At 45.3% G+C, this 113,520-nt stretch carries 123 protein-coding genes, 1 tRNA gene, 1 other RNA gene and 3 pseudogenes (1 of these 128 cut by a window edge); 60 read left to right on the top strand and 68 right to left on the bottom strand.

What is annotated here, in order from left to right; all coding sequences use genetic code 11:
* Positions 1-33: 33 nt before the first annotated feature.
* From EZ315_RS16875 to EZ315_RS14730, 4 genes are read left to right on the top strand one after another with little or no spacing between them, the layout of a single operon-like run.
* Positions 34-162: a hypothetical protein gene (locus EZ315_RS16875; RefSeq protein WP_262709693.1), complete on the top strand. Its 129-nt coding sequence runs from the start codon at positions 34-36 to the stop codon at positions 160-162.
* Positions 163-169: 7 nt separating this feature from the next.
* Positions 170-838 carry a hypothetical protein gene (locus EZ315_RS14740; protein WP_135472752.1) on the top strand — a complete coding sequence of 223 codons (669 nt, stop codon included), beginning with the start codon at positions 170-172 and terminating at the stop codon, positions 836-838.
* On the top strand, positions 825-1,178 hold the full coding sequence (locus EZ315_RS14735; protein WP_135472751.1) for a hypothetical protein: 354 nt from the start codon (positions 825-827) through the stop codon (positions 1,176-1,178). Before EZ315_RS14740 ends, EZ315_RS14735 begins: the two co-directional genes overlap by 14 nt.
* Positions 1,179-1,195: 17 nt before the next feature.
* The gene (locus tag EZ315_RS14730; protein WP_135472750.1) at positions 1,196-1,867 is read left to right on the top strand and encodes a hypothetical protein; all 672 of its coding nucleotides are present in this window, start codon (positions 1,196-1,198) and stop codon (positions 1,865-1,867) included.
* 783 nt (positions 1,868-2,650) lie between these two features.
* Here EZ315_RS14730 and EZ315_RS14725 read toward each other — a convergent pair.
* The 23 genes and pseudogenes from EZ315_RS14725 to EZ315_RS14615 all read right to left on the bottom strand — a co-directional run bounded on the left by EZ315_RS14725 (position 2,651) and on the right by EZ315_RS14615 (position 21,353).
* Positions 2,651-3,253, bottom strand: coding sequence for a hypothetical protein (locus EZ315_RS14725; protein WP_135472749.1), 603 nt, complete (start codon positions 3,251-3,253; stop codon positions 2,651-2,653).
* 11 nt (positions 3,254-3,264) lie between these two features.
* Positions 3,265-4,506, bottom strand: a complete 1,242-nt coding sequence (locus EZ315_RS14720; RefSeq protein WP_135472748.1) for a relaxase — start codon at positions 4,504-4,506, stop codon at positions 3,265-3,267.
* Positions 4,503-5,039: a plasmid mobilization protein gene (locus EZ315_RS14715; protein ID WP_135472747.1), complete on the bottom strand. Its 537-nt coding sequence runs from the start codon at positions 5,037-5,039 to the stop codon at positions 4,503-4,505. Before EZ315_RS14715 ends, EZ315_RS14720 begins: the two co-directional genes overlap by 4 nt.
* A gap of 272 nt (positions 5,040-5,311) precedes the next feature.
* Positions 5,312-5,773: a hypothetical protein gene (locus tag EZ315_RS14710; RefSeq protein WP_135472746.1), complete on the bottom strand. Its 462-nt coding sequence runs from the start codon at positions 5,771-5,773 to the stop codon at positions 5,312-5,314.
* A gap of 66 nt (positions 5,774-5,839) precedes the next feature.
* Positions 5,840-6,082, bottom strand: a complete 243-nt coding sequence (locus EZ315_RS14705) for a helix-turn-helix domain-containing protein (RefSeq protein ID WP_135472745.1) — start codon at positions 6,080-6,082, stop codon at positions 5,840-5,842.
* A gap of 231 nt (positions 6,083-6,313) precedes the next feature.
* Positions 6,314-6,727, bottom strand: coding sequence for a hypothetical protein (locus tag EZ315_RS14700; RefSeq protein WP_135472744.1), 414 nt, complete (start codon positions 6,725-6,727; stop codon positions 6,314-6,316).
* The gene (locus tag EZ315_RS14695) at positions 6,720-7,343 is read right to left on the bottom strand and encodes a hypothetical protein (protein ID WP_135472743.1); all 624 of its coding nucleotides are present in this window, start codon (positions 7,341-7,343) and stop codon (positions 6,720-6,722) included. Before EZ315_RS14695 ends, EZ315_RS14700 begins: the two co-directional genes overlap by 8 nt.
* Positions 7,344-7,348: 5 nt before the next feature.
* Positions 7,349-8,782 (bottom strand): AAA family ATPase, encoded by a 1,434-nt coding sequence (locus EZ315_RS14690; RefSeq protein ID WP_135472742.1) that lies wholly within the window; start codon positions 8,780-8,782, stop codon positions 7,349-7,351.
* 181 nt (positions 8,783-8,963) lie between these two features.
* Positions 8,964-10,115 (bottom strand): site-specific integrase, encoded by a 1,152-nt coding sequence (locus EZ315_RS14685; protein ID WP_135472741.1) that lies wholly within the window; start codon positions 10,113-10,115, stop codon positions 8,964-8,966.
* A gap of 36 nt (positions 10,116-10,151) precedes the next feature.
* On the bottom strand, positions 10,152-11,297 hold the full coding sequence (locus EZ315_RS14680; RefSeq protein WP_135472740.1) for a site-specific integrase: 1,146 nt from the start codon (positions 11,295-11,297) through the stop codon (positions 10,152-10,154).
* A 226-nt stretch (positions 11,298-11,523) separates the two neighbouring features.
* Entirely contained in the window at positions 11,524-12,333 is an 810-nt protein-coding gene (locus tag EZ315_RS14675) for a hypothetical protein (protein WP_242452617.1), read from the bottom strand.
* A gap of 11 nt (positions 12,334-12,344) precedes the next feature.
* The gene (locus EZ315_RS14670; protein ID WP_128703046.1) at positions 12,345-12,749 is read right to left on the bottom strand and encodes a helix-turn-helix domain-containing protein; all 405 of its coding nucleotides are present in this window, start codon (positions 12,747-12,749) and stop codon (positions 12,345-12,347) included.
* A 14-nt stretch (positions 12,750-12,763) separates the two neighbouring features.
* Complete coding sequence (locus tag EZ315_RS14665; RefSeq protein ID WP_128703048.1) at positions 12,764-13,876, bottom strand: site-specific integrase; 1,113 nt, start codon at positions 13,874-13,876, stop codon at positions 12,764-12,766.
* A gap of 12 nt (positions 13,877-13,888) precedes the next feature.
* The gene (locus tag EZ315_RS14660; RefSeq protein ID WP_135472738.1) at positions 13,889-14,725 is read right to left on the bottom strand and encodes a helix-turn-helix domain-containing protein; all 837 of its coding nucleotides are present in this window, start codon (positions 14,723-14,725) and stop codon (positions 13,889-13,891) included.
* A 227-nt stretch (positions 14,726-14,952) separates the two neighbouring features.
* Positions 14,953-16,245, bottom strand: a pseudogene (locus tag EZ315_RS14655) (TraG family conjugative transposon ATPase); the annotation flags it as partial.
* Complete coding sequence (locus EZ315_RS14650) at positions 16,246-16,533, bottom strand: DUF4133 domain-containing protein (RefSeq protein WP_032942047.1); 288 nt, start codon at positions 16,531-16,533, stop codon at positions 16,246-16,248. It abuts the pseudogene before it with no gap.
* Positions 16,534-16,555: 22 nt separating this feature from the next.
* Positions 16,556-16,912, bottom strand: a complete 357-nt coding sequence (locus EZ315_RS14645; RefSeq protein ID WP_135472737.1) for a DUF4134 domain-containing protein — start codon at positions 16,910-16,912, stop codon at positions 16,556-16,558.
* Positions 16,913-17,075: 163 nt separating this feature from the next.
* Positions 17,076-17,441: a hypothetical protein gene (locus EZ315_RS14640; protein ID WP_135472736.1), complete on the bottom strand. Its 366-nt coding sequence runs from the start codon at positions 17,439-17,441 to the stop codon at positions 17,076-17,078.
* A gap of 5 nt (positions 17,442-17,446) precedes the next feature.
* Positions 17,447-18,034 (bottom strand): hypothetical protein, encoded by a 588-nt coding sequence (locus EZ315_RS14635; protein ID WP_135472735.1) that lies wholly within the window; start codon positions 18,032-18,034, stop codon positions 17,447-17,449.
* Between the two features lie 13 nt (positions 18,035-18,047).
* Positions 18,048-18,422 (bottom strand): hypothetical protein, encoded by a 375-nt coding sequence (locus tag EZ315_RS14630; RefSeq protein WP_135472734.1) that lies wholly within the window; start codon positions 18,420-18,422, stop codon positions 18,048-18,050.
* The gene (locus EZ315_RS14625) at positions 18,419-19,117 is read right to left on the bottom strand and encodes a ParA family protein (protein ID WP_135472733.1); all 699 of its coding nucleotides are present in this window, start codon (positions 19,115-19,117) and stop codon (positions 18,419-18,421) included. The genes EZ315_RS14630 and EZ315_RS14625 overlap by 4 nt, the downstream gene beginning before the upstream one ends.
* Positions 19,118-19,295: 178 nt before the next feature.
* A complete protein-coding gene (locus EZ315_RS14620) occupies positions 19,296-20,855 on the bottom strand; it encodes a relaxase/mobilization nuclease domain-containing protein (protein ID WP_135472732.1) in 1,560 nt (519 codons plus the stop codon).
* 99 nt (positions 20,856-20,954) lie between these two features.
* On the bottom strand, positions 20,955-21,353 hold the full coding sequence (locus EZ315_RS14615; protein ID WP_135472731.1) for a hypothetical protein: 399 nt from the start codon (positions 21,351-21,353) through the stop codon (positions 20,955-20,957).
* Between the two features lie 477 nt (positions 21,354-21,830).
* Here EZ315_RS14615 and EZ315_RS14610 point away from each other — a divergent pair, with 477 nt between their 5' ends.
* From EZ315_RS14610 to EZ315_RS14580, 7 genes are all read left to right on the top strand, one after another.
* A complete protein-coding gene (locus EZ315_RS14610) occupies positions 21,831-23,054 on the top strand; it encodes an IS4 family transposase (protein ID WP_124076696.1) in 1,224 nt (407 codons plus the stop codon).
* Between the two features lie 1,293 nt (positions 23,055-24,347).
* A complete protein-coding gene (locus EZ315_RS14605; RefSeq protein WP_242452616.1) occupies positions 24,348-24,593 on the top strand; it encodes an ISAon1 family transposase N-terminal region protein in 246 nt (81 codons plus the stop codon).
* Positions 24,590-25,129 carry an AAA family ATPase gene (locus tag EZ315_RS14600; RefSeq protein WP_135472730.1) on the top strand — a complete coding sequence of 180 codons (540 nt, stop codon included), beginning with the start codon at positions 24,590-24,592 and terminating at the stop codon, positions 25,127-25,129. Before EZ315_RS14605 ends, EZ315_RS14600 begins: the two co-directional genes overlap by 4 nt.
* A gap of 3 nt (positions 25,130-25,132) precedes the next feature.
* Positions 25,133-25,717: an RloB family protein gene (locus EZ315_RS14595; RefSeq protein ID WP_317129923.1), complete on the top strand. Its 585-nt coding sequence runs from the start codon at positions 25,133-25,135 to the stop codon at positions 25,715-25,717.
* A 573-nt stretch (positions 25,718-26,290) separates the two neighbouring features.
* Entirely contained in the window at positions 26,291-28,000 is a 1,710-nt protein-coding gene (aspT, locus tag EZ315_RS14590) for an aspartate-alanine antiporter (protein WP_135472729.1), read from the top strand.
* A gap of 41 nt (positions 28,001-28,041) precedes the next feature.
* Entirely contained in the window at positions 28,042-29,685 is a 1,644-nt protein-coding gene (locus EZ315_RS14585; protein ID WP_135472728.1) for a bifunctional aspartate transaminase/aspartate 4-decarboxylase, read from the top strand.
* Between the two features lie 368 nt (positions 29,686-30,053).
* Entirely contained in the window at positions 30,054-31,082 is a 1,029-nt protein-coding gene (locus tag EZ315_RS14580; RefSeq protein WP_135472727.1) for a CNNM domain-containing protein, read from the top strand.
* A gap of 26 nt (positions 31,083-31,108) precedes the next feature.
* On the opposite strand, the gene EZ315_RS14575 is transcribed toward EZ315_RS14580, so the two are convergent.
* Both EZ315_RS14575 and rho read right to left on the bottom strand, forming a co-directional pair.
* Positions 31,109-31,612, bottom strand: coding sequence for a GNAT family N-acetyltransferase (locus tag EZ315_RS14575; RefSeq protein WP_135472726.1), 504 nt, complete (start codon positions 31,610-31,612; stop codon positions 31,109-31,111).
* A gap of 96 nt (positions 31,613-31,708) precedes the next feature.
* Positions 31,709-33,913: a transcription termination factor Rho gene (gene rho / locus EZ315_RS14570; RefSeq protein WP_135472725.1), complete on the bottom strand. Its 2,205-nt coding sequence runs from the start codon at positions 33,911-33,913 to the stop codon at positions 31,709-31,711.
* Positions 33,914-34,327: 414 nt separating this feature from the next.
* Here rho and udk point away from each other — a divergent pair, with 414 nt between their 5' ends.
* The 10 genes from udk to EZ315_RS14520 all read left to right on the top strand — a co-directional run bounded on the left by udk (position 34,328) and on the right by EZ315_RS14520 (position 44,779).
* Entirely contained in the window at positions 34,328-34,942 is a 615-nt protein-coding gene (gene udk, locus EZ315_RS14565) for a uridine kinase (protein WP_135472724.1), read from the top strand.
* Between the two features lie 105 nt (positions 34,943-35,047).
* Positions 35,048-35,797, top strand: coding sequence for an LPS export ABC transporter ATP-binding protein (lptB, locus tag EZ315_RS14560; protein ID WP_135472847.1), 750 nt, complete (start codon positions 35,048-35,050; stop codon positions 35,795-35,797).
* 308 nt (positions 35,798-36,105) lie between these two features.
* The gene (gene thrA, locus EZ315_RS14555) at positions 36,106-38,538 is read left to right on the top strand and encodes a bifunctional aspartate kinase/homoserine dehydrogenase I (RefSeq protein WP_135472723.1); all 2,433 of its coding nucleotides are present in this window, start codon (positions 36,106-36,108) and stop codon (positions 38,536-38,538) included.
* A 1-nt stretch (position 38,539) separates the two neighbouring features.
* A complete protein-coding gene (locus tag EZ315_RS14550; protein ID WP_135472722.1) occupies positions 38,540-39,784 on the top strand; it encodes a cofactor-independent phosphoglycerate mutase in 1,245 nt (414 codons plus the stop codon).
* 2 nt (positions 39,785-39,786) lie between these two features.
* The gene (thrC, locus tag EZ315_RS14545) at positions 39,787-41,091 is read left to right on the top strand and encodes a threonine synthase (protein WP_135472721.1); all 1,305 of its coding nucleotides are present in this window, start codon (positions 39,787-39,789) and stop codon (positions 41,089-41,091) included.
* A 208-nt stretch (positions 41,092-41,299) separates the two neighbouring features.
* Complete coding sequence (locus EZ315_RS14540) at positions 41,300-41,884, top strand: hypothetical protein (RefSeq protein WP_135472720.1); 585 nt, start codon at positions 41,300-41,302, stop codon at positions 41,882-41,884.
* A gap of 68 nt (positions 41,885-41,952) precedes the next feature.
* A complete protein-coding gene (locus EZ315_RS17015) occupies positions 41,953-42,237 on the top strand; it encodes an NVEALA domain-containing protein (RefSeq protein ID WP_135472719.1) in 285 nt (94 codons plus the stop codon).
* A 129-nt stretch (positions 42,238-42,366) separates the two neighbouring features.
* Positions 42,367-42,801 carry a hypothetical protein gene (locus EZ315_RS14530; protein WP_135472718.1) on the top strand — a complete coding sequence of 145 codons (435 nt, stop codon included), beginning with the start codon at positions 42,367-42,369 and terminating at the stop codon, positions 42,799-42,801.
* Positions 42,802-42,911: 110 nt separating this feature from the next.
* On the top strand, positions 42,912-44,090 hold the full coding sequence (locus EZ315_RS14525) for an IS4 family transposase (protein WP_135471110.1): 1,179 nt from the start codon (positions 42,912-42,914) through the stop codon (positions 44,088-44,090).
* Positions 44,091-44,149: 59 nt separating this feature from the next.
* Positions 44,150-44,779 carry a hypothetical protein gene (locus EZ315_RS14520; protein WP_135472717.1) on the top strand — a complete coding sequence of 210 codons (630 nt, stop codon included), beginning with the start codon at positions 44,150-44,152 and terminating at the stop codon, positions 44,777-44,779.
* Here EZ315_RS14520 and EZ315_RS14515 read toward each other — a convergent pair.
* Complete coding sequence (locus EZ315_RS14515; protein ID WP_135472716.1) at positions 44,770-45,543, bottom strand: IS5 family transposase; 774 nt, start codon at positions 45,541-45,543, stop codon at positions 44,770-44,772. The genes EZ315_RS14520 and EZ315_RS14515 overlap by 10 nt on opposite strands.
* A 666-nt stretch (positions 45,544-46,209) precedes the next feature.
* Here EZ315_RS14515 and EZ315_RS14510 point away from each other — a divergent pair.
* From EZ315_RS14510 to EZ315_RS14470, 9 genes are all read left to right on the top strand, one after another.
* Positions 46,210-47,034, top strand: coding sequence for a sensor histidine kinase (locus EZ315_RS14510; RefSeq protein ID WP_170957568.1), 825 nt, complete (start codon positions 46,210-46,212; stop codon positions 47,032-47,034).
* The gene (locus EZ315_RS14505; protein WP_135472714.1) at positions 47,009-47,746 is read left to right on the top strand and encodes a LytR/AlgR family response regulator transcription factor; all 738 of its coding nucleotides are present in this window, start codon (positions 47,009-47,011) and stop codon (positions 47,744-47,746) included. The genes EZ315_RS14510 and EZ315_RS14505 overlap by 26 nt, the downstream gene beginning before the upstream one ends.
* 113 nt (positions 47,747-47,859) lie before the next feature.
* Positions 47,860-49,152, top strand: coding sequence for a TolC family protein (locus EZ315_RS14500; protein ID WP_135472713.1), 1,293 nt, complete (start codon positions 47,860-47,862; stop codon positions 49,150-49,152).
* 24 nt (positions 49,153-49,176) lie between these two features.
* Positions 49,177-50,355, top strand: a complete 1,179-nt coding sequence (locus EZ315_RS14495; protein ID WP_242452615.1) for an efflux RND transporter periplasmic adaptor subunit — start codon at positions 49,177-49,179, stop codon at positions 50,353-50,355.
* A 5-nt stretch (positions 50,356-50,360) separates the two neighbouring features.
* Positions 50,361-51,110, top strand: a complete 750-nt coding sequence (locus EZ315_RS14490) for an ABC transporter ATP-binding protein (RefSeq protein ID WP_135472712.1) — start codon at positions 50,361-50,363, stop codon at positions 51,108-51,110.
* A 1-nt stretch (position 51,111) separates the two neighbouring features.
* Positions 51,112-52,329, top strand: a complete 1,218-nt coding sequence (locus EZ315_RS14485; protein WP_135472845.1) for an ABC transporter permease — start codon at positions 51,112-51,114, stop codon at positions 52,327-52,329.
* Positions 52,330-52,447: 118 nt separating this feature from the next.
* Positions 52,448-53,842: an efflux transporter outer membrane subunit gene (locus EZ315_RS14480; RefSeq protein ID WP_170957567.1), complete on the top strand. Its 1,395-nt coding sequence runs from the start codon at positions 52,448-52,450 to the stop codon at positions 53,840-53,842.
* Between the two features lie 17 nt (positions 53,843-53,859).
* Positions 53,860-54,972, top strand: coding sequence for an efflux RND transporter periplasmic adaptor subunit (locus EZ315_RS14475; RefSeq protein WP_170957566.1), 1,113 nt, complete (start codon positions 53,860-53,862; stop codon positions 54,970-54,972).
* Between the two features lie 13 nt (positions 54,973-54,985).
* Complete coding sequence (locus EZ315_RS14470; protein ID WP_135472709.1) at positions 54,986-58,171, top strand: efflux RND transporter permease subunit; 3,186 nt, start codon at positions 54,986-54,988, stop codon at positions 58,169-58,171.
* Between the two features lie 62 nt (positions 58,172-58,233).
* Here EZ315_RS14470 and EZ315_RS14465 read toward each other — a convergent pair whose 3' ends face one another.
* A complete protein-coding gene (locus EZ315_RS14465; RefSeq protein WP_135472708.1) occupies positions 58,234-58,989 on the bottom strand; it encodes a DNA alkylation repair protein in 756 nt (251 codons plus the stop codon).
* Between the two features lie 76 nt (positions 58,990-59,065).
* On the opposite strand from EZ315_RS14465, the gene EZ315_RS14460 reads away from it, so the two are divergent.
* The 3 genes from EZ315_RS14460 (at position 59,066) to EZ315_RS14450 (ending at position 60,476) form a co-directional block, all read left to right on the top strand.
* Positions 59,066-59,710: a DKNYY domain-containing protein gene (locus tag EZ315_RS14460; RefSeq protein ID WP_371315357.1), complete on the top strand. Its 645-nt coding sequence runs from the start codon at positions 59,066-59,068 to the stop codon at positions 59,708-59,710.
* 81 nt (positions 59,711-59,791) lie between these two features.
* An RNA gene (gene rnpB, locus EZ315_RS14455) (RNase P RNA component class A) lies at positions 59,792-60,239 on the top strand.
* Between the two features lie 166 nt (positions 60,240-60,405).
* A tRNA-Gln gene (locus tag EZ315_RS14450) sits at positions 60,406-60,476 on the top strand.
* A 123-nt stretch (positions 60,477-60,599) separates the two neighbouring features.
* On the opposite strand, the gene EZ315_RS16755 is transcribed toward EZ315_RS14450, so the two are convergent.
* On the bottom strand, positions 60,600-60,770 hold the full coding sequence (locus EZ315_RS16755; protein ID WP_242452614.1) for a hypothetical protein: 171 nt from the start codon (positions 60,768-60,770) through the stop codon (positions 60,600-60,602).
* A gap of 48 nt (positions 60,771-60,818) precedes the next feature.
* On the opposite strand from EZ315_RS16755, the gene istA reads away from it, so the two are divergent.
* Together istA and istB are read left to right on the top strand one after the other, a co-directional pair.
* Positions 60,819-62,027 (top strand): IS21 family transposase, encoded by a 1,209-nt coding sequence (gene istA, locus EZ315_RS14445; protein WP_262709760.1) that lies wholly within the window; start codon positions 60,819-60,821, stop codon positions 62,025-62,027.
* Positions 62,011-62,796: an IS21-like element helper ATPase IstB gene (gene istB, locus EZ315_RS14440; RefSeq protein WP_135472706.1), complete on the top strand. Its 786-nt coding sequence runs from the start codon at positions 62,011-62,013 to the stop codon at positions 62,794-62,796. The genes istA and istB overlap by 17 nt, the downstream gene beginning before the upstream one ends.
* Before the next feature lie 70 nt (positions 62,797-62,866).
* On the opposite strand, the gene EZ315_RS14435 is transcribed toward istB, so the two are convergent.
* From EZ315_RS14435 to EZ315_RS14395, 9 genes are all read right to left on the bottom strand, one after another.
* Positions 62,867-63,757 (bottom strand): hypothetical protein, encoded by an 891-nt coding sequence (locus EZ315_RS14435; RefSeq protein WP_135472705.1) that lies wholly within the window; start codon positions 63,755-63,757, stop codon positions 62,867-62,869.
* A 160-nt stretch (positions 63,758-63,917) separates the two neighbouring features.
* Positions 63,918-64,697 (bottom strand): hypothetical protein, encoded by a 780-nt coding sequence (locus EZ315_RS14430; RefSeq protein WP_135472704.1) that lies wholly within the window; start codon positions 64,695-64,697, stop codon positions 63,918-63,920.
* The gene (locus EZ315_RS14425; RefSeq protein WP_135472703.1) at positions 64,694-65,638 is read right to left on the bottom strand and encodes a DUF1848 domain-containing protein; all 945 of its coding nucleotides are present in this window, start codon (positions 65,636-65,638) and stop codon (positions 64,694-64,696) included. Before EZ315_RS14425 ends, EZ315_RS14430 begins: the two co-directional genes overlap by 4 nt.
* Positions 65,639-65,872: 234 nt before the next feature.
* On the bottom strand, positions 65,873-66,184 hold the full coding sequence (locus EZ315_RS14420; RefSeq protein WP_135472702.1) for a helix-turn-helix domain-containing protein: 312 nt from the start codon (positions 66,182-66,184) through the stop codon (positions 65,873-65,875).
* Between the two features lie 209 nt (positions 66,185-66,393).
* On the bottom strand, positions 66,394-67,500 hold the full coding sequence (locus tag EZ315_RS14415; RefSeq protein WP_135472701.1) for a tyrosine-type recombinase/integrase: 1,107 nt from the start codon (positions 67,498-67,500) through the stop codon (positions 66,394-66,396).
* Between the two features lie 69 nt (positions 67,501-67,569).
* The gene (locus EZ315_RS14410; RefSeq protein ID WP_135472700.1) at positions 67,570-68,463 is read right to left on the bottom strand and encodes a helix-turn-helix domain-containing protein; all 894 of its coding nucleotides are present in this window, start codon (positions 68,461-68,463) and stop codon (positions 67,570-67,572) included.
* 723 nt (positions 68,464-69,186) lie between these two features.
* Positions 69,187-69,984, bottom strand: coding sequence for an HD domain-containing protein (locus EZ315_RS14405; RefSeq protein WP_394347033.1), 798 nt, complete (start codon positions 69,982-69,984; stop codon positions 69,187-69,189).
* A gap of 42 nt (positions 69,985-70,026) precedes the next feature.
* Positions 70,027-71,340: an ATP-binding protein gene (locus EZ315_RS14400; protein WP_135472699.1), complete on the bottom strand. Its 1,314-nt coding sequence runs from the start codon at positions 71,338-71,340 to the stop codon at positions 70,027-70,029.
* Positions 71,341-71,560: 220 nt separating this feature from the next.
* Complete coding sequence (locus tag EZ315_RS14395) at positions 71,561-72,337, bottom strand: AAA family ATPase (RefSeq protein WP_135472698.1); 777 nt, start codon at positions 72,335-72,337, stop codon at positions 71,561-71,563.
* A 118-nt stretch (positions 72,338-72,455) separates the two neighbouring features.
* Between EZ315_RS14395 and EZ315_RS14390 the strand changes: the two genes are divergently transcribed.
* The gene (locus tag EZ315_RS14390; protein WP_135471221.1) at positions 72,456-73,229 is read left to right on the top strand and encodes an IS5 family transposase; all 774 of its coding nucleotides are present in this window, start codon (positions 72,456-72,458) and stop codon (positions 73,227-73,229) included.
* Between the two features lie 37 nt (positions 73,230-73,266).
* Here EZ315_RS14390 and EZ315_RS16750 read toward each other — a convergent pair.
* The 6 genes and pseudogenes from EZ315_RS16750 to EZ315_RS14360 all read right to left on the bottom strand — a co-directional run.
* Positions 73,267-73,539, bottom strand: a pseudogene (locus EZ315_RS16750) (AAA family ATPase); the annotation flags it as partial.
* Between the two features lie 126 nt (positions 73,540-73,665).
* Positions 73,666-74,052 (bottom strand): SMU1112c/YaeR family gloxylase I-like metalloprotein, encoded by a 387-nt coding sequence (gloA2, locus tag EZ315_RS14380; protein ID WP_135472697.1) that lies wholly within the window; start codon positions 74,050-74,052, stop codon positions 73,666-73,668.
* On the bottom strand, positions 74,052-74,243 hold the full coding sequence (locus tag EZ315_RS14375; RefSeq protein WP_135472696.1) for an LbetaH domain-containing protein: 192 nt from the start codon (positions 74,241-74,243) through the stop codon (positions 74,052-74,054). Before EZ315_RS14375 ends, gloA2 begins: the two co-directional genes overlap by 1 nt.
* 118 nt (positions 74,244-74,361) lie before the next feature.
* Positions 74,362-75,270: a nucleotidyl transferase AbiEii/AbiGii toxin family protein gene (locus tag EZ315_RS14370; protein ID WP_135472695.1), complete on the bottom strand. Its 909-nt coding sequence runs from the start codon at positions 75,268-75,270 to the stop codon at positions 74,362-74,364.
* Positions 75,263-76,027, bottom strand: a complete 765-nt coding sequence (locus EZ315_RS14365) for a type IV toxin-antitoxin system AbiEi family antitoxin (protein WP_135472694.1) — start codon at positions 76,025-76,027, stop codon at positions 75,263-75,265. Before EZ315_RS14365 ends, EZ315_RS14370 begins: the two co-directional genes overlap by 8 nt.
* Positions 76,028-76,546: 519 nt before the next feature.
* Positions 76,547-76,999: a hypothetical protein gene (locus EZ315_RS14360; protein WP_135472693.1), complete on the bottom strand. Its 453-nt coding sequence runs from the start codon at positions 76,997-76,999 to the stop codon at positions 76,547-76,549.
* A 292-nt stretch (positions 77,000-77,291) separates the two neighbouring features.
* Between EZ315_RS14360 and EZ315_RS14355 the strand changes: the two genes are divergently transcribed.
* Entirely contained in the window at positions 77,292-77,849 is a 558-nt protein-coding gene (locus tag EZ315_RS14355; protein WP_135472692.1) for a hypothetical protein, read from the top strand.
* 38 nt (positions 77,850-77,887) lie between these two features.
* Entirely contained in the window at positions 77,888-78,310 is a 423-nt protein-coding gene (locus EZ315_RS14350) for a PcfJ domain-containing protein (RefSeq protein ID WP_242452612.1), read from the top strand.
* A 126-nt stretch (positions 78,311-78,436) separates the two neighbouring features.
* Here the strand turns inward: EZ315_RS14350 and EZ315_RS14345 are convergent, their stop codons facing one another.
* Positions 78,437-79,081 (bottom strand): DJ-1 family glyoxalase III, encoded by a 645-nt coding sequence (locus tag EZ315_RS14345; protein WP_135472690.1) that lies wholly within the window; start codon positions 79,079-79,081, stop codon positions 78,437-78,439.
* A gap of 153 nt (positions 79,082-79,234) precedes the next feature.
* On the opposite strand from EZ315_RS14345, the gene EZ315_RS14340 reads away from it, so the two are divergent.
* On the top strand, positions 79,235-79,603 hold the full coding sequence (locus EZ315_RS14340) for a winged helix-turn-helix transcriptional regulator (protein WP_168354239.1): 369 nt from the start codon (positions 79,235-79,237) through the stop codon (positions 79,601-79,603).
* On the opposite strand, the gene EZ315_RS14335 is transcribed toward EZ315_RS14340, so the two are convergent.
* From EZ315_RS14335 to EZ315_RS14325, 3 genes are read right to left on the bottom strand one after another with little or no spacing between them, the layout of a single operon-like run.
* Positions 79,590-80,204, bottom strand: a complete 615-nt coding sequence (locus EZ315_RS14335; RefSeq protein ID WP_135472842.1) for a CatA-like O-acetyltransferase, family 2 — start codon at positions 80,202-80,204, stop codon at positions 79,590-79,592. The two genes, EZ315_RS14340 and EZ315_RS14335, sit on opposite strands and share 14 nt — an antisense overlap.
* Before the next feature lie 60 nt (positions 80,205-80,264).
* Positions 80,265-81,047: a helix-turn-helix transcriptional regulator gene (locus EZ315_RS14330; RefSeq protein ID WP_135472689.1), complete on the bottom strand. Its 783-nt coding sequence runs from the start codon at positions 81,045-81,047 to the stop codon at positions 80,265-80,267.
* Positions 81,047-81,598: a GrpB family protein gene (locus EZ315_RS14325; protein WP_135472688.1), complete on the bottom strand. Its 552-nt coding sequence runs from the start codon at positions 81,596-81,598 to the stop codon at positions 81,047-81,049. Before EZ315_RS14325 ends, EZ315_RS14330 begins: the two co-directional genes overlap by 1 nt.
* 549 nt (positions 81,599-82,147) lie before the next feature.
* Between EZ315_RS14325 and EZ315_RS14315 the strand changes: the two genes are divergently transcribed.
* Both EZ315_RS14315 and EZ315_RS14310 read left to right on the top strand, forming a co-directional pair.
* Complete coding sequence (locus EZ315_RS14315; RefSeq protein ID WP_135472686.1) at positions 82,148-83,248, top strand: ISAs1 family transposase; 1,101 nt, start codon at positions 82,148-82,150, stop codon at positions 83,246-83,248.
* Between the two features lie 88 nt (positions 83,249-83,336).
* A complete protein-coding gene (locus EZ315_RS14310) occupies positions 83,337-84,065 on the top strand; it encodes a metallophosphoesterase (RefSeq protein ID WP_135472685.1) in 729 nt (242 codons plus the stop codon).
* Positions 84,066-84,123: 58 nt separating this feature from the next.
* Here EZ315_RS14310 and EZ315_RS14305 read toward each other — a convergent pair whose 3' ends face one another.
* Positions 84,124-84,699 (bottom strand): Crp/Fnr family transcriptional regulator, encoded by a 576-nt coding sequence (locus tag EZ315_RS14305; RefSeq protein ID WP_135472684.1) that lies wholly within the window; start codon positions 84,697-84,699, stop codon positions 84,124-84,126.
* A 136-nt stretch (positions 84,700-84,835) separates the two neighbouring features.
* Between EZ315_RS14305 and EZ315_RS14300 the strand changes: the two genes are divergently transcribed.
* Complete coding sequence (locus tag EZ315_RS14300) at positions 84,836-85,162, top strand: DMT family transporter (protein WP_135472683.1); 327 nt, start codon at positions 84,836-84,838, stop codon at positions 85,160-85,162.
* Positions 85,163-85,472: 310 nt separating this feature from the next.
* Here EZ315_RS14300 and EZ315_RS14295 read toward each other — a convergent pair whose 3' ends face one another.
* A complete protein-coding gene (locus EZ315_RS14295; protein WP_135472682.1) occupies positions 85,473-86,117 on the bottom strand; it encodes an HAD family hydrolase in 645 nt (214 codons plus the stop codon).
* A gap of 268 nt (positions 86,118-86,385) precedes the next feature.
* Between EZ315_RS14295 and EZ315_RS14290 the strand changes: the two genes are divergently transcribed.
* From EZ315_RS14290 to EZ315_RS14225, 14 genes and pseudogenes are all read left to right on the top strand, one after another.
* Positions 86,386-86,667, top strand: coding sequence for an HU family DNA-binding protein (locus tag EZ315_RS14290; RefSeq protein ID WP_242452632.1), 282 nt, complete (start codon positions 86,386-86,388; stop codon positions 86,665-86,667).
* Between the two features lie 230 nt (positions 86,668-86,897).
* Positions 86,898-87,077, top strand: a complete 180-nt coding sequence (locus EZ315_RS14285) for a hypothetical protein (RefSeq protein ID WP_135472681.1) — start codon at positions 86,898-86,900, stop codon at positions 87,075-87,077.
* 2 nt (positions 87,078-87,079) lie between these two features.
* Positions 87,080-87,328, top strand: coding sequence for a DUF3781 domain-containing protein (locus tag EZ315_RS14280; protein WP_135472680.1), 249 nt, complete (start codon positions 87,080-87,082; stop codon positions 87,326-87,328).
* A complete protein-coding gene (gene recD2, locus EZ315_RS14275; RefSeq protein WP_135472679.1) occupies positions 87,328-89,466 on the top strand; it encodes an SF1B family DNA helicase RecD2 in 2,139 nt (712 codons plus the stop codon). The genes EZ315_RS14280 and recD2 overlap by 1 nt, the downstream gene beginning before the upstream one ends.
* On the top strand, positions 89,463-90,536 hold the full coding sequence (locus EZ315_RS14270) for an ElyC/SanA/YdcF family protein (RefSeq protein ID WP_135472678.1): 1,074 nt from the start codon (positions 89,463-89,465) through the stop codon (positions 90,534-90,536). The genes recD2 and EZ315_RS14270 overlap by 4 nt, the downstream gene beginning before the upstream one ends.
* Positions 90,537-90,538: 2 nt before the next feature.
* Entirely contained in the window at positions 90,539-91,045 is a 507-nt protein-coding gene (locus tag EZ315_RS14265; protein ID WP_135472677.1) for an NAD(+) diphosphatase, read from the top strand.
* A gap of 181 nt (positions 91,046-91,226) precedes the next feature.
* Positions 91,227-91,460 (top strand): annotated as a pseudogene (locus EZ315_RS16745) (rhodanese-like domain-containing protein); the annotation flags it as partial.
* Positions 91,461-91,504: 44 nt separating this feature from the next.
* Entirely contained in the window at positions 91,505-91,993 is a 489-nt protein-coding gene (locus tag EZ315_RS14255) for an META domain-containing protein (protein ID WP_135472676.1), read from the top strand.
* Between the two features lie 15 nt (positions 91,994-92,008).
* Positions 92,009-92,296 (top strand): hypothetical protein, encoded by a 288-nt coding sequence (locus EZ315_RS14250; RefSeq protein ID WP_135472675.1) that lies wholly within the window; start codon positions 92,009-92,011, stop codon positions 92,294-92,296.
* A 10-nt stretch (positions 92,297-92,306) separates the two neighbouring features.
* Positions 92,307-92,732 (top strand): PH domain-containing protein, encoded by a 426-nt coding sequence (locus EZ315_RS14245; protein ID WP_135472674.1) that lies wholly within the window; start codon positions 92,307-92,309, stop codon positions 92,730-92,732.
* 211 nt (positions 92,733-92,943) lie between these two features.
* Positions 92,944-93,177, top strand: coding sequence for a hypothetical protein (locus EZ315_RS14240; RefSeq protein WP_135472673.1), 234 nt, complete (start codon positions 92,944-92,946; stop codon positions 93,175-93,177).
* The gene (locus EZ315_RS14235) at positions 93,174-93,548 is read left to right on the top strand and encodes an MmcQ/YjbR family DNA-binding protein (protein WP_135472672.1); all 375 of its coding nucleotides are present in this window, start codon (positions 93,174-93,176) and stop codon (positions 93,546-93,548) included. The genes EZ315_RS14240 and EZ315_RS14235 overlap by 4 nt, the downstream gene beginning before the upstream one ends.
* Positions 93,545-94,108 carry a DNA-3-methyladenine glycosylase I gene (locus tag EZ315_RS14230; protein ID WP_135472671.1) on the top strand — a complete coding sequence of 188 codons (564 nt, stop codon included), beginning with the start codon at positions 93,545-93,547 and terminating at the stop codon, positions 94,106-94,108. The genes EZ315_RS14235 and EZ315_RS14230 overlap by 4 nt, the downstream gene beginning before the upstream one ends.
* A gap of 32 nt (positions 94,109-94,140) precedes the next feature.
* Positions 94,141-95,031 (top strand): head GIN domain-containing protein, encoded by an 891-nt coding sequence (locus tag EZ315_RS14225; RefSeq protein WP_068960611.1) that lies wholly within the window; start codon positions 94,141-94,143, stop codon positions 95,029-95,031.
* 9 nt (positions 95,032-95,040) lie between these two features.
* On the opposite strand, the gene EZ315_RS14220 is transcribed toward EZ315_RS14225, so the two are convergent.
* From EZ315_RS14220 to EZ315_RS14200, 5 genes are read right to left on the bottom strand one after another with little or no spacing between them, the layout of a single operon-like run.
* Positions 95,041-95,331 carry an ElyC/SanA/YdcF family protein gene (locus tag EZ315_RS14220; RefSeq protein ID WP_170957565.1) on the bottom strand — a complete coding sequence of 97 codons (291 nt, stop codon included), beginning with the start codon at positions 95,329-95,331 and terminating at the stop codon, positions 95,041-95,043.
* 10 nt (positions 95,332-95,341) lie between these two features.
* Complete coding sequence (locus EZ315_RS14215) at positions 95,342-95,857, bottom strand: DUF6155 family protein (protein ID WP_135472669.1); 516 nt, start codon at positions 95,855-95,857, stop codon at positions 95,342-95,344.
* Positions 95,858-95,882: 25 nt separating this feature from the next.
* A complete protein-coding gene (locus tag EZ315_RS14210) occupies positions 95,883-96,887 on the bottom strand; it encodes a HipA domain-containing protein (RefSeq protein ID WP_135472668.1) in 1,005 nt (334 codons plus the stop codon).
* A complete protein-coding gene (locus EZ315_RS14205; protein ID WP_135472667.1) occupies positions 96,880-97,209 on the bottom strand; it encodes a HipA N-terminal domain-containing protein in 330 nt (109 codons plus the stop codon). The genes EZ315_RS14210 and EZ315_RS14205 overlap by 8 nt, the downstream gene beginning before the upstream one ends.
* Positions 97,206-97,406 (bottom strand): helix-turn-helix domain-containing protein, encoded by a 201-nt coding sequence (locus EZ315_RS14200; RefSeq protein ID WP_107036525.1) that lies wholly within the window; start codon positions 97,404-97,406, stop codon positions 97,206-97,208. The genes EZ315_RS14205 and EZ315_RS14200 overlap by 4 nt, the downstream gene beginning before the upstream one ends.
* Positions 97,407-97,984: 578 nt before the next feature.
* On the opposite strand from EZ315_RS14200, the gene EZ315_RS14195 reads away from it, so the two are divergent.
* Genes EZ315_RS14195 through EZ315_RS14185 form a run of 3 tightly spaced genes read left to right on the top strand, consistent with a single transcriptional unit; the run spans position 97,985 to position 100,455 of the window.
* Positions 97,985-99,067, top strand: coding sequence for a hypothetical protein (locus EZ315_RS14195; RefSeq protein WP_135472666.1), 1,083 nt, complete (start codon positions 97,985-97,987; stop codon positions 99,065-99,067).
* Positions 99,068-99,089: 22 nt separating this feature from the next.
* Positions 99,090-99,875, top strand: coding sequence for a metallophosphoesterase (locus tag EZ315_RS14190; protein ID WP_135472665.1), 786 nt, complete (start codon positions 99,090-99,092; stop codon positions 99,873-99,875).
* Positions 99,859-100,455, top strand: coding sequence for a metallophosphoesterase (locus EZ315_RS14185; RefSeq protein WP_135472664.1), 597 nt, complete (start codon positions 99,859-99,861; stop codon positions 100,453-100,455). The genes EZ315_RS14190 and EZ315_RS14185 overlap by 17 nt, the downstream gene beginning before the upstream one ends.
* A gap of 165 nt (positions 100,456-100,620) precedes the next feature.
* Here EZ315_RS14185 and EZ315_RS14180 read toward each other — a convergent pair whose 3' ends face one another.
* From EZ315_RS14180 to EZ315_RS14170, 3 genes are all read right to left on the bottom strand, one after another.
* Positions 100,621-100,959 (bottom strand): antitoxin VbhA family protein, encoded by a 339-nt coding sequence (locus EZ315_RS14180; protein ID WP_135472663.1) that lies wholly within the window; start codon positions 100,957-100,959, stop codon positions 100,621-100,623.
* Positions 100,960-100,997: 38 nt separating this feature from the next.
* Positions 100,998-102,029, bottom strand: a complete 1,032-nt coding sequence (locus tag EZ315_RS14175; protein ID WP_135472662.1) for a virulence RhuM family protein — start codon at positions 102,027-102,029, stop codon at positions 100,998-101,000.
* 105 nt (positions 102,030-102,134) lie between these two features.
* On the bottom strand, positions 102,135-102,569 hold the full coding sequence (locus EZ315_RS14170) for a hypothetical protein (protein WP_135472661.1): 435 nt from the start codon (positions 102,567-102,569) through the stop codon (positions 102,135-102,137).
* A gap of 174 nt (positions 102,570-102,743) precedes the next feature.
* On the opposite strand from EZ315_RS14170, the gene EZ315_RS14165 reads away from it, so the two are divergent.
* On the top strand, positions 102,744-103,970 hold the full coding sequence (locus EZ315_RS14165) for a transposase (protein ID WP_135469735.1): 1,227 nt from the start codon (positions 102,744-102,746) through the stop codon (positions 103,968-103,970).
* Between the two features lie 31 nt (positions 103,971-104,001).
* Here the strand turns inward: EZ315_RS14165 and EZ315_RS14160 are convergent, their stop codons facing one another.
* The 11 genes from EZ315_RS14160 to EZ315_RS14110 all read right to left on the bottom strand — a co-directional run.
* The gene (locus tag EZ315_RS14160) at positions 104,002-105,945 is read right to left on the bottom strand and encodes a KAP family P-loop NTPase fold protein (RefSeq protein ID WP_170957564.1); all 1,944 of its coding nucleotides are present in this window, start codon (positions 105,943-105,945) and stop codon (positions 104,002-104,004) included.
* Positions 105,946-106,074: 129 nt separating this feature from the next.
* Positions 106,075-107,106 (bottom strand): HNH endonuclease, encoded by a 1,032-nt coding sequence (locus EZ315_RS14155; protein WP_135472659.1) that lies wholly within the window; start codon positions 107,104-107,106, stop codon positions 106,075-106,077.
* Positions 107,087-108,337, bottom strand: coding sequence for a DNA cytosine methyltransferase (locus tag EZ315_RS14150; protein WP_135472658.1), 1,251 nt, complete (start codon positions 108,335-108,337; stop codon positions 107,087-107,089). Before EZ315_RS14150 ends, EZ315_RS14155 begins: the two co-directional genes overlap by 20 nt.
* Positions 108,337-109,470, bottom strand: coding sequence for a DNA cytosine methyltransferase (locus EZ315_RS14145; protein ID WP_242452610.1), 1,134 nt, complete (start codon positions 109,468-109,470; stop codon positions 108,337-108,339). Before EZ315_RS14145 ends, EZ315_RS14150 begins: the two co-directional genes overlap by 1 nt.
* Positions 109,471-109,621: 151 nt before the next feature.
* Complete coding sequence (locus EZ315_RS14140; RefSeq protein WP_135472657.1) at positions 109,622-110,137, bottom strand: very short patch repair endonuclease; 516 nt, start codon at positions 110,135-110,137, stop codon at positions 109,622-109,624.
* Between the two features lie 136 nt (positions 110,138-110,273).
* A complete protein-coding gene (locus EZ315_RS14135) occupies positions 110,274-110,708 on the bottom strand; it encodes a hypothetical protein (protein WP_137070947.1) in 435 nt (144 codons plus the stop codon).
* The gene (locus tag EZ315_RS14130) at positions 110,702-111,493 is read right to left on the bottom strand and encodes a hypothetical protein (RefSeq protein ID WP_135472655.1); all 792 of its coding nucleotides are present in this window, start codon (positions 111,491-111,493) and stop codon (positions 110,702-110,704) included. The genes EZ315_RS14135 and EZ315_RS14130 overlap by 7 nt, the downstream gene beginning before the upstream one ends.
* Positions 111,493-111,933 (bottom strand): relaxase family protein, encoded by a 441-nt coding sequence (locus EZ315_RS14125; RefSeq protein WP_135472654.1) that lies wholly within the window; start codon positions 111,931-111,933, stop codon positions 111,493-111,495. Before EZ315_RS14125 ends, EZ315_RS14130 begins: the two co-directional genes overlap by 1 nt.
* 124 nt (positions 111,934-112,057) lie before the next feature.
* A complete protein-coding gene (locus tag EZ315_RS14120; RefSeq protein WP_135472653.1) occupies positions 112,058-112,573 on the bottom strand; it encodes a relaxase/mobilization nuclease domain-containing protein in 516 nt (171 codons plus the stop codon).
* Positions 112,570-112,956: a plasmid mobilization protein gene (locus EZ315_RS14115; RefSeq protein ID WP_135472652.1), complete on the bottom strand. Its 387-nt coding sequence runs from the start codon at positions 112,954-112,956 to the stop codon at positions 112,570-112,572. Before EZ315_RS14115 ends, EZ315_RS14120 begins: the two co-directional genes overlap by 4 nt.
* Positions 112,957-113,255: 299 nt before the next feature.
* Positions 113,256-113,520, bottom strand: the 3' portion of a protein-coding gene (locus EZ315_RS14110) for a DUF3408 domain-containing protein (protein WP_135472651.1). The gene runs 176 nt beyond the window's last position; only the last 265 of its 441 coding nucleotides appear in the window; its start codon lies off the right edge, out of view; the stop codon is at positions 113,256-113,258.

Here is a 113,520-nt window from a genome sequence, read left to right as displayed (position 1 = left end):
TGGTGGTTGTGGTTGTTCCGTCGCGGACAAAAAGTGACATACAGGCAAATCCGCTATGGGTCGGAAGATTTCAATAACATAGACCATGCCGACAACAACCTCGCCAACGGCTTTCTTGGATTCCTCGTTTTCGCAGTGATTCTGATTCTAATAGCCAAATAGTATAAATATGAAGAATGTTATATCAATGAAATATTATAAGCTGTCACATGACCTGAGGATAGGCAAGAAATACCCACAAGTAGATTGTCTTTGTCCTTTCACGGCATCTCAAATAAGTCCGTGGAATAAACTATTATGTAATCCCGATTTGAAATTCAAATTAAAAAAGGGGGCTATTATGTCAGACTATATCTCCACGACAGCCGGACCTGGGTGTGATATGCTTATATCTCCTGAATTATATGACTGTATCAGGCTTTTCAATGTCATGCCGTATCAGGTTTTTCCAGCTTTAATTGACGCCAATAAAGATATTAGGGAATACTTGTGGTTACATCTATACGGACTTCCTTTCGTGGATTTAATAGACTACAAAAAATCATCATTCATCAGGACAGAGTGGACTATTCCACAAGATTCTATTGCTCTGGAGTCTTTCAGCCAATATCAGCAATTAAAATCACAGGATAAGACTGGGGCTTTTGGCGTAACATTTGATTCGCTCACATTAAGAGATAGAAGCATAATTTGGGATTTGTTCTTTCCGTTTCCATTCGACAGTACAATCGTTATATCTGAACGATTAGCGGATGAGTTAATCAAGTCCAATTATACCGGTTTGTCGATCGAACCAACTGATTTAATCTCTTGCACATTGAATAATGAAACTGACTGACAACATCAGCAAAGCATTGACCGCCTTTCGTATGGCTGCGGCTGCTCAAGTTGCATCAACGGAGAGTGGCGATTATAAAAAAGGCAACAATGCCTTTGACCGGATTATTCAGATTCTTAAATATCTCAAGGAATTAGGAAAAATGAATGAATTGGAAGCATTGTTGTCTGATTCTAATGTAGGTGTAAGAATGTTTGCCGCATATGGTTTGCTGCCGAAATCTCCCAAAATCGCGGTTCCAGTTCTCAAAGAGATTTCACAAAGAGAGGATATACATTCCCTTACCGCAAAAGCGACACTTGAACAGTGGGAACAAGACACTTTAATATATCCATTTTAGTTTTTAGCGTTACGATTATGAAAAAGTGGCATAAAATATTAGGTGTTATAACCTTTGGAGCGATTGGCATTTGCGAATTGCTCTTATGTGCCAATACCTATGTGGATTTGAAATATATAGCATTAGACCTTTATTGGCCGGATGAGATTGAGAGATTGTATCAGAGGACAAATTCTCTATCAATAGCTCTTCTTCTCAATTATATCATCGCACTTGCCCTGTTCATTTGTCTATGGCGGAAAGGAACGAACAAGACTAACCCTTCGCCTATCAAAATTATTTCAGTCGGAAAAATTACATTGCCCTTCACTTTTGAGAAAACTTACTGCCGCCTTGGAGTATTTACTGAAAATAATGGCATTGAACGTATGGAAGCCTATTTTGTCAGAAACGACAAAACAGCAATCTGTTATAAAAATAGTCTTTTTTATCAAGTTGTCATTGATGATGCAAAGCATGATAAATACGACAATAGCGAAATAAATACAGGCACTATTATTAATATTCGCGCAACAACAGGACTTGCTAATTACATTGTTAAATTGTCGGATGAGAGATTGATTGTATTTGAGATTCTTCCCGAAGGTTACGGTGAACTATATGAAAATTTCACAATAGTACTCCCAAGTGATGACAGATACTCGGAGTATTTGGAAGATTATAACAAGGGAACTGAACTTGATTACTGAACAGAAAATAAGCGATGATACTGACCGATAAACGATTTTGGATATTTGAGGCATTTGTGGCTTTTGTTTCAGTAGGAGTGGGTTATAGTATGTTGTATATGGAATGGGATACATACTACACGGTCATATTCCTATTATGTGGTTTGTTGAGCGGATTCGTTGCATTTAAGTGGTTTAGAAAAAGTAATTTCAGACTTTCTTTGTCGGTTTGGATAGCCAACAGCCTATCTGTTGCAATTTGTTTTCTTTTACCCAATTTAAATAAATCCACAACACATTTAGATTACCTGATATTATTTTTGATAATGTATTCATTAATCTCAATCATCCCATACATTGTCATAACAAAAATTTACTCACTTATCTCAAAACGACTATGACACATAAATTGGCTTTATTTTGGACAGCATGGGGAGTGATGCTGCTTCTCATGGTCTATCGTTGTATGTCCGAGGGTTGGCGAGGAGATACGACATTGCTTGGTGGAGCTTATGCGCTGTCGCTGTTATCGGCTTGGCTGTGCCATAGGATAAGACAGAGAATCGCCTTTGGCAATCTGATTGTGATGATTGTCTATAATGCTATATTGAGTTATAATCTGGCATTTCACAGTCGGTATGGAGCCGGACTGACTTGGTGGCTCTTCGCACTGCTACTAAACGCCGTCCATTCAATCGCATTACTCGCATTCATAATTGCGCATACAATAAAACAGGAAAAAGTTAGCGACTGATAGATAATCGGTTTTGAAAATTTGAATGCTTTACCATTGCGCGGCATAGATTACTTCTTCCTGTAGATATATGCTGCAATGATGATTGTCAAGGCTGTCAGCCCGGAATATACAACTGAAATTTGTGTCAGCACATCGGAATGAATCAGTTTCACATTGGCGAATATGACGAGGGCAAAAAACGTGGCAAGTATTAGCAGCAATGCAATCATGCACCAGAATGTTGTCTGTGTCATGGATATGCGATTCTCATTGCGACGGATATCCTTGTCTGCCTTTTTGCTTTCTATGCGAATCCGAGATATGGCATTGTCAACAATGGTATTGATTTCTTCAAGTAATGCCTGTCTGTCGTTTTCTGCAAATCTTATCGGAAATGATGTTTTAAGCAGGTCGTGGAGATTTTGCATTGTTCCTGCGTATGCACCGATTCCTTCAATGAGGCTTTCCAACTTTTTATGCGCATCCGCAATCTCCGGCTTGAGCCTGCGGAACTCGTTGGCAAGCGCATCATTCCGTTGTTCAAGTCTTTGCCGACGTGCTTCTTCCGCTGTTACTGCTGTTACCTCTTCTATTTCAGAAGTCTTTGCCATTTCGGATGTGGCTTCTGTGGGCTGCACATCCTTGCTGTAATCGTATTTCCTGTTTGCCATAGGTGTATTCTTTATCTTCTGCGTCCTGATTTCGTTTCCTTGCCAAAATGTGCCGCCGCTGCACGGGCGCATCTGCGGGCGCGTTCAATCTCGTCCTCGTCTTTTTTGTCACGCCAGTTGTCATCATTGTGTGAACCGCCTCCACCGCCTCCCGTTGAAACGGAGCCAACTGCCGTCAATCCCACGAACAAGGCTACCGCCATATCGGTGAGTTCTTTCCAGTTCGCCGTCTCGCGATAGTCGAACTCATCGTTGAACACCTGCATGACATCATCGGGAATATAGAACAGGGAGGTCTTGCCGTCGTGCGGCAGCTCGTATCGGGAAGTGTTCTCATGCCATGACGAATAGTCTGCGACAGGTTCGCTGGAAAGTTGCAGTGGCTTTGCAACAGGCTTTGCGGCGACTGGAACAACAGGTACATCCGTCTTTGGCACGATTTTACCGACAGGCTGCACAGTCTTTGTTTCGGACTGGTCGTGAAGTTTCTGCCAGGTCTGTTCAATCTTCGATGCCATGAGTTTGCGCCCCTTGCCAAGTTCGGATGCCTTGAATTTGGCTTTGCCCTTTCCGACCACATAACCCTTTATGCCGCCTTTGTCGTCCGGCCGTTCCACAAGTGTGTACCCATTTGCCCGCACCCTTGCTACATAATCATCCCAAGACCATGACGGCATTGCCTTCAGAATGTCCATAAGGTCTTCGGCAACCTTGACGGCGTTTGCCTTGTGGATTTCCTTCGCGGTTATCCATCCACGCTGGACGGCAACAGCCTGCGCCGCATCATGCGCGCGGATATGTATCTTGTGGTCGTTGTTCGTCCTGCCGTTCCTGTCCTTTCGGCACACGGCGGCATGGAGGTGGGGAATCCGGCTGTCGGATTCAAGATGCAGCCACACCGTGTAGATGCTGTCCGCGAGGTTTGTCTTGTGGGAATACACTTTGCCGTCTTCATCCGCCATCTCTATTTTGTCATACTCCCGGACAAAATCATCCCACAACTGCTGCCAGTCCTGCATGGTGAAGTCCTTTGTATGTTCTTTCGCCGGACTGATTTCAATGCGGATAACATTATTCTTCATCGGCGCGTGGGCTTTCATCATGTCCCATACGCCTTGCGCGTCAAGTCCGCACGGAAGCAGGTTGTCCTTGACATGATATATCAGTTCCGGGTGTTTCTTGTTTCTCGACTCACCGGATATGTATCGGATATCATTTATTCCGTGGTTTATGGATTTTGCCTTGCCTATCATGTCGGTGCCTCCTCCTTGTCTGTTTCTGCTACTGTTTCTTGTTGTACCGTCATGTTTTTCACCGCCGGTATGCGGTTCGGGGCGAAATGTTTCTTGATGAGCCTCGTAATCATGTCAGCGGTCTTGCCGAGAAGCCGTAGCGCGCCTATCATCCACGGCTGGTTACGGAACATCGCCCTGCGCTCGTCCTGTGACATTGCGTTAAGCATCGAGGTGTATTTCGCATAGTCGCTGCGTGCGATGACAAGCTGCTCGCGGACTGCCTCCTGTTCCGGTGTCAGCCGTACTTTCGGCTCGTATCCGTATGCGCGGGAAAGCACATAGTCACTGAGGCTCATGCCGCACTCATTGGCAATGCTTGTGATTTTCTCCCGTTGCGACTTGCTGACACGGAACGAGATTGTCGAATCACGTTTCTCCTTGACTTTCTTCTTTTTGTTTTCCGTGTCTTCTGCATTCACGGCGGCATCGGTTATTCTGTCTTTGGTTTCAACCGGTTCCGTGTTGCCGGGTAATTTCTGTTCAGTTTTCATAAGCGGTAATTGATGATTCTACAAAAGGTACCGGTGCGAGCCTGCGAGCGGCGTTCTCCGTTGGACTGCGGGACAACGGCAAGAGAGCCGTGCGTGGAATGACCGTCAGGAAATGTAATGCAGCGGCATATCTTGAAACACCACTCATCTTCCTTCCCTCCTTTTTCTTCCTTTTCTGCCCTGCCTTTGGCATTATCCCATCGCTGTTTTAGGCTGTTTCGCCTATATTATAAGAGGTATGACAGCCGCCTGTAGGTCGCACCTTACCCGGATTACTTGTTGTCGTCGGGAAGTCTGTCGAAGGCTGTCTTCACAGCTTCGGCATCGGTGGTGATACGCATCAGCGCAACGGTCGCCTTGAGTGCCTGTGCCTGGTTGCAGAATTGCGTGACGGTATTAAGGAGGACTTCCGACCGTCCGACACGGAACGACATCACAGCGTCTGCCGTCAGGGTGTTGGTCTTGTTCATGCCGTGGTTCAGGAACCGGTTTACTGCCAGCCTGTCAGCCGGATCGATGTCCTCATACTTGCCGTTGCCCGTGGCATGGCTTACCATGACACGTACGGCGTCCGCCTGATAAAGTGTACAAGAGTTGAGGAATGCAAGTACATGGGCGAACTCCGCCTTGAGTTCGCCTCTTGCGCGGGGCTGTCTGCCATTGTTTTTTCCGCTGTTGTCCTTTTGCGCGGAAACATTGCTGTTCACCTGCGACACATTGTTTTCATTGTTCATACTGAAATGGTTTAAATGGTTTTTGAATACTGCTTGATTGATGTTTGAATTTCATTTGAATGTTCGTTACTTGTCCGTACAGCGGTTTACAAGATACTGCGCGGCATCGCTGTCAATTTCCGCCTGTGACTTGACACGGATGTTTGTCAGCCATGTGTCAAGGTCTGCCTTCGAGAAGAAACACAGTTTGCCGTTGGGCTTGTAATAAGGGATTGCACGGCGCATCATCAGTTTGTAGAGATAGCTCGGCTTGAGTCCGAGGTACTTTGCAGCCTCGGTGGTGGTGAGTAGGTTTCTTTCTGTTTCCATATCGCTTTCAATTTGTTTTTATTCCTGTTGCCATTCAGCATAACACCTTGCGTTTCTGCTGTTTTATGCCTTATGTTTCGCTTGCAAAGTTACTTTGGACTTGAAGTGGCGCAATGTGGCCCGAATGGGGAAAGTGCATAAGACAGCAATGCGCCATACTACTGGTATTCAGCGGTATGGCGCATTGCCGTAATCTTCTTGTGTTATGTCAGATGGGGAACCGGCGGGCTGTTATGGGGTACGGTTCAGTTGCCGGGCTTTTTCGATGGCATTGTCGATGGATTTGCGGTATTCCCGGTTCTCTCTTGTCGCGCCTTGCGCGCACACATCGTTGCGGTGCTTGTCGTAATATGACTTGGATATTCCGCAACGTTGCAGGAAATCTTCCGCCCACTGTTTTCCACGCTCACGCGGCTTGACGGTCTGCGATACGGACAACACCATGTAGCAGATGCGCAGGTTCTCTTTCGGACGCACGGTGACAGGCTGCACCGTCGGCTTCAGGTTCATGAAGTTCACGAAGTCGGAGCCGGAAAGATGTCCGAACTGGCAGTCGTTGCAGACCTCGTAGATGAACAGGCACAAGGCAAGGTCAACGGTGTCCATCCATGCGGATGTGTCTTTGAACAGGATGCCGTCACTCATGCGCGTCCCCCTTCATCCGTCTAATGTCGCTGATGATGCTTCCCGAAATGCCTTTCAGTCTCTCGACCAGCACGGAAAGGAACACCGGCTTGAAACAATACACGCAGAAAGTTCGGTCACGCTCCTGCTGTAACTCATTATATAAAAGGTTCACACGCGCGTGGGCTGTGTCGTATTCCGCTTTCTTTGCATCGCACAAAGGGTCAAGCGACTTGTAATCCTCAGAGTCGAGCGGCAGGAAATCCAGCCGGTTGCTCATTGCCGAATACTCGCGCCACAGTCCGGTGGAAATATCTTTCGCTTCCTCATACTTTGCCTCATAGGGTTTTAAGTGGTCATTGAAGATGCCCTCAAAATCCACGGACTGCAATCCTAAATTATCTAATGACAGGAATTTTTCTGCCTTCGAAAAAAGGGAAAAGGAAATCTCGTTCAACTGTTCCGCATCGTCATGGAACATCGCAGCCGCCTCTGTCACTATTTGGTTTGTCTCATTGAAATCCTTGTAGAACAGGGATAGCAGCAAAGCCTGTTCAAAGGTGATGCTGTCCTGCTTACAAGTGGCAAGCAAGTTATTTACCTCTTGCAGCCGTTGTGTTATCTGTTGTATCATCATAATCATCAGGAATTGAAAAGGTCATCCATTGTCACCTCGCTGTGAACTATACTTTTGTTTTTAGCATTGGCCACGCCGTAGGTTGTGACAAATGTGTTTACTAGTGTTTTCTTGTTTTTTGTCGCCATACGGAACAAACCCATACGTTCACGGAGTTTCATCTCATAACTTGTTGTAATACCGTATAGATCTGTACTAAACTTCATTTCACACAAATGAATTATGCGGTCTGCACGTTCAATAATCATGTCTATCTGAAAGCCGGGTATACCATCGCCTTTGTCAGCCTTGCTTCGCCATGTAGAAATGGCAGTTCCAACTCCGGCGATGCCCAATGCAGTTTTAATTTGCCTATGATGATTCAGGCAAACAAGCTCAAAACTTAGTCCCATCCATGCTGACACACTTCGTGAATCAAGGTTATTGCTCCACCACAATCCGTCTTTTGTATTATTGGGTTCAATGAACTTATAATAGAACAATGTAAAAAAGTCGGTAAGTCTGAACAGACTGTCTCGTGTTTTGTTCCCGTAATGGGACAGCCGTGTGATAAAATCGCAGCGTTCAAGATTTCTCAATATTTTGCTCAGAAAAGCACCTTCAATGCCGGTCATACGGAGAATGTCCTCACGTGTCAGACCTAATTTGTTTTCCGACAACAGTCTAACGACTGAAATATAAGTGTCGGCCTTGGCAAACAACGCTGTATAGAGTTCATCGAACTCACCCCGGAGCTGTGCGCCTTCCGCGAATATCAGGCGGTCTATATTCTGTGCAAGACTGTCCGAAACATTCAGTAGGCTCAGATAAAAAGGTGTTCCGCCAAATATCATATAACATTGGAGTATTTGGTATCTGTCCCATTGGCAGTTTCTTTGCCTCAGATACTCTTCTGTTTCATGCAAGGTGAATGGAGAAAGATGCAGGTTGCATGTGATACGGGCGTGCAATCCGCCCTGATTGCCTCCTATCTTGTCAGCCATCCAAGATGTTGCCGATCCGGTCGCGATGAACACTATGTCGGTACGTCGGTTCCCCCATCCGTTCCAGAAATTCTCCAATGCACTGACAAAATTGGAACGTTGGGTGTCCATCCACGGCATTTCATCTATGAAAACAACCTTTTTCCGTTTGCTTGGAAGTTTTTCGAGATAGTCGGCGAGCGCATTGAAAGCCTCGTACCAATTGGCTACTTTCGGCTGTTTCTTTTTGGAATGCCGTTCTATGGCTCTCATAAAATCCTGTAACTGTATCTTTGCCGGTGTCTTATGTTCACCAACAAAAGTAAAGTCATATTTGTAGTTAAAAAACTTGTCTATAAGATATGTCTTGCCGATACGTCGGCGACCGCTGACGATTACAAACTCAGATCTGTCGGAATCCAAGCACCGCTGCAGTTCTTCACACTCTCTGTTTCGGGATATCAGTCTATCTTGCATAACTTTTCCATTGATTTTGCAAAGGTACTGATTTTTAATCGTAAAAAAGAATGTTTTATGCTGACTTTTTACCTTATCGGTGAAATTTTATAAGATAAGGTAATATCTCAGCATATATTTGTATGCTGAGTTGCTACTTTATCACTAAACAAATTGTATTATAAGGTAGAAACTCAGTATATCAGTCAAATACGCCATCGACCAGATTGACAGCTTCAACCTTCTTGCTGTCAACGATTTTAGCGTATATCTGGGTCGTTTTCACGTTGGAGTGGCCGAGCAGCTTGCTCGTGGTATAAAGGTCTGCGCCCAATGTCAGCATCATCGTTGCGAAGCTGTGCCTCGACGTGTGGTAGGTGATTTTCTTGGTGATACCGGCCGCTTTCACCCACTTTGCCAGCACCTTGTTTATGTTGGGTTCGGCAATCAGCCCGTCAAACACCTTGCCGTCATCCGGGGCATCGCCACGTTCAGGAATCCATTTCATCGCCTGCGAGGAAAGGGGAAGGAATATCGGGGTCGTGGTTTTCTGCATCACGACAGACGCGCGCCACTGTTCCCCATCTTTGGACAAGTCACGCCAGCGGAGTGCGTAAATGTCACTGAGCCTCAGACCACAATAGCAGGCGAAAAGATAAGCACGTTTCACATCCTCCCTCGGACATTCCGTCGCTATAAGGGTCTTTATCTCGTCCACGGTAAGGAACTCACGCTTGCTCTCCGGCACCTTGATGCGCTCGGTCGGGGTAAGCGACATGAACGGGTTTTCGGGAATGATGTCAGCCCTGACCGCCGCGTTCAATGCCGTGCTGAAGTAGCCGACATAATCCGACATGCTTTTCGGACTCAGCGGATTGCCCCACGTGGTCTTGTATTCGGACTGGAGCCAGCGGATGAAGGCAACACAGAAGTTCTTGTCGATGTCACCCATGCGCACCTTGTTCTTTCCTATATAAGTAGAAACAAGGTTAGACACCGTACCCAACAGTTTCACGCCTCTCACACCTCTGCGTTTTTGTTCCTCATAGAATGTCCGCATCCAGTCCGACAGCAGCATCTTTGACCTGCCTGATGTGTTCTTCAGTCCGGCCTTGTTGTTGGTCAGTTCGATTATCCGTTTTGACTTGATGGTCTCCACAGCCGCCAGTGTGGCCCTGTTCTGTTCCTTGACACGGGCATTGATTTCGGGAAGGCGGTAGAGCTTAAGGAACTCGTACTGCCTCTTGCCGTCCACATAGATGTCAAGATAGTATGACTCGGAACCGTCCGCAAGTTTCTTGGTGCGCACCTTCACCGGTTCCTTCAGTTTTGTCTTTTTGCCGTTTGCCGCCATATATAATAATATAATAAGGTATTACGATTTATGATTTCAGAATACGGAATCCGCAAGGTTCACCGCCTCGTCCTTCTTCCGGTCGATTATCCTCGCGTATATCTGGGTGTGCTTGACCGAGCTGTGTCCCAGCAGTTTCGACACGGTGTACAAGTCCGCTCCGAGGGTGAGCATCATCGTTGCGAAGGAGTGCCTGCTTGTATGATAGGAGATATGCTTCCTGATTCCTGCCGCCTCCGCCCACTTTTTCAGGTTCTCGTTCACGTTACCGTAATTGACGAGGTTGCCGAACACATAATCATCAAAGGTGCTATCTCCTTTTTCGGGCATCCATTTCAATGCCTGTCCTGACAGGGGAATGTATAACGGCTTGGTGGTCTTCTTCATCACGACCGAAACGAATGTCTGCCCGTTCTCGGTATAAACATCACCCCATTTGAGGTTTCTGATATCGCTGATGCGAAGACCTGTAAAACAGGAGAACAGATAAGCCCTCTTCACAAGTTCGTTGGGGCAGTCCGTGGTAATCATGCTCCGTATCTCGTCAATAGTCAGATATTCACGCTTGCTTTCCGGCTTCTTTATCTTCTCGATGGTCTCAAGTCTGTTCCACGGGTTCTTGTCTATGAGTCCTTCGCGTACCGCTTCGTTGAGCATGGTGCGGAAAGTCTGGCAATAGGTGTCTGCGGTTCTCGCGCTGACGGGCTTCCCTGTCAGGCGGTGCTTGTATGTGTTGCGGAACCAGTCAATCATGTCAAGGCAGAACTGCCTGTCAATATCCGAAAGGCGGGTGTCAGGACGGAACATATGCAAAGCCTTTTTCACGTTGCTGATGCTACCCATGTCTCTTAAACCCCGTTTTTCGTGGTTGTCATAACAAGTTTGAAGCCAGTCCGAAAGTAGCATCCCCATACCGGAACCGGCAAGTTCCATTTGGGCTTTTGCATTCAACAGGGCTTCGGTTCTCGCTTGCAAGATTTCTTCCGCATCCCGGAGTGTGCGCGCGTTCTGACGCTTCGCTGTAGAAGAGGTTTCGGGCAGGAGGTAGAGTTGCAGGAACTCGTACTCGTGCCCGCCGTCCACGCTGCGGTCGAGGAACAGGGACATGCGTCCGTCTGCCAGTTTGCGGCGGCGTAACTTGAACGGGGATTTCTCCACCAGTGATTTCCTTTTTCTTCCCATTGTCCTTCAGTGTCTTATATTCACCTGCAAAGGTACGAAATAATCCGCAAATGAGTATCGTTTTAGGTAACAAAAATGAAGAATAATAGTGATTTTTAAGGAATGTATCAGAAATCATCTGATTTACGGAAGCATCTAATAATCAGCATTTATATAGATTTTCTCCGCTTTTATTTTCCCTTCTTTTGCATACATTGGCTAATGGGCCATATCTGGGCAAGCCCAGTCAGTCACCCCACGACAACTGAGTACCACTCAAAACCGCGCCCTGCACTTCCCGACCTGCCGAGCCTATGCCCGGAGTTACCCTGCCTCCGTCCGTGCCGTCCTGCGCCTCGCTGTGGCTTCCTGTGCCGTTCCCGCCGGATGCCATGTCATCACTGTCTATGATATGCGAATTTGCGGCTGTGTCCGCCATGAACATATCGGAGGGCGGATTATGGCTACCGCCGTCATGCACATCGGCTGACGAATTGGAACTGCCTGACAAAAGAAGGGAAGAAGAAAGGGATGCCGCGCCTGTCGCCAAGCTGTCCGTTTTCTTCCCTCTTGTGTGGCAGTCAACGGCTGCGCCTCCCGGTTCATCCTCTGACGGCAGACTGTCGGAAACAGGTGTCCGCACCTCGCCCGTCTGTCCTTTGGCGGCAGCCGAAGGTCTGATATAATGGGGATTAGTAATAAGGACACCTCCGACATACCATCCTGTGAGAAAATGCAGAGAATGAACGGAAGTGCGGTTGTTGGTCCGGGTGGTCAGCATACCGAGGCGGTTGAAACTGTCGATGAGCTTGCCGACCGTCTTACGGTTGCAGTCCAAAAACTTCGCTAATTCCACATCGGAAGCCGCCACCTGACCCACCTCCAAAACAATATCAATGCCCTTGATTTTATAAGCGGTTCTTGTCCGCACAGCTCCGTTCATCAGGCGGTAGAGGCACTTTTGCCTGAGAGGGGAAAACCTGCCTTCCAAAAGAAAATCCCACTGTCCGGATGAGAGTATGATGCAGTAGTGTATGTTCTGTATCTCGTTGCTCATAGACTGTGACATTATGGTGCTACTGCGGACATCCGGCTGTTGCCGTCCGTCAACGCTCCCGGCTTGCGCTTCTTACTGTTGCGCAGTTCCTCAAGCCGTCTTTCAATCTCGCTCTCGCTGGCTACTCCCGAAGTCCCTCCCTGTTCAATCCATGCGATGATTTCATTTTGGAAGAAATAGAGCTTGTTGCCCCGCTTGTGGTACGGGATACGCTTGTCGGAAGTCATGGCATAGATGGTGGATGCCGATTTGCCGAGAAGTGCCGCGACTTCATTAAGGGTAAGCAGGGTGCGACACTCGCCATGCTGCTGCGGTGTCATGCCGAGCACTTTCTCCACCTTGTCGGTGAGCAGCCCCACCTTTTCAATCAGCATGGAGACCGCCTGCGGCAGTTGTTCAAATGTTATGTTGTTCATATACTGTTGTGTGTTTATTGCTGTTTGAGTGTAATCTGTTCGGATGCCTTGCGCTTCAGGTCGCTAACGACATCGGCATAGACCTGTGTCGTTCCCACATTGCTGTGAGTGAGCATCTTTGATATGGTGTAGAGGTCTGTTCCGGCGGCGAGTTGCAGGGTTGCGTATGTGTGCCTGAACCCGTGGAACGTGATGTGCTTCGTTATCCCGGCGGACTTAATCCAGTCTTTGAGATAGAGAGGAAGTATGGTCTGCGTCAGCCCCTTGAACACCTGTCCCTCTGTGCGTTCTCCGCACAGTGCGAGTGCTTCATCCGAAAGCGGCAGCACGGCTTCCGTCCTTGTCTTCTTGGTAACGATGTGCATACACCATCCACCGTCAGCCCCCTTTATGATGTTCTCCCACTGTAAGCGTATGATGTCACTGATACGCAGTCCCGTAAGGCAGGAGAACAGTGCGGCGCTCCGTATGACAGGCTTCTCGCAAGGGGTATCCGCAAGCATCCTGACCTCTTCAAGCGTCAGGAACTCACGCCTTGTACTGGCTTCCTTGGCGTGTTTCAGCCGTGGGGCGATGTTCTCCTTTATCCGTCTTTCCTCGTAGGCGATGCGGAGAACGCATTTCAGCTTGTTAAGGTTGTTGTTGGCGGTCGAAGCCATCATCTTTCCTTTGGTCTGGGTGGTGAGCGACAGCAGGTAGGTAAGGAATCCCTGGCAGTATTCAAGTGTCAGGTCATCGAAGGTGCAGCTTCCGCAGCAATACTTTTCAAAGTGTTTGTAGGCGGTGTTCCAGTTCCTGAAATTGTCATCGTCCGCCATCTTTGAGCGGAAGTATTCAAGAAAGCTCTCCTTGCCCCGGTTACGGTCAAGGAAGCCGTACTCCTCGTTGATGATGGCTTCGGTCCTGCGGCATTTGATAAGCTCGGCATTGCGGAGCATGGTCTTGTTGAACTCCGCCTCGAATTTGTCCGAGGGATTGGCATAGATGTATATGCCGAGATATTCCCGTCTTGTCGGCTTGCCTGTCTTCGGATGCCGTACAGGTGGGTAGAAGTCAAGGTACAGCGATACCTGACCGTTCTTGATGGGTCGTTTCCTGACCGTCACTTTCGTGCAGATGTTTGTCATATCCTTGTAGTATTATTTGTTGCTTGATTCACTGTCCTGCTCTCTCTTGGCTTTCGTGCTTGCGCTGTTGCGCTCCGCAATCTTCCGTGCCGCGTCCCAGTCGGCTTTGAGATAGTACAGGCGGTTGCCGTGTATGCGCTTCGTCCTTACACCGTGGGTAAGCGCGAACCTGCGGACTTGGGTCTTGCCGAGACCGAAAAGGCGCATGATGTCGAAACAGGAATACCAATGCTCCGACAGGTTGTTTCCAAGCCGTTCCGCTTCCTCAGCCATAGCCTTGTCAACCTCCGCTTTCGGGAAGCACTTGGTAGCGTTGGCTTTGATACAGGGTATCGAGTAGCGCATACGGAGGTTGTAAAACCGTCCGTAGGTATAATTGTACTTTTGGCATATCTCAGCCATCGTATAAAGGTCGCCTCCGGCACTCTCCATATCCGTGAACGTGTCACGCACGGACTGTTTGTAGTTAGCCGCCGGAATGAGCTGCCGTTTCGTGCTGCCCTTGGCTTTCTTCTTTCCCTCCTTTTGGGAAAGGTCTTTCTCTGAGTTCTGTATGTCTTCGTTCATCTTCTTTTTTGTCTTTTTACCCTGCTTGGCGAAGATTGAAACGCTCCGCTTGCAGTAGGTTGTTTCTCTAATCATCATGAAGAAATCCTCCTTGGTGATGATAGTGATGTGGTATGTCAGTCTGCAAGCCCGGAGAGTGCCTTTGTAAATGAGGTTATACACAGTCCGGCTGCTCACTTGCAGGATGTCTGCCACTTCCCCGATGGTGAGGAAAGGCTTGTCGGTCATGCCCCAGCCGTAGTCGGGCTGACCTGTTAAATTGTGTTTAATTTGACGGTCCATTATCGAAGAAATTTGTTGCACGCTCTTGAAAGCTGTTGCACGTTGCTGAAAGAAAGTCGTGCCGTGTGACCCCTCTCGCGTGGTACAATCGCGGTACAAAAATACTCCGAAAAGGACGAATCGCCAACAGGCGAAAATCTCGTTTGTTAAAATCTATTAGCTGAAAATCAAGATATTATAACGCTGATTTTTGCAGCCGTTTGTCGCCGTTTTGACCTCCGAAACTCCATGTGGAAGGACTTGCCGGAACCGGAAGGGCCTATACAGAAGAAGTTGGCGTTGTCGGTCATCTTCACCTTGCCCTCCTTGCCGGTTATGTCTATGCACACCGGGAGTCCCTGGCGGTCGGTGTAGAATGTGGTGAGCGGCGTGTCCTCGCACCCTTTGAGGTGTTCCTTGAAGAAAAGGCACAGTGCAGAGTCCGACAGTGTGAGGAACAGGTCATAGTCGGGATTGAAGCCGTAGGCGCAGCCCGGAAAGGAGTTGATGAACAGCTCCAGCTGGTTGTAGGCTGTGCGTGACGGCATTATGCCGCACTCGTAGAGTTTGGTTTCCAGAAACGATGTGACTGGTGTAACCTTGTCGGGAGGACAGCTCACTATGATGTTGAAATTGGTGTTGACAAGAAGGGAAGAGTCAACGGCAAGGATATTGAGAACTTCCTCGATGTCGGCTTTCGCTATCTTGTTGCTCGGATCGGGCATGGAGCCGTGACGCTTCGCCTTTCCTTGCAGTTTTCGGAGCAGCTTCCGCTGGCCCGGTATCTGCACCACCTGATTGAATACCACGCAGTCGGCGTGCGGCACTTCGGCAAGGAAAGAGAACACATCGGTAGCCACGGGATAGCCGTTGACACTCATCTCGGTATATGGCTTCACTACCGAAGGGAGATTTATCTCGTCAATATCCACAAGGGGATATGAGCGGATAATGCGGTTGCCTGTCCGCAGGTATTCGTCGGAAGCCTTGAAATTTGTCATGGAGAATGGCCCGTGCTGGAAATGGAACGCCATGAAGCGGTGCAGATACTCGTTGACCTCCGGCTTAGTCAGCTTGCGGTGGCTTATCCCTTTCTCGGTGAGGATGTCGTCAACTTTGGCGACCTTTGAATGGAAGTCGAGCCATTTCTTGGGGTCGTATTGCACGAACTGTCCGCGCTGCGCCTCCTGTGTCACTATCAGATAGGTTGTGATTTCAGTGAACTCACGGCCCTCGAAGTAATTGAAATAGCTCCGGGTCAGGAACTCCGCATCTTCGGGCACGTCGCGGTGGTAACGCTGGCGGCAGAATATGTCCTGCTTCTGCAAGGCATAGCCCTCGCCGAGCGTCTGGACGATGTTTGCCAGCACGTCCTGAAATACCATGTACCGCTCCGAGTCGGTACACAGCCGGAGAACAGGATTTGTCATTTCAAAGATGACAGAGGGGGCCCCCTTTGCGTCGAACAGCACGACATTACCGTCCGTTTCCTCCAACTGGGCGTATATCCCGTCGAAGACTTTTTTGTTTTCCTTTGCCATTCAATGCTTGAATAAATTGTGATAAATAAAGATTCCACGGTCTTTCCGCTTGTTGTGCAGTCCGCCGCGCTGCTTGACATATATTGTCACCAGCCCTGCGGCGGCCATTACAAGCATGGCGATAAACCCCGCGAGCTTTCCCAATGCGATGGAGAACACTATGAACCCCACGAAGGACACTCCTATGGCGGCAGCCGCCAATGTCAGGAACCGTCCGCGTATTCCCATGAACTCCAGTGGTTTCTGTAACCCTTTGTAAACCGGATAGCCGTCGTTGTATATCGCCATGACTGTATGGATCTGCGGTTGCTTACTTGAAGAAGAGCGGAAGAGCCTCGCTCAGTGCGATGAAGGCGATACAGCCGCCGATGGTGAGCATGATGGTCTTCTTGACATCCTGGTCGCCGTTCTGCATCTTGAAATAGACGTTGAAGGCACCCACGAGGACAATCACTGCGGCGATCGCCTTCATGAGATTGGAGACAGGGGTCTGGTAGGAGCTTACCTCCTGTGTGGCTTTGGTGAAGCCTGCCGCACCCTTGCTGGCGGCCATCATGTCGGACACGGTGAGCATCACCGCGCCCATAGCAAGCATACCCTTACGGGCGAAGGCTGAGTTGCCGAGGCGTGAGACAGCACGCTGACACTTTGATTTGATTTTCTGCATATACGCTGATTGATAAGTTCTTGAAAAGGTTATCGGGCGTTAAAGGCAATGCAGGGCGTTAAAGGCAGTGTCGGGCAGTAAAGACAACTTAGTTCAATAAAGGCATCGGTTGGGGAGAGAGGGTTTATGTGATACAAAATGATTAGCGGTATGTCAGGTTATTTCAGGCAGCGGACTCACATTTGATGATGATTTCTCCGAGGCCGGCGAGGGAGGCATCTTCAGAACTGGTGATGTTGCGGGCTTTTCTTGCAAGCTGTTCAACCGGAAGATAATTTGTCATCAGCGGCTTGGAGAGGGTCGGTTTCTCGACCGGAGCCTTGACCGGTTTCTTGGCACTCTGTTGGCCGCGCTTGATTTCTATAGCCTTGAATGAGTTTGCTTCATCGGAAATGTCGATCTCAGCTTCATCGGGTGTGCCTGATTCATCGGAGGCTCCCGTAGGCTTTATGAAAAGATCCATACAGACAAGGACTGCATAATATAATATGAGTACGGCTGTCAGGCAGGTAAAAATAGTTCCGAACATGATTATCAGATTATTTTTGTTGTGAATGATTGTTGTTGCGGCAAGGGAAGAAAAGTAAGACCGAGGGATGCGCCTCTGTCCTCGTGTCTTGAACAGCGTGCCATGTCAGGACTGAAAAATACGGTGTCGTTGCCACGCATGACCACATATCCGTATTGTTTGAGCCGGTTGCGTAGGATTGCCCGTCGGCGGTTGCCTGTGACCTTGACATTGGTTATCGGGTCAAGTCCTATCCTCAGGCGCAGTCTCTCACGACGTATTATCTCCTTGCGTCTGGAGGAAATGAACCGTGAGGCATCATCGGCATCGCGTTTCAGTCCCAAACGTCCGGCCATGCGTTTGACGGTGCGGAGACTCAATCCTGTCAGGCGTGACAGTTCGGACTGGGAACGAGTGCGGTAATTCTCCATAAGGATTCTCTCAGCCTCCTTGCGTCTGATGTCACGTTCCTTTTCAAGTCCGAGTTCGGCTGCTTTCGCCACCACACACCTCGTACCTACACCGATAGCGGCTGCTATCCGTGTATTCGTGTCGTGAGGATACATCTCGCGCAGTGTGCGGAGCATATCATAAGACCATTTGATTGTTCTCATATCCAGTAAGTTTTTATGTGTTGCCGAGTAATGACCTGTTGTTTTTCCGGAATTGCCGCAGCCTGTCAAGATACCGGTTTACAAAAGTCCTGACTATGGCGTTCACAATATCGGAGCGGCATTTGCGGTCGATGTCGCAGGCATCGAGGGAGTCCGCAAGGTCGCGGTCGAGCTTGCATATCATGCGGTCATCTTTTTTCTCCCTGAAATTATACAGGGCAAGATTCTTTCTGAAAAGCTCCCAGTCATCGTCATTGTCGGGCGACGGCTCAGGTTCGGGAACTGTATGCGGTTCCGGAGCCGGTGGCATGGTCTCCGCTCCGGGAACAAGGTTGCCGAGTCCTCCGAGCAGGTCGTTCAGTTTGGGGTATGTGGTGTCCTGGTTCATTCTTCTTCTGTATTTGGTATGCCGAATATGTCATTGTAAATATGTTCGAAGGCCGGTGAAACTACGAGCATCTGGTCGTCCATGCCGGAGATTGTGCTGAAACGGCGTAATGTCTGGCGTTTATAAACGGTCGGTGCTATACGCACGTGTTCGCTCAGCTTCTTGTTCACGAGCTTCCATAACTCCTTTTCCTCTTTGGTGCCGACACCCTGTTCTTCAAGATTGGGTATTACATAATGTACCGTTTTCATGGCATTTCCGATGCTGCGTCTCAATTCGACTATCATGGCGACAAATACAGCGGTGGAGGGTACGGTCAGGTTGTCATAGTGGAACGGAGTCAGCAAATAATCCGTATTGGCGAAAAGTGCCAGCAACGCCTGGTCGTTGAGACTGCCTGCCGAGTCAAACAGGGCGAAGTCCACGGCGGCTGAGTTGTGCAGGTTCTCGATCAGCGCGATAAGAGCCGGCTCGTTGCTCATGCTGAAAGGATATACGTTATAGGGCAGCGGCACTCCGGCATAGGTGGCGGTGTCCGCTGTGCGTTTCTTGACGATGGACTGCTGCGGATCGGTGTCGAACACGGTCACACTGTGCCCCCTTGACACAAGGTAGCTTGCGAAAAGGGCGCACAGCGTTGTCTTGCCGACACCGCCTTTCTGATTGGCGAATGTGATTATACAGGTTGATTCCATTGATAGAAACTGTCGGTTGGTTTTTGAGCAAAATTATCATGGCCCGATTGCTAAACCCGAAATTCCGAACAGTTTTCATCATCGGATAATGCGATATTGTGTTGAAATGGCTATTTGAGCGTGTAATATAGTGGCTATCACGCACACGGTGTCACCGGATAGAAGTCACGGAAACAGGCTATCGTCTTATCGAGGACTCATCATCTATCCTGTCATAGTCCCCTTTGTAGCCTACTTCCCATTCCCTGTTCTGGCCTTGACCTGACTCCACGTCATGCGGCTTCCTTATTCCTGAGCCGGGCTTTCGTCTGACCGCCACGTTTTGCTTTTTGTCCTCGACGGGATTTTTGACAAACTGGAGACGTCTTATATCGAAACCCTCGTTTTCAAGATTTATAAGAACGCGGGCTTTCATGTCAAAGGCATACATTTCTCCCTCAATATCCCGGATTGTAAATCCTGCACTGCGGAGTGTATGACGGCGTATATAACCTGTGCTGCTGTCAAATATGCTCCTCAGATCTGACAGCCGGTTATTGTATTGTGTTGTCCTTGTTCCGTTGATTTCCACCATGTGGGGCACAGTCACCTTGCCGATTGAACATAGGAAGTCCCGCTCCGCTTCCGTTGCCGGAGCGAATGACTCCACCCATTGAATACGGTTGTTGCGTCTCAGAGCCTCCCACATATGGGGGCGGAGAGGACGGCTGTCTCTGCCTCGCCATATCTGCCCCTGTTTCACATAGGCTTTGTACTGGCGGCTCAGTATGTCGTTAAGCTCGCCGATGGTGATTTTTGGATCATTTGCTAACTGGGCGTCGATTTGTGAGTCTATTCTTGCGAACCGTTCATCAGGTGTCGCAAAATCCAGCAGCTCCTTTATCGGATATATCTTGCCTCCGTTGATGACAGCTTTCTTGTTATGGTCGATTATCATATAGCCGTATGGAGAATCTTTTTTTCCGAAAAACACAAGCTCGATACCGAATTTCCTTTTGAGTTCATCGGCGAGTTCTTTCTTGTTGGCGGTCAGGTCTCGGTATTTGGCGAATATGGCGCGGAGCTGTCTCCTGCGCTGACGGTCGAATGTCGTTGAACGGTAATGTGAGCTGATTTCCTCCAGCGGTATTTTAAGACATACGGCACCGCCACGTTTTATGGATACCATTCCATCATTGTCGTAGCACTCATAACCGAGCGAGTTCATAAGAGCCTTGAACTGCGTTATGGATGTGAATTTATATGACAGGGCTTCTTCCATATCCCTGCGTGCTTTCTCGTTAATGTCGTTTCCAAGCAACCGCTCGACCACACGTTGTGACCTTACCCGTTCATGGTTATGGTCTATCTTGCTGCCGTCCGGTGCCACACGCGATGTTATTATATGTATATGGGTGTTGTCAGTATCGGTATGTCCGTAAACCAGCAGGGGCTGTCCTTCTTCTCCATATCCCATCTCCCGGAGATATTCATGTGCGAAGTCCAGAAGCTCCTGTTCCGTCTTTTCGTGTCCCCGGCATGAAAACGCCATGTGGAACTGTGCTTTCTTGATTCTCGGATTTTTAGAAGAGTAATTTTCAAGATAGGCCACAAGGTCATCGGGGGTATGGTGTCCCATCATTTCGACCGCATCAAAATTTTTCATTTCCAGCAGATGTGCCGAGCCTTTGGCTACCTTGCGTTCATTATATCCGACCGCATGGAAGCAGGTGCTTGACGGAAGTATTGTCGCTATCATGTGAATATATGATTAAGAAAAAATCACGGTTTGGGATTATGTGAGTATAAGGAACCGGAGTATATGATAATTCGTTTATCGTTGCATAGGATGTTCGGATTATCCGTTCTTCAGTACACCGCGTATTATCTTGCTTACGACATCGGAGTGTTCGGCTATGATTTTATCCATAGTCTTCTTCAAGCCATCTATGGAAGGTATCAGTACCTCTTTATAATATATCTCGCTCAACAATCCGGCTACGGAAAGTTCGTTGGCGCGTTTCATTGCCTGGTTGAGATTGCCGCCGGCCCAGCCAAGCTCGTCCTTGAATTTCCGGCAGAGCGAGGCCATCTCTTCCACGGCTTGCATACGGCCTTTCGCGTCCTTGTCGGAAAACTCCACAAGTGCGGCACGGATATAAGAGCTTATGCTCCTGAACTCCTTTGAGCGTACTTTGAGCCGTTCAAGTTCGGTATCGGTAAATAGAATCTCTATTCTGTTGGTTCTCTTTTCCATATTTTCCAGTGATTAAAAATCGGCGAGTTGCGAGCTGATTTTCTCCGCCCGACATGGAGGCAAGTTACTTTTCCATCGGTAAAACTCCGTTTTATCCGGGGAAAAGTACAACTTGCTTAACAAATTCTGCACCTTTGGCACGGGTGCCCCGATGCACTCCCGACCTCGCTTCGCACGGCGAAGTTAGCTCACTCCGGTTGACCGCGCACAAATTCCGAACATAATCTTTTTATCTGACAACTTGGAACACCGGTACATAATCAAAGGATAATGCTTTGCCCTATGTATCATATACTCTTATTATCATATACTGCCGTTATCCGATAGAGACTGCTGTTGCTGTCATGACAATCGCATTATCATATTATTACTGTCCGCTAAACTTTTTTAGTAGCGGTTGAAAATTAGGGCTGGCACCTATTGCAGGAGTCAGCCCTAAATGGTTATTTTGATGTCGCCAAACTATCTTAAATAACCATGAGTAAAAGTAGTAATTTCTTCGGACAGCCGACATATGGTCAGCTGATAAAATCACTTGATCGTGAAAAAATAGTTGAAATCAGCCGAAAACACGGCGGAGAGAAGTATGTCAAGAGCTTTGACGGCTATACGCATTTGCTTACGATGCTATATGCTGTCATACAGCGCTTCGATTCATTGCGTGAGATAGAGACTTCTATGACAGCCGAGGTACGCAAACTCCATCATGTAGGCATTGACACTGTGCCCAGGCGGAGCACCTTGTCGGATGCAAATGCCAGACGTTCAGAGAAGTTCTTTGAAGATGTATACCGCGACTTGTATGCAGCCAATAAAGACATTCTTTCCTCGGACAGCCGACGCAATGGCACGGAAGAGTGGATAAGACGGCTTAGAATCATCGATTCCACTACAATCACGTTGTTCTCCAATGCTATTTTCAAGGGTGTTGGCCGTCATCCGAAGACGGGAAAGAAGAAAGGCGGCATCAAGGTACACTCGGTCATACATGCCAACGAGGGCGTTCACTGCGACGTACAGTTCACTTCGGCAGCGACCAATGACTCCTTCATGCTTGCACCGAGCCATTACAGCCACAACGAGATAGTAGCACTTGACCGTGCATATATCAACTATGCCAAATTCGAGGAACTGACGGATCGAGGGGTGGTATATGTAACCAAAATGAAGAAAAACCTCAGTTATGAAATACTTGTGGACTGTATGCACCAGAATCCGCAGGGACTGATGGAGTACCGTGAACAGGTCGTAGTGTTCCGTAAAGACGGCATCAACCACATTGCAAGAATAATCACATACGTTGACATTAAGAAAGGCAAGAAGCCAAAACTTATATCGCTTCTCACCAATGACTTCGACATGCCTCTGGAGACAATCGTGGCCATCTACCGTCGCCGATGGCAGATTGAGTCGCTTTTCAAGCAGATAAAGCAGAACTTCCCTTTGCGATACTTCTATGGCGAAAGTGCCAATGCCATAAAAATACAGATTTGGGTAACGCTCATAGCTAATCTGTTGCTCTCGGTCTTACAAAGCACCTTGCAAAGGCGTTGGAGCTTTTCTGGACTGGCTACAATCGTCAGAATTGTACTGATGTATTATCTGAATCTCGAAAAGTTCCTAAATCAGCCCGACGCTGACTTGAAAATCATGCTCGCAGAGGCCTCGGAATCCCCTCCTGAAGATCCCGAAAACTGCTGAGGGGGCTTGTCAAATACAAAAAGTAAGCCCAACTTCTGCTGTTCAAGAAGTTGGACTCACCCTTTTATGGTTTAGCGGACAGTAAAATTATCATATACTATGGTATGGCTTGTGTCAGAGCATGAAATGAAGTGAAAATCAGATGAATATGTACTAAAATAATGGCTTAAAAACTTGCATAAGTCGTTGAATTTTAGTATATTTACATACTCGAGCATTGCTTCGGGCGGTAGTTTGATGATGTTGAAATGACATTATCGGACTATCTGAACATCATAATATCTCTCACCATGTTCGGACTTCTATTGATGATATATCTATTGCCTGTTGCGATAGTTGCAGGATTGTTGCTCCGCTTTATCCGATGGTCGCTTGTAATGATTATACGTCTTGCCTGCCGGATTGTGTCTCTGGTCTGGCGTATGATTTGTTGGCTGCTTCTGCTCGGCTGGAGAGGATTGCGGTCGTTGTGGAGACGGTATCGACACAGGACTGCTCCGTGAAATTTTCTTTAAGGGAGAAAAGTAGGAGGGTAGGCATAATCTTCTCCCTGCGGTGGAATTTTACATGCTGGGAAACAAGAGGGAAAAACAGTACGGATTTCGGCTGATGTGCGCCACCTTTGCCGTCACCTTGACCGACACCTTATCCGCCACTTCTGCCGCCACCATTTCAGACACGCCTTCCGACACATTTACCGTCACTGATACAGACACATTTACATACACTCTTGGGGACACTCTTTCGGACACTTATGGGGACACCTTTGGGGACACTTTTACAGACACCTTTTCCGCCACTTTTTCGGTCAGTGTGCGCCACCTTTTTCGCCACCTTTTTTGAGGCTCCCGGACACCTGTCCATACCACCGAACTTTTGCCTGAAAACAGGCGTTCAAGTATGAGAACCACAATTTTTAATAGTTAAATATTGTTTAATTGGCAAATATTCGGATAATAAGTGTTAATTTTGTGATACTCTCGCAGGTAGTGATAAATCAGGGCAATTTTGCCCTCCAAAATAGAGCGGAAAATGTGGTACAAACCGTGGTACATTGCTTCTCAATTACGTCAACCAACAAATTGATAATCAATAAGATAACACCACTCTCACAAAGCCCGCTCGGATCACACAATATAAAGTGTTGAAAATAAGCTAATTAAAGTTTATTCTCAATGCTTTATTTGTATCTATTAGTGAAATTTAGGCTCTTTTATCCTTACTTTTTATGGGTCAGCGGATTTTTCCGGTGGGCGGGAGTGGATATCAAGAGTATAGTGTTATCTTTGCACAATGAAACCAGATCAACTGCTCAGAGCAATCCTCCCCGAAGTCCTGATAGACAACTTCGACATCGATCGATTTGAAAAAAGCGATACCCGCTTTGATATATGGCTTGACGAAAAGAAAGAGCAACTTCCCGAAGACAAGTATAACAAAGAGATAATATCCTACGGTTTTGGTGATTACCGCACCATACAGGATTATCCTATAAGGGGGCGTGCCACATACCTCCATGTTCGGAAGCGCAAATCATGAACCTGCTATATCAGACCCATCTTGGCTTCAACGGACTTCAGGTCATCATGAATACCGGGGAAGAAGAATTGGTCGACTCAAAGACCGTACACAACATTTTCGACGCGAATGGGAATGTCATCGGTCAAAAAGAGTTTCCGACTGACAAGATGGAGTCTGAGGGAACCAAGAAAATGGTTGAGATTGCCGGTCCGCTTGTAGATGCAATAAGACTCGGGAAGATTCTTGTTGTCGATGAACTGGACGCAAAACTCCATCCCTTCCTTACTCGCAAGATAATCGGACTGTTTATGGACAAGGAGTTCAACAGGAATGGAGCCCAGCTTATTTTTGCGACTCATGATACGAATCTACTAAATATCCAATATCTCCGTCGTGACCAGATCTGGTTTACCGAGAAAGACAAATCCGACTCGACAGAACTTTACTCTCTGGTAGAGTTCCGTGATGAATCCGGAAATAAAGTACGCAACGACCGCAACATCGAGAAGGACTATATCAATGGTCGCTATGGTGCAATTCCTTTCATGAGCTAAACTATGGGACAGCTTCCAAAATCAAGAATCGAACAGCTCAAGCGCGAAAAGCGGGAGGCCAAGGCTGCGAAGAAACGCAAGGTTGCCACTCGCGAAAAAATCGTACGCTTTCTTGTAGTTTGCGAGGGTGAGCGTACCGAACTGAACTATTTCAGGGAACTTGTCAGGGACAGATATTCGGAGGTCCGTTCCGAGGAGATTGTCGGAGAAGGACGCTCAACATGTGCATTGGTGAAGAAGACCGAAGAGATTCGAGAACGACTGGAACGGCAGCGGCAACTGAAATTTGATCGTGTATGGGTAGTGTTCGACAAGGATGACTTCAACGATTTCAACGAAGCCATATCACTTGCCGAACGAAAAGGATATAAAGCCGGGTGGACAAATGAAGCCTTTGAACTGTGGTATCTCCTTCACTTCACCTTCCTTGATGCCGCTGTTTCCCGTGCCGATTATATCGCCAAACTCGAAACAGAGATCAGACGGAATGAGGATTATCAGGATTACAAATACCACCAGAACGACAAAGGGATATACGCATTGTTGCAGAAAATCGGGAATGAAGCGCTTGCAAAAAAGGCGAGCTGAAAAACTACGCCGATTCTTTGAGCACACACTCGACTATAAATCCCACAAGCCATGTACTACGATAGACCTGCTCGTTGATGAACTTGAACATCCTGAAAACCTACTCAAAGATGGAGACTGATATTATGACTGTCGGTATAAGAATCGTTAAAACGAATCCTCGAACTGATAAATTTGAAGTATTTCCCAAAGTCGATTATTTTTCAAGTTTGGGAAATAATCGATAATGGAATCAATAGATAAACAGTTGTTCCATTTGTAGTTAGAGTTTTGGTGAAAACTCCCAAATAAAATACTATTGATGACTATTCCTGAAGTACGTAAAGAAATATCAGCAATACTTATAATACCGATCATATCACTGTGAATTTAAGTGAATAACACTCAATTTTACATCCAAAACTGGATGTAAAATTGGGTGTTTTTGTTTTCATAGGTTTTAAGGAAAAAGAGATTGGATATTTTATTCTACATTGAGAAGGAATCCGAACCATCATATGTATTCAGGCGTTTTATATCCAGACGCCTGACAGGTGTTTATCCCTATTATACATAACTAACAGCTATATTTTTATGGAACTATTTGATTGGTTTGTTCAGACCTGTCGTGATAATCCATCAATCCCTATTTTTCTTACCATCGGTGTTGGATTCTGGATCGGCTCTCTGAAATACAAAGGATTCTCACTGGGAGTAGTGACGTCGGTGCTTCTTGTCGGCGTGCTTGTCGGTCAGATGGATATCACTATTCCAGGGCCGATTAAGAATGTGTTTTTCCTCCTTTTTCTTTTTGCCATAGGCTATAGTGTGGGTCCGCAATTCTTCCGCGCTCTGCGTGGCGATGGCATAAAACAGGTGCTTTTTGCAGTCGTTTTATGTATGTTGTGTCTGTTTGTCACTTGGGGTGTCGCTAAGGTCATGGGCTATAATGTCGGTGAAGCGGCAGGTTTGTTTTCCGGTGCGCAGACAATTTCAGCTGTAATAGGAGTGGGCACGGACACTGTTGGCACACTTGGTGTCAGTGCGGCTCAGAAAAAGGCGTGGATAGATATTATTCCGGTTGCGTATGCTGTGTGTTATGTGTTCGGAACCATAGGCTCTGCATATATCCTTGCCAATCTTGGTCCGTTGATGCTCGGTGGAATAAAAAAGGTGAAGGCCGATACTGCCGCGCTTGAAAAGGAAATGAACGAAAGTTCACTGACTTCTGATCCAGCATACATAATAGCTAATCGACCTGTTGCATTCCGGGCCTATAGCGTAACGGCTGACTTTTTTGATTCGCCTCAGACTGTAGCAAGGATAGAAGAGCATCTCAAATCCGAAGGGAAGCGTCTTTTCATTGAACGGGTGCGTTCCGGAGGTAATATTATAGATCCAAAGCCTGATCTCTTGATATCCAAGGGTGATGAAATTGTGCTTAGTGGTCGACGAGAATATATCGTAGAGGATGAAAGCTGGATAGGACCGGAGGTCAATGATGCAGAATTGCTTGATTTTCCTGCCGAACAGATTCCTGTGATGATTACCAAGAAGACTGTTGCTGGACTCACTGTAGATCAACTGCGTGCACAGAAATATATGTATGGAGTGTCAATCAAGTCAATAGACCGAGGTGGGGTGGGTGTTCCTGTCTTTGCCAAGACTAAACTTATGGCGGGTGACATCCTGACTCTTGTCGGATTATCGTCGGAGGTCAATACTGCCGCGCCCAAACTCGGATATGTGGATCGACCAAAGAATTCTTCAGACCTTGTCCTTGTTGGTCTCGGTATAGTAATAGGCTGTCTGATAGGGGTTCTTTCGATTCATGCCGGCAATATACCCATCAGCCTCAGCACCAGTGGAGGCACTCTGATTGCGGGACTTGTGTTCGGATGGCTTCGTTCAAAGCATCCCACATTCGGGCGTATACCTAAAGAGGCTTTATGGCTTATGAATAACCTTGGGCTTAATATGTTTATTGCTGTCATAGGCATCACATCAGGACCTTCGTTTATAAGCGGTATAAAGGAAGTGGGCTTTGATCTATTTCTGGCAGGTATAGTCTGCACATCTCTACCTCTGATACTCGGAGTCATAATAGGTCATAAAATTTTCAAGTTCCGTCCAGCAATAAATCTCGGATGTTGTGCCGGAGGTCGTACAACCACCGCAGCACTCGGTGCAGTTCAGGAGTCATTAGGCAGTACTCTCCCAGCGATGGGGTATACGGTGACATATGCCGTTGGAAATACTTTGCTTATACTTATGGGTGTGGCGATTGTGCTCATGACCGTGTAGTATAACTAAATAAAACATATACAAAAATAAAACTCTCCAAAATGAAAAATGATAAAATCAGTCCCGAGAACCGAGACTTGGAAAAGCGTCTTAAGCAGATGAGCCCGTTTGAGATCAAGAACAGGCTTATAGAGATGGCTCAGACCGATGCCCGCAATTCGACTGCGACGTTTCTAAATGCCGGACGAGGAAATCCCAACTGGATAGCCACCGAACCTCGCGAGGCTTTCTTCCTTCTTGGGAAATTCGGACTTGAGGAATGCCGCAGGGTTACCTATAATCCTGTAGGCATTGCCGGGATACCTTCGGAAGATGGTATAGGCGAACGTTTTCGCAAGTTTCTTGACTATAACAAAGAAGAGCGTGGAGCCGCCCTCATAAGCCGTACATTTGAATATCTTGTGTCCAAGCATGAGTTTGATCCGGATATTTTGGCTCATGAATTTGCCGAAGCCGTAATTGGCGATCAATATCCTACGCCTGACCGTATACTTAAGAGTGCTGAGTCTATGGTGCGTGACTATCTGCGGCTTGCCATGGGTGGTGGTGACGATAAGTCGACTTATGATCTGTTTGCTACAGAAGGTGGCACTGCCGGTATGTGTTATGCCTTTGATTCTATTCAGGAAAACAAACTTATCAGCAAAGGTGATAAAATGGCACTTATGGTTCCGGCATTCACTCCGTATATCGAAATCCCGCATCTTGACCGCTTTGGCTTTGATGTGGTAAATATCAATGCCGACAAGGTACAGCATGACGGTTATCACACGTGGCAATATCCAAAGGAAGAGGTGGATAAGCTTCGTGATCCATCAATCAAGCTTCTGTGTGTCATCAATCCGAGCAATCCTCCAAGCTATACACTTGCGCCTGATACTCTTCAGCAACTCATTGATATCGTGAAAAATGATAATCCAAATCTCATGATTATCACTGACGATGTATACGGTACTTTTGTAAGAGATTTCCATTCTCTTATGTATGAGCTTCCTTACAACACAATGTGTGTCTATTCGTTCTCAAAGTATTTCGGGGCTACAGGCTGGCGTCTGGCTGTATGTGCCATCAACAAGGACAATGTATTTGACGATATGATATCCAGGCTTACGCCTGAGCAGACCGCCGATCTAAACAGGCGATATTCTTCATTGTCGCTCGATCCGCAGAATATAAAGTTCATTGACCGTATGGTTGCTGACAGCCGTCTTGTCGCACTCAACCATACTGCCGGACTGTCAATGCCACAACAGATGCAGATGACACTGATGGCCGCGTTCGCTTACTTTAATTCACGTGATGACAATAGTTACCAGACCACTATGATACATACAATCAATGATCGTCTGAACGCTCTTTGGTCGACCACAGGGTTCACGTTGCTTGTCGATTCTCTCCGGGCAGGTTACTATTCCGAGATAGATATAATGGTATGGGCTAAGAAATTCTATGGTGATGACTTCGCCAAATATTTACAGGACAATTATGAGCCCCTCGACTTTGTGATACGTCTTGCCAGCGAGACTGCCGTTGTGCTGCTCAATGGCGATGGTTTTGACGGACCTGCATGGTCAGTGCGCGTTTCGCTTGCCAACCTCAACGAATCCGATTATCTAAAGATCGGTACGGCGATACGCAGGATGCTTGATGAATATCATACCCGATACGAGGCTGGTAATAAGTAAAACATGTCTGTATAATTCTTTTATGATGAGGTGTGCCGGAAATTGCCGGTGCACCTCTTTGTTCTGTGAGACCAATCAATATACATAGCTTTGTTTATGGGTGCTTAAAATATGCAAAATAATGTCTTAGATGACTTAGATGATAGCTCTGTGGATGCGTTTTTTCCGAATATTAGGAAAAAACATTAAATTTGTGGTCTGAAATCATGCATATTCACACAGAATCGTGCTTTTTTGAACTAAACAACTTTTTATTATGTTAATTTTATAAAAGTTGTATTATAGTAATATAATGTAATTAAAATTAATGTTCATAGATATGCTATAATACAATCCCTATCACAAAAACCATCAAGAATATTTCTATTATGTTTCTAATGTTTGTATATCTGATAGGCGCACTTGCACTATCATTTCTCTGTTCGGTGCTTGAGGCTGTGTTGCTTTCAACGCCTATGTCGTACATCACAATGAAAGAGGCTGATGGGGCGAAGAACGCACCACGCCTCAAACAATACAAGACAAATATCGACAGACCGATTGCCGCAATTCTGTCTCTTAATACAATTGCCCATACAATCGGTGCTGCCGGGGTGGGTGCTGAGGCTGTGAGAGTGTTCGGAGAGGCTTCATTCGGGATAATATCGGCAATAATGACCCTCCTTATACTTGTGCTTTCAGAGATTATACCTAAGACTATAGGTGCGTCCTATTGGCGTAGACTTGCATTGCCGTCTACATCAGTGATACATTTCCTTGTCATTGTGACTTATCCTCTTGTATGGCTTTCCGAGTATATCACCAAAATATTTTCCTCTAATGAGGAGGCAGTCTCTGTCAGTCGTGAGGAGGTTTCTGCAATGGTGGCAGTGGCTTCTGAAGAGGGTGTGCTCAAGCATCAGGAGAGCAAGATAATACAGAACACTATAAAACTCACCAATATAAAGGCTGAGGATATAATGACTCCTAATCTTGTGGTGGTATCGGTGCCCGAATCCATGACAGTCAAGGAGTTCTTCGACAAAGGGGAGCTAACGTATTCACGCATACCTGTTTATAATGACAATAAGGATTATGTCAAGGGTTACGTCCTGAAATCAATGGTCCTTGAACTGCTTGCTCAGGACAAGTTCGATACAAGGCTTGCTGATATCATGCGCTCTATTCTCAGTTTCAACGAGGATGACAGTGTGCTGAATATCTGGGAAAGAATGCTTGAAAAAAAGGAGCATATCTCAGTGATTCAGGATAAATACGGTTGTCTCAGAGGTATCGTTACAATGGAGGATGTCATCGAAACCATGCTTGGAGAGGAGATTGTGGATGAAGTTGACACTGATGCCGATCTTCAACAGGTGGCGATGGACAAGTATAGATCAATGCAGGAGTCGGTGTAGCAATAGTGCGGCATCACAGACTTTTCTCAAGAAGTACCAGTTCGACTGTCCCACAGCCGTAATTCGCTGTCCACGATGCCAGCCTCTCTGAAGCCTAATCCAGGATAGAATAGACGGGCGTTTCGGTTCTTTGTCTGAGTGTCAATTCGCAAAGCTCTGTAACCAAGAGATCTCCCTAATGATTCGTAGAATCTTACGAATTCGGTTCCAAATCCTCTGTGGGTAGAGTCCGGGTCGACTACCAGGGTGTGCAACACAAGTACCTCGTCATCGTTGGCGGGGTATTTCCATTTACCGGCAGTATATTCAGGCAGTTGCTCGCTGTTTATAACAGCTGATGCGAATATGTGTCCGTCGGATTCAAGGACATACAGGTCATCGCGGTCAAGAGCGCGTAAGGCTGTTTGTAAAGTGGGGTATATGCCGCGTTTCCATCCTACCGTATATACACCGTTTTCCTCAAGCGAGTGAATCTTGTCGTAGATCGCAGTTATCTGATTGATGTCCTGAATGGAGGCTTTTCGTATCATTTTAGTTGGATTTATGGAAAGTAGAGCAGAGCATTTCCGATTCGATTCCGGAAATGCTCTGTCGGTTTATGGAGTATATTTGTTAGCTGGTCTTGGTCAATCGCCCATTGTGCGTAGAAGCTCGTCGTTGTCGGAAGTGCGATCCATCCGGTCTTTTATGAATTCCATGGCTTCGATGGAGTTGCGGTCGCTAAGGAAACGGCGCAGAATCCACATGCGGTTTAGAGTCTCGTTGCGCAGGAGTAGATCGTCGCGTCGTGTGCTTGATGCCATGATGTCGACAGCAGGGAATATTCGTTTGTTGGAAAGCTTGCGGTCGAGCTGAAGCTCCATGTTGCCTGTGCCCTTGAATTCTTCAAATATGACTTCATCCATCTTGGAACTTGTCTCTGTGAGGGCTGTAGCTATGATGGTGAGTGAGCCTCCTCCCTCAATGTTGCGTGCCGCGCCGAAAAAGCGTTTAGGTTTCTGAAGGGCATTTGCGTCCACACCTCCTGAAAGAATCTTGCCGGAAGCAGGTGCGCAAGTGTTGTATGCACGTGCCAGACGTGTTATCGAATCGAGCAGGATCACCACGTCATGACCGCATTCCACCATGCGTTTTGCTTTCTCAAGAACTATCTGAGCGATGCGCACATGACGTTCGGCAGGCTCATCGAATGTTGATGCTATCACCTCGGCATTTACGCTGCGGCTCATATCGGTTACCTCCTCCGGACGTTCGTCAATGAGGAGAATCATGATGTAAGTCTCAGGATGGTTCTCGGCAATGGCATTTGCGATGTCTTTGAGCAGTATGGTTTTACCTGTCTTTGGAGGTGCGACTATAAGACCGCGTTGTCCCTTGCCTATAGGAGAGAACATGTCTACCACACGAGTGGATATATTGCTGCTTCGACCTGATGTGAGGTCAAATTTTTCGGTAGGGAACAGTGGAGTGAGATGCTCGAATGCTACACGATCACGGATATATTCAGGAGTCCGTCCGTTGACTGTGAGTACCTTGGTCAGAGGGAAGTATTTTTCATCAGCCTTCGGTGGACGTACATTGCACTCTACCACATCACCCGGACGCAGACCGTATTGTTTGATCTGCTGCTGGGATACCAGTATGTCGTCCGGCGAGGAAAGATAGTTGTAGTCGCTTGAGCGTAGGAACCCATGCCCCTGTGGCTCAAGTTCAAGGACGCCTGATGCTACTATGATATCGTCAAAATTGTATTGTGCCTGGTAGCGTGCTTTTTCTTCGGCCGCAGCATCAAAGTTTTTGTTGCGGTTTTTCTTGTTCTTTTTTCCTCCCTGTTGTTGCTGAGGCTTCTCCATTCCGGGCTCGCCGATTACAATGGGGGATGCCACGGTTAATTTGGATGCCTGTTCTTTTTCCTGAGGTGAACGTGGAGCGAAAGTTCTGCCGCCGGCGCGTGGGAAGAATGAGCCGAATGATGAATCTTTCGGGCGGAAATCACGTTGTCCTTCACGAGGTTGATTTTCGCGCGGTGTTTCCTCATCGTTGGCTGTTACTTGCTCATGATTGTCAAGATTGGCTCCAGGACGTATAAACACTCCTCTATGCGGGCGTTCCGATGTTTCGGCATTTTCCGGTTGAGGATTCTGCATGTCAGACTGTTGTGTCTGTTCGTTTTGTTCCGGTGCAGGGAGGAGTTTTTCGGAAATCTCCATTGGTGTCTGGAGCTCTGTACCGGCCATATTGTTTGCTTCATTGTTGATATCCGGGGTGTTTTCTCGCTCCTGGCGTTCCTGCCGTGACGGACGGCCGCGTTTCTTTTTGGCTCGCGGTGTTTCAGTGCTGTTGGGTGTGGTCTCTTCCTGTTGTGTTGTCTCTGTCTGAACAGGGATCATCGGCTCTGATTCAACGATCTCGGAACCTGAATCAGGCTGGGTAGGCTGAGGAGCATTTTTAGGCTTACGGCCTCGGCGTTTGGGTGCGCTTTCTGTAGCCAGCGTTGCTGTGTCATCAGCGGAGGCAGTCTGCTCTATAGGCTGTATGGCTTCTGTGATTGTGTCTTCCGCTTGCGCAATAGGTTCTTCTGCAGTTGTTTTCTTGCGGCGTTGCTTACGCTCTGCGTTATTTTCCTTAGGCTCTTTTTTCTGTCGGCGAGGTTTCTCCTGAGTAGGACCATTTGCCGATGCATTTGCGGCATGGTCACGAGCCTGTTTTTCGAGGATCTCATATACGAGACCCTCCCTATCATCAATATTGATTTTTTTTATGCCGATGGTGTTGGCAGCTTCTTTCAGACGCTCTTCATCCATCTTGTTGAGTTCTTCGAAATTATACATATAATTTAATATGTGTATATGTGGGGGAATGTTTTCTTGTGTATTTTATTACTTTGGTCATTTTGCTGTGAGATCTCTTCATCGAGAATACCTGCTACAACATTATTGAACCATGACTTTATGTGGGACTGGCAGTAATAAAAAGTGAAAATGGTGGAATAAATATATAACTGATTGTGAATCGTGATGAACTCCGTGCCGAATATAATTGTACTAATTCGTTGACGGAATGTAATGAACAGTTATATCAAGATATGATTTAAAAATCCTCAAACAGACTTGAAAACGATGTGATCTTTGATGCAAAGATACAACCATTTTTAAATTCTAACAAATATTTTTGAAAAAAGTTGGTGCGAAAGTTTTACTAATCGGGCTGTGAGCCGTATCTTTGCATAAAAATCTTATAAGAGAATGTTAGTAATAGGCATAGCAGGAGGCACAGGTTCTGGCAAGACCACTGTTGTCAATAAGATAATAAATGCATTTCCAGCCGGAGAGGTGGCGATACTTCCCCAGGATAATTATTATAAGGACTCAAGCCATGTTCCGGTGGAGGAGCGTAGTAAGATAAATTTTGACGAGCCTGCTGCTTTTGATTGGCAGCTTCTGGTGGGTCACATCAAGGCATTAAAGCGAGGCGAGACCATTCAGATGCCTACATATTCATATCTCACATGTACTCGCCAGGCTGAAACAATACCGGTGAGTCCTTGTGAGGTGGTGATTGTTGAGGGGATACTTGTGCTGACCGATCCTGTGCTTCGGGAACTTCTTGATGTAAAGGTGTTTGTTGATGCTGAGGCTGATGAGCGTCTGATACGTGTGATTGCACGTGACTGTGTGGAGCGTGGACGCACTCCTCAAATGGTGCTTGACCGTTATCGTGATGTGCTTAAGCCGATGCATGAAATGTATATAGAGCCGTCTAAAAGGACTGCTGACCTCATTGTGCCGCAGGGCGGAAGCAATGTTGTGGCGATACAGTTGCTTACAGATTATATAGAATCCCGCTTGCGTGTCAAATAAATTTGTGTTATGGACCAAATGACCACAGAGACTGGCGATACAAAGACTGTAGACACCACCATCGATGCAGGTGGTGAACAATTTCCTGTCGGTGATGCGGAGCACATGGTGCTCCGCACTGAAAACCTTGTTAAAAAGTATGGTAAGCGTACAGTTGCCAATCATGTCTCAATCAATGTGAAGCAAGGTGAGATTGTAGGGCTTCTTGGACCTAATGGTGCCGGTAAGACTACCACGTTCTATATGACTGTGGGGCTAATCACCCCTAATGAGGGGCAGATATTCATAAATGATATGAATATCACAAAGTATCCTGTGTACAAACGAGCTCAGAACGGTATAGGGTATCTTGCTCAGGAAGCAAGTGTGTTCCGCAAACTCACGGTCGAGGATAATATAAAGGCAGTGTTACAGATGACCAACACTTCTCCGGAGTATCAGAAAGATAAACTTGAGAGCCTCATAAAAGAATTCAATCTTGAGAAAGTCCGGCACAATCTCGGTGACCGTCTGTCGGGAGGAGAGCGTAGGCGTACGGAGATAGCACGATGTCTGGCAATAGACCCTAAGTTCATAATGCTTGACGAGCCGTTTGCGGGTGTGGACCCTATTGCTGTCGAGGATATACAGTCAGTGGTATATCATCTGAAGGAACGTAATATAGGAATCCTTATCACAGATCACAATGCTCAGGAGACGTTGCGTATCACTGATCGTGCCTATCTGCTTTTTGAGGGTAAGATACTTTTTCAAGGCACTTCGGAGGAGCTTGCCGAGAATCCCATTGTGCGTGAAAAATATCTTGGCCGTGATTTCGTGTTCTATCGCAAAAAGTTTGAAGAAAGAAAGGATTGACCGGTTAGTCGGCTAATCATAATTGTAAGATTTTGCACCCATTGATGTTTACATCCACATTAATGGGTGCAAAATCTTTGTGGAAATATTAAGGTCGGTTTTATGGATGATGTATGCTGTTTTATCGGCATAGTTATCACAATACCACAAAAATACAGCCTGTTTTTATAATTTGCAAGATTTAAGAAATAAAAATGTGTTGAGCTTAAAAATAATTATAAATAATATGGAATAATTGGATAAAGTGTAAGGAAAATCGGTGGTAAATTGTTATTTTTGCACCCAAATTTTATAAAAATTAGGTTTTAATGAAAGTCTTGAAATTTGGAGGCTCTTCAGTAGGAAGTGTCTCAGGGATTCAGAATCTCAGCAAAATAGCTCAGGGGTGCGAGAAGCCTGTGGTGGTAGTAGTGAGTGCCCTTGGAGGGGTCACAGATATGCTCATTGCCACGGCTGTCATGGCTGCCCGTGGCGACGAGACTTTCCGTGAGGGTATTGAGAAACTAACCATACGCCATCATGATATAATAGATCAGGTGATAACCGATCGTCCTGAAGAACTGAAAATCCAGGTTGACAAACTTCTTGGAGAGTTGGCTTCCATATATCATGGACTGTTCCTCATACGTGACCTCAGCCCTAAGACCCAGGCCCTCATAGTGAGCTACGGAGAAAGGCTCAGTTCGCTTATTGTCAACAGACTCGTGCCTGGTTCTGTGCTTCATGACTCACGTATTTTTATCAAGACGGATCGTAAGCGTCATCGCAGTATGCTCGCTACGGAACTTACCGCTGAACTTGTGAGGAAGGAATTTGCGGGTACGGAATATGACGGTAATATACATATAGTGCCAGGTTTTATCTCCAGTGATGCCGAATCAGGGGAGATAACCAATCTTGGGCGTGGAGGAAGTGACTATACGGCATCAATAATTGCAGCGGCTATGGATGCCGAAGTGCTGGAGATATGGACCGATGTTGACGGATTCATGACAGCTGACCCGAGGGTGATACCCACCGCCTATACCATCAATTCCCTCAGCTATGTTGAGGCAATGGAGCTTTGCAATTTCGGGGCAAAGGTTGTGTATCCTCCTACGATATATCCGGTGTGTGTGAAGAATATACCTATTCTGGTAAAGAATACATTCAATCCAGATGCTCCAGGTTCGGTGATACGCAGCACCATTGATGATGATTGTAAGCCCATCAAAGGTATTTCGAGCATCAGCGGGACATCGCTTATTACAGTCACGGGCCTTTCGATGGTCGGAGTCATAGGTGTCAACAGGCGTATATTCACAGCTCTTGCCGACAATGGCATATCGGTATTCATGGTCAGCCAGGCTTCGTCAGAGAATTCTACTTCGGTAGGTGTTCGTGACGAGGATGCCGCTGAGGCTGTAAGGGTGCTAAACCAGGAATTTGCCAAGGAGATAGGCACAGGTGCTATGTATCCGATGCATGCCGAAAGCGGACTTGCCACTGTGGCTATTGTTGGAGAGAATATGAAACATACCCCGGGCATTGCCGGCAAATTGTTTGGTGCGCTCGGTCGTAGCGGTATCAGTGTCATTGCGTGTGCGCAGGGTGCTAGCGAGACCAATATTTCATTTGTTGTCAATGGCGAGTCGCTCCGTAAGTCCCTAAATGTGATCCACGACTCATTCTTCCTTAGTGAGTACAAGGAGGTGAATATTTTCCTTTGCGGAGTGGGTACTGTGGGTGGTATGCTCATCGAACAGATACATTCACAGCAGGAGGAGCTGATGCGTACACATCGTCTTAAACTCAATGTCGTAGGCATCGCATCAAGTAAGCGTCTTTTGCTTGACAGGGATGGTATCGATCTTGCTGACTATCGTGGAAGTCTCGATAACGGGATGGTGTGTTCACCTGAAATCCTTCGTGACGAGATTCTGAAAATGAATATCTTCAACAGTGTGTTTGTCGACTGCACCGCATCCAAGGAGATTGCAGAGCTGTATCAGACATTCCTTGACCATAATATATCAGTGGTGGCAGCCAATAAGGTAGCGGCCTCCAATTCCTATGAGAGTTACGAGCTTATTAAGGAAACTGCCCTTAAGAGAGGTGTGAAATTCCTATATGAGACCAATGTTGGAGCCGGTCTCCCAATAATAGGCACCATAAATGACCTGCGATCTTCCGGAGACCGCATTCTACGGATTGAGGCGGTGCTGAGCGGGACTCTTAATTTCATATTCAATGCTATTTCGGCTGAAACACCGTTCTCAGAGACTGTGCGTCTTGCCAAGGAGATGGGATATAGCGAGCCTGATCCTCGTATAGACCTTAGCGGCACCGATGTGATACGTAAGCTTGTGATACTTACGCGTGAGGGTGGGTATCATGCTGAGCAGGAGGATGTGGAGAAGCGTCTTTTTGTCCCTGAGGATATAATGAATGGCTCCATCGAAGAGTTCTGGAGGCGTTTGCCGGAATTGGATGCCGATTTTGAGGAGCGTCGCAAAGTGCTTGAGGCTGAGGGCAAGCGTTGGCGTTTTGTGGCACGCATGGAGATGGGAAAGATGAGTGTGGGGCTTGAGGCCGTAGACTCACGTCATCCTTTCTATGGTCTTGAAGGATCCAACAATATAGTGCTTCTTACCACAGAGCGTTATCGTGAGTATCCTATGCTGATACAGGGCTATGGTGCCGGTGCGGCAGTTACTGCCGCCGGTGTATTTGCAAATATCATATCTACTGCCAACAGTTAGGATGAAGCATCTCATAATACTCGGCGATGGAATGAGCGACCATAAGGTAGCTCGATTGGGTGGAAAGACTCTGCTCGAATATGCATCCACGCCGGCATTTGACCGCTTTGCTTCAGAAGGTCGGTCAGGGATGCTGCACACGATACCGTCCGGACTTCACCCTGGCAGCGAGGTGGCAAATGCTACGATTCTTGGTTATGACCTCACTGAAGTGTATGAGGGGCGAGGTCCGCTCGAAGCAGCCAGTATGGGATATGAGATGACGGCAGACGATATGGCGATGCGATGTAATATTCTTACGCTCACGTCCGACGGTCTGATACAGAACCATCATGGCGGGCATCTCACCACTGATGAGGGCCGGGATATCATCAAGATGCTTGACGGGAGGTTAGGAAGTGACCGTGTAAAGTTTCTTCCGGGGGTACAGTACCGCCATCTTTTGGTGATAAAAGGTGGTGACAAACGCATTGTGACCACGCCTCCTCACGATAATCCCGGAAAGGAGTGGCGTAATCTCCTCGTGAGACCGATAGATGAAAATGACACCGCATTGCCTGGAAAGATGTCGCCACGCGAGACAGCTGATCTGATTAACTCCTTGATACTCCGATCACAGGAATTGCTTGCCGCGCATCCATTGAACAAACGTCATGAAGAGCAGGGCAGACCTGTTGCCAATTCCATATGGCCTTGGAGCCAGGGATATCGCCCATCGATGCTTACTCTTCAGCAGATGTATCCGGATGTAAGGACAGGTGCGGTAATAACAGCAGTCGACCTGATCAATGGTATAGGTCACTATGCCGGACTGCGTTCTGTGCATGTTGAGGGTGCTACCGGGCTTGTTGACACCAATTATGAGGGGAAATGTCTTGCCGCGTTGGAGGCACTTCGCACTGATGATTTCGTGTTCCTGCATATCGAGGCTGCTGATGAGGCGGGTCACGACGGAGATCTTGAACTGAAGATAAGAGCGATAGAGTATCTTGACCGCCGGGTGGTGGGACCTATTATGAGGGAGCTTTCTATGTGGGATGAGCCGGTGGCAGTGGCTCTGCTTCCTGACCATCCGACTCCGGTTGAGGAACGTGTACATCGTGCCGAGCCTGTACCTTTCACCATATGGCATAAGGGCATAGAGCCTGATGATGTGCTGGCATATTCCGAAGCAGCTTGCGCAAAAGGCTCATATGGGACGTTGCACCTAATGGAGTTTATGCACGAATTTATGAAAATCAAATGACTATGAAATATTACAGCACCAACCATAATTCTCCCGATGTCACATTGGCTGAGGCAGTAGTGAAGGGACTCGCCCCTGACCGTGGACTTTATATGCCGGAAAGGATAGAGAGGCTTCCTAAGGAATTTTTTGACAATATCGGTGAAATGTCATTTCACGAGATTGCCTGTCGAGTGGCACGCGCTTTTTTCGGGGAGGATATTCCTGTTGACCGACTTGATTCGATAGTCTGTGACACACTCTCTTTCCCGACACCTGTGGTCAAGGTTGAGCCGGGTATATATAGTCTTGAACTGTTTCATGGTCCTACTCTCGCATTCAAGGATGTGGGGGCGAGATTTATGGCGCGTATTTTGCAGCATTTCATAAAAATAGGGGATGACCGACGCAAGGTAAATGTTCTTGTGGCAACAAGCGGTGACACAGGTTCGGCTGTAGCCAACGGATTCCTCGGTATTGATGGCATTAACGTCCATGTTCTTTATCCGAAAGGTAAAGTCAGTCCTGTGCAGGAGTGTCAGTTCACCACTCTTGGCAGGAACATTACTGCTATAGAGGTGGATGGTGTGTTTGATGACTGCCAACGTCTTGTCAAGAGCGCGTTTCTCGACAAGGAGTTAAATGACCGACTGCTTCTCACATCAGCCAATTCTATAAATGTGGCCCGGTTTCTGCCTCAGGCATTTTATTATTTCAATGCTTATTCTCAACTGAAGAAAGCTGGGGCAGGGGAGAGCATTGTGATGTGTGTTCCGAGCGGTAATTTCGGAAATATCACAGCCGGGCTTATAGCTCATCGCATGGGACTTCCGGTCAAGCGGTTCATTGCTGCAAATAATGCCAATAATGTGTTTTTCAATTATTTGCAGAATGGAGTGTATGAACCTAAAGCGAGCGTGTCCACTATAGCCAATGCTATGGATGTGGGTGATCCGAGTAATTTTGCACGAATTCTTGATCTTTACGGAAATGATCATGATAGGATAACGTCGTTGATATCCGGCACCACCTATTCTGACGGTTTGATATCCGCGACAATGGCTGACTGTTTCGACCGCACAGGATATCTTCTTGATCCTCATGGGGCGGTAGGCTATCGTGCGCTCAAGCAATTGTTGTTGCCGGGTGAAGTAGGTGTGTTCATGGAGACCGCGCATCCTGCAAAATTTAAGGATACAGTTGAGTCAATGGTGAACACCACAGTAGAGATGCCCGCACGTCTCTATGCATTTATGCGAGGGACCAGGCAAACAATCCCCATGACCAGTGAATTCTCCGATTTCAAATCATATCTTAGAGTGTGTTGAAATTAAACCAGATATAGATGTGTCAGATGTGTGGTTATGTAGCTATGCGTTATCAATCGGTTGGATACCACAAGCTCACGCCGCTGTAAGAAATGGCCGGGCCAAGTTTGAGCATATCTCAGATTCTGTCATGCTACAGCCAATGGGAATCGTTGAAGGCAATAAAGTTCCTGTCGGGAATCCATTTTATATCAGTAATGGTAAGAAAATGGAAATTATCCCTGATACGACTCTGTGCTTATCTGCAAAGTTTACACGAAAATATCCAATTAATGCAGGATGGATCAATCGTTATGCCCAAATTCCGTCAACACGACTTGAAGGATGCAATGAACCGTCTTTCCACTCTCCCGATACTCTGTTCACCATAAGTCAGATACCAGTGTTTCACAACTCGGCGACAGTCAACTCTGATAAGCCATACCGCTATGTCAGAGTGATAGCCGATTTGCCGAGCTATGCCAATATGGACCGTCTTGACATATATGACAAAACCGGCACCCTGGTTGCCTCAGAAAAAAAGAGGTTCATTGATCTTGGTTCTCCTCACGAAATCAGCAGGATTGACTACTTCCCATGGAACGATGGCAATTTCGTCATTCCAGGCCATGACTATGAATTAGCCTATTGGAACTGGGACAAATGGGAAACAATAGCTCGACTGCCTAGCAATGATTATTGCCTAACTTTCGACAGTATTCCCGCTCATGCACTCCTCATACTCCACGACCTCACCGAAGAGAAAGAGGAGCGTCCGTTCACCCTTAATAATGGCAGGCAAATATGGTGGTAAAATCTTACAACTTTCCGTAACTATCGGATTTAATAAATTAATCAATCACAATTTAAAACAAAAAAATCATGAAAAGAAAAATGATTTTCGCGGCTATCGCCGCAATTGCTACAGTAAGTGGCATCGCAGGATTCAACATTCAAAATCAAGAATCCAAGCTAAATGCTTTGACTCTTGCGAATGTTGAGGCATTGTCAAATGACGAGTCTGGGGATTCTAGCTCATCGGGAAGTTCTCATATGCCATGTTGCCCCTCTCCTACATATACAGGAAGTTGGAATAGTATGGTTTTAGATTGTTCCGGTTGCACATATAGGCCTATGTACTCAGGATCGACATCTTCAAGTTGTTAATACCGTGCATAGTGTAATTATATGCTACTATTGATTAGTAAGGTTGCTGAATAATTAAATATATTATTCAGTAGACCTTACTAATCGCCAACTGAAATTCTATTTTAATTCAAATACGTGTTATTCGACATGAAGATCTTTTTTAATATTGTAATTCTGACTATTTGTCTTGTACTATCTGGATGTACACCTGAAGATCAGGCAACAACGATTTCATTCGACAACCGGATCTCATTTTCTGAGTTCCCTGCCGTTGTAAGTCTCGATTCAGGTACTATTATTGATACAAAAACTATTGGAAATCTACAATTCCGCGTAATGGATTCTCTAATGATCATAGCAACGGCTGAAAGAGAAAATTCATGGAAAGTCAGAAGTATTCCGGGAGATTCCACTTTGTTAGAGTTTATATCTATAGGCAGTGGACCGGATGAATTCGTCTCCTCTCCTCTGATATCTCAGGCTTCTTTTTTTAATGGTGATGGAAAAATGTACATACTTCTACCTGATAATTATCGGCAGCAACTTCGAAAGATTGATCTTTCAATAGTAGTGGTGCGATAAAAATCCAACCACTGTGATTAATATATTAGTATTTAGTCAAATACAAGAGTACATTGATTTTTTGATTTGAATTTGGTTTATTAGTCTTGTTGTTCAGAAGCATCAAGATTATGAATCAAGGAAAGTTCGTGTTCTCCCAAGTCATCGAGTTTATACCGCGCTACTGGTTCGATAAGCTGGTAAAGCAATATAAAGGCGATTGGCATGTAAAGAATCTCACCAGTTACAACCACCTCCTTCATCTGCTCTTTGGTCAATTGACAGGGTGTGATTCACTTAGAGACATTTGTCTATGTTTGGAAGCCCACTCGAAAATCCTATATCACCTCGGTTTTCGCAACACAGTGAACCATACATCATTGTCTCGCGCAAACGAAAGCAGGGATTATCGTATTTTTGAGGGACTTGGGTTTTATCTTATCGGATTGGTTAGACCAATGTATTCAAAGGTTCAACTCTCAGAGATAACCATAGACAACGTAATTTATGCGTTGGACTCCACGACCATATCCACAAGCATAAAACTCGCAGCGTGGGCGTTGGGCAAATACAGCAAGGGGGCAGTTAAAATGCATACTTTGCTTGATTTACGAGGAAGTATACCCACCAACATCCATATCACTGATGGTAAATGGCATGACAGTAACGAACTCGACATGCTCACACCGGAACCATTCGCTTTTTATGTAATGGACAAGGCGTATGTTGACTTCAAGGCACTGTTCAGATTCCATCAGTCGCAGGCATTCTGGGTGTCACGCCCAAAAGAGAACATGAAGTTCACAACCATAGAGCAGTTGGCTATCCCCGATACGACCCCAAGTATCATAGAAGACTCTCGGATTCGTGTCACCGGATACAAGTCCTGCAAGCTCTATCCTGAGGATATGAGATTCGTAAGAGTATATGACATGGACAATGATGCCATTGTTGATTTCATATCCAATAACTTTGAAGTCAGCGCATTGGAAATCACCAATCTTTATCGTCACCGTTGGGATATAGAGGTTTTCTTCAAGTGGATTAAGCAGAACATCGTCGTCAAGAATCTTTGGGGATTCTCCGAAAATGCCGTTAAAGTCCACATTTGGACTGCCATCATAGCCTATCTGACGGTAGCAAGAATAAAAGCCAATTATAACAGCTGCTATTCTATTACCGAGGTGGCGACCTTGATCAGAATCTCTGCCTTGGAGCGTGTCGACCTGCGATGGCTTATGACCAAACAAGACCCATCAACCAATTCAGACCAAAATGTCAAAGAACTCTCTTTATTTGATGATTTTTAAACTAACGCGATTTTTATCGCACCAGTAGTAATCTTTCAAAGTCAATTGATTCAGGTCAAATGGAATCAGATGTAGAAAGTAATTCTCGTATTAATAATTTTTCTGTTTATAGTAACTTCTCGGACACCAATACCCGGATATTTGTTTCGGTTAATCCATCCGAAGGGGCTATAGAACGAACAATTTTAAAAGACGGGTCGGAACTGTCTTTAAACAGCATACAGCATCTTAATCAATATAAAGTGCCCGCTCCTGATAAACTGGGGCTGCTTATGCCCAACATTATCTTCAATTGTGATAAGAACCGTATTGTTGAAGTATTAGAACTATATCCACAATTTAACATATATTCTCTTGATGATAACTTTTCAGTGACAGTCATGCCTGAAGGTAAGATAGATAGTTATAAACGATATATCGACAACGAAACAGCTGAAAGTAAAGAACTGATTTACAATGGTGTAAACGGATATGGGAAATTTTTCGTCATCAATAAGATTAATGGTGAAAAATCTGAACTATGGTTCTTTAATTGGGACGGTATGCCCTTATTGGACATAAAACTACCTGAATTGGCTACTTCTTTTGACATAGATTTCCGGAATCATACACTATATACATTAAATTTTAAAAACGACATATTTAAAAAATATGATTTAAAGGACCTCTTAGAAACTGTTCAAATTTGATTCAATAAAATTTTTATGGCAGCCAAATCAATCATTTCTTCAGCGACCTCGGTTGATTCTTCATAATTGCGTGAAAGGCGACGGAACCAGTCAAGCCATGAGAAAGTTCTCTCGACCACCCATCTGAGAGGTTTTGGGATGAATCCCTTAGTCCCGTTTGGAGTATTGGAAACCTCAAGGCTGATTGCAAAATCTTTTTCAATATCTTTAGCAATCTCCCCTCGATAACCTCGGTCAACAAGAACCTTTTCAAGCCGTTCCCACTCTCTGTCTGCTGCATTACACAATGGGTGAGCCTGATGGGAATCATGAACCGATGCACTGCATACTGTCCGGGCAAGAATAAAGCCATTGCGGTCAACCACGATGTTACGTTTGATGCCCTTGACCTTCTTGTTTGCGTCAAATCCATTGTCACTCTTACGGTTGCCCCATTTAACGCTTTGGGCGTCCAATGCTCCTACAGAGGGACTTTCTGATTGATTTCGTTTCTTTCTCACCTTTCGTACAAGTTTGTTGAGCAAATGTTCGATTCTACCTTCTTTGGACCACTTTCGGAAGTAATAGTACACCAGTTGCCACTTGGGATAATCGTGCGGAAGCATACTCCACTGACATCCTGTGACCAGTAGGTATAATACCGCTTCAAAAAGGCTCCGTAGTGAATTTTTACGTTTGCGACAATCATTTTCGAAGAATACTTCGTTTATATAAGACCATTGACCCTCGGTCAAAAGTGTCTGATAGAGATTGATTCTATGCATATGAACAATGTTTTTTCTCCTTCAACACTTTGGCTGAGGGTTTGTTATGCCCTATAACATTTTTTCAATTCTAATTTTAAACAGTTTCTTAAACAGATGTAATATTTAATTGTGGGGTATCAACAGTGATAAGTACCTTGGATAGATCATTAGTGGCATAGACGGTCAATGGGGTGATAGTAGGATACATATTGCTTACGGAGGTGGAAATTGTGTCGCAAAATTCTGCTTCTGTTTCATTGGCAGTTGCCCCGCTTGCCGTACATCCATATCTTTTTGAGTGCGAAAGGATTGATATTCACGATTCGTTGATTAAATTGACGTGTTTGTTGAAATTTTTTTGGATTGATAATGCTGTTCTGTAATTTTGCCGATATAACAAAAAGTTGATTATTTATGGGAAAAAGCCGTAGTAGAGCAACAGAAAGTATAGTCTATATTGTATTGTGGTTTATTGCAATAGGGCTTTATTTGCTTGATATGATCCGTAACAGAGCACAGATGTCAGCTCCGTTGGTCGACATGTCCGTATTGTCGGCTCTGACCCATACCATGTTGCCGTTTTTGATACTGTTTCTTGTAAATAACAATGTGTTGATTCCAAAGCTTATTTTGAGAAATAGGATATTGCCGTATCTGTTTGGGACGGTATGTGTTATCTCAGCAATGTGGGTGTATCAATATTTTGATTTCATACATGTTATAGAGAGTTTGCCTCGCGGAGTGCGACCTGGTCATCATCCTCACATTCGTCCGTTATTGCCGTTGCCTCTGGTCCTGGATTTTACTTACGCGCTTCTTGTTGTGGGTTGCAATCTGGCTATAGCACTTATGTTTCAGCGGTTTGATGACAAGCTTGAGAAGGAGAGTCTTATGAAAGCCAATGCCGAAAGCCAGCTTGCATATCTTAAGAATCAGATAAATCCCCATTTCTACATGAATATGCTTAACAATATTCATGGTATGATTGAGATTGATCCTGATAAAGCTCAGCTGATGGTTATCGATATGTCTCAGCTCATGAGATATATGTTGTATGAGAGTTCAAGACGTATGATTCCATTATCAGAGGAAATCATGTTTCTTAGGAATTATATGAGTCTGATGAGGCAGCGTTTCCCGGAAAACAAGGTGAGTGTGACTTCAGAATTTCCTGCTGATAATGAGATCGTGGGTATTACATTACCTCCTTTGCTGTTTCTTGTTTTTATAGAGAATGCTTTTAAGCATGGTGTGAGTTATCAGGAGGCATCGTTTGTGGCGGTGAGCATAGAGGTGTCACAGCAATCGGTGCGATTCAACTGTATTAACAGTAATCATTCCAGGATATGCGATGATATAGAGACCACAGGCATCGGATTGAGGAATATACGCCAGCGTCTTTCGCTTATCTATGGCGATAAAGCTTCGCTTGAACTGAATGTATCGAGGACCACATATACAGTAAACTTAACTATCCCTGCCCATGCTGTTGAAGACTCTTATAATTGATGATGAGCCCATAGCTCTGGAAAAATTACGAAGTTATGTTGGAAAAGTTCCGACACTTGAACTTGTCGGTGCATGTGGCAATGGTTTTGAGGCTATAGATTTTCTTTCCCAGGTGGATGTTGATCTGATAATCACTGACATCAACATGCCCGACCTGAATGGTCTTGATTTTATTAAGACTCTCTCAAAGCCTCCGATGGTCATATTTACCACAGCTTATTCGCAATATGCAGTGGATAGTTACAAGGTTTCTGCAATTGATTATCTGCTGAAGCCTTATGGGTTTGTCGATTTCAATAAAGCTGTAAATAAAGCAATTGAAGTGTATTCTTCCAGATGCCATCAACACATGGAATCAGTCTCGGTTGACACAAGTGATTCGATATTCATAAAAGTTGATTACCGATATGTACGTGTCGCCTTGGCCGATATCCGTTTCATAAAAGGTTATGGGGAATACCTACAGATTTATATATCTGGAAAGACTTCTCCTTTGGTTACATTAAGTTCTTTTGCATCAATAAGAGGGCTTCTGACAGATGACTTTCTACAGGTGCACCGGTCATATATTGTGAATATGAATCAGGTAGAGCAGATAGAGCGTAATCGGGTAGTGATGGACCATGATAATTTTATCCCTGTAGGAGACAGTTATAAGACCATGTTCCAAGAATATCTTATGTCTCACTCGATAGGTAAGGGTCGCAAGTAGCATACTTGACTGTTCGTTGAAAGAAAAAGGCGATTGGTTGAACATATTTCATCAGTCGCCTTTATTGCATTAATATTGCAGTGTAATTGATAAATGATGAAAATTATACAGCAATGAGGAAACACGTCTTATCAACTCTGTTGGCATTATTGCCGTTGACAGCCTTGTCTCAGACATGGACATATTCGGATTGTGTGGAATATGCCCGAGAGCATAACATATCACTTCAGAAGTCAAAACTGAATGAGCTTTCTTCGGAATATAGCCTTGAAGAATCAAAAGCCCAATGGCATCCGACTTTGGATTTTGCGACCTCTCACGGTTTTTCAAATTATCCTTGGGCGGATGGTAATAAAAATTCCTATAACAGCTCGTATGGTCTGAATGCGGGATGGACTGTGTGGGATGGTGGAAAGCGGGAGAATACGATAAAGCAAAGCAAGCTGCGTACTGAAATCGACCGATTGAATACCGGGGGACTGCTAAGGACTATCGAAACAGACCTTCTACAGATTTATACTAACATTCTGTATGCAAAGGAGGCAATAGGAATATACGAGGAGGCTGTGAAAGTGAGCAAGGCACAGACAGATCGAGCCTTGCAACTGGTAGAAGCCTGTAAAATGTCGAAAGTCGACTATGCCCAGCTTAAATCGCAATATGAACAGGACAAGTATTCACTTGTAAATGCACAAGGCACCTATGACTCCAGGCGAATGGAACTGAAGCAGCTTCTTGAACTCGGCATAGATGCCGAGATCGATCTTGCAGACGTGGAGTGGGATAACGAACAGATTTTGGCTCAGTTGCCACCTATATCAGATACATATGAACTTGCAGTTGCCACCGACCTGAAAATAAGAGGACTTGAAATAGAAAAGTCTTCCTCGGAGCTTGATATCGCAGTAGCAAAGGCCGGGCGTCTTCCTAAGATATCACTGAATGCAGGAGTGGGGACAGGATATTATGCGCCAGGATCATCATTTGGTACAGCCGTAAAGAAAGGTTGGAACGAATCAATCGGGCTTACCCTGTCTATTCCGATTCTTGATAATAAAAAGACAAAGACAGCAATAGCGCAAGCTCGTGTGGCTCAGATTGATGCCCGGCTCAATATAGACCAACGGCAGACCGAACTCGCTCAGATTGTCGAGAACTGGTATATAGACACTCGTTCGGCTCAGTCCCGATATTCAGCAGCAGAAGCCCAATTCGAGTCTGCCAGGCTGAGTGACGAATTGACCAATGAACGGTTTAATCTGGGATATGTCAACCCTGTAGAGCTTATGATATCACATAATTCATATGTCGAGGCTCAGCATTCCTTACTACAGGCGAAATATATGGCTATCCTTGGTCAGAAAATGATAGAATTCTATCGAAATGCCACTGTATCATTTCCTTGAAATAAATAATTATTATTCATATATATGATGAAGACAACAGCAAAGATCCTGAGTGTGACCTTATTATCATTATTTGCATCATGCAGTCATAAGCCTGACACAATACTTGAGACAGTCAAGGCGGAGCGTGGTGAACTTACGGAGACTGTCACAGCGACAGGCACTATCGAATCTGTCACACAAGTCGATGTAGGAACACAGGTGACGGGTATAATCGACAAATTATATGCCGATTACAATACGGTTGTAACCAAAGGCCAGCTTATTGCTGAAATTGAGAAGACACTTCTTCAAAGTGATTTGACAAGTGCAGAAGCCAATGTCGAATCAGCACGCCTGACGTATGAGTATAATCTTGTCAACTATAATCGCGACAAGGCTCTTCATGATAAACAGCTGATAAGTGACTATGAGTTTCAGACCTCCAAGAAGGAGCTTGAAGTGTCGAAGACTGCATACGACAAGGCGAAAGCCGATAAGGTCCGTGCTGCGAAGAACCTCAATTATGCAGAGATATACTCTCCGATTGATGGTATAGTGATCTCAAGAGAAGTAGAAGTCGGACAGACGGTGGTATCGAACATGAATGTTGCTAATCTATATACAATAGCAGATCTTGACAATATGCAGGTGATAGGCAATGTGGATGAGGCGGATATAGGGCAGGTGAAAGTGGGGCAGGCTGTGACATTCTCGGTGGATGCCTATTCCGATGAATTGTTTGAAGGTCATGTCACTCAAGTAAGACTGAATCCTACGGTTGAAAGCAATGTCGTCACTTACGAGGTGGTGGTGGCGGCTCCCAATCCGGATCATAAGCTTATCCCCGGGCTTACAGCCAATCTCATAATCTATACTATGAGTGAGGACAATGTGTTGTTGCTCCCAACAAAGGCATTTATGTTTACGCCTCAAATCAACGATGATGACAACCTTCCTAAGCCGGATGGAGATGCAGGAAAACTTGTTCTCGGAGATGGTCAGAAGTGTGTATGGGTTGTAAAGGATGGACGACTTGTGCCGACAGTTGTGACTGTCGGGGCGAGCAATGGATTAAAGACTGTAATACACGAAGGTCTCTCTGATAATGATGCAGTGGCTTCAGGCTATTCTGTGTCAGCCGGATCGCAGGAAGGTGAACGTTCGGAAGGTGAACGAAGTCCGTTTGCTCCTCAGCCTCCAGGTAGGAACAAGAAAAAATAATGGTTATGAGTATCGGAAAAGAAATTATAAGGATAGAAAATCTACGTAGGGAATTTGTGGTCGGAGGAGAGAAGGTAAAAGCTCTGCGCGGAATATCATTTACTATAAATGAAGGCGAGTTTGTGACCATAATGGGCACTTCAGGCTCAGGGAAATCCACTCTTCTTAATTTGCTTGGCTGTCTTGACACCCCTACTTCCGGAGAGTATCTTCTGGATGAGATTTCAGTCCGGTCTATGAGCAAGAATCAGAGAGCTGTGACACGCAACCGAAAAATCGGTTTTGTGTTCCAGAACTACAACCTTCTTCCTAAGACCACAGCCATAGAGAATGTGGAATTGCCATTGCTTTACAACACGTCGGTCAGTGCTAAGGAACGACGCGAAAAGGCTATTGCATCCCTAAAGTCGGTAGGGTTGGGTGAACGCCTGAACCATAAGAGCAATCAGATGTCTGGTGGTCAGCAGCAGCGTGTGGCTATAGCTCGTGCCCTTGTCAATGATCCGGTGATAATTCTTGCTGATGAGGCGACAGGTAATCTTGACACACGCACATCATTCAGTATCCTTATGCTGTTTCAGGAGCTTCATGCCAAGGGCAGAACTATTATATTTGTGACCCACAATCCTGAGCTCGCGGATTATTCTTCACGAAACATAGTTTTGCGTGACGGAAAGATTGTTTCCGACACAGTTAACAGGACTCCTGCTTCGGCTCGTGAGGCATTTTTGAATTTACCAAAAGAGAATGATTGACATGAATATAGCTAATCTATTGAAAATAGCACTCAAAGCTCTGAATAATAATAAACTCAGATGCTTCCTGACTATGCTTGGCATAATAATAGGTGTGGCTTCTGTCATAACCATGCTTGCCATAGGTCAGGGGTCCAAGAACAGTATCAAGGAGCAGATTTCCGAAATGGGCTCAAATATGATTATGATACATCCCGGGAATATGCATCGCGGAGGTGTGCGACAGAGTGCCGATGACATGCAGACACTTGACGAGTCGGATTACGAGGCTTTGAAGGATCTGCCTGGAATCGCAGCCGTATCCCCGTCTGTGAATTCCGGCGGTCAGCTTGTAAATGGTAACAATAATTATCCTTCGTCAATCTACGGAGTCACACCGGAGTATCTTGATATACGCAGATTCAAGGTCAAGGAAGGCTCGATTTTCACAGAGCATGACATTAAATCCGCTGCCAAAGTCTGCATTCTTGGCAAGACGGTGGTTGACAATCTATTTCCTAATGGCGAAGATCCGGTAGGGCGTGTGATCCGTTTCGGTAAAATCCCTCTGACTGTTATAGGGGTGCTTGAGTCGAAGGGGACAAATTCTATGGGGCAGGACCAGGATGATGTGGTCATAGCTCCGTACACAACTGTGATGAAGCGTATTCTTGCCATTGATTATATCCAGGGGATTTTTGCGAGTGCTGTGGATGAAAACCGCACGGACGAGACCATCGATGCCATAACAGAGGTGCTGCGTACACGTCATAAGATAAAGGAAGATGCAGATGATGATTTTGAAATTCGGTCACAGCAGGAGCTTAGCGAAATGATGAATTCCACAAGCGATATGATGACAGTCCTTTTGGCTTGTATAGCCGGTATTTCTCTCCTTGTCGGAGGTATAGGCATTATGAATATAATGTATGTGTCCGTTACCGAGAGGACACGTGAGATAGGACTGAGAATGTCGATAGGTGCGCGTGGCATTGATATATTATCACAATTTCTTATTGAAGCAGTGATAATAAGTGTCAGTGGTGGTGTTATAGGAATTATGCTTGGCATCATAGCTTCATGGCTCGTAAATGCCATTGCCCATTGGCCTGTTTACATTCAGGCATATTCAGTGGTTCTTTCGTTTGCCGTATGTACTGTGACCGGAGTATTTTTTGGTTGGTATCCGGCAAAGAAAGCTGCCGGATTGGACCCTATTGAAGCCATTCGGTACGAATAGGTTTTTAGGGCGGTTTATAATGTGGAGAGGTTGTTCCGTTTTTCGGTTCAACCTCTTTTAATTTAAGACGGATAAGTTTAAAAACCTAATCATGGTTAGAATTGTTGAAATTTTAATTATGAGAAAGTTTTTTCACGTTTCAGCGATTGTAATGCTGGCATCCGTGATGTCAGGCATGGTACAAGCACAAGCGCAGAACCCCATGGATGAGGCTTCGCGCTATCTCAGACAGCCTTTGCCTGAACGATGGTCGTTCACACCGGACATCATTCAGACACTCCCGTCCGATGATGAATGGTGGAGATCATTTGGCGACTCTACTCTCGATTCATTGATTTCAGTTGGCATCAACAATAATTTTAATATACTTGAGGCCGCCCACCGTAGAGAAATGGCTCGCCTGGCAGTACGTCAGTCGCAGGCAGCCTACTATCCGTCGGTGGGGTTGAACGCCGGATATGCCAGGAATTATGCGATGAGAAAAGGGGCTGACAATTTCTCTTTCGGAGCAGATGTCAATTGGGAGATTGATATATTCGGAAAGATCTCTCAGCAGGTGAAGTCGCGTAAGGCTGGATACGAGGTCTCCAGAGCCGACTATGTAGCCACTATGGTGAGTATGACGGCCGAGATAGCCACTTATTACATAAATTATCGTGTGCTCCAGAATCAGATATCAGTTGCTAACGAGCATATACAATATCAGGCTAAGGTGGTGAAGATCACTGAGGCACGTCATGAAGCCGGCCTGGTGTCGAAATTGGATGTCGCGCAGTCAAAGACGGTGTACTACACTACTGAGGCTTCTCTCCCAAGGCTCAAGGCGCAGGCATCCGAGATGCTCAATGCTCTGTCGATCCTGATCGGGGTATACCCTTACGAGCTTGCACCTGTGTTGATATCGTCATCCACTCTTCCGGAGTATCAGCGTCTGATACCGGCCGGAGTTCCGGCTAATCTGCTGAGACGTCGCCCTGATATAGCAGCCGCAGAGGCTCAGTTGGCTCTGTATGCGGCACAGGTGGGGGTTGCTAAAAAAGATTTTCTCCCAACTCTTGCCCTGACAGGGTCCATAGGTTGGGGGAGTGACAGGATAAACAAGCTTGTCAAGAGCGATAGTTTCACATATAGCATAGCACCTAAACTCTCCTGGACACTCTTTGACGGATTTTCGCGCCGAAACGCTGTGGCAAGTGCAAAGGAACAGATGTTGATGGGCATTGACGCCTACAATCTCACAGTGATGACTGCTTATACCGAAGTCGAGAATGCGATGGAGGCTTATAATGCAGCTCTGGAGAGTATGGAGCTTAACAGAGAGGTGTTCATACAGAGCCGTGAGGCATTCGATATATCCATGGAGCAATACAAGCAAGGGCTTACGGTGTTCACTAATGTGGTAAATGCTCAGATAGACTGGCTTAATTGTGCAAATTCACTTGTTGCAGCTCATGGTGACGCCCTCATAGCACTGGTCGACCTGTATAAAGCCCTCGGCGGGGCTCCTCAATAATGCAAAATCTTATTATTATGGATACTAAAATATTTCTCTTTGCGGCTGCTGTATCTGTTGTCACAATGTCGTGCCGTCATACAGTCTCTAATGATGAGCAATCCGTGGAGACTGTGGATGTTGCACTTCCTCAAGTTGAGTCAATCACGCTTTCGTCGGTTTATCCCGGCGTGCTCACATCCCCGAATTATGTGGATGTTGTGGCTAAGGTCAACGGTCAGATTCTCACCCAGGACTATAACAGCGGATCGTATGTGAAGAAAGGGCAGGTGTTGTTCACAATCGATCCGTCTACCTATCGTGATCATGTGCAGCAGGCTCAGGCTGCATTGACCACGGCAATAAGCACCCGCGACTATGCTAAGACCCATTATGATGCGGTCAATAAGGCTCTCGCAAGTGATGCTGTGAGCAAGATGGAGGTTGTGCAGGCTCAGAGTGCTTTAGAGGAGGCGGAGGCTTCGGTAAAAAATGCCAAAGCATCATTAGCTACGGCTCAAAGGCTTTTGGGATATTGCTCAGTCACGGCTCCGATTTCAGGGCAGACTGCTGAAGGGGAATATGGCATAGGCAATTATGTGAGTGGGGAGGGTGCTCCTGTCAAATTGACAACAATATATGACAACTCGGTTCTGACGGCGGTTTTTGCTATTGAGGATGACCGTTATCATGAGATAGTCAATGCAATTGACAATAAAGATTCTCTGAATTTTGCAAAAGTTCCTGTGATATTTGAAGATCCTTTGCCTCACAGGTACTTCGGCAAGATTTCCTATCTTGCTCCTACTCTCAATAATTCTACCGGTACTCTTAAGGTGAAAGTAAGCATTGACAATGTGTACAATGAACTGAAGCCTGGCATGTATGCAAAAATAGATCTTCCTTATGACAAGATCTCCGATGCTGTCATGGTAAAGGATTCTTCGCTTGGGTCGGATCAGTTGGGTCGGTATCTCTATGTGGTGAATGATTCTGACAGGGTTGTAAAAAAACATGTGACGGTAGGCGATCTTTATCACGATACTTTGCGTGTTGTCACTAAAGGTATCAGTCCTGGGGAGCGTTACGTGACTAAAGCACTCCTCAAAGTGCGTGACGGTATGAAGGTTAATCCTCGGATGATCAATTAATATAACAGGTGTTATGTTATCGAAGTTTTTTATAGACCGGCCGATATTTGCCACAGTGCTGGCAATATTGATGGTGCTGGCTGGGCTTATTACGGTTAAGACTCTTCCGATAGCCCAGTACCCGGACATCACTCCACCGACAGTGATGGTTAGAGCCTCTTATCCAGGAGCGGATGCTGAGACTGTTGCAAAAGTGATAGGGGAGCCTATCGAACAGCAGATCAATGGAGTGGAGGGGATGATGTATATGAGTTCCAATTCCAGTGCAGGATCATATGATCTTACTGTTACATTCGAGAATGGCACGGATCTTGACGAGGCTGCTGTGAAAGTGCAGAACCGTATCTCTCTTGCCGAAGCCACTCTTCCTGCATCAGTGAAGGAGCAGGGCATATCTGTGATGTCCGAGTCGTCCAATATAATATTGTTTATAGCTCTTGAAAGTGATAAGGAGCATAATTACTCGGCTTTGTACCTTACTAACTATGCCCAGCTCAACATAATTGATGAGATTTCACGCATTGAGGGTGTGGGAGGGGCAGGAGCCTTTGGCGGCGGTGAGTACAGCATGCGTGTGTGGCTTGACCCTGCCAAGATGCAGGTGCGCGGTCTCACGCCGGCAGATGTGATGCAGATGATCAGGTCGCAGAATCTTGAAGTGTCGGCAGGGAGTGTGGGTACACCTCCTGTTGCGGCTGATGTTGATTTCGAATTCACTCTTACCGCACAGGGTCAGCTGTCGAGTGCGGAGGAGTTCTCGAACATTATTCTGAGGGCTGAGCCTGATGGCTCGTTGCTTCATCTTAAGGATATCGCGAGGGTGGAGCTTGGGAGCAATTCATATTCCGATATATCGCATGTGTCGGGAAAATCGGCAGGTCTTATAGGGGTGCAACAGCTACCGGGGGCTAATGCTCTTGAGGTGGCGGGTAAAGTAAAGGATAAGCTTAATGAGCTGTCGCAATATTTTCCTGATGGAGTCCAATATCGTGTGATAATGGATACTACGTCATTTGTCACGGCTTCTATTGATGAAGTGCTTGTCACATTTGCTGAGACAACGCTCATAGTTATGGTTGTGATACTGCTGTTTTTGCAGAGTTGGAGAGCTGTCATAATCCCTATGATCGCTATTCCAGTATCGCTTATAGCTACGTTTGCGGTGATGAAGTTGATGGGGTTCTCTTTGAATACCTTGACTCTGTTCGGGCTTGTGCTTGCTATCGCTATAGTGGTTGATGATGCCATAGTCGTAGTTGAGGATTGCTCCAGACTGGTCCAGGAGGGAAAACTTACTCCGCGTCAGAGTGCAGAGAAGGCTATGGAGGAGCTCCAGGGTCCTGTGATTGGAGAGGTGCTGGTGCTTCTGTCAGTGTTTGTGCCCACAGCATTCATAAGTGGGATCACCGGGGAATTGTACAAGCAGTTTGCACTTACGATTGCCGCATCTGTTGCCTTCTCAGGATTCAACGCTTTGACATTCACTCCGGCAATGTGCGCTTTGTTTCTTCGGAAGAAAGAGGATAATAATCCTCGTTTTTTCCTTTACAGATGGTTCAACAAGGGTTATGGTTGGTCTCTTTCCAGATATGTAAGATGGGTAGGCTCGCTGCTGAAGCGTCCGGTAGTGGCGATATGTCTTTATTTCGTGATATGTGCCGTAGCTTTTTGGGGATTTGTTAAATGGCCGTCAAGCTATATTCCAGAGGAGGATCAGGGATATTTCATGACATCGATACAGCTCCCTAACGGTGCGTCGCTTGACCGTACCGACAGGATTGTCACTCAGCTTTCCGACAGTATACTCAATCTTCCGGAGGTGGATAACGTGATAGCTATATCAGGAGAGTCCATGATGGGGGGTGGGACTGGCGGAAACACTGGATCACTTTTCGTTGTGCTCAAGCCATGGAAAGAGCGTAAGGGGGCTGGTCAGAGTGTAAACGATGTGATAGGCAAGGTGAACCGTATCGCATCATCGTTTCAGGAGCCTATAGTGTTCTCCATTAATCCGCCGGCAATTCCTGGTCTTGGAATGACTTCGGGTATGCAGATGCAGATTCTCGATATTAATAATCTTGGAGCGGATGCCTTGGCGGATGCTGTACGTGAAATGCAGGAAAAAGGATCTAAGGATTCCAGGTTCGCTCAGCTTACATCTCAGTTCCAGGGCTCGGTGCCTCAATACACTGTAAAGGTTGACCGAGATCGTGCCAAGATGCTTAATCTTACACTTGAGGATATTTATATCACATTGTCATCATTTATGGGTGGCTCGTATGTGAATGATTTTGTGAAGTTTGGGCGTACATATCAGGTCACTCTCAGTGCTCGTGACGATGCCAGAGGACATGTGGAGGATATTCCGCGGCTGTCGGTGCGTAACAGTAGTGGTGAAATGGTGCCGTTTTCATCGTTTGCCACTGTTGAGCCATCAAAGGGACAGGCAACGGTGAATCGTTATAATATGTATACAACCGCGTCAATCACAGGCACTCCTGCCCATAATGTATCGACCGAGGATTGCATAGCGGGTATGGAGCAATTGCTGAAGGATGCTGTCGGTAATGATTTTGCTTATGCCTGGACCGGGGAGGCATATCAGGAGACGCAGTCAGGCACAACTATATCAATGGTATTGCTGTTTGCTGTCATAATAACATTGCTTGTGCTTGCAGCTCAGTATGAGAGCTGGACCGATCCGTTGGCTGTGATAATATCTATGCCTACAGCTATTCTTGGTACAGTGATCGGATGTATCATAATGTCTCAGTCGATCTCGATATACACTCAGATAGGTATAATACTTCTGTTGGGGTTGTCTGCTAAGAACGCCATACTTATTGTGGAGTATGCTATTGATTTTCGAAAGACAGGAGTGGGGATACGTCAGGCTGCTTTTGATGCAGGGCGCATACGTTTCCGTCCGATTATGATGACAGCTTTGGCGTTCGTGTTCGGAGTCATGCCCATGATCTTCGCCACCGGGGCTGGCGCGGCTTCCAGAGTGGCACTTGGCACTGCTGTGGTCTTCGGTATGGCTATAAATGCTGTGGTCGGGACTCTTTTTGTCCCTGGCTTCTGGGAGCTTCTTCAGTCTTTCAAAGAAAAGTATCTCAGCCGATTGTTTGCGTCATCAACACAGCTTTCCGACGCGAAACCGGAGGCTCCTGCAAAGAAACAGGATACGTCATTATGATAGATTGATCGGCAGTACCGGATGGCTGTATAGCATTATGCAGCCATCCGGTACGGCTGATATTATTTTTTCATCCAGTAGTTTCTTTCGGAAGGGTCCATCTTTTCTATGGCATAACGTAGTGTTGTGCGAGGCATGTGGCTGACGTGGGTGTTAAGGAATGCCCTGAGTATGTCTATGTCACGCTTTCCGACTTCTCTGAGCATCCATCCTACGGCTTTATGGATCAGGTCGTGTGGATGAGAGAGGAGTTTGGTGGCAATTCTTAATGTGTCATCGAACTGATAGGCACGTATGAGGGTAAAAGTTGAGACTATGGCAATGCGTTGTTCCCAAAGGTTTTCGCTGTCGGCAAGACGGTCAAGGATGTTACGGTCAGGCATTGTCCCGTCGGGTAGTTGCCACAGCAGCCAGGTTCCGAGGATGTATTCGCATGAAAGATCGACAAGATCCCAGTTGTTGGCTTGTCTGGCATGACTGAGAAAGAAGTCGGCTATCTCTTTACGTCGTTCTGCTTTGGTTGTCGGCGGTTCTTTTCGTTTGGGTGTGGCGGCTTTCATTTCTTCGACAAGGAGCAGTAATCCGCACAGTCTCACCTCATGCCATGGATTGTAAAGAAGTTTTTCGATTTCTGTAAGAGGCACATCGAGTTTTGCTTGTTTTGTCACAAGTCGCGTCTGAGGGACCCTCAGACCGAGAAACAGGTCTCCTTCGCCGTATTCTCCCTTTCCTGTTTTGAAAAATCGTGAGAGCACGCGTTGCTGTTCATCGTTTTCCATGGTTCGGAGAGTCTCTATAATCTCATTGGCGGTAGTCATTATGCTCAGTGGTATGTGTTATAAATATGTAAAAAGTCTTTATAGTATTGTATGTTGAAGGCAAAGTTACGTATATTTGCGAAAACACAAGTGTAAAACAATGAAAAGATATATTATTGTCATACTGGTCCTATGCTTGTCAGGGATTCCGTCAATGTTAGGCGTGCTGAAAGCGAATGAGCATGTCACAAAGGAAGAGGACGGACGCGAATATCGCTGGCATCGACATAAACCTACGTACTTTGTAGGGCGTAACGGTGTGTTTTTTGATGGCAGGCCAATAAAGGATGCCTCCCCTTCGAGCTTCAGGATTCTTGGTGACGGTTATGCTGTTGACAACTGGCATGTATACTATCGAGGAAATGTCATGGCTGAAGCGGCATTGTCGTTAGAAGTTTTGGGATATGGGTATGTCAAGGACGCGTGGAATGTGTTTTATGACGGCAGAAAAATTGAAGGAGCCTCAGCCGGGACCTTCTCTGTTATTTCAGACTGGTATGCCAAGGATAACTGGAGTGTGTTTTTTGATGGAAAGAAGGTCGATGGAGCCTCCCCTGGAAGTTTTAAGGTGCTTCGTGACGGATATGCGAAAGACAATTGGGCGGTGTATTATGACGGTATCAAAGTTAAGGATGCCAGTCCGGACTCTTTTTCATGTCGCCGAGGAGGATATGCCGAAGATAATTGGAGCACATTTTATCGTGGCAAAAAGCTTGATTGACGTGTATGGGGTTAGAATAATTTAGGAAAATATTTGATTTAGATTTCATTATTCTCGGAAATAATTCGTAAATTTGCAGTGGTAGCAGGACGGTCGTGTCGCTTGCCGAGGGGGCATTTTGCCCTGAGCGGCAAGAGGAAAGTCCGGGCAACACAGAGCACCATACTCTTTAACTGAGAGCTGTCGGTGACGGCAGAGTAACGTGACAGAGAATGACAGCCTCTGATCCATTATGGTATCATGAGGTGATGGTGAAAAGGCGAGGTAAGAGCTCACCGGATGCTATGGCGACATAGCATGCCGCACGTCTTATGGGTTGCAAGGCCATGTATACCGGCAAGCGGACTCCTTTCATATTGGAGCTGCAATGGGTTGCTCGCCCATCGCCGGGGGGTAGGCTGCTCGAGTGCCGAAGCGAAGCCAGGCACCAATTAGATAAATGACTGCGACCGCCGCGGTAACCTGTCAGCATAACGCTTGACGAGAAGTCCCGCGACGACATAACCCGGCTTATAGTCCTGCTGCCTTTTTTCTATTTTACCTGTAGAGATAGGGGAATATATAGGAAATTCAAGTTTTTTTGAAAAAAGTTGCAAAAACATTTGCACAGTAAAAAAAAAGTATCTACCTTTGCAGTGTCAAAAACAAAGAGGTCTTTCTTCAAGAGCAAATTGCTAAGACAAAGACATAAAAATTGCCTTGTGGTGTAATGGTAGCACGTCGGATTCTGGTTCCGCCTGTGAGAGTTCGAATCTTTCCAAGGCAACAAAAGTCGACTGATTCATAAAGGATCAGTCGACTCTTTTTATCTAACTATGTCATATTTAGTGAGATGTTGGGGGTCAGCGGCATACCCTCTGAGAAATTGCCGTCGCTGAGCGATGCGCGGCTACAGGAACTGTTCTCCATACCCGGAGCACGTGAACACAAACCATCGGAACGTCAGATCCGGCTCTAAGCCCTGTTGCCGGAATATGCGGCAAGGCTTTCCCGGAAGGGCATGACAGTCAAGAAGCTGTACGAAGAGTATCACACGGACTATCCCGACGGATACCTTCATGCGTCTTTCGGGATGAAGTTCAGGCAGTTTATGTTATAGACGAATGCCATCGGCCATGTCGGGCACTGTGCCGGAGACCGGATGTACATAGATTTCGCCGGAGACAGACTGGAGATAGTCGACGAGACAACCGCCGAAGTACGAAAGGTCGAGGTGTTCGTGGCGATACTTCCGTGCAGCCACTACACATACTGCGAGGCAGTGTGGTCACAGAAAAAAGAGGATCTGATCAAGGCGTGCGAGAATGCCATCCGTTTCTACGGGGGCTCCCCGTGCGCTATTGTGCCAGACAACCTGAAGTCGGCGGTCACGCGCAGCGACCGTAACGAGCCTGTGATCAATCCTGACTTCGAAGCCTTTGCCGAGCATTACGGGTGCGCCGTAGTTCCGGCCCGGGTACGGCACCCCAGGGACAAGGCTCTTGTGGAAAATGCTGTCAAGCTGATGTACATGTCCGTGTATGTCGATCTCGAAGGGTCGGTGTCCCATGACCTGGAGTCGCTCAACGAAGCCATCCTCAAGTCACTGGAGAAGTTCAATGCACGCAATCTGACCCGGCGCAAGGAATCCCTCCGTAAGCTTTTCGATTCTGTCGAGAGGGACACTCTGAGACCTTTGCCGGCAGACCGCTATCAGATGAGACAGCGGGTGGTGGCCACAGTACAGCGCAACAGTTACGTGACGCTGAACAGGCATCACTACAGTGTGCCGACCCGGTATGTGGGCAAACGCGTGGAGATGGTATACGACACCGATACAATCGAGATCTTCCATGGCTTCACCCATGTGGCCACGCATCACCGCAACGACACCCTGTATGAATACACCACGAAGCCTTCCCACAATCTGCCCGGACGCAAGGGGAGCTGCGAGAGCGACCTACAGGAGATTCTTTCCCGTGCCGCAGTAATCGACAACATCGTGGTGCACTATCTTCGCGCTGTCATCGAGGACAAGCGTTATCCCGAGCTTGCTTTCCGGGCCTGCCGTGGCATCATGAACCTGGAGAAGAAGTACGGGCAGGAACGTCTTGTGTCCGGGTGTGCCGCGGCCATGGAAGCACGCCGCTGCAGCATCAGCGACATGGTGGACATACTCGAGTCCGGGGCAGACGCGGATTATCTGCCGGGGGCCGAGGCCGATGACCGGGAACCCCGGAGACCGGCCCACCGTAACATACGGGGCAAAGAATACTTTGCCGCCAGCATAAGACAATCAACTCAAAACGACAACTCAAAAAATGGAAACAAACGATAAAACCTCCCCTGTAACTCCGGAGAAAGACCGCAACTCCATATCTCTCGATCTGATGCACCGCATGCGCCTTCACGGGATGGCCGCCGCGTTCACCGAAAGCCTCCAATCCACTTTTGCAGAGACAATGACACCTGACAGCTTCCTGAACTGGCTTCTCTCCAGGGAATGGGACTACCGGGTGGCCCGCAACATCGAGCGCCTGGTAAAAGGCGCGAACTTCAGATACAACGACGCATCGGTGGCACAGATCGACTACACGCTGCCGCGTGGCCTGGATCGCAACCAGATGGAACGTCTTGCCTCTCTGGATTTTGTCCGCAAAGGAGACAACCTGTTCATTACCGGATGTGCCGGTACGAGCAAGAGCTATCTGGCCACCGCACTGGGATACGAGACCTGCAAGGCCGGCATGCGTGTCCTGTACGCAAACGCCTCCAAACTGATGGGAACTCTGAAAATAGCCAAAAACAAAGGGACAATCGAGACGGAGCTGAAGAAACTCGAAAAAACGCAACTCCTCATCCTCGACGACCTCTTTCTGGTTCCCCTCGATGCCAGGGAGCGCGCTCATCTGACCGAAATCATCGAAGACAGGCACGGACGCAAATCAATCATCGTCACCTCCCAACTACCCGAACTGGACTGGTACGACGCCATCGGTGACACCACCGTGGCAGACGCCATCCTCGACCGCATCGTACACACTGCTCACCGTATCACGCTAACCGGTGAAAGCGTCCGTAAACTCAAAGCCTTCAAAGGCAGATAAACCAAAATAAAACTGACCCCGTCGGCCAAACTCTTCAGGGGTCAAAAACAAATTATTTTCGGGGGTCAAATCAACCTTGGCCGCAGGGGTCATCCGCGCCTGGGTTTTCCACTTGTTCAAGATTATATAGTTCTTCGTGACGTTTTAGTTCGTTAAACGCCTCATCACATCGCTGCTTCCGTGTCATTATCTCCTCATGCGATTCGATATTGTCTTTGTGTTTCTCATAGAAATCACAAATTGGACCCATGTCCTCGAGATAATACACCGAACCATCGGGAGTAACGTAAACCTCTTGCTCTATTTCCTCTATCAAAGTGGACCCATCCGGATTCTTGTGAACATCCTGCAGGGATACCGATGAGAAAAAACCTACATCTTCGTCATATTCTCGCTTCTTTTGAATGCGGGTAACTCCATGCTTATGGTCATAACGCTCTTCATCTGTCATAGAGTCAAGATATACGTTGTATGCTTCCTCAAGTTCAGCATCATAGTCTCTCGAATCATTATATGATTTCTCAATCATAATCTCATCGTCAGATAATTCCATGCCTCCATAAGCCTCTTCTCCATCAGGGAAACGTATATGACGCATATCGCCTACAATTTCCAATACCTCAAACGGTCGGTTTTCATTCATAGGAATGGCGACTTTCGATTCTCCTTTGTTCTCTGCTACACAAGCAGTTCCTGGAATTGGCTCAGAGCATTGCTCCTGTATTTCCGATACATCTGTCGTGGTTACTGATACCTTTTCACCGGTCGGAGTTTCGGCAATAGCCATGACTTCACGGTGGCAAAAAAGAGCCGAAAGGCGGTTGAACACATCTTCGATTACCGATTGCAAACCGCAATAAAGACCGATTGAGAGGACAAAGAAAACGGCAAAGAGTACATTGCCGGTAAATTGATCAGTGCCAAAACGGTGAATGGCTGCGTGGCGACCAAGTAAAGCCATGATGCAACATCCGGAAATGACGGCACTCCAGATAAAAATTTTGTCCCGGGTAGGGGGAGCGAAGCTCCTCATGCGCTGGGGCGTATTTTTCATATAAAAACAGTGAATTAAATTTTACGCCTTTATAGACAATTTAACCCACTGTTTTGTTCAGACGAAATTAATAATAAACACTCACAAATATGCGTACCTGGCAACTGAATGGGTTTTTCCAATCATCAGTGTGTTTCTCTAATTTATATTCACATCTCATGCCACGTAACATATTGCCAAACTCATCCATGAGTGCGCCTCGTCCATTCTCTTGATAAAAAGGACTGACACATACTAAAATATGATTGTGACTCATGTCTGAATTTAAAATACTGGCAATGTTGTGACGTTCAAACTCAATGATGTCTAAAACATTCGAGAATAGATGGATTACCGTATCAGATTGCGGACGTATATCGTCTTCTGTCAATTGTCCGGCAGAGACATTATATGCTGTTATTTTAGAGTTTTCATAGAACTGCTCCAAATATTGTAATCCTAGCGTCAGTGAAGCTTTACTTGGTTCGATTACAGTGAAATCGGATATTTTATCGTTGTCAATATAATGGTTCTTAAGAAAGTCAGACAACACCATTTCTGCAATACATTGGCCACAACCATAGTCAACGACAGAGATACTTCCTTCTGACCATACCTTATGTGGGATGCGGTCATACGCTATCTGAAGCTTTTGTCTATGTATTTCTCCGTAAGATGATATATACATATCAAGCTGCTCTTTAGTCGTGAGGTTGGCGAGGCCGTTTTCCAACTCATCTTTCAGCTTCTTTTGTTTATTCTCTGAAAGTGAGTTGATATGTTGTTTCACAGACTCCACAACATCGTCAAACGATAATCGAGAGGCATTGAATTGTGGGATAAAATGAAATGCTGATGTCTGTTTCATATAATTGAGTCGTTGTCTGGGTTCTGCTGATGCCGAAGGTAATTCTGACGGGCGGAAACCGGGGACGTGTTAGCGTAGCAGTATGCGCATCCGTGCGGGCAGGTATTGTAAGTCCCAATATCCTTTGATGTGATACAACCGCAGAGTGAGCGTTGGCCTTTGTCTGTTTTAGAATTGCGTATCAAAGGTTCTAATTCCGGCGATAATCGGCATATCAGCTCCGGGTCTATGCAGCGGTTGTGACTGATTCCAAATTCTGACAGATCTACTTTTTCAGCGCAGGTAGCAAGTTCGAGACCGAGCTTCATATCTGCCAGTCTGCGTGAAAATTCAACCATTTCGTCCTCCGACCACTCATGATAGTTTATCCCTGCATCGGAAAGATTCCGACCGACTTTGCGATACGAGGATATATCAGCAAAACTAAACACCAGTTTCTCGACACATCCGCGTAATTCGCCTGCTATATTGCTGATTTTATGCAATAAATCCTCTGCCGAAATTCTGTCTGTCAGAATCAACGGGTCGAATCGCCAAACGACTGAACCTAAGCCCAATTCATCAACCAGACGTTTGAATGTTTCAATTCGCCCGTGCAAAGGTGGAACACTCGGCTCTAATCCCTCGGCCTCGTAGTCATTAAGTGTATATTGGACGTAACAACCAATCCCTTTTTGTTTCAAGATTGGCAGGAACGGAAATAGCGGCGCAGGATTCTTCGACCAGAATACGATAAATTTGGTATTGTCAAAAGAAACGTATGAATCCTTGCCATTGTAGGGGTTACGCCATCTTACATGCCCTTTGCCGAGACGATTGAAAAACCAGTTACTGTAGAACGCTGGAATATCGGTGGCTCGACTTGCTGAAACAATCAGCGGAGTCTGAGCATCGACAATATTGCCGTCATCTAATGTAAGTTTTTGCTTTTCGTTTTTCATGGTGCAAATTTAATATCAAACATGGGCAATAATAAGGCGCACTAATGCTAATAAATGTTATACATTATAATTGTGGCAAAAAAGCCATATATAAACCGAATAGAGTCTGTTTATCGGCAAAACTTTTATCAAAGTTGAGTCTAACACGGTAAAAACTTGCTGATATCGGCAAGTTTTTACAAGAGTATCCATAATTAAATATGATTGTTCTTTCGGCTCGTGCATTGGGATTATTCACAAAATTGTCAAGGACACACGTCGTCCGAGGCCCTCGAAGATTCGGAAGAGGGTATTGAGCTGAACATCGGCTTTTCCGTTTTCCAGACGGGATATGTAGGTTTTCTTTGTGCCGATACGCTCTGCAAGCTGTTCTTGTGTCAGCCCCGCTTTAAGACGTTCTGCTTTAAGCGTCTCAGCCAGACAAAAGGCAGTTGCGTCGGCATCAAATTGTTCACGCTCCGGTGTCCCGAACTTGCCGTATTCTGCATCAAGAAGCTCGTCGAATGTACGCGCGTTCATGATGGCTTCATTTTTTGCTTTATTCATTTTCTTTAATTTGCCATATCTTATTATGTAACCGCAAAGTTAACTAAAAAGTTTACTTTGGCAAAATTATTCATGTATTTATTTCAGAGAGATTGAGTTGATGGCATCACAGATTATGATGATTCCAAACAAATCGGTGTTTTTGGGGTGATTTATTTGGTGTTTTTGGGGTGATTCGCTTTTAATATTTGGGATGTTTCACTTGGAAGTTATTTCAGCGAGATGGAATTAGCGGCATCGCGCTTCTTTTGGTTCACGACTTCGGCGTAGATCTGAGTCGTGGCCACGTTTTTATGCGTAAGCATTTTGCTGACAGTGTAGATGTCAGTGCCGTTGGTAATCAGGAGTGTGGCGTATGTGTGGCGGAGTCCGTGAAAGGTGATTTTCTTCTTGATACCGGCATCTTTGAGCCATTTCTTGAACGCCTCACGGGTATGGGCGCGGCTCAGTCCTTTGAATACCATACCTCGACCTCGTTCGCCGCAATAAGACAGGGCTTCATCGCTCAATGGCAATGTAGCCTGAGTCTTGGTCTTCTGTGTGCGGATACGCATACAATAACCGCCATCGGGTGATAGTTCGATGTTCTCCCAACGAAGTTGGAGTATGTCGCTGATGCGTAGTCCGGTCATACAGGCAAAGAGAGAAGCTCTTTTCAGTACCTCAACTTTGCATGGGGTGGCAACAAGTTTTTTAACCTCCTCGATTTCGAGATAGTTGATTTTCGGTTCTTCCCAGTCGATGCGTTCGAGATAGTCATTGACATTTTCTCGGAGCCAGCCTTCCTTGTATGCCAGTTTTAACAATGCTCGGAAGGTGGACCAGTATCCGGCAGCGGAATTGCGAGAGATTATGTTGCCAGTTTGCTTCACACGGATTTTAAGAATGTATGTGCGGAAGTCGTTGCACAAGCCGATGGTCACGTCCTTCATCAGACATCTGCCATTGCAGAAGTCCTTGAAGTGCTTGTAGACGATTTCCCATTTCTGATATTTCTCTTTGGTCTTGCACTTGAAGTATTCAACGAAGTCCGCCTGTTTCTTGGTGCGGTCGAGGAACCCGAACTCCTCATTGATGATTGCCAGTTCACGGGTGGCACGGATGCCACGGGCTTTGAGCATAATCTCCTCGTTGTAGTCAAGCTCGAACTTGTCTTTGGGATTACCGATGAGATAAAGACCGAGAAACTCCCGGCGCGACATCTTTTTGATGTGCGGATTCCAGATTGGTGGGTAGTAGTCGAGGTAGAGCGACAGTTTACCGCTGCGGAGTTTTTCTTTTCGGAGGGTCACTTTGGTGATTGTTGCTGATTCCATATTTCTTGATTTTTAGATTTATAATGAGTAAGGGAAAGAGGTGGTTGCCCGGTGATAAAAATCACCGGATTATAACTCAATCTTGGGGTTGAATAACTCGGCTAACTCTTTGGCATTCAGTTTGACATGCTTGCCACAGCGGAGCTTGATTATCTTGTATGTTTTGACGTAGTGATACAGTTGGTCTCGTGTAAGCGAGTATTTCTCCATAGCATCTGCCACCGAAATAAACTCGATATCCTCGGCTGACTTGGCACCTTTAGCGACATCAAAGTGATATTTGGAATAGTAGACCTTTGAACCCTCTTTGCGCTTCGGTATCCCGATTTTCGACACCAGCGAATAAATCGCAGAGAGAGTCATGCCATACTGTGACTGAATATCCTCCACCGAATACCACTCCGTAATTTCAGGATTCTCCTTTCTCGCCGAGAAAAGCCGGTCGATATGGTTCTTGCTGAAATAAGCCTTGCCACGAAGAATTGTCTTCGGCACATTGTTCTCGGCAACAACCTTGTATATCCACGAATCCTTCACTCCGAACTTCTCTCGTATTTCTGCACGGGTATAGAACTCATTTATAGTTTTCTTTTCATTGGTTTCTCTTTTTGTATATGGAGAACCATCAAGCATTTTGTCTATACTCTCACGTTTGATAAGTGTCAGGCGAGAACTAAGTTTGGCTGCAACAAGATCGCCACGATAAATCAGTTTATAAATACCCTGTCGAGTCATGTCCAACACTTTCGCTGTTTCCGCGACTGTCAGATAATCTTTCTCCTTAATAGCAGATGTCGTTGCTGGCACAGTTGAGTTTGCCAGTTGAATCTTCTGCTGTCTCATTCGCTCCTTATAGGAGTGCTCCGCACATCGCTTCGAGCAGAAGCGAGTGACGGTAGTCTGAGCGGTGAATTGTTTGCCACACCACTCGCAAATTTTCTCAATTCTAATGTTGCTACTCATTTCATTTGTGGAGATTTCTCCGTTGTTTGTAAATGTTCGTAAACCATTGACAACTATTGTCAACTTTCTCCACCACCTTGCTGACGCTTGTGGTGAAATGAGTCGCTGTCGTACAAAATCCGTACAAAATTGTGCATAAAAACGCCTAATACTGACAGTTATCAGCATTAGGCGTTCTTGTAAGATTTAAGTTCTATCGTTCAGTAATAGTCAATTACTGTCAATATAAAGCATTGATAATCAACTGATTACTTGCCGATGCACTATCCTTATAGTATTGATAGCGTGCTACTTTAGCTTTTATTATACAAGGGTCGGTCTCACTTCTGATTTTTGATGATTTGGGGTTTCCCAGCTGACTTCATCTAAGGAAACAGACCTCTCTTTCGTACATTTTGCACAAGTGCAAAGTTAATGATTTTCCACGACATAGAGTGTTAAAATACGAGAACATAATTTTAAGTAACTGTAAATTTTTCAGCCACCGAATTTGTACCGCAAAAAGTAAGCCTGACAGAAGTCTCAATCATTGGGCTGCAATGGCTATGATGGCTTGAATATTAGTAGTTTAGCGGATATTGGAGTATGTCTGTTACTTTCCTGCATCAGAAAGTGAAGAAGATGCGGCTGAGGATGTCGGAGACTGAATGATTCGACCGGGTCGGGCAAGTGTATCGGATAGTGAAACCGGGTATGAAGACAGACCTCCGGGGAGGCCTGTATCTACTCGTTTTCTTCATCGAAAATGCGGTTGAAAATCTCTTCAAGTCTCTTCTTGTCGGTGAGCAGGACATGGAGCTTTTTCAGGTTCTTTGCGTTGTCGCTCCACGGTACCCATACTTTCAGATAACCCTTCGGTCCGTACTTCTCGTTGAGGTGTTCGATTGTCCGTTGATAGTGTCCGGCTCGGTTGAGTTGGGGATAATTTGCAAGACCGTATTGAATGGTTCTTCGGATTATCGTGTCTGCCTCGATGAAGCGGTCGGCTTCGGCAACAATCATTCCGTAACCGTTGCGGGGCTTCTTCTGATTCGATGCACGGTGGTCTTCAACGGCACGACCCATAGTCACAATCTGCTTGCGGGTGAAGTGCGACTTCACAAACTCGTCCGCTTCGAGTATCGTGCAGGAGTCCTTGTGATGATTTTCCCTGCCATTGATAAGACCGTGGTCATGAAACGCCGCTATGATATAGACCATATCGGAATTCATAGCCGGTGTATGTTCGGCGAGTTTTATGCTCTGTTCAATGACCATGAGGACATGGCTCTCCTGATGTGCCTTGTCGAAGGCGGCATAGCGGGGGATTATCTCATTCTCAACATAGTCTATGACCTCCTGCGACACCGGCTTCAATTTCAGTTCGGGAATTTCGCCACGCTCCCGCTTTTCTTTCAGTATCTGACGGCGGTGGGCACGTTCCTCCGCCATACACATCTTGCAGATATGTCGAGCGTGACCTTTGCCCGAAAATTTCTCATTGGCGAGATATTGACCGCACTTCCAGCAATAATGTCCCATGTACTCTGTTGTTTCGGTTTTGAGATTTAGATACTGCTGCTATCAGTGTCCCATGTCTTCAAGAGACAGGGCAGCATATTCGATGTGCCAGCCTTTGCGCTTTGACACGATATTCTGCGATTTTTGTTCCAAACCATGCAGGTCGATACGTCGTGGATTACGCTTGACTTCACCGATTACAATCTCACGGTCAGCCTCGTTGACAGCGATAAGGTCAATCTCATTGCTGCCGTCTTTCTCCCAATAGTTTGTCACAATATTATAGAGACCTGTCTCACGGTACATCTGCCTGAAATAGCGTTCAAGAATCCAGCCCGAGAAGGTCGAATAGTCGGCAAGCACCTTTTCCTTTACATAGGCAAGATTTCCAATCTCCACTGCACTCCGGTATTTATATATGAATCTGAACCAGAAATTGAGGAAGTTGTCCTTGATACCGTATTTTACATTGCGACTGTTCTCACTTGCGAGATAAGGTCGGTAACGATACACAAGATCGTAGGTATTCTCCAGCTTGTCGAGATAGCCTCCCGCTTCCACGCCGGTATAGGATTTGATTTCTCCGCGTTCATTGAAGCCTCCGGCGATTGCAGACAGAATGGAAAAGTAATTACCATAGTCTTTGCCGAACTCATCGGAGAGCAGCTCCTTTCCCTCGTCAATGAAGTAGGAGCCGAATGACAGTACGGATTCTATTATCTTCTCTTTTGTGAATGCCTTCTGCATATGGAGCTGTTCCACATATTTTGCAACTCCGCCCGTAATCATATACATTGCAAGCAGGTCATCGGGAGTGTAATCGGGATTATTGTCCCGCATTATCTCACGAAGTGTTGAAAGTGGAAATTCACGAAGACGGATGCGTGAGGTTGCCCTGCCATAAAGTGGTTCCTTTTTATCATCGAATATCTTGGTCATCATTGAATAAAGCGAACCACATATCACGAGATTTATCCGTGCATCATTCTTGTTGCTGTCCCAGATATTCTGCATCTCGCTGAAAAATGCCTCGTTGACATATTTGAAATTCTGAAACTCGTCAAAAACGAGTGTGAAATGCCGACGCTTGGCAATCTGCATGATAGACGCGAACAATCGGGCCATACTTGAAAAGTCGCCCAAATCCTCGCCAAGCACATCACGCATCGTATCGGAGAGTTCCTGACACAACAACGCCTCGCTCTTACGCGCCACAAAGAAATATATCATCTCTTTGCCTTCGTAGGCGTGTTTTATAAGCGTTGTCTTTCCGATACGTCTTCGTCCGGTTATTACGGTCATCTGGGCGTGTTCCTTTGATGTCGTCTCTATACGCCTCAATGTTTCAGTTTCTATCTCTCTGTCGTAGAATTTCATATTATAGTAACGGCTGTTACTGTAACCGCTGTTGCAAAAATAATGATTTTATTTTGATTGAGCAACAGATTTCTTATTTAGGGTTTCGATCGGGGCGAAGAACGGTATGGCACTATATCTCCCCTGCAAATATCCTTTCTGCACATTCTCGCTGGGCTTATACTCTGCAAGAGACACAAGGCGGGATGCCCCGTCCTTGTCTTTCTCTACAAACCAGACCTCATCGGAGCGAAAGTTCGTGGAGATAGCACTCTATAAGTTTTTGCGACAACAGGGGGTGCGTACTGCGGTCAAGCTCATCAATCATATAGTCCACTTCACTTTGTCCCAAGTCGATAAGCATGGGGATGAAATCAAGAAGCCTGATTGAACCGTCGGATTCCTCGTCCATTTCAAAAACTACCTCGTCGTCAGCATCATTACGATGTACCGCCTTCTGCTTGTATATGGTGTATGTGCCGTCCTCTTTGAAATCAAAGAAGAAGCACTCGTTACTTTCAGGAGCCGCCACCAAAGCCGTACGTCCCGGAGTTGAGCTGCTAATGATTTTGTCGAGCAGACGGTCGGGTAGGTTGGTCTCCTCTTTTGACCGGACAGGGAAACGCCGAATATCTATTATTCCAGTGTTGAAATACTGGAGAAGGCGACGTGTGGCTTCATGGAAATTCTCATCCTGCTCGGCATTGAACGATATGCCACGGAACCGTGTGCCGGGGAATATTATGCGCAGCCCGGAGGCAAACCAGGAATAGGCAGTCTTTATCGCGCACATTCCCTTTCCATTACGCTCGATGTATTCCGAAAGGAAACTCTTTTTTGCAGGGGTGCCTTCACCAAGGAATTTCACGAACTGGGCTACTGATGAATCGCCATGAATGTCGGCGAACTCAAACACGTTTCCATCCTGATTGGATTTTCGTGTGAATATCAGTTTGTCGCTGCGACTGTTGATCTCATAGAGCCATTCCTCCTTGATACCGTTTATAGAGAACTCCATGCCATAAGCAAAATATCGCCCGCCGGTCTTAGAAACTGTTTAAAATTAGAATTGAAAAAATGTTATAGGGCATAACAAACCCTCAGCCAAAGTGTTGAAGGAGAAAAACATTGTTCACATGCATAGAATCAATCTCTATCAGACACTTTTGACCGAGGGTCAATGGTCTTATATAAACAAAGTATTCTTCGAAAATGATTGTCGCAAACGTAAAAATTCACTACGGAGCCTATTCGAAGCGGTATTATACCTACTGGTCACAGGATGTCAGTGGAGGATGCTTCCGCACGATTATCCCAAGTGGCAACTGGTGTACTATTACTTCCGAAAGTGGTCCAAAGAAGGTAGAATCGAACATTTGCTCAACAAACTTGTACGAAAGGTGAGGAAGAAACGAAATCAATCAGAAAGTCCCTCTGTAGGAGCATTGGACGCACAAAGCGTTAAATGGGGCAACCGTAAGAGTGACAATGGATTTGACGCAAACAAGAAAGTCAAGGGCATCAAACGTAACATAGTGGTTGACCGCAATGGCTTTATTCTTGCCCGGACAGTATGCAGTGCATCGGTTCATGATTCCCATCAGGCTCACCCATTGTGTAATGCAGCAGACAGAGAGTGGGAACGGCTTGAAAAGGTTCTTGTTGACCGGGGTTACCGAGGGGAGATTGCTAAAGATATTGAAAAAGATTTTGCAATCAGCCTTGAGGTTTCCAATACTCCAAACGGGACTAAGGGATTCATACCGAAACCTCTCAGATGGGTGGTCGAGAGAACTTTCTCATGGCTTGACTGGTTCCGTCGCCTTTCACGCAATTATGAAGAATCAACCGAGGTCGCTGAAGAAATGATTGATTTGGCTGCCATAAAAATTTTATTGAATCAAATTTAAACAGTTTCTTAAACTCAATTTCAATCTTCGAGACAGGGTTTATCGGTTTTACAAGTTTGAACGGCTCGAAATCTCCGGCAGGAAATCTGCCTGTTGCAATCTGCTGGAGCAAGGCAATTGCTTTGATTACATTGCTCTTGCCTGAGGCATTTGCACCGTATATCACACCGATTTTCAATGCCGATATATCGTCACGTTTCTGCGCTCTGCTTACATGAGCAGGGTGAACCGTTCCCTTTCCGGCAACGAAACTGATTGAGGTCTCTTCCTTGAAAGAGTATATGTTTTCAAAAGTGGCTCTAAGAATCATTATTTGTCTTTTCGTGATTCATATCTCAGTTGCGAATTATTGCAACAGTTGTTACTGTAACCGCAGTTGCAAAAGTCCGATTCGATATTGGGCAACCGGATAGGAACAATCACCGCGAAAGCGTTTTTATTTTTCGTATAGCTCTATGGGCAGACCGTCGGGGTCTTGAAAGAATACAAATTTTTTAGACGTGTATCTGTCAATGCGAATATCCTCATGTTTTATTTCTTTGTGGTCAAGCTCTGCAACGGAAGCATCAATATCATCTGTTTCAAAAGCAAGATGACGTAACCCCGTCGCTTCCGGTCGAGTAGGTCTTTGGGGTGGATTTGGAAATGAGAATAATTCGATGATATAATTATCGCCGAGCGCAAGGTCTGTTTTATAGGAATCGCGCTCCGCACGATAATTCTCGGCAATTATGTTCAGTCCGAGAATGTTTACATAAAAGTCAAGGCTCTTACGATAATTGGAGCAGATGATGGCTATATGATGCACTTTGTTGAGTTTCATTACAGTGGGTCTTGTTCTATAAGTTCCAGACGTTTTACTATTGTTCCGGGTTTCAGCAGTGTTCCCGGCGAAAGTACGGCATTGGCTCCTATGCGGCAGTTGTCGCCTATCAGGGAACCGAATTTGTGCATCTCCGTACATATCCTTTCTCCGTTATGGCCGTACATAGATGGTTTTGTTCTCTCTTTCATTGAAATGGTTTGCGACAATCGCTTCCCAAGGAAGTTTCTCACCAAGCGGATATGTTGTTGGTGCAGGAGATATATTCTTCTATCATATTTGAAAGTCATTTAATTGTATAGTGTGAATTCAGACTTTATTCCTGAAGTATTCGGTAAGTCTTTCGATTCCCTCTTTATGCTTTGTCGGATTCTTGGTTTTGAGATTTCCGATATTCATGAGTTTCCACTTGACTGACGGATATTCGCTCAGATCTCCGGCACAGCACTTGGTCCAATCGGGATTGCCTTCCTCAAATGAAATCAGGAAATCTTTGTCCTCATCAGTAAATCCATTGTTGACTACTTCAATGAGGTTTGTCCTCGAATTCTGATAATCGTCATAATTGAACGGCTCATCGGTCATTCCTTCAAACTGATTGTCGAGAGCATCCCGCTGGTCTATCATGTTTGGTTGCAGGGATTCGATAATCGGCTTATCACTCCCGAGCAGACAAAGCATAAAGCCACTCTTCACAGCATTGAAATCATCCGGGCTTATTCGTCGGCAGTCGAAAAGGTCACGTGGATGCTGACGGCTCAAAGCAGCCGCAATCTTACCACCGAACAACTGGCTCCATGACACGATATTGGCAAAACAAGTCAGCCCGAATTCCTCCTTGGCCTTCTCGCATAGTTGTAGCTTCTCTATATCGCCTAAGATTCCTCTCTTTGTTCCGTTTACCTCAATCTTGATTGTAGTTCCGTCCTTCACACACTGCAACTTCCACACATCAGGCTTATGGGTTACACGAATTCCCGGAACAGCTTTCTCTATTGCGGCTTTCAGAATTGAAAGATGCGAATTTATGTTTTTAAGACTCGTCTCGCGGTCTTCCAAAGGTATGTACGTCACGTCTATGTCAACGGAATATCTCGGCAGATTCCGATGGAACAGGTTTATCGCGGTTCCTCCGTGTACTGCGAAATCCTTAATCTTGAATACAAGAGGCATTACCCTTATCAGAAGAGCCACTTGTCTGCGGTAAGTGTCATTCATAATCATTTAATTCTTTAGGAACCGTAATACGATATTTAGAGATATAGACTCCGTTGTCTGCGAGTTTAAGTTTGGAGGTTGTCAGCCCTAATTTGTCCGGGTCAAGCATATCAAACCAATAGTGTCCGGCTTTTTCCGCCATATACAGGAACATTCTCTTGACACGCTGGCTCGAAGTATTTTCCAGTGCGGTTTGAACCTTTTCCGGATTCAAAGAAGTCAACTGCTCCATAATATAATATAAGTCCATATAGTTATATTGGCTCGGGACAAGGTGCAGACATTCCAAAAATGCCTGTTCCGGAGACGATATTTTAATGTCATAGCGATCTCTCTTATAGGATTGTGTCAATGGATTTTTGAAGATTCCGGTATGAAAAGGCACTATCGTCATATCATACTTGTCGCTTCTTATCCAATCTTCCACGTTTCCTGATTCAAATGCGACCATCAGCCGAGGCTTCCCCATAGGTATATAATGGCTGAAACCCAGTAGTTCGAGAGCTGAATGAGCTGCAATACGGGCATTGCTATCGGTCTGATAATTATAACAGTGAACGGATGTCAGTGCAGAAAGATTATCATTGCGTCGATACATAACTCCTCTCCCAAGTGCTTCAAGCCAACCGGAATCCCGATATTTTTTCAACAGTTGTGAAGAATATCCTTCCTTTCTCAGCCAACCCGCAAACAGAAGCCCTCCGGGAAGACTCTTGGAAAGGAGTTGGTTAAGTTTTGAGGTTATTGCTATACTCATGGTTGATTATCTTTATTGAATATCAACCGCAAAGTTAATCAAAAAATCTGATTTATACAAAATGAATCGTTGTATGCTCATCAAATAGATATACTGATGGTATATTATCGGCAATAAAACTCAACTATCAATTTTTACAATAACTTTATTCGAGGTTCTGACATTGTTTACGCGGCAAGAGAGGAAGCGGTGTTCTTTCCCCGCTGCGCTACGAAAGCGGTAAGAGAGGGAGCGGTCTTCAAGGTTGGCGGCGGGATGCCGTCAAAAGGTGACGGTGGACGAGCCACTGACACCCATTGACCGCCTCCCACCTATGGCACCGGCGGAACACCGATGAACGGCAACGCCTCCGAGGCAAGCATCGGGAACGCTGCTTTTACCTCTGAGACTATCTGCCGTTCATCCGTGTTCTTGTCGCCATTGCTTGTAAGGACTTTTACGACCGCTCCCTCACTTACCGCTTAAGAGCAGTCCACGAGCAGAGACAGTGATGTGCCGCCTTCCTGCGTTGCCGGCATATCACAGACTCGCCTTTCCGGGACTGGGCAGTGCCATTTTCTTCTTACTCTTAAAGAATTTTATTCGCTTGGTGATATGTCCGATTGAAAGGATTATCATCAGGAATCCAAGTTTGCCATGCACACCACCTATAGTTGCATGAGTGAATGTTGTTACCCAATGAATCATAGCCGCTATTCCAGATATAAGGGTGACGAGTGCCACCCACCATAGGATGCGTGTTACCTTACTCTTTTGTTTACTGAATTTCGAGAACCAGTTGCTTTTACCAAAATGCAGGTACACATGATATGTAGCCATACCAATAAACAGCACACCTATTAAGATGTGAATCCATACAGATGTTAAGCCAATACTGTGTGTGGCTTCAAGTTGTATTCCTGATATGAGGATCGCAACGGTAAGAGGGAGTAGGCTCCAGTTGCATATTTTCAGTTTAGTAATCTTTTTCATATTTTGCAAAGTTAGTCATTTTCAGTGAGTTTTCAGTGCCTAATCGCTTTAGCGCTTTGCCAAAGCAAAGAATATGCTGTCATTCGTTTTCACCGTCACGGAGTCTTAGCTCCAGATTATGCGGTAATATCAACTCAGGAAGCCTTGCTTGCTCGGATTTATAAACGTGCGGAGCAGGGCTATTCTTTTGCCTTTTGGCTGAAAAATCTCCAGATGTTTCTGCCCCGAGTGTGGCACACAACTTGAAATCAAGGACACAAAGGAGCGTGTAGTCAAGCAGAAATCCTACTTTGTGGTAATCACCACGAAGGAAGAGTATCAGGTGGTCAGGATGTGGATGTTGCTATCCGAAATGCGCAAAGGAGCGAAAGCGAAGCCAGCCTATCTTGAAATCGGTCAATATTGGATAGACCCGCAGGGCAGGAAAACCGTCATAGGTCTGCAACGCACATTGGGAGGTTACTACTTTGACACCTTCGCCTTATGCTCTCCATTCGAGATAAGGCGTGACAACGAAGCTTTCTGGCGTATAGCAGATGAATGGGTATATCCACGCGTCAAGGTCACAGACACAATCAAGCGCAATGGGTTCAAAGGCAGTTGCCACCATATCCACCCCGTGACTTTGTTCCAAGAGTTACTGACCAACCCAAAAGCCGAGACTCTGATGAAAGCCAACGAGATAGAGTTGCTCCGTTATCTATGCCACCATCCCTCAGATGTTGACAAGTATTGGAACACCATCAAGATAGCCAAGCGCAACGGATACGAGTTCAAGGACGTTAGAATGTGGTTTGACTATATCAAGATGTTGGAGCGTATGGGCAAAGACCTAAATTCCCCTCGCTGATAGCACCTCAAGACCTCAAAACCGCCCACGATGAATATGTGGAAAAGGTCAACCGCCAGAGGGTAAAGGAACAGAAGGAAGCCAACCGCAAGAAAGCGGAGGCTGACCAAGCCAAGTTTGAGGAACTGAAAGGCAGATACATAGGTTTGTCTATGACTGACGGCACAATCAGACTCCACACACTTGACAGCGTAGCCGAATACTACGATGAAGGCACAAAGCAACACATCTGTGTAGGTTCATCCAGCTACTACCTCAAAGAAGATACGCTTGTGTTCACCGCCACAATGGGAGGCAGAACAATCGCCACAGTAGAAATCTCGCTCAAAGACTTCTCAATCATCCAATGCAGGGCATTTGCCAACGGAGTCTGCGAATATACAGAGCAGATAGCCGGTATCATCAACGACAACAAGGAGATGATTGCAGAAAGAGCTGAAAGTCGACGAGTTTCCGCTTAAGATAACAATGACGAGTCAAAAAGAGCATAGTCAAACCCATATCAGTGATGAAGGTGGCGGAGCATAAGACCTCCGTCACCTTCATTTTACCAAAAATTTTGGCCGCCAAAAGGCGGCGTTGAGGCTTTAGCTATTGCATCCGCAAGTACAATTATCATCGCATCTGCAATTGGCTATCACCATACCTTCACGGAGTGCCTTCTCCATATCCGGACCCTTTGCCTTGCGAACAATGGCAAGTGCGAATTCGAGCGTTGTTCCGGGACCCTTTGAGGTTATAAGACGGTCTCCGATTACCACTGGCTCCTCAGAGTATATCCCGCCATTATTTTCAAAGTCTTCTTTGAGGAACGGATAACCGGTGGCTTTTACCCCGTTGATGATACCGAGCGGACCAAGCACCAGAGCCGGAGCGGCGCATATAGCGGCGATGTTGCCTCCTTTTTCCCAATGGGCTTTCACAAGCTCGCTCAGCTTTTCGTCAAGGTTTACCGCATCCTCCGATTTGTCTGCACCGGGGAATATGAGCCAGTCTATCAGTTCGGGGGACAAATCGGAAACACACATGTCTGCAACGATGAGGTTGCCTGTGGCTCCTTTTACAAGACGGTTATCTGTCATGGAGACGGTGAATACCTCCATCCCGGCACGTCGCATGACATCGACGGGTGCCAGAGCCTCGATTTCATCGAAGCCTGTTCCAAGCATCATGAACGTTGCCTTGCCTGAAGGTTGAGCCGATGCTGGAATGCTGATACTGATTTCAGTCATAATTTGTGGGTTTATTATGTTTGTATTAACTTTGTAAAGGATAACTGCTACCCTTTGGATAGCGCAAAGTTATATATCAAAATATTGCCATACAAGAGGTTACTTCTAAAGTAGCCACTTACTTCAAACTCACTTTTAGTCAGTATCAGACAGATGAAGACCGAAAAAATTTCAGAAAAATATTCATGTGTCGCCACGTGCCCCATGAGGAACGTGATAGCGCACTTCGCCAACAAGTGGTCGATGCTCCTGCTTGTCATACTTGACGAGTTCGGCGTAATGCGTTTCAACGAATTGTCGAGGGCAATCCCCGACATATCACCGAAGGTATTGTCAGGACATCTGAAAACACTTGAATCAGTCGGACTGGTAAAGCGAATCCTATATGCCGAGGTGCCACCTCGCACAGAATACGAGTTAACCGATTTGGGTAGAACTCTTATACCCATACTCAATCAGCTCTCGGAGTGGGGGCGCAATAATTTGAAGGAGGTCAAACGTAATTTGGCTAAAAGGAATTGATAGCATCTTGCAACTTACCGAGAAATCGGGCTGCATGGGCACCATCCATCTGGGTGTGATGGAACTGAAATGACACCGTGAGAGTTGTCTTGAACCACCGGCGGCGGTATGCGCCCCATATCATGAAGGGATTGTTGAATATCCCGCTATACATTCCGACAGTTCCGTCTATGTCGTATTGAGCTAATGCCGATGTGCCGATTACCATGCTGTCGGTTAAATCGTGATTCTCGCAGGTTTCGGCGACCTGACGTGTCAGACGTAAATAATCCTTATTGAAGCACGCGAGGTCTTCACTGAAAGGAATATCGCATGAGCTGACCTCACCCTGTGAGTTGGCAACAATAGTATTGACGGCAATCGTGTCATATCTGATTAGCTTGTCACCTACCGGTAACATATAGAACTCCTTTACCTGCGTGGCGGCACGACCTATACACCAACACATCAACATATTGAATTTTAGTCCTCGTTTACGGCTGATACGTCGTAAACGGGTTACATCAAGAGTCCTGATCAATGTCACCATCGGCATCTGTGCCTTCATCCACATTTCATAAGCGTAGGCTCGTGTGGTCTCTTTCGGATTTACTTCCTGCATCATAGTTTTTTGATGCGAAGTTACCACGGCAACGACACTCCCGATAGAACAAAAGCGACATTATGCCGGAGCTGTAAACAGATCTGAGTATGGTGCGCAGTACTTTATAAGCGCCTCAGGAGTATAACCGCTCAGTTCCTTGAAATTCCTTATAAAGTGTGACTGGTCGGAGTAGCCGCATTCGGCAGCGATTCCGGCATAGTTGCTTTCTCCTCGTTGCATCTGCCACAGTGCCTTTTGAAATTTCACGATGCGGGCATATTCCTTAGGATTCATACCGACCGTTTCGCGGAACACTCTTTCATATTGCCGCTTGCCGAGACAGGCACTGGCGGCAAGAGCCTTCACAGATGTTAAAGGAACGGAGAGCAATGTGCCGATTGTCGAACCCACTCGGCTGATATTCAATACCGGACGGATCTTCGATGTCAGAAAATCCTCCAGTATATCAATACAATCCTTGTTATTCTCACAGTCAAAAATCCTCTGAGCAATTTCATTCAGTTGCCGATTCTCGATATCATAGCCGGAGATTTCAAGATTGTAGAATGCTGATGGCGGAGTGTCGATAAACATTCCGACGGTATGTGGGTAGAAAACCGCCACTATCATTTCCAGACTTCCGTCTGATTGGATATGCGCAGGAAAATTCACTTGACCGCTAATAGTAAATTGCGACTGGCTCTTGTCAAGTTCCGGTATATAAAGCGGTGTTTTCTTGTGAAAGATTATCTGCGGACAACCGATAGGAAATGTCAGGATGCTGAAAGGCTCATCGCTTTCCAGCACCCAATAGTAGCGCACGTATGGGCGCAATTCTTCTCTTGGTTGACAGATTCTCATCAGTTGGCTTTGGCAAGTCCGACTATCTTTTTAACAAACTCAGTTTTGTCTTCAGTGTATCCATCGCGATTGTTCCTGTATTCTGGTAATAGCGACAGCTTCAACGTTTCATACTCTTTGGCAGATTCCGGGTTTGCGATCAGATAGTCGCGGAACAGGATTTCATCATTGTCGCCAGTCCTATGAACGTGAACATGAAACACCCTGTCGGCATATCCGGCAGGTGTATACCCTTTGTTGAAACTAATACGGGTTTCTGATTCCGACATACAGATATAGCCATTGTGTCCCAATATGTCTTTTAAACTCTGCCATTCAATGTCAGGAGAAATCTCTACAAGAATATCCACTATCGGTTTAGCCTGAATGTCAGGAATCGCAGTACTGCCAATATGGTTGATTATTGGACTATATTCGGAAAGAGCAGTTGACAGCCACCGTATTTCCTCCTCCGCCCAAACTGACCATAGAGGATTATGCGCAGTCAGAACTATCGGAAACAATTCCCATAATTCCGCTAATGTCAGATCTTGTAGCTGGTTTTCTTGCATGATATGTATGACTATTGTTGCTGAGTGTGTAGTAATTGCAATTACTCTATATTTATCAGTTTATACATCAATGCAATGTCCTCTGATGCCATTTCAAATTTCGACTTTTCAATGAGAAGGTTTTGTCCTGTCATTATATACGAAGGCAGTATGCGCCATCCGTTATGGAAAATCCCGGTATTGCGCAACTTGTAAGTAGATATACTTGGAATGGCATTTTTCCCGGTTGCCTTTTTGCTTATCATTTTAGTAGATGACAAAATTTAAATTTATGCTGTTAAATATCTAATTTTCAAGTGATTAAATTTGCAAAAGTCCCTGAAATTTAGTAATTTAAAGGAAAAGTTTGGTCGCTTTTTCTCATGAAAACTACTAATTTCAAGGACTCGGTCAAAGTTAACCAAATCCTCCCGATTATGCAAGAGCATTTTGGACAAAGTCAGGGCTGGCGCATGAGATTTAACTCAAATTCAGTCAAAAATTCACCTGATTATGTGAAATAAACTTTCATATATTGCATATATTGCTGAAAATGGTTATATTAGAGGTATGCAAATAGAAATTTTCAGCAAAGTAAAAGACCCGCGCGACTTGGGCAAGGTTAAACATGAGCTCGAGGATGTGCTCCGAATGGCACTCATCGGCGTGTTGTGTGATTGTGAGGACTGTGACGACATATCGGATATGGTTACAGACCGAGAGGAAGAATTCAAGGCCGCCGGATTGCTGAAGCTTAGCAACGGTGTCCCGTGTGGTGACACGATACTTCGTGTTGTAGAGTCTGTCAATCCCGCTCAGCTCCGGGCAAGTCTTGATTGCTGCCGAGGTCACATAATCGAATCCCTGTGCGGCAATCAGGTCATCATTGACGGTAAGAAACTGCGGGGTGAAAATCCCAGGAGTCCCGGATGCCACGGACTGTATATCCTCAATGCGTGGGTATCTGAAACAGAAATCTGCGTTGCCGAAAAGCCGGTGGATGGCAAGACCAACGAACTTACGGTTCTGCCGTCCGTATTGTCCTCTTTATGGCTTACAGGGGCATTGGTTTCAGTCGACGCAATGGGGACCCACCGTAATATCGCAGAACAGATCATGCTCCAGGGCGGCGACTATCTGATGGCGCTTAAAGACAATCAGCCGATACTCAAGGGCTTGACGGAGAGTATCTTTAGTAGCACTACTCCAATATCGGTATACACAACCGAGGAAAAGGGGCACGGAAGAGTTGAGAAGAGAACCTGTTCAATTATGGATACGACACTTTTGGAACAGGAGGGGATGTACGAGAAGTGGCCCGGTCTTAAACGTATCATAAAGATGGAGCGTGAGCGTACTGAGAACGGCGCCCGCTCGCGTGAAACAATCTACTATCTCAGCAGCGTGGAGAAAGATGAGGCTTCTTACTATGCGATGCGTATTCGTGCGCACTGGGGTATCGAGAACAAACTGCACTGGCATCTCGACGTGACGTTTCAGGAAGATATGTGCCGCGTACGCGCCAAGAATGGCGCTGTCAATTTTTCAGCGATGCGCAAGTATGCATTGGAAATGCTTAAAAAGCAGAACGATAAACTCAGCCTTAAACGAAGACGCAAAAAATGTATGTGGAGCACTGAATATCTGTACAAAGTCTTTAAGGATAGTTAAATCTCATGCGTCAGCCCTGTAAATTTGCAAACCGAATTTCGAGACGTGTATCTGCTCTGATTTGTTATATTGATAAATATACTGAGTTATGGCCTATAACAATAATGATATAATTGTCATACCTGATATTCACGGACGTCAGTTCTGGCGCCGTGCCGTTGAACTATATCCCGATGCGGATACAATTTTTCTCGGAGATTACCACGATCCCTATCCGGCTGAAGGAATCACAAATGAGGAGTCTCTTGCAAATCTTCGGGAACTTTTTGACTATGTAAAGAGCCATGATAATGTACATCTTCTGATGGGTAATCATGACCTCAACTATTTTGCTGATTTTGGGAAGAAAGTGCGGTATGATGAAAAAAATACCCGGACAATCAGGTCATTACTGACCGAGATATTGCCAAGAATGACTATCGCAACGACACGCATAGTCAGTGGCAAGACCGTTTTCTTCAGCCACAGTCCGGTATTGGTTGATTGGGTCAAAGATGCAGGAGTGTCCGATGATGTTCCGACTCTTGTTAAAACATTGAACGACTCAATCAAGAATCTTGACACTGACCCGTCAGAAGCTGTAAAGCTACTCAGATATGTACCCTCTTACCGAGGAGGTGAAGCGTCTTTCGGCTCTCCTACATGGGCCGATGTGCGCGAACTTGACAATGACGGCAAACAAATCATTGACACGATTGACTACTCAATTTTTGCACATACGCGAGTAAATCCGCCTAGGATAACCTCAAAGTGGGCAGATCTCGACAGTCAACGAGCATTCCGACTTACGCAGGAACTGAAGCTGATTGAAATTTAGGGAACTGCATCAAAAGTCCTTATCATAAGCTACCAAGGAAAATGATTAAAATTGTGAGTTAACCGTTATCCTTGGCAATCGCCGCCCTTATTCTGCTTAAACTAACCTGTGTTATGCCGAGATACGATGCAATACATCCCAATGGCAGTCGTTGTAATAAATTAGGTTGAGTATCAAGGAAGTCCTGATAACGTTCGGTCGCTGTTGAAAGAAGTAAGGTAATAACACGCATTTCAGCATCAAGAAGTTCAGTTTCAGCAAATCTACGTCCCCAGTTCGCTATATTAATATCCTCCTTGAAAAGGCGTAGCAATACTTCTCTCTTTATAACGTAGAGTTCCGAATCTTCCATGAGTTCCATTGTTTCGTAGCCGGGTTGGTCTCTTACATAGCCCATCATAGATACAATAGTAGCACCTTCCTCTCCAATCCAGAAAGTAACCTCATTGCCATCGACAAGAGTATATGCTCTAATAATGCCTTTTGCTATGAAAAACACATCACGTTCTATCTTGCCTATTTCAAGAACATTATATCCTTTGGGGTAACAGACTCTTTCCATTGACTCACATATTTTGGTCAATGAACTCTCAGGCAGTTTATATCTGCAATCTATTATCTCTTTTATATCCATAGTAACGAGATTGCAAAATTACAAATAATTCAGCACGTGGTTATTATTTATCAAATGTAAAATATAGTCCGACGCATTCTTGGTAATTTTGCAGGAATTAACAGGCCCCAAATTAAAATCGTATATAATTTATCATATGAACTGGATTTTTTTACTTCTTGCAGGACTGTTTGAAGTCAGTCTCGCGTTTTGCTTAGGCAAGACCAAAACATCTGTTGGCACTGAATTTTATTGTTGGGGTGCAGGTTTCCTTTTGTCAACGGTTCTCAGTATGTATCTGTTGGCCAAAGCTGTCCAGACATTGCCTATAGGTACAGCCTATGCTGTTTGGACCGGTATTGGTGCAGTAGGCACAGTCATCATGGGGATAGTTTTTTTCAAAGAACCCGCTACTCCGATACGACTATTCTTCATCTTCACGTTGATTGCATCCATAATAGGCCTGAAGCTTGTAACAAACTAAACTATTTAGTTATATCCCTGTTTCAGACAAGTGATGTTATGGATTATAGACGCAGGTCGCATAAATGGGTGGCATGAGTGCCACCCATTTATGCGTGATGAAACCGAAATATTTCCCAACTTTCATTATCGATCACCAGTCTAATGTTGCACGCTTTGTCCATGTGTTTGATAAACATATCAACAACGTTGTGAATACACGACTCAAAGCAGACCGAGACATCACCCTGTCAGCCACATCTAATGCAACTCTACTCGTATTTTGAGCGAGACAAAGATATTATTTCAACCACATGATTTCTTGTCATCAATCAGAGTATATTTTTAATCTTAGCAAATGAGCCAATAATGTAGTCAGCACCTGCATTTTGCAGTTCGTCAATAGTCCCATTTCCGTACGTCACACCTGTAGTCTTGCACCCTGCTGACTTACCCATAAGGATGTCTACGCCGGCATCGCCAACAACGAGAGTTTCGTTGGCTTGCCACCCCATTAGGTTGGAAATAGTGAGAACTGGTTCGGGGGATGGTTTTCCGTTCTTGACGTTGTCACCACCAATAATCATGTCAAACAGAGTCGACATTTTCAAACTGTTGACTATTTCTTCAAGCGAGAACCTGTGTCGGCTACTCGCAATTGCCAAATTATATCCGCTGTCTTTCAATTCCGTCAGCGTTTCGGGCACTCCTTCAAATGCAATAATTGCCCCCGGGGTATTATACGTCTTGAAGAGGCGTTGGTATGTCTTAGTGTATATCTCGCCAAGACCCGCTCTATTAGGAAACAGTTTTGACGGAATTTCATGTAATCTTAGCCCGATAGTCGATTTGCATTCTTCGCGTGAAGGAGCCGGCAAATCAAGTTCTTTGAATGTTGCAAACATGGTTGCAAGAATGACCGGTGCTGTATCTGCAAGAGTGCCATCGAAATCAAATATTATGTTCTTAATCATCATCTTTTAATTCAAGATAATTATTATTCCTTATGGTCGCTTGGTTACGTTTGTGATAAATGTATTTGTAGCCTTTTATTTTGAATGATTTGAGACTACAAAATTAACTAAAATTGCCCGATTTTTAGTAACTTTGCATTACGAAACCGTATCAAATTCAAATAACTATAAGAAAATGACAAAGGCAGAAATAGCGAGTGAAATATATTCGCGCATGAGCCGAGAGCGCATGTCGGCGACCGCGAAGCAGGTGACCATCGGGAACAACCCGGTGCGCGGTGCGAAGCACTCGGACTCATCGCAAATCGCAAAGACAACCGGCATCGACAAGGCGGCTGTCGTTACCGTTATCGAACAGTTTATGACAATTGTTAAGGATAGCCTCGCACACGGAGAAAACGTTTATCTCCGCGGCTTCGGTTCTTTTATCGTCAAGACCCGTGCCGAGAAGACTGCCCGCAATATCAGCAAGAACACCACACTCGTTATCCCGGCTCACAACATTCCGGCGTTCAAACCCGCCAACTGCTTCAAAGAGGAGGTCGCCAAGTAAATGAGATTCAATTCCACCGCGAAAAAAGCTATTTCAGCATTACTCATTCTATTGTTGATGGCTGGATTTTATGGGGCAATCATTGCCCTGTGCAATCAGTATCTGCGTGAACATGATATGCTGACAAACACCTCCAAGTTTGTCCTCGGCATATTTATGTTTGCCGGTTTCTACTTCATTTACAAATGGTTCTCGAAACGGATTGACACAATCCAAAAGCAAAATGATTGATGGAATACGAAGATAATGAATACGACGAAAACTCCGTTGATGATATGATGGTCGATTACGACTACCACATCAATACAGGAGACCTTCCCGAACTTTTCGATGAATCATCAGTTGATGAGTTCTTTGCTAAAGGCAAAGCGCTTCGCGATAACATCGCCAGCCTCAACGACTGGGATTGATTATGTGTCCGACAGCAGAATATCCGTTCAGTATAACAGATTTACACACAACTCCGTTAGGTGCTGAACGAATTAGGAAAAATCTCAACTTGACGGAATCTCAGGATGTTGTAAATTTTTGCCGATGTTTCATCCTTGAAGATTTTGCCACATTTGAGCGTAAAGGCAAGAACTGGTATGTTACCGCAGGACATGTGCGCATAACAGTCAACGCAAACAGCAATACCATTATAACTGCCCATAAAATATAATGATTAGACTCCGGTGTGTCATCGAGCATATCACTTACCAGAATCAGGAAAATGGCTGGTCGGTGATGAAAGTCAAGGTCAAGGGATATGACAATCTCGTGACCCTGACCGGCTCGTTGCTTGACGTACCCGTGGGCAGTGTCCTACTTGTTGACGGCGACTGGAGGGTTGACCCCAAATATGGCCAGCAGTTTGTGGCTCAGTCATGGACTGAGGTAATGCCCGCCACTCTTTATGGTATTGAGAAATACCTCGGCAGCGGTCTGGTAAAGGGTATCGGCTCGGCATACGCCAAGGCAATAGTGAGCCGTTTCGGGCTTGAGACAATCGACGTTATCGAAAACGACATCGAGCGTTTGCTTGAAGTGCCTCGTCTCGGCAAGAAACGAATGGAGAAAATCCGCGATAGCTGGGAGAAACAAAAAGACATCAAGGAGGTTATGGTGTTTCTGCAAGGGCATGGCGTAAGCACCGCCTTTGCTGCCAAGATATATCGCAAATATGAAAAGGAGTCTATCTCCAAAGTCAAGGAGAATCCGTATCAGCTTGCAGATGACATATGGGGCATCGGATTCAAGACAGCCGACAGCATAGCCTCGAAGATGGGCTATGAGAAGAACGACCCTCGCCGTTGCCGTAGCGGAATACTTTACGCTCTCAATGAACTTGCCGAGGAAGGTCACGTCTATGCCGAGCCGGAGCAATTGGTTGAAGCCGCAACCAAACTGTTGGAGGCAGAGGAAACGCCCGTGCGTCAGGCTCTCGCCTCTATGATGGAGGCCAAGGATGTTATCGCCGACAACGATGTGGTATATCTCCCTCCTTTCTATCATGCCGAGAACGGTTCGGCAAAGCGGTTGCAGTCTCTCCTTTCCGACACATCCCTTTTCAATTCCGATATTGCCGCAGAACCGGAAGCTGAATATGGCGTAAAATCCGGCGGCATAGTCTATGACGAAGTACAGCAGGCAGCAATACAGAAGGCACTCGACTCAAAAGTCATGGTGCTGACAGGCGGACCTGGCACAGGCAAGACAACCACCACGCAGGGCATAATCGCCGCTTTCAAAGCCCGGCACATGAGCATTCTTCTTGCCGCTCCCACAGGTCGAGCCGCCAAACGAATGACCGAGGCAACCGGCATGGAGGCAAAGACAATACATCGCCTATTGGAATACAATCCGATGGACGGATACAAACGTAATGACGAGAACCCATTGGAGGGTGACGCTCTGATTGTGGATGAATGTTCGATGATTGACATCCTGCTGTTTTACAATTTGATGAAGGCTATCCCATCGAATATGCGCCTGATACTCGTGGGTGACATTGACCAGTTGCCGAGTGTCGGTGCGGGCAATGTGCTTCGCGACATCATCGACTCACAACAGATTCCGGTTGTAAGGCTCACCCGCATCTTCCGTCAGGCTCAGTCGAGCCGAATTGTGATGAACGCCCACGCCATCAATGCAGGTAAATTTCCCAATATCAAGAATGGTCTCGACACCGATTTCTTCTTCATAAATCAGGAAGATGCCGATGAAATGGTAAAACTCATCATCGGACTTGTGCGCGACCGTCTTCCAAAGAAATACGGTTATCCGCCGAAAGAGATACAGGTGCTGACACCTATGCAACGTGGCACGGTCGGAGCGGGCAACCTCAACATCGAACTGCAAACCGCCCTCAATCCTACGGGTCCGTCATTGACTCGTGGCGGTTATACCTTCCGTCTGGGCGACAAGGTGATGCAGATTCGCAACAACTATGACAAGAACGTATTCAACGGCGACATCGGCTATATCACAGCCGTTGATACCAACGAGCGGACTCTGACCGTTACATTTGATAGTCGCCTTGTAGAATACGACATAACGGAACTTGACGAGATTGTATTAGCATATGCCGTCACAATCCACAAGAGCCAAGGCTCCGAGTTCCCGATTGTGGTGATGCCCGTAACGATGAAACACTTCGTTATGCTCCAGCGCAACCTCATCTACACCGGCATAACCCGCGCCAAGAAAATCTGCGTACTCGTCGGCACCACCAAGGCCCTCGCATACGCCATAAAACAAAACACCGTCTCCAAACGCAACACCAAGCTGAAAGAGCGGCTAAACGATAACTGTCTATGACTCATAAATCACACATTCTGATAAAACGGATAACTCTCAGTCTCGTAGCGTTTCTGCTACTGGTCATAATCTTTACGGTATTTGCCAATGTTAAAGTGGAGAGGGCTGCGGCAGGAAAAATCTACACTTCGGTAGATTCTGTACCACACAACAAGGTGGCACTTCTGCTTGGCACAAATCCACTCAACAAATGGGGTCGACCGAACTCATATTTTACAAACCGTATAAAGACAGCTTCTGAGCTGTATAAAGCCGGAAAGGTTGATTATATCATAGCAAGCGGTGACAACCATACCAAGGATTATGACGAACCAACGGCTATGCGTGACTCACTTATGGCTCATGGAGTTCCGGAGGACAGAATCATTCTCGACTTCGCCGGATTCCGCACACTTGATTCTGTTGTTCGGGCGAAAGAGATTTTCGGATGCGATTCACTGACTATCATATCTCAGGCAGACCATAATGCAAGGGCGTTATATCTTGCCGAAGCCAATGGAATTGAAGCTGTTGCCGTTTCAGCACCGTTGAGAGCCGGAAGATGGGTGCGCACTCGTCTTGCCATTCGTGAATGGCTTGCCCGCGACAAGATGATGCTCGATATATGGTTTGGCAAGCAACCGCATTTCCTTGGAGAGAGAATAGAGATTCCGGATGTGATGCCTCAGAAGAGCTATGCCACGGTTGAGGGCATGACAATGAGAATTGTCAGCCCTGACCTGGTCAAAACTCCGGTGGATTCTATGATAGTGGAATTTACAAACAGTCGTGACGCAGATTTGACTACCGGAGAATGGTATCGAATAGACACCAAATCTGATGAAGGAAGCTGGATTCAGGCACCGTACTCAAAAAAGTATCTTGACCTTTTGGCAAAAGGAACTGAGGTATGCTTCAATGGTATAGGATATTCACTGAAACCCGACGGCTCATTTAGAATGACAGTAAAGCCATGGCTTTATGATCTGAGTGATAAGTCTGCCACTTACCGACTCGTCAAGACATTCAGTTATCCTCCATATCCGATTCAGAAGAGCGATACGGCATACGTTGAATTTCAAATCAGATAATCATGCACTATAAATACTGCCCTGAATGTGGCAAGAAACTAATAGGCAAACTGGCAGGCGATGATGGAGCGGTTCCGTATTGTACAGATTGCCAGCGATATTGGTTCGACTCGTTTGCAAGCTGTGTCATTGTCATGGTCGTGAATGAATTTCACGAGATTGCCATGCTACATCAATCATATATCTCTGACGAACACGAAACTTTCGTAGCAGGATTTATCACTCCCGGTGAGACTGCGGAGCAAGCCGCAGTCAGAGAAGTAAAGGAGGAACTTGGTCTTGACATAAAGCGTCTGGAATATGCCGGTACTCATTGGTTTGACAAGCGAGAGCAACTGATGCACGCCTTTATCGGCTATGTCAGCAAGTCCGACTTCACTCTGTCGCCGGAAGTTGATGGTGCCAACTGGATCGCACTTGACGAAGCTCCGTCAAGAATGTTTCCAGACCGACCGGGAAATACTCAACACATTCTGTATCGTCAATATAAATCCAAACTGGGAAAATAATATGTTTAGAATAATAAAATTCGCTTTATACCTCATAGTTATGACTACATGTGCTATGCAAGCTTCCAGTTGTACTCACAATGACAATATTGTCTCTGTCTCTGCACTGGAATTTGAAAAAGAAATCAAATCTGATTCGGTTCAACTGGTTGATGTCCGCACTCCGTAGGAATACACCGAAGGGCATATTGACGGAGCGTTGAATATCAATGTGCAATCAGATGATTTCAAGGAGCTCGCTCAGAGAGAGCTGTCAAAAGACTCTACCGTGCTTGTCTACTGCCGTAGCGGTCGCCGCTCATTGGATGCCGCCGAAATACTGACCGGCCTTGGTTACAAAGTCGTTAACCTCAAAGGCGGTATCATCGAGTGGGAAGAAGATGGACTGCCGATTGTCTCAGAGCAGGAGAATTAAGTTTCGCTTGTCTGAATAGTCTAAAAAAGAAAAAAAATAAATCAATGACAAGAACATCAATTCTGTCGGTAGCCTCGGCGCTGACAATACTTACCGCCTCATGCGGACGCAATAAGGAAAATAAAGAGACTGCCGACAATCAGCATCAGGAGACTGTAGCGAATGTGGACGTGCATGGTCAGTGGTATCTGGATAGCATCGTATTCAGTGACTCCGAATATGTGCGTGTGCGTCCTGACGTAAGGCTTTCAAGCATACACCAGTATATCGTATTTGAAGACAGCACATATTTCATCAAAACCAACTGCAACTCAATTTCCGGTACATATACCGTCAAGGGGGATTCAATCATCCTTGGCGACGGAGCTATGACTGAAATGGCCTGCGACGACATGTCAGTCGAGGAGGCTCTCCGCAGGATTCTCCCGAATATAGCTTCGATCCATATCCAGAACGATTCCATCGCCCGGCTTGACAGCCGCAATCCTTCGGAATACATCGTGCTTCGCAAGGCCCCTATAGAAAGAAAATAATATACCCGAAAAGTAATGGAAGAAAATAAACTGACACCCTTTAGAGATGCTCCCGACACGGCAGTAATAACATGTTGCCATGTGACAGACGATGGCGCACCAGTGCTTTACGTTTCGCATGACGAGGACGACGGCATGTGGCAATTTCTTTGTGGCGGAGAGCATTCGGAAGATGAAGCAAGAATCGTCTCCCTGAGATATATTTATGAGCTTGACCATTCGGTCGGTCTGCTGAAAGATATGCCTTGCGGCAGCTATGCGGAAAGGGAATCTCCGTCAGAGGAGTGGATTGTGAACGGTTAAACAGGAAAATATGACAAAGACAGTCTATCGTTCTAAAATCGATTGGTGGGTCTGGCTTGTTACAATAGGCTTTCTCGCTGTTATATGGCTGTCGGCTATTGGCATGTCATGGTGGTATATCGTTTTTGTTTGCGGAGGTATGACCTTGCTCTATGCTTGGCTTATGTTCGGATGCTGGTATGAGATAGACGGTGAAGACATCGTGATTTATCAGTTCTTCAGACCTACACGTCTGCCAATATCCAAAATCAAGGACGTTAAGAAAACCTCCGGTTATCTCGCTACAGCCGGCATGTCACACCTTCGAGTCTCGATAAGTTTAACAGACCGCTCGGTGTTGAAAAGCTATGCTCCGATTGAAATCTCTCCGAAAGACCGTGATGGATTCATGACACAGCTTAAATCTATCAATCCCAATATTGAAATATTATGCTGAGCAATCGAGTAAAACGAAATATATGGCTGACGTTAACCATTTTGTCATTCCTAATGATTCCTGACAGATGTGCGCGTGTAGTCAATGGTATTACCCATTGGTGGACTTTGCTTGTGACAATTGCTCTATTTGCTATTTGCGAGCATTTCTATATGTGTTATCGAAAGCAGGTCAAACGAGGGAATCTCTTTTGCCGGGTCAAAATATTCAGATGATACAGATAGGCAGATATAAATTGGGATTCGCACCACTGTCGATGATAGTTGTTTTCATCGTCCTCTCGGTATGCGCCATTGTCGCTGCTTTTCAGCATGCACGACCGGAATGGTCTATGCCTTTGTCGCACATCATCATAATCAATGAAGGTATGGCACTGTTGGCAACTCTGGTTTATGGCATATTCGTTCATTTCGCTATTGCAATCATCAATAGACTAAAGAAATGAATATAGAGGAAGTCCGGGATTATTGTCTTTCATTGCCATTTGCCACTGAGAGGAGTCCTTTCGGACCGGACACTCTTGCTATGGAAATTGGTGGAAGAATGTTTTGTCTTATGACACTTGACGTACAGAGGGATTTTTATAATCTCAAAGTCGCTCCTGACTATGGAGTGGAGTTGTGTGATAGATTTTCAGGAATACGCCCCGGCTACCACATGAACAAGCGACATTGGATTTCTGTGGATTTCTACGGCGATGTGCCTGACAGACTTCAGGAACAACTAATATTTCATTCATATTGCCAGACAGCAATGAAACTCCCAAAGAAGATACAGACTCAACTTGGTCTCACAGAATTATTGGATACTTTATGAAAGAACGACAGAAACAAGTGAAGCGGTGCTTTTGGGCAAATCCAAAAAATCCGCTTTATATAAAATACCACGATGAGGAATGGGGACAGCCGGTTCATGATGATGCAAAATTGCTTGAACTGCTTATTCTGGAATGCTTTCAGGCAGGATTGTCATGGGAATGTGTGCTCAACAAGCGAGAGGCTTTCCGCGAGGCTTTCGATGGATTTGACCGCGACACAATCCTTGCTTACGACGAAAAAAAGATTGATGAGCTTATGTCCACTTCCGGAATCATTCGCAATAGAGCAAAAATCAAGGCAGCGATATCTAACACTTCTGTTTTCAAGTCTATTCAGGAAGAATCTGGTTCGTTTGATGCTTATCTTTCAGGCTTGTGTCCCAAAGAGCCTATTTTCGACCATACGTCCACAACCTCCACAATTTCAGATGCCCTGTCAGCCGACCTGCGTAAAAGGGGCATGAAGTTTGTAGGCTCTACGACAATCCACGCCTTCCTTCAGTCCATAGGAGTATTCAACTCACACGCCCCCGACTGCTATTTATATCAGGGCAAATAATAACATTATCCCCATATTGTTGTTAAAGTTATATGGCACGATACTCAAACATATTCGCAGGTGGTATGGCTTCCTGCAATCTAAACGGCAGAAATATCTCTATCATTAACGGAGAAGTGTATGTTGATGGAATTCACTATGTTCCGGAATCTGAGGCCGGAACGGGAGAAGACTACAAACCATTTACACCCGGCAAGATGACAGACCACAAGTTCGATGTTTCATCGGATTTCGATTCCATCATATCGAAAGGATTTGTCGATGTGGTGTTCACTCAGTCTGATAAAGAAGACGATTTTGAGGTCAGAGGAAGACTGCCCGAGAATCTTATCAAAAAGATGAACATTGAGGTCTCAGGTGGAACGCTATACATCTCCATGAAATCAGGTTCATACGAAAACATTGTCGTTCATGGCGAAGCTCCCACAATCTATGTCAGTAACAAGACATTGAAAGATGTATCATCTTCCGGTAGCGGCGATTTTACAGTAAACGGCAATCTGAACGCCTCTGACGGATTCTCTGTTCGCAGCTCCGGCAGTAGCGACTTCAAATGTGGAGTCATCAAAGCAGACAGTAAAGATGTTACTGTTTCCACATCCGGTTCCGGAGATATAGAGCTTGCCGGAGTAGAGGCTTATGTTTTCATGGTACACATATCCGGTTCTGCTGATGTTGACTGCGGCACTGCCAAAACGAAGATATGCTCCATTGACATAAAAGGCTCAGGCGATGTGAAAATCAATGGGAGCACGGAATCTGTTAATTTCTCAATAGCAGGCTCCGGCGACATAGATGCAGGTGACTTCAAGGCAGACACAGGCAAAGCCTCCGTTGCCGGTTCCGGCGATATACGTTGTAATGTCGAACGGCTCTCTGACCGAGTCAGAGGCTCCGGCGACATCCACAACAAATATCATTAATGAGTTGATTCACAAAAGATCTAAAAACAATTTGACTCTTGCAAAATATTCTCTTACAGTATTTCTGATGCGGCTACTTGTGATGGGCGAAGGCTCGGCATTATACCCGACTGCATTCAAACCAAAATGGTCTGCCTGATATAAAGCTCTCTCATTGTGATATTTTTGAGAAATAATTGTGATGGAATCAAAATCATAAAGGTTTCTGACAGCATCAATGGAATTTATTGTTCGCCATCCTTGCCAATGCTCAATGATGCAGGTGTCGGGAACATTGTGAGATACTAATGAATCCCGCATTGCTGTCGGTTCATTCAGCGTATTCGTAGTAGATATCCCATAATGTATCGGGAAAGCCATAGCCACAACATTCCACTGATTTAATCATACGTTGCATACGGAGACTGTAATCTGACATCAATCCATTGGAAGATATGAATTTGACTGCTTTGTTGAAATTGTTTTCAAGAGCGGTGTAAAAAGGCTCGTCGTAATCGCCATATTGAGCAGTCAGGCTACATCCTTGTTCTACATAATAGAGCATCAAATCTGCAATAGCATGAGAATCTGGTATGAGTTTCTTGAACGCGGTTATCAGTTTATTGCATTCTCTGAAACTTGGATCTTTAGGCCAATCATTCCGTCCGTAGAATTGGCTGCGGATTGCTTTTTTGTACTTTTCAAGTTCTGCATCGCTATTGGGTGCAAGATAGAACTCAAGCCAAGCATTGGCTTCCTTGCTTGCGTCGTATAACTGGAGCATGATATCAACAACCTGTTCTTTTGAAAGAGTTGATAAAAGTTTCTTCAATTTAGCTTTAGACATTTCATTACGGTTTTATTAGGTGATATTATTCGGATATTCTGTTAAAGCGGCTTATCCGTTCGTTTACGATACGGACGTAGTTGCGTTTCATCTTATCTGAAAGAAAACTTTTGCCAATAAGTAGCTTGGCTTCTTCGGGGAGTACGATGTACTTGTCGAGAATTCTATCCATACGCTTCTTTACAAGACCAATCTTTATGCCGAATCTCTCAAAATCGAGGCGGCAAGGATGACCTGTCCTGTCGTAAGCATCGCTCTTTTCAATATCAGGCGACAGTCCCCCGTCAAGACCGAGATCATCGCCATTCACATGAAGGCTTGTATTGAGCAGGTCGTAAGCAGGAGCTAAGCGGTAATCTTGACCATCAAGAATAAGAGAGAAATTCTTTAGATGAGCGTCTCCGTTGGCATAGATATAATTGAACACCACAAGTTCAAAGAACCTCTCCATGTCGACCATCCATGCGGCGACATTTGCCCTTATCGCTTTAACTATATCTTCATAGCATCCGTTATATTTGAATTGCGTCCCAGTGGTCTGCTCATTCCGCCCAACTAACGAGGCAAAATCTTCCATCGGTAACTTTGAGCCATCGGCAAGAACATCGAACCGGCGCGTGATATATACCGGCTGTCCTTTTGGCGTAAAGCATAGCCCATTAATAGCAGTCTGTATTCCGTAAACCTGCGAGGCAATCTGCATGGTAAGGTGTTCATTGGCAGGAATCTGTTTGCGGTCTCGGAGAGTATTATCCCAAGGGGCAGGTTTCAATATATGAGTAGAACGATCATTATCGCCTGCTATACTTATTTCGCCACCATTGATTATAGTTGGAAATTTTTCCTGCACACCGGACACCGAGATGCGGTGCATGGCATCTGCAATCTCACCGACATTTCTGAACTCGTCAATGTCAAACCCAAGTATAGGATTCACTTTAATCCTTCCGAAAAGAGATTTAGCGGCCTTGGGGCTGTATGTATCGAATCCCTCTATGAGAGAAGACGGGCAGTTTCTAATTTCAATCATTTTTTATCCTCCTTACATTTACAGCTCCTATAAAATCTCTGTCGGCCATTGTTTCAAGTAGTCCGAAAAAGTCATTTTCGTCAATCTTCAGGACGCGGCATATAACGCGACGGTTGGCTCCCTCAGGAAGCATATTTGAGAAAAAAGGGAATAGATGTTCAGAACTATATGCTGTGACTTTCTTTGGTAAAGTTGCCGATATTGGTGGCATGGCAGATTTGAGATATTCCTCATCATATTGGAAAGAATACCCGGTTCCGGGATTCTGCTCGGAAAGAATTCCGGCCTTTATATCATTGAAATAAACTTCAAGCTGTTTCATACTGTCTGCCTTATGCGATATTCAATCTCAATGCCGAGTACATCAAGAATCTTCTTTACGGTGTTGAGCGCGGGATTACCCTTGCCACGCTCAATGTCCTTAATCGTGGCAAGCCCGACTTGCGCCATCTCCGCAAGGTCCTGTTGGGTTAGAGAAAGGATTTCTCGTCGCTCTTTCATTATATCTTTTAGTTCCATAGTCTGACATAATAAACTTTTACGCAAAGATAAGAATAATTCTTGAAGTCATCAAATAAAAGTATGATAAGCTGTACTTATTGAACGATTAAGTCTATCTGTGAACATCATCAAGCATAAAAGTCTAATATAGTAAACCAATAAAGTAATTCATGAAATATTTGGTGGACTTGTGAAAAAGTATTAAATTTGTGGCCACAAAATCTGAAACAAATGGCAAGACAGCATTGTAACATACTAATCAGCAAAGGCATTCAGAGCTTAAAAGGCTTTGAACGCAATGCGTATGTGCAGGTGCCGTCAACAATTGGCACAACATATCGCAGAACTGTCCGACCGGTTTGTTTCAGTACCTCAACTGACATAAGTTAGTCTACAAATACAGACTACTGAGATATAACGACTGTCGGAAAGTTCTTACCAAGCTTCCCGACAGTCGTTTTTTGTGTCCTAACCGATATAACCTTCTCCATCGCGATTAGCTGCGGACACACATTTCAATAATTGCGCCTTATGACGCATAATTCGCAAAAAAAATGAAGTTTAATGAACAAAAGAAATTATATCGTCAAAATGCTATGATTCAGTCGGACATACGCAGTCTCCCCGATAGTCGTGGCCTTGATGTTATTTTAGTTCCCGATGAATGTGCTGAAATCATCTGTCATATACATAAGGCAATGGAGCGTCTTGCTCCTATGGGTGATGATTGTAGAAGAAGTCTTTGGTTTGAGGTCAAGGGCAAGAGGTGGGAGTGGTACCGCTTGTCGGTATCTACCTATAAGAACCGTCATTATCTTTACATCACTGGAGATCCACATGACCATCATATATTCTGTGATAAGGAAGATTGTAATTCTCATCGCTGGTTCTTCGAAGATATGCTAATTGGAATATTCTCAAAAATAGAGAAATATGTTGTCGGGCTTGTTGATAACATCCTGTCTGCACCCGAACAGCATAATGCGTATGTTGAGAAATATTTGAGTTACTATCGGAGAGAAGGGTTGATAAAGAGGTCGATCCTGAACTCATTGATTGCTGACAATCGCTATGATGGGATTGATATACCTCGGGTAATCAACATCTATGAGAATCAGGTCGAGCCTACTCAGTTCTCCGAGATGACTCTCAGACGCTATATGCACTATTGGCGTATCTCATACGAAGCTGTATATGGCAAGATGTCAGGAGATGATATTGAAGTCTTCCGGCGTTCAAGCAAAGGATACGAGATTAAAGAATATAATCTCGACTCTGAGAATGATTTCAGGAGATGGAAGACAGATGTCTCTCCTTATCATGGTTTTGATGTGGTGTATGCCAGAGTTCCCTTGTACCCCGAATTTACCAATGGGCAATGGCATTTCTATATCGGTACCCACAGCTATTGGAATCTTGATGATTGCTTTAAGGCGATCTTAGGATTGTCTGATGCGGGAATCTCGGTTGAATTGGGAGAAGTCGAACATATACTCGGAATCTTGAATGAGACTGACTATGTTGAGATTACTCCTTATGCATACAGATATATGCAGGGCGATGACATCGGTAGTCAGACGAGGCTTCCTTATGCTGACGAAGTTGACAAGGATGTTATCAGGAAAATAATTGCAAACACTAAGTGGAATAAGATTGAGAGTGTAAGCCCTCTCGCTTAACAACTTATAAATTAGATAAGTTATGAAAATTCAATATGCATCTGACCTTCATCTGGAGTTTCATGAAAACAGCCGCTGGCTGAAAGATAATCCAATCATCCCGGTGAGTGAAGTGCTCGTATTAGCCGGAGACATCGGCTATCTTGGTGATGACAACTACTGCCTACATCCATTCTGGGACTGGTGTGCAGACTCATTCCGTCAGACTATTGTCATTCCTGGCAACCATGAGCTATATAAGAGTTTTGACATAAACGAGTTTCATGAAGGGTGGCAGCTTGAAATCCGTCCTAATGTCAAAGCCTGCTATAACTGTATGGTCCCGCTGTCGGCTGATATTGACCTTATTGCTTCGACACTCTGGGCGAAGATACATCCATGGGATGAATATCAGACCGAACGCGGTGTGGCTGACTTCCACCGAATCCGGAATGGACAGTTCCGGCTCTCGGCGCAGCGTTTCAATGAGGAGCATGATCGGTGCCGCGAGTTCATCGAAAGAAGCGTGGCCGCAAGTCGCGCCAAGCATGTAATCGTGGCAACTCACCATGTGCCATCTTTTGAACTGATGTCTGGCGAGTTCAAAGGAAGTCCCATCAACGGGGCATTCACATCTGAGCTTGGCGACTTCATCGCAAACAGCCGTATCGACTACTGGATCTATGGTCATTCGCACCGAAACATAAACAAAACAATTGGCAACACCCAATGTGTATGCAATCAGCTCGGTTATATTTTCCAAGGCGAGCAAAAGGGCTACCGTAGGGATGCCAGAATAGAAATCAATGACAATGAACTTCAAATTTGACGCAGGTCGGGTATTCTTCACATCAGATACCCATTTCAACCATGCGAATATAATCAACTACTGCCAACGTCCGTTCCGCGACATTCATGAAATGAACGAGACGATTATAATGAACTGGAACAATGTAGTCGGCACGGATGATATAGTGTTTCATCTCGGCGACTTCTGTCTTGGAGGTGCCGACGAGTGGAACCGGATTCTTGACCGTCTAAATGGCAGAATCTATCTCATTCTCGGCAACCATGACCTAAAGAATATCAGGCAGGGTTTCATATATAGGTTTGAACACGTTGCAATGTCAATGTGTATACATATAGGGAAAAAGAAAATCTACCTGAATCACTTTCCTTATCTGTGCTTTGAGGGAGGCTATCACAACGATGTCTGGCAACTGTTCGGACACGTTCATACACGCCCATCAAACACTGGAATAGATGCCGGTCGACTCCAGCATCTGTATTCGACACAACTTGATGTCGGCGTTGACAATAATAACTTCACGCCACTGTCTTTCAATGAAGTTCAAAATAAGATTCAAAGGCAGATTGAGTGGCAAAACACTAAAAATGGCAAACTATGAGTGGAGGATTTAGAAGAATCGTAAACCATTGAAAAGAACGCATCAAGCACGGCAAACCTGTTTGATGCGTTTTGTTTCACGACATAAAACTGCACCAACTTGGTGCAGAAGTTGCAATTTAAACGCATCCGAAGTGACCGAGATCTGTTTTTTTCTACTTCAGTGTTAATTGAGATTCCTTTCTTTATCAAGTCGAGCGTACAGAGCAGGGCGGAGCTTCCGGTTATATTCTTCAATCTCCTTTATTTTGGGAGAAGCCGGTGGTACGACTTCATAGCCGCCATCCAGTCCTGATTTCGGTTCTTCATATAACGTATCCCCATAGTGCACCTTCAACCGTTGGCTGACTTCCTCACGAGTAATCTCACCCTTGACATTCCTGATTGCCAAATCAAGCAAGAGTGCAGATACCGTCAGTTCGGCCACGTCTTGCAAGCCTATACTGACAAGCCATGCATCAGCCTGTTCTTTTATCTTGGGATTATCGCAGTGCGACAACCTCACAAGTTTCCTGATATTTCTCTTCGTATGTCATGGGATTGTCATTCTATGTCCAATGGAAGTAAATTGTCGTCGTTGAAGCGGTCGAAGTCCGACTGAAAGAGTTTGTCTTGGATTATGCGGTATTTCTCAAACTCCGATTCTGCAAAACTCTTGGCAAATTCAGCGGTGATTTTGCCGGCATCTGTCAGAACGGCATCGCCGGACGCTTCAAGAATTATGTCGATTCGTTTTGCCCAGTCCTCCATTGTCATTGGTATATGGCGTTTAGCCATACGCTCTGCCATATCAAGCACCGCATTGACAAGTCGCCCCATGTCGGCAAGTTCCACCTCCTTGAGATAGTTCTTGGCAATACTTACGTCAGGCTTGACAATCTTTCCGTCAGGAGCGTTTTCCCAAGTAGTCAGTCCCATGTGTTCTTTCTCGGCGTTGGCTCGTTCAACGATAAGCTCGGCAGCATTATGACCATGAACAGCGTAGTGCATCTTGTTCTGAACTTTCTTGAAGAACAGTCGGGTGGTGGGAGCGTCTCGGTTGTAGTCGATGGCGGTAGCGTAAATGTCCGTCAGCTTCTGATAGAAACGCCGCTCACTGAGGCGAATCTCCCGTATCTCAGCCAACAGGTGCTCGAAATAATCCTCTCCGATAAATGAACCGTTTTCCATCCGTTTCTTGTCAATCACATATCCCCGGATGGCAAACTGACGCAAAATAAACGTACACCACTGCCTGAACTGCGTGGCTCTGGTGCTGTTCACCCGATAACCGACTGATATGATGGCATCGAGATTGTAGAATTTCAGCGAGCGATTGACCTGACGCTCGCCCTCGGTTTGAACTACCGAGAAATTCTCGGTAGTTGCCTCCTGAGTCAACTCCCCAGTCTCGTAAATATTTTTAAGATGCAGCCCGATGTTGTCAGAAGAGCAATCAAGCAACTGCGCCATAGCCTTCTGCGTACACCACACAGATTCGTCATGGTATATCACCTGTACGCCTGATTCCTTCCCTTCAATCTGAAAGATTAGGAACTCCGCCGTGCTATTTCGTATCTCAAACTTCTTTGCCATTATATCAGGAAGTTATTGTTATTGCAGGAATGGTATAAACGGCCAAAACTAAATATCAGTCTTGTTATCTTGCATACTAATTAATACCAACGGCTCTATATCCATTCATCTGTTTCCAATGTTTATTATAGAGAATTGGTATTCAATAGGTTTTTTCCCAGACTCTAACCATTGTTGCATAAATAATTTGTATTCTTCCAAAATCTTTTTGTCAGTTTCGGATAATTTAGAATGGAATCCTACTTCGTTACAATATATAATAAAATCGTCCCATGAAGCCCAAAATTCCGTAAAGTATTCTGAAGGGAAAACCAACTCTTCATTTGGATGGTCATGCCAAACATAATGTGATGGATGTGTTAAAAAATTCTCAGCTAAGTATCTCTTATATATATTCATGGCCTCGATATTTAGAGAGCTGTATGTTTCTGTTCTTTTCCCTGATTCTTTATCGATTTTGTATTCTTTTGTTTTAGAATAGAAGAAATAATCGGCTATATTATTAAACGAATATTTCTCGTTGATTGCCTTTGTTAGCATCTCAGTTATAATACTATCACTATCTTCCTTTGAGAAAATTGACGATAGATCATTGCTTCCATCTGTATGCAATGATTCGGTAAAAATTACCGAAGTAGTTGAAACTTAAGTTAATATCTCGAATTGTCAAATACAAATGAATCGCCAAAGCGTTCATTATAAAAATCTTATACCATGAACGTATTGGCGATTCTCAAAGACTTCACCTTTCGGTGTAAGTCGGTATTTGAAAATACTACAACCAAGATGAGCAAAAGGTTCCTCAACTGGCTGATTTTAACAATACGCACTGTGGCGTTGATTCCGGGCAAAGTCAATTTTACCCGGCTGTCGCGCTATGGCGGTCGTACAGCCAAGACCTTTGCTTCCAATTTCAAGACATCCGTAGACTGGATGAAAGTCAACATAGGTATGGCGCAGGATTGTTTTGAGCCGGCCGATGACATGGCAGTGGCAATCGATCCGTCGTTCATTTCAAAGTCAGGCAGACTGACGTATGGCATAGGCCGTTTCTGGTCAGGGGTGGCACAACGTGTGAAACGCGGTCTGGAGATAATGGCGATCGGGGCAATAAGTCTGAGTAAACATACATGCGTGATGCTCGGTGCTGTCCAGTCACCGAACTTCAGGACTCTTGAATCTGAGAAACAAATGTCAATGCTTGGCTGGTATGTGGCACTTGTCAGGTCAAAGGCGACAGAGCTGCTCTCACTGACGGATATTCTGGTTGCCGATGCCTTCTTTTCCAAATATGAATTTGTGAATGAAGTGATTGGCATGGGATTTCGATTTGTCGGGAGATTACGTGCCAACTCATATCTGAGGTATCTGGCCATACCGGATTCCTCCGCCCCGCGAAGACGCGGCAGAAAGAAAAAGTATGGAGAGAAAGTGGATTTCTCCAACCTTGACATGTCCGTGTTCACTTCATTCATATATGAGGATTCCAAAGGAAACAAAAACCGATGTCACACGGCGGTCGTGCATTCGAGGGCATTGAAACGCGACATCCGTATCGTGGTCTGTCCGGTTGAAAACGCAGAGCCTCTTCTTTACTTCTCTACCGACACCAATATGAGGCCTGAAAAGATCATCGGTTTCTACCGCACCCGCTTTCAGATTGAGTTCGGTATACGCGATGCCAAGCAGTTTACCGGACTTCAGTCACAGCAGACCCGCGACAGGGAGCGGCTTGACTTTGCGTTCAATCTTTCCTTCACTGCCCTCAATGTCTGCAAAGAGGTCATAAGGAAGGATTATCCGGATCTTTCGGTAGCGCAGTTCAAACGGCTTATGTTTGAATCTTATCTCGCCTCAACAATTATTTCGACTTGCGGAAAATCTCCGCATCTAAAAATAATTCAGAAAATAAATCATCGGTTGACTCAGTTAGCGGCTTAGCCTAGGATGAACAACCTAAAATTTTACCGAATCATTGTGTATGGGTAGGTGAAAATTGAACTAAGAGGCTAAAGGAAAATGGTTCTTGTGATATAATATTCCTGATATATGCCTTCTTTGATTGCAGATCATAAGATAATTTATTGGCCAAATTTGCTAAATCGTAACCGGATAGCATGATTTGACCATAGTGTATGGTTCCATATATGACAATATAGATAATATTTTCAATAGTAGTGTCATTTATTTTTTCGTTAGATCGAGATTTATTGAGACATTGAAGGAATAAGGCGTGAGAATATTGATTATCAATATCCTTACCAATGAATTCTTTAATGTCTTCTCTTCTTTTTATTATTAATTCGTTAAATTGTTGGTCTGATATCTCTGACGATTCCAATACTCCATTGAAATATCTTTTTGTGTAGTTCGGATTGGAAAATCTCTTGGTTAAATCGTTGACTCTACCTGTATTGGGTAATAGCCTGTTCAGAATATGCACCAAATCTTTCATTTTATGGTCATCGTATCCAAACTGGTTTTTACAATATTCCCTGATGTCGTATAGATTTCGTTGATTGAGATATTGCAAGAAATCATCATCTCTTGACACAGCTTTACTTGTATCCCACAACTGGTAGTTGGTTGTATATCTTTCTGTATAAAGCACCCTCTTGAAATCTTTAGAAAGTAATGTATAGACTTCTGGAAATAGTAAATAGAGCATTTCGAGGTCTGCAAGATCCTCAATCTTGCATTCTCCCTTTAATATTTCGTACCGTGCATGAATCCCATTAATCCATCGATATATTGACCTCAAGTTGGTTAATGGATAGAAAACTGGAAGTTCTCCTGAAAGGAATTTGTCAGTTGTAACATATGACGTAAAACACTCTCGGTCGTTTTCATCTTCTATCCATGTCAAATTATTGAGGATAACATCATGAAGTTTTTCAGCTCTAAGTTCTGGCAGCGCAAACTCAGATTCAAAAAACTTCTCGATATAATGCTCATTATAAGCTGGATTTGAATTTCTAAGTGCAGACTGGACATAATGCTTATCAAAAGCACTCAAAAAAATAAAGTTCGGAAAATTAGCACTTCCTCGAATGATTCTAAACACCTCTTCTATCTCCGAAGCTGAAAGTCTGTCAATGTCATCAAATATAATTAGCACCTTAATGTTTAATTCTATCAACTTTTGAGAAATCGATCTTGTCATGGAAGCTAAGTCTGTTACTTTTACAGATTTTGCCAACCACCCTAATTCGATTGCCTCAAGTACAGATGCATATTCTTTTATCTTCTTTGCAATTGAGTAATTAATACTCCCCAAATTTTTTATAATCTCTTGGAAGAAAAATGTCGTGATACTTTTACCGGGATTGATACACCAAGGTGTAATGGATATTATTACAATTTGGCTCTCTAATTGTTCTTTTACAAAGTTTAGGAATGTAGTTTTCCCATTACCCCATGCAGACGTGATGGCAAGTGACCTTGAACAAGTTTCAGTATCTAATGACATAATTTCGCGAGCCAAGTTCTTAACCAATGATTCACGAAAAAGGCAATCTTCATTCAACTTTAATTTAGGAGCATCATGTATATATGTCTTATTTTGCCCCGATGAATCTGATTTATGCGATTTATTGTTGTATTTAAACAATGCAATGATGGATAGTATTATAATCAGTCCAATAAAAACATCAATATAAGATACCGGAGAATTATATATAGAATAGAAGCTAATTGTATCGTTGCAAAATCTTTCGTAGCTCCACCATGAAAGTAATGCCAAATCAACAATCAGTAATTTTTGTAAGAAAGGCTTATCAATGCGATGTTTTTTGAACGAGGCAAACCATATGGTACTGAGAATTAATAGTATGGTAATAAGTATGTCGATACAAATCCTAACTTGAGTTTTAGTGTCAAATAACGCATATGAGAATTTACTCGTATGTTCAATCATTGATTCCGTTATTGGCAGAAGAAGCCAAACAATAATTAGAACAATGCAGCAGGTTGCGATAGATTTTATACAATATTGCATATATTCAATAGTACGGTATTATATAATTCCTACGTTGTCTTTTCCCAATTAGTTGTTTATCCAATTACTCCTTATTTGACGGAATGTGCCGAATACATTATCTCGATGGTGGCGGAGGAATTGTGGATGAGGTCGGAAATACTCAATTTGAGGAATGGTGATTTTTGCCCCATTGTATTCGTTGATATATGAATCCGTCCGTAAAACATCGGGGTGGATTATAATCGTATAATCATCTTCAATTGTGAAGAACCCCTTGTCAAAAACGCAGTGCATATCCCGGCTCATGGCGATACCATTGCATGGGAGGAATGACCCGTTGTGGGCTTGAGGCATAATGTGCGCCGCTTCAAGATTGTCAAACCCGTTGCATGAAATGACACGCTTAGTGACCGCGCATTTGCCACCGTACGCATTCATGACAAAATCGTGGAAAGTACGGGCATTGAAAAGGTCTGCTCCCATGGCCTGAGCCATGTCATTTGCAGGATTCATTGAATCAAGTGCTTGCTGCTGTTGCTTTTCGATGGCTTCCTCAACTTTCTTATCTCCAATTATATTTGCAGACTTGTTTGGCAAAGTGAATTGTCTGTCGAATGTTGGAGCTTCATCGCCCTCCCATACAGCATAGGTCTTGCCATTAAGTTTGGCATTCCAAAAAGAATAATAGGGTGATAGCGCATCGAAGATATGCAGAACATAAAAAGGGATACCATTATCGCGACAGCGCATCATGACAACAATGTCATTTGGCAAGAACAAGGTTTTGTCGTTGTCGAGCTTGCTGTTAAGATAAATACGACTTTCGTCACGTGGTTGCCCTTCTACATGAGCTGTGTCTACATGTTTTGAATTATGATAGACATACTGGGCATAAATAATCTCATCCGAGTGGTCTGTCAAAAAAGGGAGAGCGGTACTGTCGTTTAAAACAGTGGTCGAAAGGTGAGGAAAGAAATCGTAGAATTCCTTTGAAATTAGCATATAACGACCACGGCTAAATTTTAGAGAGCCGTCACTACGCCTAACAGGAGATCCCATTTCCTGTCGACCAAGTTTTTTAATGAAAAATTCTGCCATGGTTATAATTAGATGTGAAAAGTTTGTATAGAGCTTCTGCAATTATGGCGGCAAAATCAACTGGGACAGCATTCCCTATCATTTTGAATTGAGCCATGGTCGCACCAAAAAATTCAAAGTCATCTGGGAAAGTTTGTAGTCGAGCAGCCTCCCGAGGGGTAATGGAACGCGCTTGTTCAGGGTCAGGATGAATATGTCTCATACCATCTTTATAAAGATGTGCGGGTATGGTGTTACTTGGCTCATCTTCTCGTAAAACATAGTATTTATGAATATTGCTATGTTTCCCTGTGACTTTTGTATATAATTCTTTCAGTTTCTCAATGCTGACATATTCGCACTTTCCGCTCATAATGTCATTGGCAAGAAAACGGAAAACACCTATATCACGCTTGCTATGGAAGCGAGGCGTATGGTTCATACAAAACCGCTCTTCTTGCTGAATGTGGGAAATCTTAGTGGCGCCTCTTTTTGTTGGTTCCGCTAATGGGTAAATAGGCGGCAAGTCGCCAATAGCATCTTTAACCGTTCGAGGCTTTCCTTTCAATGATGGGAATATGATTTTATAAAAATCATTCAGCATGATATCGCATTTATCTCCAAATATTTCTTCGGAGATACCGAGAATTATAACACGTTTACGATGTTGCGGGATACCATATTCTGCTACATCGAATAGCGCATTTCGGAAATTTGGGGTAACATGATACCCAGCTTCGCGAAATGCCGAATATATCTTTTCTGTAATCGGTGTGCCATCTGGAGCGGCACTTAAAAGTCCTACAACATTTTCAAACACAAAGAATTTCGGCTTAAAATATTTGACTATTTCTATATATCTTTCAAATAGATAATTGCGATAGTCGTTCTTCATGCCGTGCTCATCCCGAATACGTCCGGCCAATGAATATGCCTGACATGGAGGACCTCCAATAATCACGTCAATCTTTTGTTCTCCAATTAGACTTTGTAACCCTTGATGGATACCATATTCTGCATCATCAAAGCCATTGATGAGTTCATCTGTTCGTTGAATATCAAATCGAATTACTGCGTTTTCTGCCTCAGAATGTCCCCATTTTGTAATCAGCCGGTGCTTGATGGTTTCATATGGAGCTTTCTCCCACTCAACTGCACCAACAGTGTGATAATGACCAGACTGAAGAAATCCCTCTGTGAGACCTCCACACCCTGCAAATAAATCAAGTGTATTTAGCGTTTGATTTGTCATTACAGATATTTAAGAAGTTGAGTTGCTAAGGCTTTTGCCATTAGTACAGGTACGGCATTTCCGACTTGTTTGTTCTGTTGACCTCTGTTGCCGAGGAAAACAAAGTCGTCGGGGAAAGTTTGAATACGCGCACTCTCTCTGACTGTCGGGCATCGGTTCCATTTATAATGGAAAAGATTACGATGACCAGTGTCAACAGTTCGAGCAGGTTTCTTGCTGTTAAGACGCGTCCAAGCCATATGAAAGACTCTACTTTCACCCACTCCCGGCGGCAAATCTTTATAATTGCCCCCATCGGGGACTAAAGCAATTACTTCCTTAACAAATGGCTTGTGGTTAATTGCGGTATGATTATGAAGCGTAGTTGACGAAGAACGCATAAGTCTTTGAAATTTGTTTTGGGGTTCGCATTCATATACAGAAATTTCTTCGCCAAGAGTAGTTTCAAGTGAAGGCAAATCACTTATGGCTTGTTCACATGTGATATAGTCATTCTCAGACAAATACGGCTCGGGGAATACATACTTGTCTTTTTCAGAATGTATACCTACAAAAACAAGGCGCTTTCTAATTTGAGGCACGCCATAGTCTGCGGCACATACAATCTTGTATGTGACGTTATATCCTATTTCGGAAAAGCGACGAATAATTTCATCGCGGACAGCACCCTTATATAGGTTTGCCATACCAGGAACATTCTCAATAAGAAACGCTTTTGGCCTGTAGCGCCGAACAGTTTCAATCATTGCAAGATATAGTTTGTTCCTTTCGTCATCAAACTTGCGTGGTCCTGTCAAACTGAAGCCCTGGCAAGGAGGTCCTCCTATTATTACATCTAGTTTACGTCCTGCTAAAAGAGTGTCAATTTCGTCAAAGGATTCAGGTTTGGATAAATCCAGACGTACACCCCTTGCAGTCTTATGATTATGATTAAATGTATTTAGGGCACTTTGCTCGAAGTCTATACCTATCAATATGTTGTAGCCGGCTTCTTCAAATCCCTTTGAGAGGCCACCACATCCACAGAACAAGTCAAGGACATTCAAGCTCGGTCGTGTCATGATAAAATGCAAAAAACTTCCGAGTAGAGCTGACGGGCGACCAAACCCTTTTGCGGCCACAAGGAAGTTCATTAATATGATGTATATAAGTTGTTACTTACATAGATTGGTCTTTGTCAGCGCAAGCGCAGTTTAGATTGCAAAGTTACGAATTTTCTTCGAGACTTCAGCTATCAGCGACAAAGTTAATGAACAACATGGGCAAAAATCAGACACACCAAGGTTAAGAATGGTTGTTATTGCCGTAAGACTGCTCTGATTCAGGCTCAGCAGCTATTGATGGTTTGTCTATGTCAGTCTCCATAAGGTATGATTGAGTCGGATTGACAATGCGGTCATAAAGGTGTTTGAGATATTCCTCTCGCTGTGCTACGGTCTTGATTTCACACTCCCATACCCGGATAATGCGCCATCCAAGGGCTTTCAGTTCAGCTTCGTTACGGACATCACGGGCAACATTACGCTCTATCTTCTCTTTCCAGAACTCGACATTGGACTTTGGCAAGCGGAAATACCTGCAATCCTCATGCCCGTGCCAGAAGCATCCGTTGACGAAAATGACGGTCTTGTACTTCGGCAGGACAATATCAGGATTTCCCAGCAGCTTCCTGACCTGAACACGGAAACGCAGACCGCGAGAGAAAAGATACTTCCGCACAATCAGTTCCGGGTTGGTATCCTTTCCCTTTATAGCCGCCATACAGCGGCTACGCTGCTCCGTTGTCATAACATCTGCCATAATGTAATAACAAAGTTACAATCTGATTGTATGCAATCCAAGAATTATATACGAAATTTTACGAAGACACCCCGACAAGAGGAGTATCTTGTTGGGGTGTCGGTCAGGGGATTATGGGAACATTAGCAGGAGTGGGTCAGAGGCGGCAACAGGCTATGCGACAGCCGGGGACTTGGTCGGTGGCGAGTGGACCGTGGTTCTCGTCGGCGAAATGGATGAATCCGTTGATTTTCGCGGTCTGCTGAAGCCAGTGGACAAAGGCGGCCATTTCTGAGCGAGCCGTTTCCTTGATGCCTCGAACGCTGATGTTGATGACGATGAGGGTCATGTCGGGGATTCCGATGTGGCCTTCAGACCGTTCCCACAGACGAAACTGGATGTTTCGGCGGTTGTCGAAATAGTGGATACACGCACCGACCGCGTTCCAGTCGAGTGACACATCGTCGGGGTTGCCGCCGAACACATAGGCGACATAGGCACGCACATCGAGGTAAATGTCCATGATGGCGTTACGGGTTGAAAATTGGAGTGATTGCATTGTGGTTTGAGATTGAAGTTTGTGAGTTACCAAAAGAGATTGCCGGATTCGGGAGTCCAAGAGTCGGAGGGCCGGAAATAGACGTGGGTACGCTCGGCGTGTTTGCGGCGTTCAAGCTGGATTGTCATAGTCTTGATGCTGTCCTGTTCCTGCCTGTCGCCGGCCATTATCGCCTCTTCGCGGAGCATCATGTTGCGGATGCCTTCCGCGTCATAGCTGATGCGCTCGTAACGATAGAGCCATTCGACTTTGTGAAGGTGGGTGTTCTCCTGATTGAGATTGTAGCACCAGATTCCAAGCCCGACGGCAATGCCGAGAATGGCTATGACTACGGCATACGCCCACTTGGGGATTGCCGCCCATACAGCACCGTTGACGATGCTATACATCCGTTCCCGGAGTCTTTCCGCCGCTTCCTTCAAGCCCTCGGTCTGACGGCTGAACTCGCGGTTGATTCCTTCATAGAGCACGTTCTTGACATTTTGGTCAAGTCCATCCTTGAACATTGTTACAAAAGCATCAGCCAGATCTTTCGAGAAATCCGAGAAGTCGAGCTTCTGGGCAATGTCCTTTTTCTGCTGCTTTAATGCCGCCTCCACCGTTGTCTTTACTGATTCGTTGGTGGCCACATTACTCGGCAGCTCAACCTGAATCTTCTGAGGTGCGGAGGAAACAGGTGTTGCCGTTTGCATCGGAGATGGGGCTGATACCAGCCGGGTATCAATCCCCACAAGCATATCCTTATTCTCTTTCGCGATTTTGAGAAGGCCGTCAATCTTCTCATCTTGTTTCTTGACGATGGAATACATATCTGCCATTACTGTGATATTCCTTTCTTCTTTTTGGGTTTTCTTTTCATTCTACGTTCAAAGTCTGCTTCATCGGAATTATAGCCGGGACCGACTTGGAACAGCCTGCCAATAGCCTGACATCCGGTCTCGATTACATTCTCGACTACATTCGCAATCTGGGACTCTTTGACCTTTGCGGTGACTGAAATCGGAGTCGGCTGCTGTGGTTGCGCATCTCTGATTCCTGCGTTCTTGGCAAAGAATTTGTCAAGACGACCGTAAGAAAATGCACGGTCAATCTTCGAGCCGTTGAAGGTGAATTCTCCGTCTGAGAATCGTATGCCCTGCGGCTTGCCGGTGTCGCGGTCGTTGTAAAACTGCACGGTTATTCCTGCCGGAGCAAGGCGACGCTTGAACTCGTTCCACGATTTGCAGCGGTACATCGCTGCCTGAATCCTGGGCTTCATCTCGGCGATTGCATCTTCAATAGTTCGGTAAAATTTGCATATTCAATTGAATATCAATAAGATGCAATAACAATCCAATATCAATGCAAACTATTGTGTATCAGTGCGATACAGCTATGCCTGCTCAAAAATTACCGAACTGTTGATCTTCATACAGCTTCTTTTTCGGCGAAAAAGTAAGCCCATATTTTAGTTTTATGGCCTTGGTCGCCTTATGGCTCTTGTCGAAATTGTTGCTTTCGTCAATGGCCTTGCCGTGAAGATTCACGCGGTTATAGACGATATGGAAGTGAGGAGATGAAGTTTCGAGGTGACGCACAATTAAATATTGTGTGTCCTTGATGCCCATTCGTTCCATATATTCTTTTGCCAGAAGTACCATGAAATCATCGGTCAGACGTGGCAAATCAGACTTGTCGAAACTCACCGAAATGTGTCCGATGGGCTTGCTTATGTTCTTGTTCAGACTCGCCCCGATGTCGAAACTGTTCACAATTCTGCGGTAGTCGTTGCCGAGAATCCCATCGGAATCTATCACGCGCCATGTGTCGGCGGTGTACTTTTCCTTGTCATGGAACTCTCGCATAACGTAGCCTGCGATGTCGGCAGCGGAGCCCTTTGCGAGTATTTTTGCTATCATAATAATGTGGAATTTTGAGTTTTCAACTTACCAAGAATTGCTAAAATCCCGTCGAGACAAGCCTCGGCTTTACGCTTTGTCGAGGGCCAGGCGTTAGCCTGACAAGCCTTGACCTGGTCGTTGAGATTCTTCCCTTGGTACATTAGTTCTTGTATCGCCTCACGCTCGAAGTCGGTGAGACGCTCAACAATCGAGAGTCTGAAAGCACTGATGCGCAACAACTCGGCAATGCTGATGCCGGCTGCTGATGCTTTTGCTTTCACGTCGCGTTTCTCGTCCTCCGTGAAATTCACTGAGACTTTACGGCCGCGCTTATCACTCGATTCTTTCTTTGGACGCCCACGGAGTTTTACGCCGGGTGCGTCAGAATTGTACTTCCTCATGTTGCTTGTTGGGGATGGTGACCGCAGGGAACAGAGAGCGTCCCGGCGGGGATGCGAGGAGTTTCGGGACGGGAATTTTTTACCTCCCGAAACATACCCTTACATCCCCAACTAATCCACTGTCGTTTCTTAGTTGTGCGCTGACGATAACCGCTCCCTGCGGTCGGGTTAATACTTACGTTATATGGTACTGAAAGAGGTACCAAAGTACCAAAGTACCTTAGGTCGAAAGACCGAACTACCTGACGGTCGAAGGGTCAAACGGACATTCGACTTATGTGATGTCGGGACTAAAATCTTCATAGCTTACGCCAGATTTCGATGTCGTCGGCATAGAGATTCAGATGCTCCGAGAGGATAGCATTGATGTAGCTGCCTACGGTGGTGTCGCGGTCGCCGAGGATACGGGCGATGCGTTCGAGCTTCGCCCACACGCTGTCCTCGATATTGACCGGGTGACGTTTCATCAGCTTTGACGGAGCGAGATAGGCCGCCTTGAAATCGGCGTAATCCGATTTGCGCTGCTGCTTGCCGACGCGCAGATGCTTCGGCGGCTCGGCTGTG

The organism is Duncaniella freteri, assembly GCF_004766125.1.
GTDB lineage: Bacteria > Bacteroidota > Bacteroidia > Bacteroidales > Muribaculaceae > Duncaniella > Duncaniella freteri.
The sequence above is the reverse complement of the archived record's forward strand: the minus strand, read 5'-3'. Positions and strand labels throughout refer to the sequence as shown.

What these genes read in the sequence shown, in the direction of transcription:
- EZ315_RS14240 (WP_135472673.1), top strand. Translation starts at nt 92,944, where the DNA reads ATGATACAGATAGGCAGATATAAATTGGGATTCGCACCACTGTCGATG.
- udk (WP_135472724.1), top strand. Translation starts at nt 34,328, where the DNA reads ATGTTAGTAATAGGCATAGCAGGAGGCACAGGTTCTGGCAAGACCACT.
- EZ315_RS14190 (WP_135472665.1), top strand. Translation starts at nt 99,090, where the DNA reads ATGAAAATTCAATATGCATCTGACCTTCATCTGGAGTTTCATGAAAAC.
- EZ315_RS14490 (WP_135472712.1), top strand. Translation starts at nt 50,361, where the DNA reads ATGAGTATCGGAAAAGAAATTATAAGGATAGAAAATCTACGTAGGGAA.
- EZ315_RS14735 (WP_135472751.1), top strand. Translation starts at nt 825, where the DNA reads ATGAAACTGACTGACAACATCAGCAAAGCATTGACCGCCTTTCGTATG.
- EZ315_RS14700 (WP_135472744.1), bottom strand. Translation starts at nt 6,727, where the DNA reads ATGAGTGACGGCATCCTGTTCAAAGACACATCCGCATGGATGGACACC.
- EZ315_RS14115 (WP_135472652.1), bottom strand. Translation starts at nt 112,956, where the DNA reads ATGAGGAAGTACAATTCTGACGCACCCGGCGTAAAACTCCGTGGGCGT.
- EZ315_RS14265 (WP_135472677.1), top strand. Translation starts at nt 90,539, where the DNA reads ATGCACTATAAATACTGCCCTGAATGTGGCAAGAAACTAATAGGCAAA.
- EZ315_RS14480 (WP_170957567.1), top strand. Translation starts at nt 52,448, where the DNA reads ATGAGAAAGTTTTTTCACGTTTCAGCGATTGTAATGCTGGCATCCGTG.
- EZ315_RS14660 (WP_135472738.1), bottom strand. Translation starts at nt 14,725, where the DNA reads ATGGACCGTCAAATTAAACACAATTTAACAGGTCAGCCCGACTACGGC.
- EZ315_RS14650 (WP_032942047.1), bottom strand. Translation starts at nt 16,533, where the DNA reads ATGGCGATATACAACGACGGCTATCCGGTTTACAAAGGGTTACAGAAA.
- EZ315_RS14685 (WP_135472741.1), bottom strand. Translation starts at nt 10,115, where the DNA reads ATGGCGGCAAACGGCAAAAAGACAAAACTGAAGGAACCGGTGAAGGTG.
- EZ315_RS14740 (WP_135472752.1), top strand. Translation starts at nt 170, where the DNA reads ATGAAGAATGTTATATCAATGAAATATTATAAGCTGTCACATGACCTG.
- EZ315_RS14225 (WP_068960611.1), top strand. Translation starts at nt 94,141, where the DNA reads ATGGCACGATACTCAAACATATTCGCAGGTGGTATGGCTTCCTGCAAT.
- EZ315_RS14245 (WP_135472674.1), top strand. Translation starts at nt 92,307, where the DNA reads ATGACAAAGACAGTCTATCGTTCTAAAATCGATTGGTGGGTCTGGCTT.
- EZ315_RS14270 (WP_135472678.1), top strand. Translation starts at nt 89,463, where the DNA reads ATGACTCATAAATCACACATTCTGATAAAACGGATAACTCTCAGTCTC.
- EZ315_RS14330 (WP_135472689.1), bottom strand. Translation starts at nt 81,047, where the DNA reads ATGAGAATCTGTCAACCAAGAGAAGAATTGCGCCCATACGTGCGCTAC.
- EZ315_RS14670 (WP_128703046.1), bottom strand. Translation starts at nt 12,749, where the DNA reads ATGAACAACATAACATTTGAACAACTGCCGCAGGCGGTCTCCATGCTG.
- EZ315_RS14595 (WP_317129923.1), top strand. Translation starts at nt 25,133, where the DNA reads ATGGGACAGCTTCCAAAATCAAGAATCGAACAGCTCAAGCGCGAAAAG.
- EZ315_RS14690 (WP_135472742.1), bottom strand. Translation starts at nt 8,782, where the DNA reads ATGCAAGATAGACTGATATCCCGAAACAGAGAGTGTGAAGAACTGCAG.
- EZ315_RS14530 (WP_135472718.1), top strand. Translation starts at nt 42,367, where the DNA reads ATGAAGATCTTTTTTAATATTGTAATTCTGACTATTTGTCTTGTACTA.
- EZ315_RS14550 (WP_135472722.1), top strand. Translation starts at nt 38,540, where the DNA reads ATGAAGCATCTCATAATACTCGGCGATGGAATGAGCGACCATAAGGTA.
- EZ315_RS14575 (WP_135472726.1), bottom strand. Translation starts at nt 31,612, where the DNA reads ATGATACGAAAAGCCTCCATTCAGGACATCAATCAGATAACTGCGATC.
- EZ315_RS14150 (WP_135472658.1), bottom strand. Translation starts at nt 108,337, where the DNA reads ATGACAAATCAAACGCTAAATACACTTGATTTATTTGCAGGGTGTGGA.
- EZ315_RS14250 (WP_135472675.1), top strand. Translation starts at nt 92,009, where the DNA reads ATGGAAGAAAATAAACTGACACCCTTTAGAGATGCTCCCGACACGGCA.
- EZ315_RS14310 (WP_135472685.1), top strand. Translation starts at nt 83,337, where the DNA reads ATGGCCTATAACAATAATGATATAATTGTCATACCTGATATTCACGGA.
- EZ315_RS14485 (WP_135472845.1), top strand. Translation starts at nt 51,112, where the DNA reads ATGAATATAGCTAATCTATTGAAAATAGCACTCAAAGCTCTGAATAAT.
- EZ315_RS14720 (WP_135472748.1), bottom strand. Translation starts at nt 4,506, where the DNA reads ATGATAGGCAAGGCAAAATCCATAAACCACGGAATAAATGATATCCGA.
- EZ315_RS14585 (WP_135472728.1), top strand. Translation starts at nt 28,042, where the DNA reads ATGAAAAATGATAAAATCAGTCCCGAGAACCGAGACTTGGAAAAGCGT.
- EZ315_RS14680 (WP_135472740.1), bottom strand. Translation starts at nt 11,297, where the DNA reads ATGGGAAGAAAAAGGAAATCACTGGTGGAGAAATCCCCGTTCAAGTTA.
- EZ315_RS14520 (WP_135472717.1), top strand. Translation starts at nt 44,150, where the DNA reads ATGGAATCAGATGTAGAAAGTAATTCTCGTATTAATAATTTTTCTGTT.
- EZ315_RS14705 (WP_135472745.1), bottom strand. Translation starts at nt 6,082, where the DNA reads ATGGAAACAGAAAGAAACCTACTCACCACCACCGAGGCTGCAAAGTAC.
- EZ315_RS14375 (WP_135472696.1), bottom strand. Translation starts at nt 74,243, where the DNA reads ATGAAAGAGAGAACAAAACCATCTATGTACGGCCATAACGGAGAAAGG.
- EZ315_RS14280 (WP_135472680.1), top strand. Translation starts at nt 87,080, where the DNA reads ATGTGTCCGACAGCAGAATATCCGTTCAGTATAACAGATTTACACACA.
- EZ315_RS14145 (WP_242452610.1), bottom strand. Translation starts at nt 109,470, where the DNA reads ATGAACTTCCTTGTGGCCGCAAAAGGGTTTGGTCGCCCGTCAGCTCTA.
- EZ315_RS14200 (WP_107036525.1), bottom strand. Translation starts at nt 97,406, where the DNA reads ATGGAACTAAAAGATATAATGAAAGAGCGACGAGAAATCCTTTCTCTA.
- EZ315_RS14495 (WP_242452615.1), top strand. Translation starts at nt 49,177, where the DNA reads ATGATGAAGACAACAGCAAAGATCCTGAGTGTGACCTTATTATCATTA.
- gloA2 (WP_135472697.1), bottom strand. Translation starts at nt 74,052, where the DNA reads ATGAAACTCAACAAAGTGCATCATATAGCCATCATCTGCTCCAATTAT.
- EZ315_RS14205 (WP_135472667.1), bottom strand. Translation starts at nt 97,209, where the DNA reads ATGAAACAGCTTGAAGTTTATTTCAATGATATAAAGGCCGGAATTCTT.
- EZ315_RS14715 (WP_135472747.1), bottom strand. Translation starts at nt 5,039, where the DNA reads ATGAAAACTGAACAGAAATTACCCGGCAACACGGAACCGGTTGAAACC.
- recD2 (WP_135472679.1), top strand. Translation starts at nt 87,328, where the DNA reads ATGATTAGACTCCGGTGTGTCATCGAGCATATCACTTACCAGAATCAG.
- EZ315_RS14510 (WP_170957568.1), top strand. Translation starts at nt 46,210, where the DNA reads ATGTGGGTGTATCAATATTTTGATTTCATACATGTTATAGAGAGTTTG.
- EZ315_RS14635 (WP_135472735.1), bottom strand. Translation starts at nt 18,034, where the DNA reads ATGAGAACAATCAAATGGTCTTATGATATGCTCCGCACACTGCGCGAG.
- EZ315_RS17015 (WP_135472719.1), top strand. Translation starts at nt 41,953, where the DNA reads ATGAAAAGAAAAATGATTTTCGCGGCTATCGCCGCAATTGCTACAGTA.
- EZ315_RS14365 (WP_135472694.1), bottom strand. Translation starts at nt 76,027, where the DNA reads ATGAGTATAGCAATAACCTCAAAACTTAACCAACTCCTTTCCAAGAGT.
- lptB (WP_135472847.1), top strand. Translation starts at nt 35,048, where the DNA reads ATGGTGCTCCGCACTGAAAACCTTGTTAAAAAGTATGGTAAGCGTACA.
- EZ315_RS14540 (WP_135472720.1), top strand. Translation starts at nt 41,300, where the DNA reads ATGGAAATTATCCCTGATACGACTCTGTGCTTATCTGCAAAGTTTACA.
- EZ315_RS14730 (WP_135472750.1), top strand. Translation starts at nt 1,196, where the DNA reads ATGAAAAAGTGGCATAAAATATTAGGTGTTATAACCTTTGGAGCGATT.
- EZ315_RS14430 (WP_135472704.1), bottom strand. Translation starts at nt 64,697, where the DNA reads ATGAAACAGACATCAGCATTTCATTTTATCCCACAATTCAATGCCTCT.
- EZ315_RS14255 (WP_135472676.1), top strand. Translation starts at nt 91,505, where the DNA reads ATGACAAGAACATCAATTCTGTCGGTAGCCTCGGCGCTGACAATACTT.
- EZ315_RS14360 (WP_135472693.1), bottom strand. Translation starts at nt 76,999, where the DNA reads ATGAAAAAGATTACTAAACTGAAAATATGCAACTGGAGCCTACTCCCT.
- EZ315_RS14170 (WP_135472661.1), bottom strand. Translation starts at nt 102,569, where the DNA reads ATGCTAACAAAGGCAATCAACGAGAAATATTCGTTTAATAATATAGCC.
- thrC (WP_135472721.1), top strand. Translation starts at nt 39,787, where the DNA reads ATGAAATATTACAGCACCAACCATAATTCTCCCGATGTCACATTGGCT.
- EZ315_RS14405 (WP_394347033.1), bottom strand. Translation starts at nt 69,984, where the DNA reads ATGGGACATTATTGCTGGAAGTGCGGTCAATATCTCGCCAATGAGAAA.
- EZ315_RS14630 (WP_135472734.1), bottom strand. Translation starts at nt 18,422, where the DNA reads ATGAACCAGGACACCACATACCCCAAACTGAACGACCTGCTCGGAGGA.
- EZ315_RS14285 (WP_135472681.1), top strand. Translation starts at nt 86,898, where the DNA reads ATGGAATACGAAGATAATGAATACGACGAAAACTCCGTTGATGATATG.
- EZ315_RS14610 (WP_124076696.1), top strand. Translation starts at nt 21,831, where the DNA reads ATGAGTAAAAGTAGTAATTTCTTCGGACAGCCGACATATGGTCAGCTG.
- EZ315_RS14410 (WP_135472700.1), bottom strand. Translation starts at nt 68,463, where the DNA reads ATGAGTAGCAACATTAGAATTGAGAAAATTTGCGAGTGGTGTGGCAAA.
- EZ315_RS14125 (WP_135472654.1), bottom strand. Translation starts at nt 111,933, where the DNA reads ATGAAGCCCAGGATTCAGGCAGCGATGTACCGCTGCAAATCGTGGAAC.
- EZ315_RS16755 (WP_242452614.1), bottom strand. Translation starts at nt 60,770, where the DNA reads ATGAAGGTATCCGTCGGGATAGTCCGTGTGATACTCTTCGTACAGCTT.
- thrA (WP_135472723.1), top strand. Translation starts at nt 36,106, where the DNA reads ATGAAAGTCTTGAAATTTGGAGGCTCTTCAGTAGGAAGTGTCTCAGGG.
- EZ315_RS14335 (WP_135472842.1), bottom strand. Translation starts at nt 80,204, where the DNA reads ATGCAGGAAGTAAATCCGAAAGAGACCACACGAGCCTACGCTTATGAA.
- EZ315_RS14120 (WP_135472653.1), bottom strand. Translation starts at nt 112,573, where the DNA reads ATGATAGCAAAAATACTCGCAAAGGGCTCCGCTGCCGACATCGCAGGC.
- EZ315_RS14605 (WP_242452616.1), top strand. Translation starts at nt 24,348, where the DNA reads ATGAAACCAGATCAACTGCTCAGAGCAATCCTCCCCGAAGTCCTGATA.
- EZ315_RS14465 (WP_135472708.1), bottom strand. Translation starts at nt 58,989, where the DNA reads ATGACTACCGCCAATGAGATTATAGAGACTCTCCGAACCATGGAAAAC.
- EZ315_RS14210 (WP_135472668.1), bottom strand. Translation starts at nt 96,887, where the DNA reads ATGATTGAAATTAGAAACTGCCCGTCTTCTCTCATAGAGGGATTCGAT.
- EZ315_RS14160 (WP_170957564.1), bottom strand. Translation starts at nt 105,945, where the DNA reads ATGATTGAACATACGAGTAAATTCTCATATGCGTTATTTGACACTAAA.
- EZ315_RS14725 (WP_135472749.1), bottom strand. Translation starts at nt 3,253, where the DNA reads ATGGCAAACAGGAAATACGATTACAGCAAGGATGTGCAGCCCACAGAA.
- EZ315_RS14325 (WP_135472688.1), bottom strand. Translation starts at nt 81,598, where the DNA reads ATGCAAGAAAACCAGCTACAAGATCTGACATTAGCGGAATTATGGGAA.
- EZ315_RS14420 (WP_135472702.1), bottom strand. Translation starts at nt 66,184, where the DNA reads ATGAATAAAGCAAAAAATGAAGCCATCATGAACGCGCGTACATTCGAC.
- EZ315_RS14165 (WP_135469735.1), top strand. Translation starts at nt 102,744, where the DNA reads ATGAACGTATTGGCGATTCTCAAAGACTTCACCTTTCGGTGTAAGTCG.
- EZ315_RS14315 (WP_135472686.1), top strand. Translation starts at nt 82,148, where the DNA reads ATGCAAATAGAAATTTTCAGCAAAGTAAAAGACCCGCGCGACTTGGGC.
- EZ315_RS14600 (WP_135472730.1), top strand. Translation starts at nt 24,590, where the DNA reads ATGAACCTGCTATATCAGACCCATCTTGGCTTCAACGGACTTCAGGTC.
- EZ315_RS14665 (WP_128703048.1), bottom strand. Translation starts at nt 13,876, where the DNA reads ATGACAAACATCTGCACGAAAGTGACGGTCAGGAAACGACCCATCAAG.
- EZ315_RS14390 (WP_135471221.1), top strand. Translation starts at nt 72,456, where the DNA reads ATGCATAGAATCAATCTCTATCAGACACTTTTGACCGAGGGTCAATGG.
- EZ315_RS14580 (WP_135472727.1), top strand. Translation starts at nt 30,054, where the DNA reads ATGTTTCTAATGTTTGTATATCTGATAGGCGCACTTGCACTATCATTT.
- EZ315_RS14710 (WP_135472746.1), bottom strand. Translation starts at nt 5,773, where the DNA reads ATGAACAATGAAAACAATGTGTCGCAGGTGAACAGCAATGTTTCCGCG.
- EZ315_RS14395 (WP_135472698.1), bottom strand. Translation starts at nt 72,337, where the DNA reads ATGGAGTTCTCTATAAACGGTATCAAGGAGGAATGGCTCTATGAGATC.
- EZ315_RS14370 (WP_135472695.1), bottom strand. Translation starts at nt 75,270, where the DNA reads ATGAATGACACTTACCGCAGACAAGTGGCTCTTCTGATAAGGGTAATG.
- EZ315_RS14230 (WP_135472671.1), top strand. Translation starts at nt 93,545, where the DNA reads ATGAAAGAACGACAGAAACAAGTGAAGCGGTGCTTTTGGGCAAATCCA.
- EZ315_RS14620 (WP_135472732.1), bottom strand. Translation starts at nt 20,855, where the DNA reads ATGATAGCGACAATACTTCCGTCAAGCACCTGCTTCCATGCGGTCGGA.
- EZ315_RS14470 (WP_135472709.1), top strand. Translation starts at nt 54,986, where the DNA reads ATGTTATCGAAGTTTTTTATAGACCGGCCGATATTTGCCACAGTGCTG.
- EZ315_RS14625 (WP_135472733.1), bottom strand. Translation starts at nt 19,117, where the DNA reads ATGGAATCAACCTGTATAATCACATTCGCCAATCAGAAAGGCGGTGTC.
- EZ315_RS14425 (WP_135472703.1), bottom strand. Translation starts at nt 65,638, where the DNA reads ATGAAAAACGAAAAGCAAAAACTTACATTAGATGACGGCAATATTGTC.
- EZ315_RS14295 (WP_135472682.1), bottom strand. Translation starts at nt 86,117, where the DNA reads ATGATGATTAAGAACATAATATTTGATTTCGATGGCACTCTTGCAGAT.
- EZ315_RS14645 (WP_135472737.1), bottom strand. Translation starts at nt 16,912, where the DNA reads ATGCAGAAAATCAAATCAAAGTGTCAGCGTGCTGTCTCACGCCTCGGC.
- EZ315_RS14345 (WP_135472690.1), bottom strand. Translation starts at nt 79,081, where the DNA reads ATGACTGAAATCAGTATCAGCATTCCAGCATCGGCTCAACCTTCAGGC.
- EZ315_RS14340 (WP_168354239.1), top strand. Translation starts at nt 79,235, where the DNA reads ATGAAGACCGAAAAAATTTCAGAAAAATATTCATGTGTCGCCACGTGC.
- EZ315_RS14435 (WP_135472705.1), bottom strand. Translation starts at nt 63,757, where the DNA reads ATGGCTTTACTTGGTCGCCACGCAGCCATTCACCGTTTTGGCACTGAT.
- EZ315_RS14235 (WP_135472672.1), top strand. Translation starts at nt 93,174, where the DNA reads ATGAATATAGAGGAAGTCCGGGATTATTGTCTTTCATTGCCATTTGCC.
- EZ315_RS14695 (WP_135472743.1), bottom strand. Translation starts at nt 7,343, where the DNA reads ATGATGATACAACAGATAACACAACGGCTGCAAGAGGTAAATAACTTG.
- EZ315_RS14675 (WP_242452617.1), bottom strand. Translation starts at nt 12,333, where the DNA reads ATGAGCAACGAGATACAGAACATACACTACTGCATCATACTCTCATCC.
- EZ315_RS14215 (WP_135472669.1), bottom strand. Translation starts at nt 95,857, where the DNA reads ATGTCTAAAGCTAAATTGAAGAAACTTTTATCAACTCTTTCAAAAGAA.
- EZ315_RS14300 (WP_135472683.1), top strand. Translation starts at nt 84,836, where the DNA reads ATGAACTGGATTTTTTTACTTCTTGCAGGACTGTTTGAAGTCAGTCTC.
- EZ315_RS14140 (WP_135472657.1), bottom strand. Translation starts at nt 110,137, where the DNA reads ATGGCAGATGTTATGACAACGGAGCAGCGTAGCCGCTGTATGGCGGCT.
- EZ315_RS14525 (WP_135471110.1), top strand. Translation starts at nt 42,912, where the DNA reads ATGAATCAAGGAAAGTTCGTGTTCTCCCAAGTCATCGAGTTTATACCG.
- EZ315_RS14220 (WP_170957565.1), bottom strand. Translation starts at nt 95,331, where the DNA reads ATGCGGGATTCATTAGTATCTCACAATGTTCCCGACACCTGCATCATT.
- EZ315_RS14640 (WP_135472736.1), bottom strand. Translation starts at nt 17,441, where the DNA reads ATGTTCGGAACTATTTTTACCTGCCTGACAGCCGTACTCATATTATAT.
- EZ315_RS14515 (WP_135472716.1), bottom strand. Translation starts at nt 45,543, where the DNA reads ATGCATAGAATCAATCTCTATCAGACACTTTTGACCGAGGGTCAATGG.
- rho (WP_135472725.1), bottom strand. Translation starts at nt 33,913, where the DNA reads ATGTATAATTTCGAAGAACTCAACAAGATGGATGAAGAGCGTCTGAAA.
- EZ315_RS14155 (WP_135472659.1), bottom strand. Translation starts at nt 107,106, where the DNA reads ATGGCAGAATTTTTCATTAAAAAACTTGGTCGACAGGAAATGGGATCT.
- EZ315_RS14500 (WP_135472713.1), top strand. Translation starts at nt 47,860, where the DNA reads ATGAGGAAACACGTCTTATCAACTCTGTTGGCATTATTGCCGTTGACA.
- EZ315_RS14475 (WP_170957566.1), top strand. Translation starts at nt 53,860, where the DNA reads ATGGATACTAAAATATTTCTCTTTGCGGCTGCTGTATCTGTTGTCACA.
- EZ315_RS14400 (WP_135472699.1), bottom strand. Translation starts at nt 71,340, where the DNA reads ATGAAATTCTACGACAGAGAGATAGAAACTGAAACATTGAGGCGTATA.
- EZ315_RS14195 (WP_135472666.1), top strand. Translation starts at nt 97,985, where the DNA reads ATGATTCAGTCGGACATACGCAGTCTCCCCGATAGTCGTGGCCTTGAT.
- EZ315_RS14185 (WP_135472664.1), top strand. Translation starts at nt 99,859, where the DNA reads ATGAACTTCAAATTTGACGCAGGTCGGGTATTCTTCACATCAGATACC.
- EZ315_RS14130 (WP_135472655.1), bottom strand. Translation starts at nt 111,493, where the DNA reads ATGGCAGATATGTATTCCATCGTCAAGAAACAAGATGAGAAGATTGAC.
- EZ315_RS14505 (WP_135472714.1), top strand. Translation starts at nt 47,009, where the DNA reads ATGCTGTTGAAGACTCTTATAATTGATGATGAGCCCATAGCTCTGGAA.
- EZ315_RS14415 (WP_135472701.1), bottom strand. Translation starts at nt 67,500, where the DNA reads ATGGAATCAGCAACAATCACCAAAGTGACCCTCCGAAAAGAAAAACTC.
- EZ315_RS14305 (WP_135472684.1), bottom strand. Translation starts at nt 84,699, where the DNA reads ATGGATATAAAAGAGATAATAGATTGCAGATATAAACTGCCTGAGAGT.
- EZ315_RS14175 (WP_135472662.1), bottom strand. Translation starts at nt 102,029, where the DNA reads ATGGCAAAGAAGTTTGAGATACGAAATAGCACGGCGGAGTTCCTAATC.
- istB (WP_135472706.1), top strand. Translation starts at nt 62,011, where the DNA reads ATGGAAACAAACGATAAAACCTCCCCTGTAACTCCGGAGAAAGACCGC.
- EZ315_RS14615 (WP_135472731.1), bottom strand. Translation starts at nt 21,353, where the DNA reads ATGGAAAAGAGAACCAACAGAATAGAGATTCTATTTACCGATACCGAA.
- aspT (WP_135472729.1), top strand. Translation starts at nt 26,291, where the DNA reads ATGGAACTATTTGATTGGTTTGTTCAGACCTGTCGTGATAATCCATCA.